Annotated in this window: 106 protein-coding genes, 7 tRNA genes and 1 pseudogene (2 of these 114 cut by a window edge); 47 read left to right on the top strand and 67 right to left on the bottom strand. The window is 56.3% G+C overall.

Annotated features, from left to right (window positions below):
* The 4 genes from H7R56_RS17570 to H7R56_RS17555 all read left to right on the top strand — a co-directional run.
* Positions 1-1,022 carry the 3' portion of an MFS transporter gene (locus H7R56_RS17570; RefSeq protein ID WP_106924759.1) on the top strand. 220 nt of this gene lie to the left of the window's left edge, so the window shows 1,022 of its 1,242 coding nt (coding positions 221-1,242); the start codon falls outside the window, past its left edge; its stop codon occupies positions 1,020-1,022.
* 17 nt (positions 1,023-1,039) lie between these two features.
* Positions 1,040-2,068, top strand: coding sequence for a sugar phosphate isomerase/epimerase family protein (locus H7R56_RS17565; RefSeq protein WP_182928317.1), 1,029 nt, complete (start codon positions 1,040-1,042; stop codon positions 2,066-2,068).
* Positions 2,065-3,216 carry a Gfo/Idh/MocA family protein gene (locus H7R56_RS17560; RefSeq protein ID WP_106924757.1) on the top strand — a complete coding sequence of 384 codons (1,152 nt, stop codon included), beginning with the start codon at positions 2,065-2,067 and terminating at the stop codon, positions 3,214-3,216. Before H7R56_RS17565 ends, H7R56_RS17560 begins: the two co-directional genes overlap by 4 nt.
* 76 nt (positions 3,217-3,292) lie before the next feature.
* Positions 3,293-4,273: a LacI family DNA-binding transcriptional regulator gene (locus tag H7R56_RS17555; RefSeq protein ID WP_106924756.1), complete on the top strand. Its 981-nt coding sequence runs from the start codon at positions 3,293-3,295 to the stop codon at positions 4,271-4,273.
* On the opposite strand, the gene H7R56_RS17550 is transcribed toward H7R56_RS17555, so the two are convergent.
* The gene (locus H7R56_RS17550) at positions 4,274-5,521 is read right to left on the bottom strand and encodes a mechanosensitive ion channel family protein (RefSeq protein ID WP_106924755.1); all 1,248 of its coding nucleotides are present in this window, start codon (positions 5,519-5,521) and stop codon (positions 4,274-4,276) included.
* A gap of 77 nt (positions 5,522-5,598) precedes the next feature.
* Positions 5,599-7,026: an MFS transporter gene (locus H7R56_RS17545; RefSeq protein ID WP_106924754.1), complete on the bottom strand. Its 1,428-nt coding sequence runs from the start codon at positions 7,024-7,026 to the stop codon at positions 5,599-5,601.
* Positions 7,027-7,133: 107 nt separating this feature from the next.
* Between H7R56_RS17545 and H7R56_RS17540 the strand changes: the two genes are divergently transcribed.
* On the top strand, positions 7,134-7,997 hold the full coding sequence (locus H7R56_RS17540) for a helix-turn-helix transcriptional regulator (protein WP_106924753.1): 864 nt from the start codon (positions 7,134-7,136) through the stop codon (positions 7,995-7,997).
* A gap of 85 nt (positions 7,998-8,082) precedes the next feature.
* Here the strand turns inward: H7R56_RS17540 and nfsB are convergent, their stop codons facing one another.
* From nfsB to H7R56_RS17525, 3 genes are all read right to left on the bottom strand, one after another.
* On the bottom strand, positions 8,083-8,736 hold the full coding sequence (gene nfsB, locus H7R56_RS17535) for an oxygen-insensitive NAD(P)H nitroreductase (RefSeq protein ID WP_106924752.1): 654 nt from the start codon (positions 8,734-8,736) through the stop codon (positions 8,083-8,085).
* 122 nt (positions 8,737-8,858) lie between these two features.
* Positions 8,859-9,227: an MmcQ/YjbR family DNA-binding protein gene (locus H7R56_RS17530; RefSeq protein WP_106924751.1), complete on the bottom strand. Its 369-nt coding sequence runs from the start codon at positions 9,225-9,227 to the stop codon at positions 8,859-8,861.
* Positions 9,227-9,802 (bottom strand): TetR/AcrR family transcriptional regulator, encoded by a 576-nt coding sequence (locus H7R56_RS17525; RefSeq protein ID WP_106924750.1) that lies wholly within the window; start codon positions 9,800-9,802, stop codon positions 9,227-9,229. The genes H7R56_RS17530 and H7R56_RS17525 overlap by 1 nt, the downstream gene beginning before the upstream one ends.
* 190 nt (positions 9,803-9,992) lie before the next feature.
* Between H7R56_RS17525 and H7R56_RS17520 the strand changes: the two genes are divergently transcribed.
* Complete coding sequence (locus H7R56_RS17520; RefSeq protein ID WP_106924810.1) at positions 9,993-11,093, top strand: MBL fold metallo-hydrolase; 1,101 nt, start codon at positions 9,993-9,995, stop codon at positions 11,091-11,093.
* 33 nt (positions 11,094-11,126) lie between these two features.
* Positions 11,127-11,474, top strand: a complete 348-nt coding sequence (locus H7R56_RS17515; RefSeq protein WP_106924749.1) for a RamA family antibiotic efflux transcriptional regulator — start codon at positions 11,127-11,129, stop codon at positions 11,472-11,474.
* 87 nt (positions 11,475-11,561) lie between these two features.
* Here the strand turns inward: H7R56_RS17515 and H7R56_RS17510 are convergent, their stop codons facing one another.
* A complete protein-coding gene (locus H7R56_RS17510; RefSeq protein ID WP_106924748.1) occupies positions 11,562-11,810 on the bottom strand; it encodes a DUF1158 domain-containing protein in 249 nt (82 codons plus the stop codon).
* 506 nt (positions 11,811-12,316) lie between these two features.
* Between H7R56_RS17510 and H7R56_RS17505 the strand changes: the two genes are divergently transcribed.
* Genes H7R56_RS17505 through H7R56_RS17495 form a run of 3 tightly spaced genes read left to right on the top strand, consistent with a single transcriptional unit; the run spans position 12,317 to position 19,273 of the window.
* Complete coding sequence (locus tag H7R56_RS17505) at positions 12,317-15,040, top strand: cation-transporting P-type ATPase (RefSeq protein WP_181357962.1); 2,724 nt, start codon at positions 12,317-12,319, stop codon at positions 15,038-15,040.
* A gap of 56 nt (positions 15,041-15,096) precedes the next feature.
* On the top strand, positions 15,097-16,167 hold the full coding sequence (locus tag H7R56_RS17500) for an efflux RND transporter periplasmic adaptor subunit (protein ID WP_106924746.1): 1,071 nt from the start codon (positions 15,097-15,099) through the stop codon (positions 16,165-16,167).
* Positions 16,168-16,177: 10 nt separating this feature from the next.
* Entirely contained in the window at positions 16,178-19,273 is a 3,096-nt protein-coding gene (locus tag H7R56_RS17495) for an efflux RND transporter permease subunit (protein ID WP_106924745.1), read from the top strand.
* On the opposite strand, the gene H7R56_RS17490 is transcribed toward H7R56_RS17495, so the two are convergent.
* Complete coding sequence (locus H7R56_RS17490) at positions 19,270-20,733, bottom strand: MocR-like pyridoxine biosynthesis transcription factor PdxR (RefSeq protein WP_106924744.1); 1,464 nt, start codon at positions 20,731-20,733, stop codon at positions 19,270-19,272. The two genes, H7R56_RS17495 and H7R56_RS17490, sit on opposite strands and share 4 nt — an antisense overlap.
* Before the next feature lie 232 nt (positions 20,734-20,965).
* On the opposite strand from H7R56_RS17490, the gene H7R56_RS17485 reads away from it, so the two are divergent.
* The 4 genes from H7R56_RS17485 to H7R56_RS17470 are packed head-to-tail and all read left to right on the top strand — an operon-like array spanning position 20,966 to position 23,939.
* Positions 20,966-21,817 carry a transporter substrate-binding domain-containing protein gene (locus H7R56_RS17485; RefSeq protein ID WP_106924743.1) on the top strand — a complete coding sequence of 284 codons (852 nt, stop codon included), beginning with the start codon at positions 20,966-20,968 and terminating at the stop codon, positions 21,815-21,817.
* A gap of 46 nt (positions 21,818-21,863) precedes the next feature.
* A complete protein-coding gene (locus tag H7R56_RS17480; protein WP_106924742.1) occupies positions 21,864-22,505 on the top strand; it encodes an amino acid ABC transporter permease in 642 nt (213 codons plus the stop codon).
* Between the two features lie 14 nt (positions 22,506-22,519).
* Positions 22,520-23,185: an amino acid ABC transporter permease gene (locus H7R56_RS17475; RefSeq protein WP_106924741.1), complete on the top strand. Its 666-nt coding sequence runs from the start codon at positions 22,520-22,522 to the stop codon at positions 23,183-23,185.
* Positions 23,178-23,939: an amino acid ABC transporter ATP-binding protein gene (locus H7R56_RS17470; RefSeq protein WP_106924740.1), complete on the top strand. Its 762-nt coding sequence runs from the start codon at positions 23,178-23,180 to the stop codon at positions 23,937-23,939. The genes H7R56_RS17475 and H7R56_RS17470 overlap by 8 nt, the downstream gene beginning before the upstream one ends.
* Positions 23,940-24,191: 252 nt before the next feature.
* On the opposite strand, the gene H7R56_RS17465 is transcribed toward H7R56_RS17470, so the two are convergent.
* Entirely contained in the window at positions 24,192-24,956 is a 765-nt protein-coding gene (locus H7R56_RS17465) for an SDR family NAD(P)-dependent oxidoreductase (protein WP_106924739.1), read from the bottom strand.
* Between the two features lie 180 nt (positions 24,957-25,136).
* Here H7R56_RS17465 and H7R56_RS17460 point away from each other — a divergent pair, with 180 nt between their 5' ends.
* A complete protein-coding gene (locus H7R56_RS17460) occupies positions 25,137-26,453 on the top strand; it encodes an aspartate aminotransferase family protein (RefSeq protein WP_106924738.1) in 1,317 nt (438 codons plus the stop codon).
* Between the two features lie 86 nt (positions 26,454-26,539).
* On the opposite strand, the gene H7R56_RS17455 is transcribed toward H7R56_RS17460, so the two are convergent.
* The 3 genes from H7R56_RS17455 to H7R56_RS17445 form a co-directional block, all read right to left on the bottom strand.
* The gene (locus tag H7R56_RS17455; RefSeq protein ID WP_106924737.1) at positions 26,540-28,102 is read right to left on the bottom strand and encodes an AbgT family transporter; all 1,563 of its coding nucleotides are present in this window, start codon (positions 28,100-28,102) and stop codon (positions 26,540-26,542) included.
* 192 nt (positions 28,103-28,294) lie between these two features.
* On the bottom strand, positions 28,295-28,918 hold the full coding sequence (gene entD / locus H7R56_RS17450; RefSeq protein ID WP_106924736.1) for an enterobactin synthase subunit EntD: 624 nt from the start codon (positions 28,916-28,918) through the stop codon (positions 28,295-28,297).
* Between the two features lie 47 nt (positions 28,919-28,965).
* On the bottom strand, positions 28,966-31,194 hold the full coding sequence (locus tag H7R56_RS17445; protein WP_106924735.1) for a TonB-dependent siderophore receptor: 2,229 nt from the start codon (positions 31,192-31,194) through the stop codon (positions 28,966-28,968).
* A gap of 195 nt (positions 31,195-31,389) precedes the next feature.
* Between H7R56_RS17445 and fes the strand changes: the two genes are divergently transcribed.
* Genes fes through entF form a run of 3 tightly spaced genes read left to right on the top strand, consistent with a single transcriptional unit; the run spans position 31,390 to position 36,695 of the window.
* Positions 31,390-32,604, top strand: a complete 1,215-nt coding sequence (gene fes, locus H7R56_RS17440) for an enterochelin esterase (RefSeq protein WP_106924734.1) — start codon at positions 31,390-31,392, stop codon at positions 32,602-32,604.
* 15 nt (positions 32,605-32,619) lie between these two features.
* Positions 32,620-32,835, top strand: coding sequence for an MbtH family protein (locus H7R56_RS17435; RefSeq protein WP_106924733.1), 216 nt, complete (start codon positions 32,620-32,622; stop codon positions 32,833-32,835).
* Positions 32,832-36,695 (top strand): enterobactin non-ribosomal peptide synthetase EntF, encoded by a 3,864-nt coding sequence (entF, locus tag H7R56_RS17430; protein WP_106924732.1) that lies wholly within the window; start codon positions 32,832-32,834, stop codon positions 36,693-36,695. Before H7R56_RS17435 ends, entF begins: the two co-directional genes overlap by 4 nt.
* Positions 36,696-36,816: 121 nt before the next feature.
* On the opposite strand, the gene fepC is transcribed toward entF, so the two are convergent.
* From fepC to fepD, 3 genes are read right to left on the bottom strand one after another with little or no spacing between them, the layout of a single operon-like run.
* Positions 36,817-37,611 (bottom strand): iron-enterobactin ABC transporter ATP-binding protein, encoded by a 795-nt coding sequence (fepC, locus tag H7R56_RS17425; protein ID WP_106924731.1) that lies wholly within the window; start codon positions 37,609-37,611, stop codon positions 36,817-36,819.
* Complete coding sequence (gene fepG / locus H7R56_RS17420; protein WP_106924730.1) at positions 37,608-38,600, bottom strand: iron-enterobactin ABC transporter permease; 993 nt, start codon at positions 38,598-38,600, stop codon at positions 37,608-37,610. Before fepG ends, fepC begins: the two co-directional genes overlap by 4 nt.
* Positions 38,597-39,604 (bottom strand): Fe(3+)-siderophore ABC transporter permease, encoded by a 1,008-nt coding sequence (fepD, locus tag H7R56_RS17415; RefSeq protein ID WP_106924729.1) that lies wholly within the window; start codon positions 39,602-39,604, stop codon positions 38,597-38,599. The genes fepG and fepD overlap by 4 nt, the downstream gene beginning before the upstream one ends.
* 110 nt (positions 39,605-39,714) lie before the next feature.
* On the opposite strand from fepD, the gene entS reads away from it, so the two are divergent.
* On the top strand, positions 39,715-40,953 hold the full coding sequence (entS, locus tag H7R56_RS17410) for an enterobactin transporter EntS (RefSeq protein ID WP_106924728.1): 1,239 nt from the start codon (positions 39,715-39,717) through the stop codon (positions 40,951-40,953).
* A 25-nt stretch (positions 40,954-40,978) separates the two neighbouring features.
* On the opposite strand, the gene fepB is transcribed toward entS, so the two are convergent.
* Positions 40,979-41,938: a Fe2+-enterobactin ABC transporter substrate-binding protein gene (gene fepB / locus H7R56_RS17405; RefSeq protein WP_106924727.1), complete on the bottom strand. Its 960-nt coding sequence runs from the start codon at positions 41,936-41,938 to the stop codon at positions 40,979-40,981.
* A gap of 233 nt (positions 41,939-42,171) precedes the next feature.
* Here fepB and entC point away from each other — a divergent pair, with 233 nt between their 5' ends.
* From entC to H7R56_RS17365, 8 genes are all read left to right on the top strand, one after another.
* A complete protein-coding gene (gene entC / locus H7R56_RS17400) occupies positions 42,172-43,353 on the top strand; it encodes an isochorismate synthase EntC (protein ID WP_106924726.1) in 1,182 nt (393 codons plus the stop codon).
* A gap of 9 nt (positions 43,354-43,362) precedes the next feature.
* A complete protein-coding gene (gene entE, locus H7R56_RS17395) occupies positions 43,363-44,973 on the top strand; it encodes a (2,3-dihydroxybenzoyl)adenylate synthase EntE (protein WP_182928316.1) in 1,611 nt (536 codons plus the stop codon).
* Between the two features lie 13 nt (positions 44,974-44,986).
* The gene (locus H7R56_RS17390) at positions 44,987-45,844 is read left to right on the top strand and encodes an isochorismatase (RefSeq protein WP_106924724.1); all 858 of its coding nucleotides are present in this window, start codon (positions 44,987-44,989) and stop codon (positions 45,842-45,844) included.
* Positions 45,841-46,596: a 2,3-dihydro-2,3-dihydroxybenzoate dehydrogenase EntA gene (entA, locus tag H7R56_RS17385; protein WP_106924723.1), complete on the top strand. Its 756-nt coding sequence runs from the start codon at positions 45,841-45,843 to the stop codon at positions 46,594-46,596. The genes H7R56_RS17390 and entA overlap by 4 nt, the downstream gene beginning before the upstream one ends.
* 1 nt (position 46,597) lies before the next feature.
* Entirely contained in the window at positions 46,598-47,011 is a 414-nt protein-coding gene (entH, locus tag H7R56_RS17380) for a proofreading thioesterase EntH (protein ID WP_106924722.1), read from the top strand.
* 284 nt (positions 47,012-47,295) lie between these two features.
* Entirely contained in the window at positions 47,296-49,401 is a 2,106-nt protein-coding gene (gene cstA / locus H7R56_RS17375; RefSeq protein ID WP_106924721.1) for a pyruvate/proton symporter CstA, read from the top strand.
* A 59-nt stretch (positions 49,402-49,460) separates the two neighbouring features.
* On the top strand, positions 49,461-49,658 hold the full coding sequence (locus H7R56_RS17370) for a YbdD/YjiX family protein (RefSeq protein ID WP_052284779.1): 198 nt from the start codon (positions 49,461-49,463) through the stop codon (positions 49,656-49,658).
* An 89-nt stretch (positions 49,659-49,747) separates the two neighbouring features.
* A complete protein-coding gene (locus tag H7R56_RS17365; protein ID WP_106924720.1) occupies positions 49,748-50,908 on the top strand; it encodes a pyridoxal phosphate-dependent aminotransferase in 1,161 nt (386 codons plus the stop codon).
* Here the strand turns inward: H7R56_RS17365 and H7R56_RS17360 are convergent, their stop codons facing one another.
* The 3 genes from H7R56_RS17360 to citR all read right to left on the bottom strand — a co-directional run bounded on the left by H7R56_RS17360 (position 50,909) and on the right by citR (position 53,784).
* Positions 50,909-51,535, bottom strand: coding sequence for an IbrB-like domain-containing protein (locus H7R56_RS17360; protein ID WP_106924719.1), 627 nt, complete (start codon positions 51,533-51,535; stop codon positions 50,909-50,911).
* Entirely contained in the window at positions 51,520-52,743 is a 1,224-nt protein-coding gene (locus tag H7R56_RS17355; RefSeq protein WP_106924718.1) for a phosphoadenosine phosphosulfate reductase, read from the bottom strand. Before H7R56_RS17355 ends, H7R56_RS17360 begins: the two co-directional genes overlap by 16 nt.
* 150 nt (positions 52,744-52,893) lie before the next feature.
* Positions 52,894-53,784 (bottom strand): DNA-binding transcriptional repressor CitR, encoded by an 891-nt coding sequence (gene citR / locus H7R56_RS17350; RefSeq protein ID WP_106924717.1) that lies wholly within the window; start codon positions 53,782-53,784, stop codon positions 52,894-52,896.
* Positions 53,785-54,482: 698 nt separating this feature from the next.
* On the opposite strand from citR, the gene ahpC reads away from it, so the two are divergent.
* Together ahpC and ahpF are read left to right on the top strand one after the other, a co-directional pair.
* Positions 54,483-55,046, top strand: a complete 564-nt coding sequence (gene ahpC / locus H7R56_RS17345) for an alkyl hydroperoxide reductase subunit C (RefSeq protein ID WP_106924716.1) — start codon at positions 54,483-54,485, stop codon at positions 55,044-55,046.
* Positions 55,047-55,229: 183 nt separating this feature from the next.
* On the top strand, positions 55,230-56,795 hold the full coding sequence (ahpF, locus tag H7R56_RS17340) for an alkyl hydroperoxide reductase subunit F (protein ID WP_106924715.1): 1,566 nt from the start codon (positions 55,230-55,232) through the stop codon (positions 56,793-56,795).
* Between the two features lie 70 nt (positions 56,796-56,865).
* Here ahpF and uspG read toward each other — a convergent pair whose 3' ends face one another.
* On the bottom strand, positions 56,866-57,294 hold the full coding sequence (gene uspG / locus H7R56_RS17335) for a universal stress protein UspG (protein WP_106924714.1): 429 nt from the start codon (positions 57,292-57,294) through the stop codon (positions 56,866-56,868).
* A gap of 164 nt (positions 57,295-57,458) precedes the next feature.
* Positions 57,459-57,869, bottom strand: a complete 411-nt coding sequence (gene rnk / locus H7R56_RS17330) for a nucleoside diphosphate kinase regulator (protein ID WP_106924713.1) — start codon at positions 57,867-57,869, stop codon at positions 57,459-57,461.
* A gap of 234 nt (positions 57,870-58,103) precedes the next feature.
* Between rnk and H7R56_RS17325 the strand changes: the two are divergent.
* A pseudogene (locus H7R56_RS17325) lies at positions 58,104-58,934 on the top strand (alpha/beta fold hydrolase).
* Positions 58,935-58,968: 34 nt separating this feature from the next.
* On the opposite strand, the gene rna reads toward H7R56_RS17325, so the two are convergent.
* Entirely contained in the window at positions 58,969-59,769 is an 801-nt protein-coding gene (gene rna / locus H7R56_RS17320; protein ID WP_106924712.1) for a ribonuclease I, read from the bottom strand.
* A 93-nt stretch (positions 59,770-59,862) separates the two neighbouring features.
* Positions 59,863-61,233, bottom strand: coding sequence for an anaerobic C4-dicarboxylate transporter DcuC (dcuC, locus tag H7R56_RS17315; RefSeq protein WP_106924711.1), 1,371 nt, complete (start codon positions 61,231-61,233; stop codon positions 59,863-59,865).
* 676 nt (positions 61,234-61,909) lie between these two features.
* On the opposite strand from dcuC, the gene pagP reads away from it, so the two are divergent.
* A complete protein-coding gene (gene pagP, locus H7R56_RS17310; RefSeq protein ID WP_353654621.1) occupies positions 61,910-62,458 on the top strand; it encodes a lipid IV(A) palmitoyltransferase PagP in 549 nt (182 codons plus the stop codon).
* 162 nt (positions 62,459-62,620) lie between these two features.
* Positions 62,621-62,830, top strand: a complete 210-nt coding sequence (cspE, locus tag H7R56_RS17305; protein WP_000034825.1) for a transcription antiterminator/RNA stability regulator CspE — start codon at positions 62,621-62,623, stop codon at positions 62,828-62,830.
* Positions 62,831-62,888: 58 nt separating this feature from the next.
* On the opposite strand, the gene crcB is transcribed toward cspE, so the two are convergent.
* Positions 62,889-63,272 (bottom strand): fluoride efflux transporter CrcB, encoded by a 384-nt coding sequence (gene crcB, locus H7R56_RS17300; RefSeq protein ID WP_106924709.1) that lies wholly within the window; start codon positions 63,270-63,272, stop codon positions 62,889-62,891.
* Between the two features lie 115 nt (positions 63,273-63,387).
* Here crcB and H7R56_RS17295 point away from each other — a divergent pair, with 115 nt between their 5' ends.
* Positions 63,388-64,176, top strand: a complete 789-nt coding sequence (locus tag H7R56_RS17295; protein ID WP_106924708.1) for a deaminated glutathione amidase — start codon at positions 63,388-63,390, stop codon at positions 64,174-64,176.
* 126 nt (positions 64,177-64,302) lie between these two features.
* Positions 64,303-64,503: a twin-arginine translocase subunit TatE gene (gene tatE, locus H7R56_RS17290; RefSeq protein ID WP_106924707.1), complete on the top strand. Its 201-nt coding sequence runs from the start codon at positions 64,303-64,305 to the stop codon at positions 64,501-64,503.
* Positions 64,504-64,713: 210 nt separating this feature from the next.
* On the opposite strand, the gene lipA is transcribed toward tatE, so the two are convergent.
* The 15 genes from lipA to leuS all read right to left on the bottom strand — a co-directional run bounded on the left by lipA (position 64,714) and on the right by leuS (position 80,290).
* Positions 64,714-65,679: a lipoyl synthase gene (gene lipA, locus H7R56_RS17285; protein ID WP_106924706.1), complete on the bottom strand. Its 966-nt coding sequence runs from the start codon at positions 65,677-65,679 to the stop codon at positions 64,714-64,716.
* Between the two features lie 200 nt (positions 65,680-65,879).
* Entirely contained in the window at positions 65,880-66,836 is a 957-nt protein-coding gene (locus tag H7R56_RS17280) for a YbeF family transcriptional regulator (protein ID WP_182928315.1), read from the bottom strand.
* A gap of 306 nt (positions 66,837-67,142) precedes the next feature.
* Positions 67,143-67,784 (bottom strand): lipoyl(octanoyl) transferase LipB, encoded by a 642-nt coding sequence (gene lipB / locus H7R56_RS17275; RefSeq protein WP_106924704.1) that lies wholly within the window; start codon positions 67,782-67,784, stop codon positions 67,143-67,145.
* A 97-nt stretch (positions 67,785-67,881) separates the two neighbouring features.
* Positions 67,882-68,145 (bottom strand): DUF493 family protein YbeD, encoded by a 264-nt coding sequence (ybeD, locus tag H7R56_RS17270; RefSeq protein ID WP_035894333.1) that lies wholly within the window; start codon positions 68,143-68,145, stop codon positions 67,882-67,884.
* 106 nt (positions 68,146-68,251) lie between these two features.
* The gene (gene dacA, locus H7R56_RS17265; protein WP_106924703.1) at positions 68,252-69,451 is read right to left on the bottom strand and encodes a D-alanyl-D-alanine carboxypeptidase DacA; all 1,200 of its coding nucleotides are present in this window, start codon (positions 69,449-69,451) and stop codon (positions 68,252-68,254) included.
* Positions 69,452-69,587: 136 nt separating this feature from the next.
* The gene (gene rlpA, locus H7R56_RS17260; protein WP_106924702.1) at positions 69,588-70,700 is read right to left on the bottom strand and encodes an endolytic peptidoglycan transglycosylase RlpA; all 1,113 of its coding nucleotides are present in this window, start codon (positions 70,698-70,700) and stop codon (positions 69,588-69,590) included.
* A gap of 10 nt (positions 70,701-70,710) precedes the next feature.
* Positions 70,711-71,823: a peptidoglycan glycosyltransferase MrdB gene (gene mrdB, locus H7R56_RS17255; RefSeq protein ID WP_106924701.1), complete on the bottom strand. Its 1,113-nt coding sequence runs from the start codon at positions 71,821-71,823 to the stop codon at positions 70,711-70,713.
* A gap of 2 nt (positions 71,824-71,825) precedes the next feature.
* Positions 71,826-73,727 carry a peptidoglycan DD-transpeptidase MrdA gene (gene mrdA, locus H7R56_RS17250; RefSeq protein WP_106924700.1) on the bottom strand — a complete coding sequence of 634 codons (1,902 nt, stop codon included), beginning with the start codon at positions 73,725-73,727 and terminating at the stop codon, positions 71,826-71,828.
* A 27-nt stretch (positions 73,728-73,754) separates the two neighbouring features.
* Positions 73,755-74,222, bottom strand: coding sequence for a 23S rRNA (pseudouridine(1915)-N(3))-methyltransferase RlmH (rlmH, locus tag H7R56_RS17245; RefSeq protein ID WP_064548242.1), 468 nt, complete (start codon positions 74,220-74,222; stop codon positions 73,755-73,757).
* Positions 74,223-74,225: 3 nt separating this feature from the next.
* The gene (gene rsfS / locus H7R56_RS17240; protein ID WP_106924699.1) at positions 74,226-74,543 is read right to left on the bottom strand and encodes a ribosome silencing factor; all 318 of its coding nucleotides are present in this window, start codon (positions 74,541-74,543) and stop codon (positions 74,226-74,228) included.
* Between the two features lie 260 nt (positions 74,544-74,803).
* Entirely contained in the window at positions 74,804-75,415 is a 612-nt protein-coding gene (locus H7R56_RS17235) for an adenosylcobalamin/alpha-ribazole phosphatase (RefSeq protein WP_106924698.1), read from the bottom strand.
* Positions 75,416-75,437: 22 nt separating this feature from the next.
* Entirely contained in the window at positions 75,438-76,097 is a 660-nt protein-coding gene (gene nadD, locus H7R56_RS17230; protein WP_146145691.1) for a nicotinate-nucleotide adenylyltransferase, read from the bottom strand.
* The gene (gene holA / locus H7R56_RS17225) at positions 76,090-77,121 is read right to left on the bottom strand and encodes a DNA polymerase III subunit delta (RefSeq protein ID WP_106924696.1); all 1,032 of its coding nucleotides are present in this window, start codon (positions 77,119-77,121) and stop codon (positions 76,090-76,092) included. The genes nadD and holA overlap by 8 nt, the downstream gene beginning before the upstream one ends.
* Complete coding sequence (gene lptE, locus H7R56_RS17220) at positions 77,121-77,693, bottom strand: LPS assembly lipoprotein LptE (protein ID WP_106924695.1); 573 nt, start codon at positions 77,691-77,693, stop codon at positions 77,121-77,123. Before lptE ends, holA begins: the two co-directional genes overlap by 1 nt.
* 14 nt (positions 77,694-77,707) lie before the next feature.
* A complete protein-coding gene (leuS, locus tag H7R56_RS17215; RefSeq protein WP_106924694.1) occupies positions 77,708-80,290 on the bottom strand; it encodes a leucine--tRNA ligase in 2,583 nt (860 codons plus the stop codon).
* Positions 80,291-80,515: 225 nt separating this feature from the next.
* Between leuS and H7R56_RS17210 the strand changes: the two genes are divergently transcribed.
* Complete coding sequence (locus tag H7R56_RS17210; protein ID WP_182928314.1) at positions 80,516-80,998, top strand: zinc ribbon-containing protein; 483 nt, start codon at positions 80,516-80,518, stop codon at positions 80,996-80,998.
* Positions 80,999-81,093: 95 nt separating this feature from the next.
* Here the strand turns inward: H7R56_RS17210 and rihA are convergent, their stop codons facing one another.
* From rihA to miaB, 10 genes are all read right to left on the bottom strand, one after another.
* A complete protein-coding gene (gene rihA, locus H7R56_RS17205; RefSeq protein ID WP_106924692.1) occupies positions 81,094-82,029 on the bottom strand; it encodes a pyrimidine-specific ribonucleoside hydrolase RihA in 936 nt (311 codons plus the stop codon).
* A 117-nt stretch (positions 82,030-82,146) separates the two neighbouring features.
* The gene (locus H7R56_RS17200; RefSeq protein WP_106924691.1) at positions 82,147-82,872 is read right to left on the bottom strand and encodes an amino acid ABC transporter ATP-binding protein; all 726 of its coding nucleotides are present in this window, start codon (positions 82,870-82,872) and stop codon (positions 82,147-82,149) included.
* Positions 82,872-83,546, bottom strand: coding sequence for a glutamate/aspartate ABC transporter permease GltK (gene gltK / locus H7R56_RS17195; protein ID WP_106924690.1), 675 nt, complete (start codon positions 83,544-83,546; stop codon positions 82,872-82,874). Before gltK ends, H7R56_RS17200 begins: the two co-directional genes overlap by 1 nt.
* Positions 83,546-84,286 carry an amino acid ABC transporter permease gene (locus H7R56_RS17190; RefSeq protein WP_106924689.1) on the bottom strand — a complete coding sequence of 247 codons (741 nt, stop codon included), beginning with the start codon at positions 84,284-84,286 and terminating at the stop codon, positions 83,546-83,548. Before H7R56_RS17190 ends, gltK begins: the two co-directional genes overlap by 1 nt.
* Positions 84,287-84,452: 166 nt before the next feature.
* Complete coding sequence (locus tag H7R56_RS17185; protein WP_106924688.1) at positions 84,453-85,376, bottom strand: amino acid ABC transporter substrate-binding protein; 924 nt, start codon at positions 85,374-85,376, stop codon at positions 84,453-84,455.
* A gap of 437 nt (positions 85,377-85,813) precedes the next feature.
* A complete protein-coding gene (gene lnt / locus H7R56_RS17180) occupies positions 85,814-87,352 on the bottom strand; it encodes an apolipoprotein N-acyltransferase (protein ID WP_106924687.1) in 1,539 nt (512 codons plus the stop codon).
* 5 nt (positions 87,353-87,357) lie between these two features.
* Positions 87,358-88,236: a CNNM family magnesium/cobalt transport protein CorC gene (gene corC / locus H7R56_RS17175; protein WP_106924808.1), complete on the bottom strand. Its 879-nt coding sequence runs from the start codon at positions 88,234-88,236 to the stop codon at positions 87,358-87,360.
* Positions 88,237-88,400: 164 nt separating this feature from the next.
* Positions 88,401-88,868 (bottom strand): rRNA maturation RNase YbeY, encoded by a 468-nt coding sequence (gene ybeY / locus H7R56_RS17170; protein WP_106924686.1) that lies wholly within the window; start codon positions 88,866-88,868, stop codon positions 88,401-88,403.
* On the bottom strand, positions 88,865-89,911 hold the full coding sequence (locus H7R56_RS17165; protein ID WP_106924685.1) for a PhoH family protein: 1,047 nt from the start codon (positions 89,909-89,911) through the stop codon (positions 88,865-88,867). The genes ybeY and H7R56_RS17165 overlap by 4 nt, the downstream gene beginning before the upstream one ends.
* A 153-nt stretch (positions 89,912-90,064) precedes the next feature.
* Complete coding sequence (gene miaB / locus H7R56_RS17160) at positions 90,065-91,489, bottom strand: tRNA (N6-isopentenyl adenosine(37)-C2)-methylthiotransferase MiaB (RefSeq protein WP_106924684.1); 1,425 nt, start codon at positions 91,487-91,489, stop codon at positions 90,065-90,067.
* 149 nt (positions 91,490-91,638) lie between these two features.
* On the opposite strand from miaB, the gene ubiF reads away from it, so the two are divergent.
* The gene (ubiF, locus tag H7R56_RS17155; RefSeq protein ID WP_106924807.1) at positions 91,639-92,814 is read left to right on the top strand and encodes a 3-demethoxyubiquinol 3-hydroxylase; all 1,176 of its coding nucleotides are present in this window, start codon (positions 91,639-91,641) and stop codon (positions 92,812-92,814) included.
* 135 nt (positions 92,815-92,949) lie between these two features.
* Here ubiF and H7R56_RS17150 read toward each other — a convergent pair.
* The 8 genes from H7R56_RS17150 to H7R56_RS17115 all read right to left on the bottom strand — a co-directional run bounded on the left by H7R56_RS17150 (position 92,950) and on the right by H7R56_RS17115 (position 94,219).
* Positions 92,950-93,024: transfer RNA gene (locus H7R56_RS17150), tRNA-Gln, on the bottom strand.
* Between the two features lie 36 nt (positions 93,025-93,060).
* Positions 93,061-93,135: transfer RNA gene (locus H7R56_RS17145), tRNA-Gln, on the bottom strand.
* A 45-nt stretch (positions 93,136-93,180) separates the two neighbouring features.
* Positions 93,181-93,257 (bottom strand) — tRNA-Met (locus H7R56_RS17140).
* Positions 93,258-93,275: 18 nt separating this feature from the next.
* Positions 93,276-93,350 (bottom strand) — tRNA-Gln (locus H7R56_RS17135).
* A 36-nt stretch (positions 93,351-93,386) separates the two neighbouring features.
* Positions 93,387-93,461: transfer RNA gene (locus H7R56_RS17130), tRNA-Gln, on the bottom strand.
* Between the two features lie 23 nt (positions 93,462-93,484).
* A tRNA-Leu gene (locus H7R56_RS17125) sits at positions 93,485-93,569 on the bottom strand.
* Between the two features lie 8 nt (positions 93,570-93,577).
* Positions 93,578-93,654 (bottom strand) — tRNA-Met (locus tag H7R56_RS17120).
* A gap of 199 nt (positions 93,655-93,853) precedes the next feature.
* Positions 93,854-94,219 (bottom strand): hypothetical protein, encoded by a 366-nt coding sequence (locus H7R56_RS17115; RefSeq protein ID WP_106924683.1) that lies wholly within the window; start codon positions 94,217-94,219, stop codon positions 93,854-93,856.
* Positions 94,220-94,425: 206 nt separating this feature from the next.
* Here H7R56_RS17115 and H7R56_RS17110 point away from each other — a divergent pair, with 206 nt between their 5' ends.
* Genes H7R56_RS17110 through H7R56_RS17090 form a run of 5 tightly spaced genes read left to right on the top strand, consistent with a single transcriptional unit; the run spans position 94,426 to position 98,132 of the window.
* Complete coding sequence (locus tag H7R56_RS17110) at positions 94,426-94,752, top strand: HMA2 domain-containing protein (RefSeq protein WP_106924682.1); 327 nt, start codon at positions 94,426-94,428, stop codon at positions 94,750-94,752.
* Positions 94,753-94,771: 19 nt separating this feature from the next.
* Complete coding sequence (locus tag H7R56_RS17105) at positions 94,772-95,467, top strand: YtxH domain-containing protein (RefSeq protein ID WP_106924681.1); 696 nt, start codon at positions 94,772-94,774, stop codon at positions 95,465-95,467.
* Positions 95,451-95,762, top strand: coding sequence for a hypothetical protein (locus H7R56_RS17100; RefSeq protein ID WP_106924680.1), 312 nt, complete (start codon positions 95,451-95,453; stop codon positions 95,760-95,762). Before H7R56_RS17105 ends, H7R56_RS17100 begins: the two co-directional genes overlap by 17 nt.
* Complete coding sequence (locus H7R56_RS17095; protein WP_223878902.1) at positions 95,749-96,051, top strand: YtxH domain-containing protein; 303 nt, start codon at positions 95,749-95,751, stop codon at positions 96,049-96,051. Before H7R56_RS17100 ends, H7R56_RS17095 begins: the two co-directional genes overlap by 14 nt.
* Positions 96,048-98,132, top strand: a complete 2,085-nt coding sequence (locus H7R56_RS17090; RefSeq protein ID WP_106924679.1) for a heavy metal translocating P-type ATPase — start codon at positions 96,048-96,050, stop codon at positions 98,130-98,132. Before H7R56_RS17095 ends, H7R56_RS17090 begins: the two co-directional genes overlap by 4 nt.
* 135 nt (positions 98,133-98,267) lie before the next feature.
* On the opposite strand, the gene asnB is transcribed toward H7R56_RS17090, so the two are convergent.
* The 7 genes from asnB to nagB all read right to left on the bottom strand — a co-directional run bounded on the left by asnB (position 98,268) and on the right by nagB (position 105,105).
* A complete protein-coding gene (gene asnB / locus H7R56_RS17085; protein WP_106924678.1) occupies positions 98,268-99,932 on the bottom strand; it encodes an asparagine synthase B in 1,665 nt (554 codons plus the stop codon).
* A gap of 269 nt (positions 99,933-100,201) precedes the next feature.
* A complete protein-coding gene (locus tag H7R56_RS17080; RefSeq protein WP_106924677.1) occupies positions 100,202-100,954 on the bottom strand; it encodes an HAD-IIA family hydrolase in 753 nt (250 codons plus the stop codon).
* Positions 100,955-101,039: 85 nt separating this feature from the next.
* Positions 101,040-101,444, bottom strand: coding sequence for a type II TA system antitoxin MqsA family protein (locus tag H7R56_RS17075; protein ID WP_106924676.1), 405 nt, complete (start codon positions 101,442-101,444; stop codon positions 101,040-101,042).
* Position 101,445: 1 nt separating this feature from the next.
* The gene (locus H7R56_RS17070; protein WP_106924675.1) at positions 101,446-101,745 is read right to left on the bottom strand and encodes a type II toxin-antitoxin system MqsR family toxin; all 300 of its coding nucleotides are present in this window, start codon (positions 101,743-101,745) and stop codon (positions 101,446-101,448) included.
* Between the two features lie 123 nt (positions 101,746-101,868).
* The gene (gene nagC, locus H7R56_RS17065; protein ID WP_182928313.1) at positions 101,869-103,089 is read right to left on the bottom strand and encodes a DNA-binding transcriptional regulator NagC; all 1,221 of its coding nucleotides are present in this window, start codon (positions 103,087-103,089) and stop codon (positions 101,869-101,871) included.
* 8 nt (positions 103,090-103,097) lie between these two features.
* Entirely contained in the window at positions 103,098-104,246 is a 1,149-nt protein-coding gene (gene nagA, locus H7R56_RS17060; RefSeq protein WP_106924673.1) for an N-acetylglucosamine-6-phosphate deacetylase, read from the bottom strand.
* Positions 104,247-104,304: 58 nt separating this feature from the next.
* Positions 104,305-105,105: a glucosamine-6-phosphate deaminase gene (gene nagB, locus H7R56_RS17055; protein ID WP_106924672.1), complete on the bottom strand. Its 801-nt coding sequence runs from the start codon at positions 105,103-105,105 to the stop codon at positions 104,305-104,307.
* A gap of 341 nt (positions 105,106-105,446) precedes the next feature.
* Here nagB and nagE point away from each other — a divergent pair, with 341 nt between their 5' ends.
* The 4 genes from nagE (at position 105,447) to chiQ (ending at position 111,485) form a co-directional block, all read left to right on the top strand.
* On the top strand, positions 105,447-107,396 hold the full coding sequence (gene nagE / locus H7R56_RS17050; RefSeq protein ID WP_106924670.1) for a PTS N-acetyl glucosamine transporter subunit IIABC: 1,950 nt from the start codon (positions 105,447-105,449) through the stop codon (positions 107,394-107,396).
* A gap of 186 nt (positions 107,397-107,582) precedes the next feature.
* On the top strand, positions 107,583-109,241 hold the full coding sequence (gene glnS / locus H7R56_RS17045; protein ID WP_106924669.1) for a glutamine--tRNA ligase: 1,659 nt from the start codon (positions 107,583-107,585) through the stop codon (positions 109,239-109,241).
* 448 nt (positions 109,242-109,689) lie between these two features.
* A complete protein-coding gene (gene chiP / locus H7R56_RS17040) occupies positions 109,690-111,096 on the top strand; it encodes a chitoporin ChiP (RefSeq protein ID WP_106924668.1) in 1,407 nt (468 codons plus the stop codon).
* Positions 111,097-111,146: 50 nt separating this feature from the next.
* Entirely contained in the window at positions 111,147-111,485 is a 339-nt protein-coding gene (gene chiQ, locus H7R56_RS17035) for a ChiQ/YbfN family lipoprotein (protein WP_106924667.1), read from the top strand.
* A 121-nt stretch (positions 111,486-111,606) separates the two neighbouring features.
* Here chiQ and fur read toward each other — a convergent pair whose 3' ends face one another.
* The 4 genes from fur to ybfF form a co-directional block, all read right to left on the bottom strand.
* Entirely contained in the window at positions 111,607-112,059 is a 453-nt protein-coding gene (gene fur, locus H7R56_RS17030; RefSeq protein ID WP_106924666.1) for a ferric iron uptake transcriptional regulator, read from the bottom strand.
* A gap of 292 nt (positions 112,060-112,351) precedes the next feature.
* The gene (gene fldA / locus H7R56_RS17025; protein WP_064548295.1) at positions 112,352-112,882 is read right to left on the bottom strand and encodes a flavodoxin FldA; all 531 of its coding nucleotides are present in this window, start codon (positions 112,880-112,882) and stop codon (positions 112,352-112,354) included.
* Positions 112,883-113,032: 150 nt separating this feature from the next.
* The gene (gene ybfE / locus H7R56_RS17020; protein WP_106924665.1) at positions 113,033-113,326 is read right to left on the bottom strand and encodes a LexA regulated protein; all 294 of its coding nucleotides are present in this window, start codon (positions 113,324-113,326) and stop codon (positions 113,033-113,035) included.
* Between the two features lie 129 nt (positions 113,327-113,455).
* Entirely contained in the window at positions 113,456-114,220 is a 765-nt protein-coding gene (gene ybfF, locus H7R56_RS17015) for an esterase (protein ID WP_106924664.1), read from the bottom strand.
* Positions 114,221-114,402: 182 nt separating this feature from the next.
* Here ybfF and seqA point away from each other — a divergent pair, with 182 nt between their 5' ends.
* Together seqA and pgm are read left to right on the top strand one after the other, a co-directional pair.
* Entirely contained in the window at positions 114,403-114,975 is a 573-nt protein-coding gene (seqA, locus tag H7R56_RS17010; protein WP_106924663.1) for a replication initiation negative regulator SeqA, read from the top strand.
* Between the two features lie 38 nt (positions 114,976-115,013).
* Positions 115,014-115,343 carry the start of a phosphoglucomutase (alpha-D-glucose-1,6-bisphosphate-dependent) gene (pgm, locus tag H7R56_RS17005; RefSeq protein ID WP_106924662.1) on the top strand. The gene runs 1,311 nt beyond the window's last position, so only the first 330 of its 1,641 coding nucleotides appear in the window; it begins with the start codon at positions 115,014-115,016; its stop codon lies off the right edge, out of view.

Here is a 115,343-nt window from a genome sequence, read left to right as displayed (position 1 = left end):
TGGTTGATCGCTTTTTTGCTTCGCAGAAGGTCATGGCGGTCATGCACCTGCTGGGTGCGGCGATTCTGTGGTTCGTACCGCAGGCGCTGGTGGCGCAAAATGGCGCGATGCTGATAGCGCTGCTGTTTGGCTACACGCTTTGCTATATGCCGACGCTGGCGCTGACGAACAATATTGCGTTCCACAGTCTGAGCAATATCGACAAAACGTTCCCGGTGGTGCGCGTATTCGGCACCATTGGCTGGATTATCGCCGGTATTTTTATTGGCGTGACCGGTATTTCGGATACCACCGGCATCTTTACGCTGGCGGCGCTGTGTTCGGTCGTACTGGCGGTGTATAGCCTGACGCTGCCGCACACGCCAGCCCCGGCAAAAGGGCAGCCGCTCAAGCTGCGCGATCTGTTCTGTGCCGACGCTTTTGCGCTGCTGAAAACCCGTCACTTCCTGGTATTTGCGGTCTGCGCCACGCTGATCTCGGTACCGCTAGGCACCTACTACGCCTATACCGCCTCGTTCCTGGCCGATGCGGGCGTCGCGGATGTCAGTACCGCGATGTCCTTCGGCCAGATGTCAGAAATTATTTTCATGCTGATTATCCCGCTGTTGTTCCGGCGTCTTGGCGTGAAGTACATGCTGCTGATTGGCATGCTGGCGTGGTTCGTGCGCTACATGTTCTTTGCGCTGGGCATCAATGAAGAAACGCGCTTCCTGCTGTATCTCGGCATTCTGCTGCACGGTGTGTGCTACGACTTCTTCTTCGTGGTGGGCTTTATCTATACCGACCGCGTGGCGGGCGAAAAGGTCAAAGGGCAGGCGCAAAGCATGGTGGTGATGTTTACCTACGGTATCGGCATGTTGCTCGGATCGCAGATTTCCGGCGCGCTGTATAACCATCTGGTGGCCGGGCAAACCGTTCCGACGGCCTGGGTGAGTTTCTGGTGGATTCCCGCCGTCGCAGCGGTGGTTATCGCATTGATTTTCCTTGTCTCGTTTAAATACAACGAGCAAGAGCAGGCGTGAATTTTTAAGGAGAGGGTATGAAAACTATCAAGGGACCGGGCATTTTTCTGGCGCAGTTTATCAGCGGTCAGCCGCCGTTTAATACGCTGGACGGGCTGGCGGAGTGGGCGGCGGGGCTGGGCTTTAAAGCGCTACAGCTACCGTGCAACCACCCGACGATATTCGACCTGACGCAGGCGGCGGCGAGCCAAACCTATTGTGATGATATCGCCGGGCGGTTAGCGGAACGCGGGCTGGCTATCAGCGAACTGTCAACGCATCAGAAAGGGCAGCTTGTCGCCGTTAACCCAGCCTACGACAGCGCTTTTGATGCTTTTGCTCCGGCGGCGCTGCGCGGCGATCCGACGGCGCGGCAGCAGTGGGCGGTCGCCAGCGTTAAAATGGCGGCGCAGGCTTCGGCGCGCCTGGGTCTGAAGGCGCATGCGACTTTCTCCGGTGCGCTGGCCTGGCCCTATTTTTATCCGTGGCCGCCGCACAATGCGGCGCTGCTGGATGAGGCGTTTAAGGCGCTGGCAAGCCGCTGGCGGCCAATTCTCGACTGCTTTGATGAGCACGGCGTCGATCTGTGTTACGAGATCCACCCCGGTGAGGATCTGCATGACGGCGTGACCTTCGAGCGTTTTTTGCAGCAGGTGGGGAATCACCCACGCTGCCATATGCTGTATGACCCTAGCCATCTGCATTTGCAGCATATTGATTATCTTAGCTATATCGATATTTACCATTCGCGCATTCGCGCTTTTCACGTTAAAGACGCCGAGTTTCAGCGCAACGGGCGTAGCGGCGTTTACGGTGGCTATCAGAACTGGGCGCAGCGCGCCGGGCGTTTTCGCTCGTTGGGCGACGGCGATATTGATTTCAAGAAGATATTCAGCAAATTAACCCAGTACGACTTTGACGGCTGGGCGGTGATGGAGTGGGAGTGCTGCCTCAAGGATGCGCAAACCGGCGCACGCGAAGGCAGTGAATTTATTCAGCGGCATATCATCCCCGTCTCCGCGCGGGCGTTTGATGACTTTGCCGCCGGTAGCGAGGTTCGTGGATGATTCAGGTTGGTATAGTGGGTTCAGGTTTTATTGGCCCGGCGCATATTGAAGCGCTGAGGCGACTGGGGGATGTTGAGGTGGTGGCGCTGTGCGATGCTTCGCTGGAGCAGGCGCAGGCAAAGGCGCGGCAGCTCAATATTCCATCCGCCTACGGTGATGTCGAGGCGCTGCTGGCGCATCCTGGGCTACAGGTGGTGCATAACTGTACGCCTAATTTTCTGCACGCCTCGGTCAACCGGCAGATTTTACGTGCGGGGAAACATGTCTTCTCTGAGAAACCGCTGTGCATGACGCCGGAGGAGGCGCGCGAGTTGGAACAAATGGCGCAGGATGCGGGCGTGGTCCACGGCGTCAGCTTCGTCTATCGCCAGTTTGCGATGGTACAGCAGGCGGCCAGTATGATGCGTGCAGGCCAGACCGGCCGTCTGTTTTCAGCCTACGGCGGCTATCATCAGGACTGGATGCTGCTAGAACACGACTTTAACTGGCGAGTCGATGCGGAGCAGGGAGGCGTATCGCGCGCGGTGGCCGACATCGGATCGCACTGGTGTGACACGGTGCAGTTTGTTACCGGACGGCGAATTGTGGAAGTGATGGCCGATCTGGCTATCGTCTGGCCGACGCGCAAGGCCAGCCCTGACGCTCAGGCAACGTTTAGCGAACGCGGCGAAGCGCTGGCGTATCGCGATGTCCCGGTCACGACGGAGGATGCCGGCTCGGTTTTGTTCCGCTTCGATGACGGCAGCAAGGGCTGTTTTAGCGTCTCGCAGGTCAGCGCCGGGCGTAAAAATCGTCTGTATTTTGATATTAACGCCAGCGCCTGTTCGCTTGCCTGGGATCAGGAAACGCCGCAACAGCTGTGGATTGGTCAGCGTAGCCAGCCCAACCAACTGCTGAGCGATGACCCCGGGCTGCTGAACGGCGACGTGGCCGGGCAGGCACACTTCCCCGGCGGTCATAGTGAAGGCTGGCCTGACGCGTTTAAAAATATGATGGGGTATTTCTACCGTGCCGTGCAGAGTGGGAAAATGCCAGCCGCCGCTGAACGCCGTTTTGCCTCGTTCAGTGAAGGGGCGAATGTGATGTATATTGTTGATGCTATTGTGAAAAGCCATCAGCAGAGACGCTGGATACACGTTGAACAATAACCCTGTGCCCGGTACGCCGGGCACGTTTTTTGTGGTAGCCTGCACGCAAAGCGTTAACTGCAGGGAATGGCGTTGTATGTCAATTCAGAAAATCGCTCAGCTGGCGGGCGTTTCGGTAGCGACCGTGTCGCGCGTGCTGAACAACAGCGAAACGGTGAAGGCGAAAAACCGCGAGCGTGTTCTTCAGGCCATTAAAGAGAGCAACTACCAGCCTAACCTGCTGGCACGACAGCTACGCACGGCGCGTAGCTCAATGATTCTGGTGATGGTATCGAACATCGCCAACCCGTTCTGCGCCGAGGTGGTGAAGGGCATCGAAGAAGCGGCGGAAAAGAACGGTTACCGTATTCTGCTGTGCAACTCCGGTTCGGATATTGAGCGTTCGAAATCCGGCCTGCGTCTGCTGACCGGCAAAATGGTCGACGGTATTATCACTATGGATGCGTTTACCCGCCTGCCGGAGCTGACGACCGTGATTGGCGACGCGCCGTGGGTTCAGTGCGCCGAGTACGCTGATGCGGGCGACGTTTCCTGCGTGGGGATCGACGACGTCAAGGCTGCCGAACATGCGGTGGGCTATCTGGCGGCGCTCGGGCGTCGGCACATTGCGCTTATCAACCATGACCTCAACTACAAATATGCGCGCCTGCGTGAACAGGGCTATAAGAACGTGCTGGCGCGGGAAAGCCTGGCGTACCAACCGGTAGAATACGCCAGCGACCTTAGCGCCGCTGCGGGCAAGGCGGCGATGAAAAAGCTGCTGGCGATGAACCCGCGTCCTGATGCCGTGTTTGCGGTATCCGACGCGCTGGCGGCGGGAGCCCTGCGCGCCGTGGAGCAGGCGGGGCTGCGCGTGCCGCAGGATATTGCGGTGGTGGGTTTTGACGGTACGGAGCTGGCCGAAATGGTGTCACCGCAGCTGACGACCGTGGAGCAGCCGTCGCGTGAGATTGGCGCCCACGCCGTCGCGCTGCTGCTCAACAAAATCGAAAACCCCGACGCCCGTCCAGAACGAACCATGCTGGACTGGCGCTTTATTTCACGCGCCAGCGCCTGATTATTGCTGCCCCATCGCGCCTGCCAGGGCGCGAATATCGTTACCGGTCGGCGACTGATGAATCCGTAAGCCAAACTCTTCGACCACGGCGAAAATATGGTCAAAAATATCGGCCTGGATGCTTTCATATTCCGCCCACACTACGGTATTGGTGAAGGCGTATATCTCAATCGGTAAACCGTTATTATCCGGTGCCAGCTGGCGAACCATTAGCGTCATATCTTTGCGAATGCGCGGATGGTTACGCAGATATTCATTGAGGTAGGCACGGAAGGTACCAATATTGGTCATCTTGCGCAGGTTCAGCACAGAGCCATCGCCGCCGTGCTCCTGATTCCACAGGCTAATTTCCTCATGACGCGAGTCCATATACGGTTTTAGCAGGCGTGCCTGAATTAACCGCTGTTGCTCTTGCTCGTCAAGAAAATGCACGCTAGTGGTATCAACATTAATGCTGCGCTTAATGCGACGGCCGCCCGAAGCCGACATGCCGCTCCAGTTTTTGAATGAGTCAGAGACCAGCGACCAGGTGGGGATGGTGGTAATGGTATTATCCCAGTTCCGCACTTTGACGGTAGTTAAACCAATATCGGTTACCGCGCCGTCGGCCCCGTATTTCGGCATCTCCAGCCAGTCGCCGAGCTTCAGCATGTCGTTTGCAGAAAGCTGAATTCCCGCCACCAGACCGAGAATCGGATCCTTAAATACCAGCATTAATACCGCCGCCATTGCCCCGAGGCCGCTGATTAAAATAGCCGGCGATTGCCCCAGCAGTAGCGAAATCATCAGAATGCCAATCAGGATCGCGCTGACCAGCTTAACGCCCTGGAATATCCCCTTCAGCGGTAGCTGCGAAGAGAACGACAGCTTCTGTGACAGGTTAAAAATAACGTCCAGCAGCGAGAAGAACGACAGCAGCGCATAAAGCATCACCCACAGCTGGGCGGCGGTGGTTAATATTTGCGCCGCATCGCTGCCTTTTTGCAGCCACAGTACGGCCTGCACGTTGACGATAATCCCCTGCAGGGTAAACGCCAGCCGGTGGAAAAGTTTATTCTGCGTAATAATTTGCAGCCATAAATGGCTGCTGGCCTGCGCGCGTTTTTCAAAGGTGCGTAGCACCACCCGATGGAGTATCAGATGGACAATGATGGCAGTGAGAAAAATAATACCAAAAATGATGAACAATGAATTGGTATGGTTTATTTCAATGCCCATCTCTTCTATCTGTGTAATCAGTTCCTGCATAACATCTCCTGTATAGCCAGCTAATTATAATGGCTGCGATGGCTATATTATGCAAACGGCTATACAGGAACTTAAGGTTACGACGTTGCCAGCGCCGGACGGTGGTTTAAATGATGGCGCAGACAGATAGCGATGACCGCAAGCGCCAGCATCATCACCGCTTCTACGCCGAGAAAGCCGATCATCGCATCGGTATAGCTGCCGCGGTGGCTATGCATGAGCGCCAGCAGCAATGAACCAAACACCGCGGGACCGAGGCCCAGCGTGGCCTGCTGTAGCGTGCTTAGCAACGCACTGCCGGCGCCCGCGTCGTTGGCGGTGATGTCGCGCATTCCTACCCGATAGAAGCAGTTCACGATCAGCGCCTGACCGTAGCCAATCAGCGCCGTCGACGGCGCCAGCGCCAGAGCGGTTGTCGCATGCGCAAAATGATGGAAGGTTGCCATCAGCAGCAGCAGACCGCTTATCTGTATGGCCAGACCCGCAAGCAGAATCCGCCCCATGCTGTGGCGAGTAATCAGCTTAGGCGCATACAGCGCCGAGACGAAATAGGCTACGCCCAGCGCCACAAAGCTGTTACCCGATTGCCATGGCGCCATGCCCAGACCAGACTGCATGGTGAGCGCCATGCAGAACATAAAGCCGGACCAGGCGCTGAAAAACAGCAGGGCGATCGCCATACCAAAGCGGACGCTGGCGAGCTGGAGCAGACGCGGGGGCAGCAGAGGATGCTCGCCGCGTCGCTGTTGACGTAGCGCGCTGGCACGCATCCACCACAGCAGCGGAATAATCGCCAGTAGCATCAGGCGCAGCGGCCACGGCCAGCGGAGTTCCGGCCCCAGCGCCATCGGGAACAGCAGACAGCACAAAATCAGTCCAAGGCTAAAAGTGCCCTGCCAGTCGATTCGGGTATGCTCATCGCGGCGGGTTTCCGGCACGTAGCGGCGGCTATAGGCCAGCACCAGCAGGCCTATCGGCACGTTGATAAAAAAAGCATTACGCCAGCCGAGCCCGGCAATATCCGCGGAAACCAGCCAGCCGCCGCACATCTGCCCGACGATAAACGAAATGCCGCCAATGCCGCCGTACAGGCTGATGGCGCGAGCGTGGGCGCTCCCTTTCAGCGTCACGTGCAGCGTGGCGAGAATTTGCGGCACGATGAGCGCTGCCCCTGCGCCCTGTAAGGTGCGGGCGGCCAGCAGGGCGGTGATTGAGTTCGCGAGCCCGCACAGTAAGGACGCGAAGCTAAAAATTGCCACGCCCCACATAAACAGACGGCGGCGGCCATAGTTGTCGCCAAGTTTACTGCCCATCGCCAGGCAGACGGCGAACGCCACGCCGTACAGTGCGACGATCAGCTCCAGTTGGGTGGGGCTGGCGTGCAGTGATGCGGTGATGGAGTCGAGGGCGACGTTGGTGATCGAGGTGTCGATCTGGGGCAACATCAGGCCGGTTAACAACAGGAAAAGTCCCGCGCGACCGGGGGAAACAGCAGACGTTTTCATGGTAGCTCCATTGCGTCGTTCAGCGAATGGACGTAGCATCGCTGATTCAATAAACGGGTACCAGTTCCTGGTTATACGGGTATTGGCACTACCATGCTGGAGAGATGATGAGCCTTATTACCCCGGGTGAAGCCGCCGCACCGACCGCGCGGCAGGACGATAGCCGCAAGCAGTTGGGCGCTTTTCTTCGCGCGCGGCGGGAAAGCCTCGATCCGCAGCGCCTGGGGCTACCGCGTAGCGGACGGCGGCGCACACCCGGCCTGCGCCGTGAAGAAGTGGCGATGCTGGCAGACGTTGGCGTGACCTGGTATACCTGGCTGGAACAAGGGCGCGAGGTTAACCCCTCGGTGGCGGTGATGCAGGCGATTGCCGAGGCGCTGCAGTGCAGCGAGCTGGAGACGCGCCATCTGTTCGTGCTGGCTGGGCTGAAACCGCTGGAGTCTGCCTACGTGCCGCTTTGCGAAGGTATCAGTCCAGGCGCGCGCCGCATGCTCGACAGTTTGCTGCCGCAGCCGGCCAGTATTCAGCGTGCGAATTTCGACATTGTGGCGTGGAACGACGCGTTTTGTCGGCTGATGGGCGTCGATTTTTCGACCATTCCTGAAGACGATCGAAACTGTATTTATCTGTATCTGACGCATCCCGGCTGGCGCAGCCGCCTGGCGAATCGCGACGTGCTTGCGACATTTGTGTCTTACTTCCGTGCCGCCATGGCTGAACATCGCGGTGACGCGGCGTGGGAGAACAAGCTGGCGCGCTTCTTTGCCGCTTCAAGCGAGTTTGAGGCGCTATGGTATCAGCGCTATGACGTGCGCGGCGTTGAGAATCAGATCAAAGATTTTCACCATCCTGAGTTCGGCGATTTTCAGCTGCAGCAGATGTACTGGTACTCTGCGCCGCGTAATGGCTCACGTTTGCTGGTGTACTTACCGGTGGATGATATTGGGGAAGCGGTGCTGGCGAAGCTCTAGTCCGAAAGCGGTTCCGGCGCCGCCGCGCGTGTCCGGGCTACGCAATAAGAGTAGCCCGGCTACGCACAGCGCCGCCGGGGCTAAATCAGATCTCAGTAATCACCGTTTCTTCCGGCAGGCGAGATTTCGGCAGCGTCTTGTTGAAATCTTCTACGCTGTGGTAGCCCACCGGCACGACAACCAGGCTGGTATAGCCTTTTTCTTTCAGGCCAAATTCTGCGTCGAGAACATCGGCGTCGAAGCCTTCGATGGGTACTGCGTCCAGGCCCATTGCGCCCACGCCCAGCAGGAAGTTGCCGACGTTCAGGTAAACCTGACGCGCGGCCCACTGGTCATCGTCGTGACGATCTTTACGGTGCAGGTCGGCAAAGAAAGTGCGGCCTTTGTGGTTCGCGGCTTTCGCTTCCGGCGTCGCAAAACGGCCGTCGGCATCTTCCTGGTCGACGACTTTTTCCAGCCAGGCATCGTCGATGGCGGTTTTGGCGCAGAATACCACCACATGAGAAGCATCCAGCATTTTACGTTCGTTAAACACGTAGCCGCCCGCAGCGGATTTCGCCACGCGCGCTTTGCCTTCGTCGGTACTGGCGACGATAAAGTGCCACGGCTGAGAGTTCGTGCTCGACGGGCTATAACGCAGCAGGGTATTGAGATGAGCTGCCTGCTCGGCGGTTAACTTTTTGCTGGCATCAAAGGCCTTGGTGGAATAGCGCGCTTTTGCAACGGAAACGATATCCATAAAAACTCCTGAATGATGATAGACACCGCGTATCGGTGCGTTGAATCAAAGCAGGGTACCGCGCGCTGTGACAAATGAGAAGGGTGTTAAATGCGATAACACTTATCGCATTTAACGCAAAATCAAACCGGGCGCACCCGCGCCTGGACGCGTTTGGGCAGCTTATCGACGACCCGGTTCCACGAATCTTCAATCAGGCTTTCCAGCAATTCCGGCACGATCTCGTCGCCAGGATAGACCGAAATCCAGTGCTTTTTGTTCATGTGATAGCCCGGCTTAATATGCGGGTAGATAGCCTGATGCAGTAGGGACTGTTCGGGATCGACCTTCAGGTTGACGATCGCTTCACCGCGCAGAAAGGTTTTGATCATAAAGATCTTCCCCTCGACGGTAAACACGTCATATTCCGGCCCGAAAGGCCAGTAGACGTCAGAAAAGGGCAGGGTCAGGGCAAAGTCGTGCGCCCGCTGGTGCAGCGTTTTTCCGTCCATTAGTCGTCCTCGGCCAGCGCCAGCCACATGGCTTCAAAACCCAGCGCCTTCAGCGTATCGGCCCGCAGCGGTTCGCGGCTGGCAAACTCAATGGTGGTTTCCGCCAGCGACAGGAACAGGGCGTCGCCAAAAGCGCGAAATTCGTCGGACATAAACACCGGACGCACCGAGCGTTGGCAAAGCTTTTGCAGCTCCGGGAACATGGCTCTGACCTGCTGCACCGTCTCTTCGGTAATTTTTTCGCTCACCGCCATGCGGCGAATGGCCTGGTGGCCGGTAGGGTTGCGTACGCCCCAGTCGATATAACTGTTCCAGATGCCGTGGGTAAAGGCCTTGGGGGAGTCGGTATCGACAAGCCCGGCGAGCATCGCCTGGCAGAGGTCGCTTTTCAGATGCAGGTAAAGTGCGTTCAGCAGGTCGTCTTTGGTGGCAAAATAGCGAAACAGCGTGCCCTCAGCCACGCCCGCACTGCGCGCAATCATCGCAGTCGAAGCGGCAATGCCGGACTGGGCAATGGCGCTGGTGGCGGCTTCCAGTAACGCTTGTTTTTTATCTTCACTCTTTGGACGAGCCACTACACTTTACCTCTCTGACTGTAAAAAAATGTGATTGAAACATGCCAACCCCAGGGACTTCAACGTCGATTGTCAAAATTTGAAAATTGCTTGACGATTTTTTCTGCCTCTTTCTATAATGAGTGCCTACTCACTCATAATCAATCTTTTTAGTGTGGCTTCCTGGATGAGGCCGGTTTTGGGTCTGGATATGAAACCTTTCATCATCAGTGTGGTTGCCATCATGCTTATTGCCAGTGCAGCAAGCCTGTCCTTTGTTCTGAATCCCGGCTTCGGTCAGGTGCCGCAAGGGGCAGAGAAGAGTCAGATTGAGCGTTCGCCGAACTACCGCGACGGGGCGTTTCACAACAGCCTGCCGACGCCGGGGTTCACCAGCGATAAAAATATGCTGATGGCGTGGTGGGAATTCCTCACCGCAAAGCGTGAAAACGCGCGCCCCTCGCGCCCGCTGCCGCTGGTAGCGACCGATCTTGCCAGCCTGCCGCGCGACCAGGATACGTTAATCTGGCTGGGCCACTCGTCGTGGTATCTCCAGCTGGCGGGCCAGCGGATCCTGATTGATCCGGTGTTCAGCAGCTATGCCGCGCCGTTTTCGTTTCTGAATAAAGCCTTCGACGGCGACTATCCGTGGCGCGCAGAGACGATGCCGGAGATCGATCTGCTGATTATCTCCCATGACCACTACGATCACCTCGACTACGCCACCATCAAAGGGCTGTTGCCGAAGGTTAAGCGCGCCGTCGTGCCGCTGGGCGTCGGGTCGCATCTGCGCTATTGGGGCATGGCAAACGACATCATTACCGAGGCCGATTGGCAGCAGAGCGTGACGCTTAGCGATGCGTTGAGCGTGCACGTACTGCCGGCGCGGCATTTTTCCGGCCGCGGCCTGAAGCGTAACCAAACGCTGTGGGCGAGCTTTATGTTCGTGACGCCGCAGCAGAAGGTGTATTACAGCGGCGATAGCGGCTACGGCCCGCACTTCAAGGACATTGGCGAGCGGTTTGGCAAGGTTGACGTGGCGATACTGGAGGACGGTCAGTATGACCAGGACTGGCGCTACATCCACATGATGCCGGAGCAAACCGCACAGGCGGCAGTGGATCTGCGTGCGGACCGGGTGGTACCGGGTCACGCTGGGCGCTTCGTACTGGCCAAACATACCTGGGACGATCCGTACAAGCGGCTGGCGCAGGCCAGCAAAGATAAAGCATATCGGCTGCTAACGCCGATGCAGGGCGAGCCGGTTCGCCTGGCGGACGCTATGCAAACATTTCGAGCCTGGTGGGAATAGCCACCGGCTGTCGTTAAGCGAGGGGAAGGGCGTATGACCGAATTAGCCACTCAGGTAATCGACACTCTGGTCGAATGGATTGACAATAACCTGCATCAGCCATTGCGTATTGATGAAATCGCCCGCCGGGCGGGCTATTCAAAATGGCACCTGCAGCGTCTGTTTTTACAGCACAAAGGGGAGAGCCTTGGCCGCTACATCCGTCAGCGCAAGCTGAATCTGGCGGCGGATGAGCTGTGTACGACCGATCAAAAGGTCTACGACATCTGTCTGAAGTACGGGTTTGATTCCCAGCAAACTTTTACCCGCATTTTTACCCGCACATTTAATCAGTCGCCGGGTGCCTATCGTAAAGTGAATCATCGCCCGCGGGCGCATTGATTCTGCCCTGATTGTAGGCCGGACAAGGCGCTAGCCGCCATCCGGCAACGTGCATCGGTGTGCCTGATGGCGCGTTGCTTATCAGGCCTACGCCGCCAGCGAGAACCAACGTCGCCAGACGTAGCGAATCACCAGATACTCAATCGCCCCCAGGGCCAGAAACCACGCGCAGAACAGCACGGTATAAAACTGGTTGAGATCCATAAAATGGAAGGTCTCAACCAGCTTTTGCGCCAGCGTCAGTCCCAGCGAAGGCGCTGGAAGCAGCAGGCAGGAAAGGAACGCCATCAATAAAATACCGGCGGCGGTCATCAGTGATTCAAGAGGATGCTTCATGCGTTGTTAATCTTTGGTTAAAGATATTATTGTCCGGTAATTTTTATTTGAACGCAATGTTTATAATTTAATATACCTCCGGTTGAATATTTAAAACAAATGCTCAAGCCTACGAAAATAATCGTATGGCAAAAGAGTAAATAATGTTTTGAATTAAATTAAATAATGCTTTCGTAAATAAACGTCATGCTCAGGATAATAGTTTTACAAAAGTATAAGTACTGTATCCAACCAGCGTCGCAATCACGATAGCCAGCGCGATGTACAGCGCCAGGCGGCGTCCTCTGTAGATTCCAAACATAATGACCTCGTTTAGATGGGGTTTAGGAACATTCTGTAATATTAATATTAGTAAATCAACTGAATGTCGTTTTGAAATTTAAAAAGCGGAAATATTGTGAACTAACGAATATTTCTTCGCTTAATTAAAAATATCCAACGATGTCGCCTTGGCCAGAAATGAATTCAGGCTTTCCGTTTGCAGGAATTTAAAAGGAAAATTTATCGTGTCGAAAATGATGAATGCCAAAAACGTGCCGCACGGGGACTACGACCCGCAGGTGCACGCGTACCAGCAGCCGACCGAGCGGGTGCTATCGCAGGTCAACAGTCAGCCCGAGGGGCTGGCGGCGGCCGAGGCGGCGGAGCGCCTGAATACCTACGGCCCTAACGCACTGCCAGAAAAGAAAGGTAAGCCAGCGTGGCTGCGTTTCCTCGCCCACTTTAACGATGTGCTGATCTACGTCCTGCTGGCCGCAGCGGCGCTGACTGCCGTAATGGGACACTGGGTCGATACCTTCGTCATTCTTGGCGTTACGGTGATTAACGCCCTGATTGGTCATATTCAGGAAAGCAATGCGGAAAAATCGCTGAAAAGCATCCGCAATATGCTCTCCAGCGATGCACAGGTTATCCGTGATGGTAACCATCAAACCGTCGCCACCACCGAGCTGGTGCCGGGCGATATCGTGGTGCTGCGCGCGGGCGACCGTATTCCGGCCGACATGCGCCTGATTGAAGCGCACAACCTGCGCGTGGAAGAAGCGATTCTGACCGGCGAGTCGACCGTTGTGGATAAACACACCGACGTCCTGCACGGTGAACTGCCGCTGGGCGACCGCACCAATATGGTGTTCTCTGGCACCACCGTGAGCGCAGGCGGCGGCATCGGGGTGGTTGTGGCTACCGGTCAGGAGACCGAGCTCGGCCACATCAACCAGATGATGGCGGGTATTGAAAAGCACCGCACGCCGCTGCTGGTGCAGATGGACAAGCTGGGCAAAGCGATTTTCGCCATTATCCTGGCGATGATGGCCGCGCTGTTCGTGTTCAGCATGCTGCTGCGCGACATTCCGCTGGGCGAGCTGCTGCTGTCGCTGATTAGCCTCGCGGTGGCCGCTGTACCGGAAGGTCTGCCGGCGATTATCTCGATTATTCTGTCTCTGGGCGTACAGGCCATGGCGCGCAAGCGGGCGATTATCCGCAAGCTGCCGACCGTGGAAACCTTAGGGGCAATGACCGTGGTCTGCTCGGATAAAACCGGCACGCTGACCATGAATGAAATGACCGTGAAGGCGATTATCACCGCCGATAGCTGCTACCGCGTAGACGGCGATAGCTATGAGCCGCACGGCAACATCTACCTGGAAGGCAGCAACGAGCCGGTAAAAGTACAGCCGTACACCGTGCTCGAGAAATACCTGCGCACCATCGATCTGTGTAACGACAGCCAACTGGTGAAAGACCCGCAGGGCCACTGGGGGATTACCGGCGGCCCAACCGAGGGCGCGCTGAAGGTGCTGGCCGCGAAAGCGAGCCTTGAGCCGCTGCGTACCCAGCTGGTAGCGAAGATCCCGTTTGACTCACAGTACAAGTACATGGCAACGCATTTCCAGCTGGCCGACGAAGAGATTGTGATGGTGACCGGCGCGCCGGACGTCCTCTTCGCGCTGTGTCAGCAGCAGCAGACCGCACGTGGCGTGGTGCCGTTTGAGCGCGGCTACTGGGAAGCCGAAATGGCGCGCTTTGCCAGCCAGGGGCTGCGCATGGTCGCGGCGGCCACTAAGCCTGCTAACGCTGGGCAGAACACCCTCGATCACAGCGACCTGCAGGACGGTCTGGAATTCCTCGGCATTGCCGGGATGATGGACCCGCCGCGTCCGGAAGCCGTTGATGCGATCCACACCTGTCAGAATGCCGGGATCCGCGTCAAGATGATCACCGGCGATCACCCGCAGACGGCGATGAGCATTGGCCAGATGCTGGGGATCCGCAACAGCAGTGAAGCGATGACCGGCTACCAGCTGGAGCACATGGATGACGCCGAGCTGGCAAAAGCGGCGGTCGAGTACGATATCTTCGCCCGTACCAGCCCGGAGCATAAGCTGCGCCTGGTGAAAGCGCTGCAGGAAAGCGGCGAGATTGTTGGCATGACCGGCGACGGCGTTAACGACGCCCCGGCGCTGCGCCAGGCCGACGTGGGTATCGCGATGGGCATCAAAGGCACCGAGGTGACCAAAGAGGCCGCGGACATGGTGCTGACCGATGACAACTTTGCCACCATCGCCAGCTCGGTAAAAGAAGGGCGTCGCGTATACGACAACCTGAAGAAGACGATTCTGTTCATCATGCCAACTAACCTGGCGCAGGGGCTGTTGATTATTATCGCGCTGCTGGCGGGTAATATTATCCCGCTGACGCCGGTACTGATTCTGTGGATGAACATGGCGACCTCCGCCACGCTCTCCTTTGGCCTCGCATTTGAAGCCGCTGAGCGTAACGTGATGAACCGTCCGCCGCGTAAAACCGGCCAGCACGTGATGGATGCATTTGCCGTCTGGCGCGTCGCCTTTGTCGGTTCGATGATTGCCGTTGCCGCCTTCATCCTTGAAGCCTGGCTTGCGCCGCGCGGCCACAGCGCCGAGTTTATCCGCACCGTGTTGTTGCAGATGCTGGTGACCGCGCAGTGGGTTTACATGATTAACTGCCGCAGCAGCGACCGCTTCTCCCTGAATAGCGGCCTGCTGAAGAACAAAGGTATCTGGCTGGTGACCGGCGTGCTGCTTCTGCTGCAGCTGGCGATTATCTACCTGCCGCTGATGCAGACGCTGTTCGGCACCGAAGCGCTGCCGCTGCGCTACTGGGGCATCACCCTGGCCATTGGCGCCGCGATGTTCCTGGTCGTTGAAGTTGAAAAGCGTCTGACCCGCCGTTTCCGCAAGACAACCTAGTGATGACCAGCCCCTCTCCTGGCGGAGAGGGGCACTTGCCACGCAAGGATCCCCTCATGAAGAAAACTTTCCGCCTCGCCCTGTTGGCCTGCGGCCTGGCAGGCTGCACGCTGGCTTACGCCTCGGTACCGGTACGTGTCGCGACCGTTGAGCGCGCGCCGCACGCGGTGGAGCGTCAGCTACCGGGCCGCGTGGAGGCTATCCACGCCGTTGAAATCCGCGCACGCACCGAAGGCACCATCGTGCAGCGCCACTTCCAGGACGGCCAGAACGTCAGTCAAGGCGATCTCCTTTTTACGCTTGATGATGCCCAGCCGCGGGCGGCGCTGGCGCTGGCACAGGCTGAACTGAAAAGCGCTCAGGCGTCGCTGCGTCAGGCACAGCAGCTGCTGACGCGCTACCAGAGTCTGAAAACTAACCACTCCATCAGCCGTAACGACGTTGATACGGCTCAGATGCAGCGCGACGTTGCCGCCGCCGCCGTTGAGCAGGCGAAAGCGCGGGTAACGGCGCAGCAGATAACGCTCGACTACACCCGTATTACCTCACCGGTAAGCGGCCGCGTGGGCCACAGTGCCTTTCACGTCGGCACGTTGGTCAATGCCGCCAGCGGCGTGCTGGTGGATATCGCCCAGCTTGACCCCATTCGCGTGAGCTTCGCGCTGGATGAGGCCGCGTTCTACAGCAAAGCGGGACAGCATGCGGATATCCGCGCGCTGAAGGCGGCCTGGCTGGCGCAAATTACCCTCGATGGTCAACGTGAAGACGGGGTGCTGACCTCGGTCGATAACCGTATTGATGCCCGTACAGCCAGCGTGGCGGTACGCGCAGAGTTTGCCAATCCGCAGCATCGGTTGCTGCCAGGCGGTAACGTTACGGTGACGCTGCGTCCGCAGCAAATGACCGAGAGCGTGATGATTCCGGCGGCAGCCGTGCAGCAGGATGCCAAAGGCTATTTCAGCTGGGTGCTGACGGCGGAGAATACCGCCGGGCAGCGTCGGCTTGAGCTGGGCGGCCAGCAGGGACAGACCTTTGCGGTGGCGAAAGGGCTTAACGCGGGCGAGCGCGTGATCACCGACGGCGCGCAGCGCCTGACGGACGGCGCCGCCGTGCAGCTATTGAATTAAGGAGCACAGGATGCTGACGTTTTTTATCCGCCGTCCGCGTTTCGCGATGGTGATTGCGCTGCTGATGGTCTTTGTGGGCGCCGTCGCGCTGAAGCTCATTCCGGTGGAGCAGTACCCGCAAATCACGCCGCCGGTGGTGAACGTCAGCGCCAGCTGGCCGGGTGCCAGCGCGCAGGATGTGGCCGAAGCCATCGCCGCGCCGCTGGAGACGCAGCTTAATGGCGTTGATCATATGCTCTATATGGAGTCGACCAGTTCCGATGACGGCGCTTACAGCCTTAGCCTGACCTTTGCCGCCGGAACTGACCCGGATATGGCGGCCATTGACGTCCAGAATCGCGTGGCGCAGGCGGTGGCGCAGCTGCCGACCGAGGCGCAGCAGAACGGCGTACAGGTGCGCAAACGCGCCAGCAATCTGTTGATGGGCGTCAGCCTTTATTCGCCTGACGGCACGATCTCGCCGCTACAAATCAGCAACTACGCCAGCACTCAGGTTCGCGAAGCGCTGTCGCGCCTGCCGGGCGTCGGCCAGGTACAGATGTTTGGCGCACGCGATTACAGCATGCGCATCTGGCTGCGTCCGGACCGCATGAACGCGCTGAATATCACCAGTGAAGATATTGCCCAGGCGCTGAATGAACAGCACGTACAGGGTGCCGCCGGTCAGGTGGGGACGCCGCCGGTGTTTAACGGTCAGCAGCAAACCCTGACCATTAATGGGTTAGGGCGGTTGAGCGAGGCCGAGGAGTTCAGCCGTATTGTGGTGCGCAGCGGCGAACAAGGGCAGCTGGTACGCCTTGCCGATGTCGCCAATATTGAACTGGGCGCGCGCAGCTACAGCTCCAGCGCGCAGCTCAACGGCGTCGATTCGGCCTATATGGGGATTTACCCGACGCCTACCGCGAACGCCTTACAGGTCGCAAACGTTGTGCGCGCGGAACTGACGCGTCTGCAAGACCGATTCCCGGCGGATCTGGCCTGGGAGGTGAAGTTTGATACCACCCGCTTTGTTGCCGCCACGATCAAAGAGATTGGGACCTCGCTGGCGCTGACGCTGCTGGCAGTTGTGGCCGTGGTTTCTTTATTCCTGCAAAGCCTGCGAGCGACGCTTATTGTGGCGCTGGCGATTCCCGTTTCGCTGGTAGGGACGTTTGCGGTGCTTTACGTCCTGGGCTACAGCGCCAATACCCTGAGCCTGTTTGCCATCATTCTTGCGCTGACGATGGTGGTGGATGATGCCATTGTGGTGGTGGAAAGCGTAGAAGGACACATGGCCGAAGGGATGGGCCGACAGGAGGCCACCGCGCTGGCGCTGAAACAGATCGCCGGACCGGTGATCGCCACCACGCTGGTGCTGTTGGCGGTATTTGTACCGGTCGCGATGCTGCCGGGGATCGTCGGCGAGCTGTACCGTCAGTTTGCCGTCACGCTCTCTACCGCGGTCACGCTGTCGAGCATCGTGGCGCTGACGCTGACGCCGGCGCTGTGTGCGCTGCTGCTGCGACCGCGTCCGGCACAACCTGCCAGGCTGTTCCAGCTGTTTAACCTTGGGCTGAACACCACCCGCGACGGTTATGGTCGCCTGGTGGCGTGGATGAACCGCCGCCCGCTGGTGGCCGTTGGCGCAACCCTAAGCGCCGCGCTGTTGGTGGCATTGAGTTTCTCCATGATGCCGAAGGGATTCCTGCCGCAGGAAGATCAGGGCTACGTGTTCGCCAACGTCCAGCTGCCGGAATCGGCCTCTCTTGAGCGTACGGAAGCGGTGATGGCGAAAGCACGCGACCTGCTGGGCGCACATCCGGCCGTTGAGGATGTGATTCAGGTGTCTGGCTTCAGTATTCTTAGCGGCACCAGCGCCTCTAACGGCGGGTTTATTTCGCTGATGCTGAAAGACTGGTCGCAGCGTGCGTCGCTGGAGACGGTCATGGCCGAACTGCAGCGTCAGCTACACGCGCTGCCGGAAGCCAATATCATGCTGTTCGCACCGCCGACGCTGCCGGGACTGGGCAGCGCCGCAGGCTTCGATTTGCGCATTCTGGCGCAGGCCGGGCAAACGCCTGCCGAGCTGGAGCAGGTGACGCGGCAGATTCTGCAGCAGGCGAATCAGCATCCTCAGCTGAGCCGGGTATTTACCACCTGGAGCAGCAACGTGCCGCAGCTGACGTTGAACGTGGATCGCGATCAGGCTGCGCGGCTGGATGTCCCGGTTTCGCGCATTTTTAACAGCCTGCAAACTGCCTTTGGCGGCACGCGTGCCGGTGATTTCAGCATTAACAACCGCGTGTATCACGTGGTGCTGCAAAATGAGATGCAGTGGCGCGAGCGCGCTGAGCAGATCGGCGAGCTGTTTGTCCGCAGCAATCACGGCGAGCGGGTGCGGCTGAGCAACCTGGTGACCATTACGCCGACCGTGGGGGCGCCGTTTATTCAGCAGTTTAACCAGTTCCCGTCGGTGTCGGTGAGCGGCTCCGCGGCGGAAGGGGTGAGCAGCCGTACGGCGATGAGCGAGATGGAAAAACTGCTTGCCGCGCACCTGCCCGCGGGCTACGACTACGCGTGGAGCGGGCTGTCGTGGCAGGAGCAGCAAACCGGCAACCAGGCTATCTGGATCGTGCTGGCGGCGGTGGCCATGGCGTGGCTGTTCCTCGTGGCGCAGTATGAAAGCTGGACGCTGCCGGCAAGCGTCATGCTGTCGGTGCTGTTCGCTATCGGCGGCGCGCTGCTGTGGCTGTGGGCGGCGGGCTATGCGAACGATGTTTATGTACAGATAGGTCTGGTGTTGTTAATCGCCCTCGCAGCGAAGAACGCTATCCTGATCGTGGAATTCGCCCGCGAGCGCCGCCAGTCAGGGTTGTCGATCGTGGAGGCCGCACGCGAGGGGGCAACCCGTCGTTTCCGCGCGGTTATGATGACGGCAGTGTCGTTTATTATCGGCATTATGCCGATGATGTTCTCGACCGGAGCCGGGGCGCAGAGCCGACGGATTATCGGCACCACGGTGTTCAGCGGCATGCTGGTGGCGACGGCGATCGGCATCCTGTTTATTCCGTCGCTGTACGTCTTGTTCCAGCGGCTGCGCGAGTGGGCGCACCGGCGGCTCGGTTAACCCATCTGCGCCAGCTGGGCACGCAGCACCTCGACCCCCGGCGCGATGGCGTCGGGGGTAATGGCGTGAAAGCCCATGCGGAAGAAATTATCCGGCGGGGTGGCATCCAGAAAATGACGCGCGCCGGGCTCTATCAACACGCCGGTGTGGGCGGCGCGCCAGGTGAGCTGCTGGGTGCTGATGTGCGTCGGCGTGCGAAGCCAGAAGGCGTTGGCGTGTTCGCTGCCGGGCAGCGGCTGGCATTCTGGCATTTGCGTCATTAGCGCCTTGTGCAGCATGTCCCAGCGGCGCGCGGAGTCATCGCGATAGCGGCGCAGATGCGTTTCGTAGTGGCCCTGGGCAAGGAAATGCGCCATCTGATACTGAATGTTGCTTGGCGGATGGCGGTACACCAGACGGCGCAGCGCCCGGGCTTCATCAATCAAGTCCGGATCGGCGACCATAAACCCCAGACGCAGACCCGGCGACAGCGCCTTCGACAGGCTGCTGACGTACACCACCCGCCCGCTGCGATCGCTGGCCTTTAGCGCGGGCAGCGGGTTAGCCTGAAAGTTACTCTCCGAATCATAATCATCTTCAATAATCACCGCGTCATGCTGGGCGGCGTGCGCCAGCAGCTGGCTGCGCCGCGCCTTACTCATGGTCACTCCGGTGGGGACCTGATGACCCGGCGTGACGTAGTAGTAATCGCAGGGCAGGTTATTTAACACGATGCCTTGTTCATCGACCGGGTGCGGGACAATCTGGCAGTCGCTGAGCATAAAGGTGTTAATCGCCTCGCGAAAACCGGGGTTCTCTACGCCAACCCGGGTCTGACGCGACAACAACAGGCGAGTGAGCAGGTACAGCGCATTCTGCGATCCGAGTGTAATCAGAATTTCGTCCGGCGCGGCAACGATACCGCGTTTGGGCAGTACGCGAGTGCGAATTTGCTCAATAAGCATCGGTACGTCCTGATCGATATGGTCTACCACCCAAGCCGGATCGCGCGTGCCGCCGTGCAGCCAGTTAGCGGCGGCCCGCCAGTTGGTCAGCGGGAAACAGCGGGTATCGGGTTGACCGTAAATAAACGGGTAGCGGTAGTGCATCCAGCCCGCGGGCTTCAGGATTGACTCCTGCTGACTGGGGGTGATGTTCAGCCGTTTGCCCCATGATGGTGCGCGGCCGGCGTCGTCGGGTGCAGGCGCTGGCGTCGCCAGACGCGGCGCATGATAATCCGGATGCAGGTAATAACCGCTGCGCGGGCGGCTGACCAGATAACCTTCGTTGACCAGACTTTCAAACACCAGCGCAGTGGTATTGCGTGAAACCTGCAGCTGCTGGGCCAGCTGGCGGCACGACGGCAGCGGCGTGTCGGCGGCAAAAATCCCGCCGAGAATGGCGTTCACCAGCGATTCGCGGACCTGCTCTTGTAAACCGCGCTGCGCGTCGAAATCCACATGCAATAAGTGCCGAATCATTCGCTGCTCCCCTGATTATTCGCGTTATCAACGTGCAGCAATTTTTGTACCAGCCTGAAACCGTCTGCCACAAGCGCGTGCGAAAACTGGCTCTATTCAGAATGCAAAAAGTCTCCCTACAGTAAAAACGTCGCCAGTCAGCCTCCCCAATGCGTCTGTCGGCACATATCTTGCAAAGTCTCCAGCGCGTCTGGAATAAACGTATCGGACATATTTGAGTAGGGGTCAAACGATGAAAAAAACGCTCGGTTCATATTATCTTGCCGCCATCATGGCGATGACCTTTTCTTTGCAGGCGGTCGCTGCCGATTTACCGGAAATTGAAAAAAACGGCACCTTAAAAGTGGCGACGGAAGATGATTACGCGCCGTTTAACTTTATGAATAACGGCAACGCTGACGGTTTTAATAAAGACATGCTGGCGGCGCTGCGCGAGTACGCCAAATTTAATGTGACGCAAAGTATTCTGCCGTGGACGGGGTTATTAGCCGCGGTCTCAACCGGGCAATACGATATGGCACTGACTGGCGCGGTGGTGACCGATGAACGCCTGAATGTGTTTAATTTTACCCCGCCGTGGGCCTCGGCTCAGCATTATTTCGTTAAGCGTGCGGGCGATAATTCGCTGAATACCATTGCAGACCTCAGCGGTAAAAAAGTGGGCCTCCAGGCGGGCAGCGCGCTGCTGGCGCGTTTACCGGAGCTGAAGGCGATGATTGAGAAAACCGGCGGCAAGCTGGGGCCGGTGGTGGAATACCCGTCCTATCCTGAAGCCTACGCGGACCTGGCCAACAAGCGCCTCGACTACGTGATCAACGTGGTGATTTCCGTTAATGACCTGGTGAAAGCCAAGCCGAAGGTCTTCGCCAAAGGCCTGGCGGTATCCGGGCCGGGCTATATGGCCTGGCCTATTCCGAAGAACTCACCGGAGCTTCTGGCGTATATGACCAAATTTATCAATCACATGCGTGAAACCGGTAAGCTCGCCGAGCTGCAGAAAAAATGGTTTGGCGAAACCTACGATGACCTGCCAACGGAGCCTATCACCAGCGCCGCGCAGTTCCACAAGCTGGCTGGGCAGTAAGCAACGCGGCGGGAAACCGCCGCCCGTATGACCTCAGGAGGGCAACATGGACTCAATAGCATGGCAGTTACTGATTGAAGGCGCATGGACGACCCTCTGGATTTCGGCCATCGCCATCGCGTTTGGCGTGGTGATTGGGCTGATTATTGCCTTTGTGCGCATGATGAAGATTCCGGTGATAGATCAGCTTCTGGTTATCTATATCAGCCTGGCGCGGGCGACGCCGCTGGTGACGCTGGTGCTGTTCCTGTTTCTATCGCTGCCGACGGTGGGCATTAACCTTGATAAAACGGTTGCCGCCATTGTGGCATTGACGCTGAACACCTCGGCGTTTAATGCCGAAATCTGGCGTAATGCGTTTCGCACCTTTCCGCGCGAGCAGCGCGAAGCGGCAGAATCGGTGGGAATGCGCCGCTGGCCCTACTTTCGCTACATTATGCTGCCGCAGATGTGGCTGGAAAGCCTGCCCGCGCTGGTCAATGAAATGTCTTTTTTAATCAAAGGAAGCCCGGCGATTGCGGTAATTGGCGTGGTGGATCTGACCCGTGTTACCAACCGTATTGCCTCGGTGACCTATGAACCGCTTTCCCCCATTCTGGCGGCCGGGCTGCTGTATGTGGTGATAATCGGCCTGCTGCTCAAGCTCCAGAGCCTGGCGGAACGTAAAGCAAAACGACTGGCGCGCTAAGCCCGGGAGGACTGATGAATCAATGGGCAATTATCTGGGCCGAGCACGACAATTTTATTGCCGGGCTGCTGGCGACGCTTGAACTGTTTATTATTGCTGCTGTTGTTGGGTTATTTATCGGCACCCTGCTGTGCTATATCACTGAATATCAAAAACGGGTGTTAAATAACCTGATTATGGGGTTGGTAAACCTGATGCGGGCTATCCCTTTCCTGATTCTGGCGTACCTGTTGTATTACGGTTTGCCGGAATTAGGCATCAGTATGGAAGCCTGGACGGCAGGGCTGCTGGCATTAATTATTTATCATGGCGCTTATTTCTTTGAAATCCTTCGTAGCCAGCGACGCGTCTTTTCCAACGGCTATATCGAGGCCGCTGTGGTGCAGGGATTTTCTCGCTACACTATTTTTCGCCGTATTGTTCTGCCTAATATTTTTTCCTCCGCGCTGCCGCTTTTGGGCAATCAGCTGATTATTTGCCTGAAGGACACCGCGTTTCTCAGCATTATTACCGTACAAGAAATCACCGCCGCCGCCAACAGCGTGCAGGCCACCTACTTTATTCCGTTTAATGCCTTTATTGTCGCGATTGCGCTGTATTGGGCCATCAGCATTGTGCTGGAACTGCTGGTGAAACGGCTAACTGTTTATAGCGCGAAACGAGGAATGAGCCATGTCTGAGACTACAGCGGTAAGCGTAAAAAACGTCTCCAAACAGTTTGATAATGTTGAAGTGCTGCGCGATATCAACCTGACGGTAGAGAAGGGGACGGTGGTCAGTATCCTCGGCTCGTCCGGATCGGGAAAATCAACGCTGCTGCGTTGTATGAACTGGCTGGAGCAGCCGGATCGCGGGGAAATTCGTATCGGTGGTCAGCGCATTGGGGTCAATGAGCAGAACGGAAAAGCCATGTCGCACCGCGATCTGTCGAAAATTCGTGAGCGGGTCGGCATGGTTTTCCAGAGCTTCAATCTGTGGCCGCATTTGACCGTGCTGCAAAACGTGATGGAAGCGCTGCTGCACGTAAAGGGGATGCCGCGCGACGAGGCGCGCGCCGTTGCCGAGCAGCAGCTGAAAAAGGTGGGGATGGACCATAAGGCTGATGCCTATCCGATCACGCTCTCCGGCGGGCAAAAGCAGCGGGTGGCGATTGCGCGATCGCTGGCAATGTCGCCGGAGGTGCTGTTATTTGATGAACCGACGTCGGCGCTGGATCCGGAACGCGTTAACGAAGTGCTGAGCGTGATGAAGTCGCTGGCGGCAGAGGGGTACACCATGGTGGTGGTGACGCATGAGATGGAGTTTGCCCGTCAGGTTTCCAACGAAGTGGTGTTTCTTGAAAAAGGGATTTTGATAGAGAAAGCGCCGCCGGAGGTTTTCTTTACGGCGCCGAAGTCGGAGCGGGTGAGGCAGTTTTTGCAAAGTAGTCGTTAATACCAAGGGGGGATATATTTGGGATTATCACTCCGTTGCGCTCCCTTTCAATTCCAGTCATATAAATTGCGCGGGCGCGGGGATTGCGAAGGGGGGCGCGGCCGCCCCCCTTGGCCCGTTCACCGGTGAAGGAACTTCATATTCTACCCGACGTAAAGTGAACGGAACCCCTCACCTCACTGACAAATATCACGTTTTTCCCTGTAATTTGTGCATAAAAGACCCCCTGGAAAGGAGCGGTAGAAAACCACACTAATCCCGGTCAATGGCAAACGGCTGCCACGCCTGACGTACCGGCATTACCTCCACGCGGTTAATATTCATATGGTCCGGCAGCGTCGCAATGTAGAACATCTGCTCGGCAATATCCTGCGCCGACAGTGGCGTGGTGCCCCGGTACAGCGCATCGGACGCCGCCTGGTCGCCTTTGGTGCGCACCAGCGTGAACTCCGTCTCTGCAATGCCCGGCGCCAGATCGGTCACCCGCACGCCGGTACCTAACAGATCGCAGCGCAGGTTATAGCTGAACTGCTTAACGAACGCCTTACTCGCTCCGTAAACGTGGCTGCCCGGGTATGGCCACTGTCCGGCGATGGAACCAATGTTAATAATACTGGCCCCCGCGCCGTGACGAATCAGGGTCGGCAGCAGGGCGTGGGTGACGTTGACCAGCCCGGTGACGTTGGTATCAATCATCGTCTGCCAGTCGGTCAGTTCCACCTTCTGCGCCGGCTGCGGCGCCAGCGCCAGCCCGGCGTTATTGATAAGCGCGGTGATATCGGCAAACGGCGCGGGCAGGTCGGCAACGGCTGCGGCCACCGCGGCGCTGTCGCGCACGTCAAGTTCTATGATGTGGACCGGTGCCAGCGGCGCCAGCTCGGCCTGTAACGCCTGTAGACGTGCCAGCCGACGGCCGCTCAGTACCAGCGCCCAGCCGGCGCGCGCAAACACGTGCGCCGACGCTTCCCCAAAGCCGGAGGTCGCTCCGGTAATAAACACCACGTTTTGTTTTTGCATTGTGCTCTCCAGTGCAGGTTGTTCCGAACACTATAAAAACCGTGGCGTCACCTGCCGAGGGACAGTCTGCGTAAGGCGTTGTGACACCGTTGTCACAGCCGTCGGTCTACACTGGCTCTATCACTTCTTTTTCCGCCGACGACATGATGAGCCATAGCCAACCGTATGTGAGGAACGACGATGACAGAGTTGAACAATCAGGCCATTCGCCAACTGGACAGAGAGTTTGTTTTTCATTCCTGGTCGATGCAGGGTAACCTCAGCCCGCTGGTGATTGCCGGGGCGAAAGGGTGTGAGCTGTGGGATTATGATGGCAAAACCTATCTGGACTTCAGCAGCCAACTGGTCAACGTGAATCTCGGCTACCAGCATCCCCGGGTGCTGGCGGCAATGAAAGCGCAGCTGGAATCTTTGGTGACCATCGCCCCCGCTACCGCCAACCTGGCGCGCGGTGAAGCGGCGAAGCGCATTATTGGCCTCGCGCCGGAAGGGTTTAGCAAGGTGTTCTTCACCAACGCCGGGGCCGATGCCAACGAGAACGCGATTCGCATGGCGCGCCTGTACACCGGGCGCGATAAAGTGCTGTCAGCGTATCGCTCGTATCACGGTAACACCGGTAGCGCGATTGCGGCGACCGGTGACTGGCGACGCGTACCGAACGAATATTCTCGCGGCCACGTCCACTTCTTTAACCCGTACCTGTATCGCAGCGAATTTAATGCGACCACCGAGCAAGAAGAATGCCGCCGTGCGCTGGCGCATTTACGCCGGATGATTGAATGTGAAGGTCCCTCGTCAATTGCGGCTATTTTGCTGGAGTCGATTCCGGGGACTGCCGGGATTCTGGTGCCACCGGAAGGATACATGAAAGGCGTGCGGGCGCTGGCGGATGAGTTCGGCATTATTCTGATTCTCGATGAAGTGATGGCCGGTTTCGGCCGCACCGGCAGCTGGTTCGCGTTTGAACAGGACGGGATCGTACCGGATCTGATCACTTTCGCCAAAGGTGTCAACGCCGGTTACGTACCGGCCGGCGGGGTGATCATTAGCGAGAAGATTGCCCGCTATTTTGACGATCATTTCTTTGCCGGCGGGCTGACCTACTCAGGGCATCCGCTGGCGATGGCGGCGATCGTCGCTACGCTGGATACCATGAAAGAAGAAGGCATCGTTGAAAACGCGGCGCTGATAGGTAACGGCGTGCTGCGTCAGGGGCTGGATGCGCTGGCGGAGGCTTCGCCGCTGGTGGGCCACGTTCGCGGCCGTGGCGTCTTCCAGGCGCTGGAGTTGGTGAGCGACCGTGAGAAGAAAACGCCGCTGGCAGCAGGGGATATGGCGGAGATTAAGGGCGCGTTAACCGAAGCGGGGCTGCTGAGTTTCGTGGTGGAAAACCGCATTCACGTGGTGCCGCCGTGTACTATTAGCGCCGAACAGGTGAAAAAAGGGTTGGGTATTCTGCACAACGTATTAGGCCATTTTGCCCATTTAGCCGTGTAGTGTTGTACCGGGGTTCCCGGCCTCGTCCGGGCGACGATCGGTTCCCTCTCCCCATCGGGGAGAGGGGGCTGCGTTGAACCGGATGCTTAACTCGGGCTCCAGGTATACGGCGCAGCGATACCCAGCGGCAGGCCCAGACCCCACCACACCAGCAGCAGGATGCTCCATGCCACGAAGAAGGCGATGGAGTAAGGCATCATCATCGACACCAGCGTACCGACACCCGCGCCTTTCACGTAGCGCTGGCAGTAGATAACGATCAGCGGGAAGAAGACCATCAGCGGCGTAATGATGTTGGTGCAGGAGTCGCCGATGCGGAATGCCGCCTGGGTCAGCTCCGGCGAAATGCCTACCGCCATCAGCATGGGGACCATAATCGGCGACAGCAGCGCCCATTTTGCCGAGGCGGAGCCAATCAGCAGGTTAACGACGGCGGTCAGCACAATCATGCCGATGATCGTTGCCTGGCCCGGCAGCTCCAGCGCTTTCAGGCCGTCCGCGCCCATCAGCGCGACCAGCGTACCGATGTTGGAATCGCTGAACGCTTTGATGAACATGGCGCAGAAGAAGGCCATCACCATGTATGAGCCCATTTTGCTCATCGAGTCATTCATCGCGCCAATCACGTCTTTGCCGGTTTTAAAGGTGCGGGAAGCAAAACCGTACACAATGCCCGGCAGAATGAAGATCAGGAAAATCAGCGGCACGATAGACTTCATGATTGGCGCGCTGTATGAGGTCAGCGAGCCGTCGCTGCCGCGCAGCATCGAACCTTCCGGCCAGGCCGCTGCCGCCAGCGCAACAAGACCCAGCAGCATCACCAGCGATGCGCGGTTGAAGGCGCGGCTTTCCTGCGGCGTGACGTTAGACATATCTTCGTCATGCTTAAAGTCGCCGTCGATGGTCATTTTGCTGACGCGCGGTTCCACGATGCGCTCGGTAACCCACCAGCCCACCAGGGTAATGACGATAGACGAGGCGATACCGAAGATCAGGTTACACAGGGTATTGACGGTGTAGCTGCTGTCGAGCAGCTGGGCTGCCGCCTGGGTGAAGCCTTGTAGCAATGCGTCATTGCCGGTTGGCACCATGTTGGCGGCAAAACCGCCGGAAACGCCGGAGAACGCGGCGGCAATCCCGACCAGCGGGTGACGGCCGGCGGACATAAAGATAATTGCGCCTAATGGAATAACCAGCACGTAGCCCGCATCGGCGGCAACGTGGCTGAACATCGCGACGAAAATCAGCATTGGCGTCAGCAGTTTCTTCGGCGTCACGCGCAGCATTTTTTTCAGCGCCACGTTGATAAAGCCGGAGCTTTCCGCCACGCCCACGCCCAGCATCGCGACCAGTACGATCCCCAGCGGCGCGAAGCCGGTGAAGGTCGTGACCATATTGGCCAGCGTATTGGTTAGCGCTTCGGCGGAGAGCAGGTTGTTAACCTTAACGGCTTCCTGGGTCATTGGGTTGATAACGTCAAACGTCATCATCGACAGCACGGCCGATAAGCCCATGACCGCCAGTAAAAAGTAGAAAAAGATCAGCGCCGGTTCCGGCAGACGGTTGCCCGCTTTTTCGATGGCGTTAAGAAAGCCTGTCATCAGCCGACTTTCACCCGCCTTATTCTGAGTCCGTGTTTGCGTATTCATTCGATTTCCTTATTCCGCACAATTGTTTCATTGTTTGTGTGAATGTTTCCAGGAAATGATAGGGGTAATTGCGCGAGGAAACTATGTTTTTATAGCGTGAAAAACTGACTTGTTACGCATTTATTGAATTTATATCTAATTATTGCGGATATATCTGGTTGTTCGTTCGTTATTTACGATTACTGGTCATATTTATTTCTGAGAGAAACACGTGATGATGTGCTGAGGGGAAACGGCGTACCAGCGCAGTGAGGCACTCTGCGCAAGGGCGGGAAGCGAGAGGGTGATAGTGCTGGCGCTCAGGCCTTTGACGACGGCATCGTGAAAATGCAGCAGCGTCGGGTGACGAGCCGAAAGCGCTTTGTAGAGGCTCTCTTTTGCCGAGAACGCCAGCGTCAGCGCCAGCGGGAAGGGGAGTTCGCCGCCGCGCAGCACGGCAAGTTCATCTTCACGGGCAATGTCGTTTGCCAGCGCATCGGCAAGAGCGGGTGAAAATAGGGTTTCAATATCAATGCCGACCGGCGCACGCGCGACGATCGCCACCGCCGTATGACCGCAGTGGCTGATGCTGCCATGCAGCCCAGCGGGCCATACCGGCTGGCGCTGATGACCTATGCCCGGCACCGATTTCTCTGCGAACGCGCGCAGCGCATGAACGGCGGCAATGCGTCCGGCAAGGTGTTCGGTCTGGCGTTTTTTACCGCTGTTGGCAAGCTGAGCGTGGTGCGGCAGCCACAGCAAATCGGCGGCAGTAAAGCTGTCGGGTTCAAAGTCGATACGGTGTATGGCGTGGAAAGTACTGTGGCGGGTAAGCATGAGGCTCCTGAAGACCCCTCTCCCGAGCGGGAGAGGGGTGAGACCGATTAGAAGCGGGTGTTAATGCCCATGAACCAGGTGCGGCCGGATTCGTTATAGGTTTCCGCACCGGCACCGTACATGTAGCCCGTGGTGCCGCCGGTGGTCTGGGCGTTACCGGCACGCCAGTGACGCTTGTCGAAGACGTTATCCACGCCGCCGGTCAGGCTGACGTTTTTATTCACATCCCAGGTCGCGCTCAGGCCAACGATGCTGTACGGGCTAACTTCATTGGTTTCGCTGCCGGTCACCGCCTGACCTTTGTAGTTATACTTCTTCGGCTGCTGCTTACCGTACCAGGTGAAGGTCGACTGGACGGAAAGATCCTGCTGAATTTGCCAGCTCAGCGTTGAGTTCAGCGTGTACTCCGGAATGATCGACAGGCGATCGCCGGTGGTTTTATTTTTACTTTGCAGCATATAGGTGATGTTGTTGGTCCAGTTCACCGTCTCGCTAACAGGAACGTTTAACGTACCTTCCAGACCCTCTACCACCGCTTTAGGCACGTTTTCCCATTTGTAGAGATCGGTGCCTTTCCCGTTGGTATAAACCGGAGAATAACCGGCTTCAATCTTGTTGCGGTAGTCGTTACGGAACCAGGTTGCACCGGCTAACCAACCGTTGCGTTTGAACTCCAGTCCGATCTCTTTGTTGATGCTGGTCTCGGCCTTCAGGTCGTCATTACCCTGCAGGTAACAGCCGGATTTACTGGCGTAGCAGCCCTGACCTTTACTGTACAGAATGTAGTTCGGGTTGGTCTGATACAGGCTTGGTGCTTTGTAGGCGCGGGCGATACCCATTTTCAGCGTGAAATCATCCCACAGGCCCTGAGACAGGTTTAATGATGGGCTCCAGTTGTCGCCAACGATGCTGTGATGGTCGAAACGCAGCGCCGGGGTCAGCATGGTGGTGTCGGTCAGCTCCATGTTGTTTTCGGCAAACAGGGAGAAAATTTCTGCCTGGGAGTACGGGCTGCGATCGGTGCTGCTGTAGCCCGGGATATCCCCGCCCAGGAAGGTCTGGGTGTTGGAGGCCTTATCCTTCATCCGCTGCTGGTTCCATTCGCTACCCAGCGTCAGGTTCTGATTTACCAGGAAATCAAACGGAATGTTGATTTCACTGTGCAGCATGACGTCCGACAGATCGATATCGGAGAACTGGTTACTGCTGAAGATCCCTTCCGTACCGCCGGCCAGGCCTTCGCCCTTTCGGGAGTTACGGGTATGTTCGTACTGCGCCCAGTTGCTGGTGGTAATGCCGTTGTCCCAGCCGCCGTTCCAGGTAATCGCGTAGGTGTTACGGTACAGGCGGTTAGTCTCTTTACCGTAGTTCTCTTTCACCAGGTCGTTGGTGTTGGTGTTCTGGGTATCGCCCGCGTAGAGGTTGCCCTGACGGCTGTAGCCGGCTTCGAACTCCAGCGACTGCATCGGGGCAAAGTCCCAGCGCACAACGCCGTTAATATTTTTGTTTTCAACGCCTTCACGTCCGGCTGGCAGGGTATCCTGATAAATGCCGGTACGCTCGGACTGGTGGCCCTGGTTAATATCCCAGGCATCGGCCTGCGTTTTATCGAGGTTGCCGTACAGACGGAAGCTGAACGCGTCGCCCAGTGGGCCGGTCAGACTAAAGTCGGTGCGCTTGGTCGCGCCTTCGTCTTTGTGCTCCGGGGCGTTCATGTAGGCGTTCCACGTGCCGTGCCATTCATTTTCCGGTTTTTTGGTGATGATATTGACGACGCCGCCCGCCGCACCGTTACCGTAACGCGCGGCCGCAGGGCCACGAATCACATCGATACGTTCGATCATTTCCGGCGGCACCCAGCTGGTATCGCCACGGGTATCACGTTCGCCGCGCCAGCCCAGACGGACTGAGTTGCGGCTGGTGACCGGTTTGCCGTCAACCAGGATCAGGGTGTTTTCCGGGCCCATACCGCGAATGTCGATCTGACGGTTGTTGCCGCGCTGGCCGCTGGTGGAGTTACCGGTCAGGTTAACGCCCGGCATGGTACGGATGATTTCGGAGACGTCGCGTGCTGGCGGACGTTTGCGAATCTCATCGGCGGTGATGGTCGACACGCCCGGCGCCTGTAGATTCTGCTCGGCGGCGGTAACGACCATGGTTTCGCCGTCGGCGTCGGTTTTGCTGGTGCTGTCCGTCGAGGCAGCGAAGGCCGGAGCGGCCATACCGTAGATCCCCAAATTGACCAGGAAGGCCAGGGATTTGATTTTATTATTCATTTTTAATCCTGCTTTTCGTCGCCGATGTCTCGTACTGATCCATCCCAAAGGGGGAGACGCGGCATGGTTGTATGCGTAAAGCACGTGAAAGTTGCGCGCCAATACGCTATTGCAAATGCAAATAGTTATCAATAATATTATCAATAAATTTTCATATGTAACAATAAATTCCACAATAAACATGGGGTTAACGCGGTGGAGAAGTTAGCGACAGGAAGTGACGCCTGGTGGGCGACGATAAAAGGCCCGCAATATGAACGCGTTAATGACAATTATCAGGTCACCTTCTGGTGGCGTGACCCCGCGGGAAGTGAAGCCTCCTCGCCGATTCGGCGGGTGTGGATTTACATTACCGGCGTCACCGATCACCACCACAACTCGGCCCCGCAAACCCTGCGACGTATTGCTCATACCGATGCGTGGTGCTGGACGACGACGCTGCCGCCGACCTGGCGCGGTAGCTACTGCTTCGCACCGTCCGCGCGCGAGGATGACTTTTCCCCGGATATATTCACCGCCGCTGAGCCAGACCGCCTGCAGCTGCGTGAGGGCTGGCGTAAGCTGCTGCCGCGGGCGATCGCCGATCCGCTGAATCCGCAGAGCTGGAAGGGCGGGCGCGGCCATGCGGTGTCAGCGCTGGAGATGCCACAGGCTCCGGAACAGCCCGGCTGGTCTGCCCCTGCCTCGCGCTGGAATGCGCCACAGTGCCTGACCTGGCACAGCGAACGGCTGGGCAATCAGCGCCGGGTATGGATCTTCACCACCGGCGACGCGCAGGACGGCGAACGCCCGCTGGCGGTGCTGCTCGACGGTCAGTTCTGGGCCGAAAGCATGCCGGTATGGCCTGCGCTGACAGCGCTCACTCGCGAAGGCAAACTGCCTGCGGCGGTGTATGTGCTGATTGACGTGATTGATAACGCCCACCGCAGCGTCGAACTGCCGTGCAATCCCGACTTCTGGCTGGCGGTACAGCATGAGCTGCTTGCCCAGGTACGGACGATCGCACCGTTCAGCGATCGTGCCGATCGCACCGTCGTTGCCGGGCAAAGTTTTGGCGGACTCTCCGCGCTGTACGCCGGGCTGCACTGGCCTGCGCGTTTTGGCTGCGTGTTGAGTCAGTCCGGTTCCTACTGGTGGCCACACCGCGGCGGGCGGCAAACCGGTATCCTCCTCGAACAGCTTCAGCGCGGTGAACTCCAGCCCAGAGGGCTGCGCATCGTGCTCGAGGCAGGCCTGCGCGAACCGATTATTTTTCGCGCCAATCAGGCGCTTTTAGCACAACTACAGCTCACACAGCAGCCGATTTTCTGGCGTCAGGTTGACGGCGGACATGATGCGCTTTGCTGGCGCGGCGGATTAACCTCCGGGCTAATGACCCTCTGGGGCAGCGAGACGACAAAGCGCGATTAACGACAGGAGTTTGGTATGCAAATCAGTAACCCCTTCGACGTGGCGCAAGGGCAGTTTTACCTTCTGCAAAACCCGCAGCGGCAGTTCAGCCTTTGGCCCCAGCAGTGCACGCTGCCTGCGGGCTGGACGGTTGTTTGCGAGCCGCAGCCCCTTGATGCGTGCAACGCGTGGTTGAACGCCAACTGGACGACGCTACTTCCCGATAATTTCGCCGCCGGGGGCCGCTTATGAACACACGTTTACCGCTGATTGCCGCTCAGCCCGGCATCTGGATGGCGGAAGCCCTTTCTACGATGCCGAACGCCTGGAGCGTGGCGCACTACGTTGAGCTCCAGGGGGAGGTCGACGGCGAGCTACTGGCGCGGGCGATTGCTGAGGGAATGATGCAGGCCGATACCCTGCGGATGCGTTTTTCTGAAGAGAACGGTGAAGTCTGGCAGTGGGTGGATGAGAGCATTCGCATTGAGGCTACGCCGATTGATGATCTACGTCAGGCCAGCGATCCGCAGCAGGAGGCGCTGGCGCGGATGAACGCCGATTTGGCGCAGAACAGCCGCGTTGACAGCGGCAATTCACTGTTCTGTCACCGGCTGTACCGGATCGGCGATAATCGCTGGTTCTGGTATCAGCGCTATCATCATCTGCTGGTCGATGGTTTCAGCTTCCCGGCGATTACCCGCCAGATCAGCCTGATTTATCAAGCCTGGCAGCGTGGAGAGGCCACGCCAGCCTCCGCTTTCACGCCGTTTGCGGACGTGGTTGAGGAGTATCAGCGCTATCGTCACAGCGACGCCTGGGCGCGCGATAAAGCGTTCTGGGCTGAACAACGAAAAACGCTGCCGTCACCGGCATCGCTGTCACCTGCGCCGCTGCCGGGACGGGCCCAGAGCAGCCATATCTGGCGGCTGAAGCTGGCTGCCGACCGCCGAACATTCGCCCGTTTGACCGCCTCTGCGCCGCAGTGCCAGCCGGCCGATCTGGCGCTGGCGTTGGTGACGCTATGGTTAGGACGCCTGTGCGGGCGCAGCGAATACGCCGCGGGATTTATCTTTATGCGCCGTATGGGGTCCGCCGCGCTGACGGCGACCGGCCCGGTGCTGAACGTTCTGCCGCTAGCCGTGACGCTGAACGGCCAGGAGACGCTGGCGCAGCTGGCGACGCGTCTGGCCGCACAGCTGAAAAAGATGCGCCGCCATCAGCGCTACGATGCTGAGCAAATTGTTCGTGACGCCGGGAAAGCCGCCGGTGACGAGGCGCTGTTTGGCCCGGTATTTAACGTCAAGATGTTTGATTATCGATTAGCTTTCGACGACGTTAATGCGATAACGCATACCCTCGCGACCGGCCCGGTCAACGATCTGGAGCTGGCGTTATTCCCGGATGAAGACGGCGGCCTGTCGCTGGAAATCCTGGCTAACCAGCAGCGCTATGATAAAGCGGTGCTTCAGCAGCATATTGGCCGCTTAACATCGCTGTTGCAGCAGTTTGCGGATAATCCGACGCTCAGCTGCGCCGATGCTGAACTGCTTACCGGCGATGAATATCATCGCCTGGCGACGATTAACGCGACCGGAAAATCCTTACCGCCCGCGACGCTAAGTTCGCTGGTGGCCACCCAGGCGGCAAAAACGCCGGATGCCGTGGCGCTAAGAGACGCCGACTATTGCTTCACCTACCGTGAGATGCGCCAGCAGGTTGTGGCGCTGGCAAACGTATTGCGCCAGCGCGGCGTGGCTCCCGGCGATAGCGTTGCCGTTGCCCTGCCGCGTTCGGTATTCCTGACGCTGGCGCTGCACGCTATCGTTGAGGCTGGCGCGGCCTGGCTGCCGCTGGATACCGGTTATCCTGACGATCGTTTACAGATGATGCTGGAAGACGCACGCCCCTCGCTGCTGATTACCGCAGACGATCAGCTGCACCGTTTCCCTGATGTCGCCAGTCTGTGCCTGAACGCACCGCTGACGCCGGGCGATGACCGCCCGCTGATGCTCGCACAGCCGCAGCAGACGGCCTATATCATCTTTACCTCAGGTTCGACCGGCCGCCCGAAAGGGGTCATGGTGGGCCATGAGGCGATCGTTAACCGCCTGCTGTGGATGCAGGATCAGTATCCGCTTACCGCCGATGACGTGGTGGCGCAGAAAACGCCGTGCAGCTTTGACGTGTCGGTCTGGGAATTCTGGTGGCCGTTTATCACCGGCGCGAGCCTGGTGATGGCGGAGCCCGAGGCACATCGCGATCCGCTGGCAATGCAGCGTTTCTTTGCGCAATACGGCGTCACCACCACCCACTTTGTACCGTCAATGCTGGCCGCGTTCGTTGCCTCGCTCACCCCGGACAATGTGGCCAGTTGCTGTTCGTTGCGACGCGTATTTTGCAGTGGCGAAGCGCTGCCCACTGCCCTGTGTCGCGAATGGGAAGTACTGACCCACGTACCGCTGCATAACCTTTATGGACCCACGGAAGCGGCGGTTGACGTCAGCGGGTATCCGGCCTACGGCGAGGCGCTGGCGGCGGTTACCGGCAACAGCGTGCCGATTGGTTTTCCGGTGTGGAATACCGGGCTGCGTATCCTTGATGCCATGATGCGCCCGGTGCCATTTGGCGTTGCGGGCGATCTGTATCTGACCGGCATTCAGCTGGCTCAGGGCTATCTTGGTCGTCCGGATTTAACCGCGAGTCGCTTTATTGCCGACCCGTTTGCCCCCGGCGAGCGAATGTACCGCACCGGCGACGTTGCGCGTTGGTTGGATAACGGCGCGGTGGAGTATTTAGGCCGCAGCGACGATCAGCTAAAAATTCGCGGTCAGCGCATTGAGCTGGGCGAGATTGACCGGGTGATGCAGACGCTGCCAGACGTTGAACAAGCGGTCAGCCATGCCTGCGTCATTAACCAGGCGGCGGCCACCGGTGGCGATGCGCGTCAGTTGGTGGGCTACGTGGTGTCCTCTTCCGGTTTGCCGCTGGATAGCGCTGCGCTGCTGGCACAGCTGCGCGATCGTTTGCCGCCGCATATGGTGCCGGTGGTGCTATTACAGCTCAGCGCGCTGCCGCTGAGCGCCAACGGTAAGCTCGACCGTAAGGCGCTGCCGCTGCCGTCGCTGACGCAGAAAACCGCCGGACGCGCGCCGCAGTCGCCAACTGAGACGCAGGTCGCAGAGGCCTTCAGTCAGCTGCTGGGCTGTGAAATTCGGGATATTGATGCCGACTTCTTCGCCCTCGGGGGACACTCGCTGCTGGCGATGCGCCTGGCGGCGATGCTTAGCCAGCGTATCGGGCGACAGGTCACGCCGGGTCAGGTCATGGTCTCTTCGACGGTGGGCAAGCTGAGCGCGCTGCTCGATAACGGTGATGAGGAACAGGCGCAGCGTCTGGGCTATGAGCCGCTGCTGCCGCTGCGAACCGGCGACGGCCCGACGCTGTATTGTTTCCATCCCGCGTCGGGCTTTGCCTGGCAGTTCAGCGTACTGTCGCGCTACCTGTCGCCGCGCTGGTCGATTACCGGCATTCAGTCGCCGCGCCCGCAGGGGCCGATGCAAACGGCGCAGACGCTGGACGAGGTGTGCGAGCACCATCTGGCAACGCTGCTCGCTCAGCAGCCGCATGGGCCGTATTATCTGCTCGGTTATTCGCTTGGCGGCACGCTGGCGCAGGGCATTGCCGCCCGTTTACGTCAGCGCGGCGAAAGGGTGGCGTTCCTGGGGCTGCTCGATACCTGGCCGCCGGAAACGCAAAACTGGGCAGAAAAAGAGGCTAACGGTCTTGATCCTGCGGTATTGGCGGAGATTGAGCGCGAACGTGAAGCGTTTCTCGCCGCCCAGCAGGGGCAAGGCTCCAGCGAATTGTTCAGCGCAATTGAATGCAACTACACCGACGCCGTGCGCCTGCTGAGCACCGCGCACAGCGCGACGTTTGACGGTAAAGCGACGCTGTTTGTCGCCGAGAAAACCCGTCAGGCGGATCCGCAGAAGGCCTGGGGGCCGTGGGTGGGCGAGCTGGAGGTTTATAGTCAGGATTGTGCGCATGTCGACATCATTACGCCAGCGGCGTTTGAGACGATTGGGCCGGTGATTCGGGAGATATTGGGGTAGGAGAACAGCGGTTGATTATCCTGTAGGCCGGATAAGCAAAGCGCCATCCGGCAGACCGGCTCACGGTGCCGGATGGCGGCTACGCCTTATCCGGCCTACACGGTGGTCGCCTGGGGGAGATTCACCGCCGTCCGAGCGGCACCACCAGCGGCGTATTCGCCACCGGGTCGTCAATAATCACGCAGCGCAGGCCGTAAATCGCCTCAATCAGCGCCGGAGTGACAATCTCTTTCGGCGCGCCTTCCGCCACAATCTTCCCATCACGGAGTGCAATCAGGTGCGTCGCGTAGCGACACGCCTGGTTTAAATCGTGCAGCACGGCGGCCAGCGTATAGCCGCGCTCGCGGTTCAGCTCGCTTAATAATTCCAGCAGATCGATCTGGTGGCTGATATCCAGCCAGGTTGTTGGCTCGTCGAGCAGCATGATGGCCGTATCCTGCGCTAATACCATTGCAATCCATGCGCGCTGGCGCTGTCCACCGGAGAGCGTATCGACGCTTTGGTTGGCGAGATTGACGATACCGGTCGCCTGCATGGCGCGCTGCACCGCATCTTCATCTTCCTGTCGCCAGCGGGTAAACAGCGGCTGGTGCGGGTAACGCCCGCGCGCGACCAGCTCCTGCACCGAAATATCGCCCGGCGTGGTGGCGTTTTGCGCCAGCAGGCCGATGCGTCGAGCCACCTCTTTACTGGCGTAGCGCTGGATCTCTTCACCGTCGAGATAGACATGACCGCGCGTCGGCGCCATCAGGCGACTGAGCGTGCGCAGCAGCGTCGATTTGCCGCAGCCGTTAGGGCCGATAATCGCGGTGAAATGGCCGTCCGGGATGATCACGTTCAGCGACTCGGCGATGGTCTTTTTCCCGTAGGCGAGGGTTAACGCCTTGCCGCGCAGGCGGGCGGCGGTGTCGGTCATTTTTTGCGAGACTCCTGAATAAGCAACACGATGAGGTAGATACCGCCAAGGCTGACGGTGACGACGCCCACCTGGAGCTGGTAAGGCAAGAACAATTGCTGTGCACAAAAATCGGCGGCGGTCAGCAGCAGGGCGCCGCACAGCGCCGCCTGGGTTAGGCCCCAGCGCGCGGTGCCGCTCAGGCGACGGGCAATGTGCGGTGCGACCAGCGCGATAAAGGAAATCGGCCCTGCCAGCGCCGTGGCGGCAGCGGTGAGCACCACCGCGACCAGCATCAGCAGCAGACGCGAAAATTCGACGCGAACGCCCAACGCGCAGGCGCTATCGTCGCCCATCTCCAGCAAACGCAGGCGGCGTACCAGCAGTGCCGAACAAACCAGCGCGGCGATCATCAGCGGGGCGGCGGGCCAGATTTTGACCCACGTGATGCCGTTGAGCGAACCGGCAAACCACAGCCCGGCGGAAACGGCGGTTTCCAGCGATGCGCGCAGCAGCAGCCAGGTGTTGAAGGCCATCAGCATGGCACGAATGCCGATGCCGATAATGATCAGCCGGAAGGTTTCGATACCCTCACGCCATGCTAACGCCCACACCAGCAGCGAGGTGGCGATCCCGCCCGCCATGGCGGCGAGGGTAATGGTGGTCAGATTCTGGCCGAAAAATACCAGTGCCACCAGCACGCCGCTCCACGCCCCGGTGTTAAAGCCCATGACGTCGGGGCTGCCCAGCGGGTTACGCATCAGCGATTGAAAAATCGCGCCGGAGACGCCAAGCGCGGCGCCAATTAACAGCGCCATCAGCACGCGCGGCAGGCGCCACTCGGTCACCACCATGGTAATGGCGCGCGGCGCGTCGCCGAATAGCGCCGCGAAAACCTGGGAAAATGTCAGCGTAACCGCACCGTTGCGCAGGCTGAAGAGGGTTAACAGCAGACAGACCGCGATCAACAACAGGCTACTGAACAGCAGACGACGGGATGGGGCGTTCATCGACCACCTCCCGTCGATTTACGGCGAACGAGGAAAATCAGCACCGGTGCGCCGATAAATGCGCTGACCACCGATACGCGCAGTTCGCCCGGTACCAGCAGGCGGCCAATAATATCGGCAAACAGCAGCAACGACGGGGTGGCAAGCAGGGTGACCGGCAGCGACCAGCGGTGATCTGAACCCACCAGCCAGCGGGCAATATGCGGCATCATCAGGCCGATAAACGCGATGGGCCCCACCACAGAGGTGGCGCTGGCGCACAAAATGGTGATGACCAACAGCCCGAGAATTTGCGTGCGCGCGACTTTGCTACCAAGCGCGGTGGCGGTATCGGTACCCAGGCTCAGGCTGTTCAGCGAGCGGCTCATCATTAGTGCGATGGCGCCCGCGATAAGTACCGGAATCAGGACCGTTTTCAGCGTTTGCAGGGTGCGAATATCCAGCGACCCGGCCTGCCAGAAGCGCAGCTGGTCGTAGACATCCTGGTTGAGCAGGGCGATACCGCTGGAGAAGCCTTCCAGCACGGCGGCGAGCGCGACGCCCGCCAGCGTTAAGCGTACCGGGCTCAGCTGGCCGCCGCCCTGACTGCCGGTAAAGGCCACGATCAGCGAGGCGATCAGCGCGCCGCAGAAGGCCATCATCAGTTGATCCTGCGGCGAGGTCATGCCGAACAGCGCGGCGCCCAGCACGATAGCAAAGCTGGCGCCGGCGTTGACGCCGAGAATGCCGGGGTCGGCCAGCGGGTTGCGGGTCAGCGTTTGCATCAACGCGCCGGCGACACCCAGCGCGCCGCCAGCCAGCAGGCCGGCGAGGGTTCGCGGCAGGCGGGCATCCAGCACGATAGTGCAGTCGGCGCTCTGGCAGGTACCGCTGAGGGCATCGATGACGACGGTCATCGGCAGCGGCGTCGCGCCGATTAATAAACTCAGCGTGGCGGCGACAAGCAGCAGCAATAACAGTCCGGGCAGCGCAACGGCGCGCAGCGCGGCGGTGGAAAACGACATAGCAACATCCCTGATTTGATAATGATAGTGATTATCGTTATCTATCTTATTCGTTTATGTTAGCATGAGCGCCCTCGGAAAGGGTATGAAAAAAGTCACAAGGTCTTGTAATGAACCGACAATCCTGGCTGCTGAATCTGAGCCTGCTAAAAACGCACCCGGCCTTCCGCGCCGTGTTTATCGCCCGCTTTATCTCCATTCTGTCGCTTGGCCTGCTGGGGGTTGCTGTCCCCGTTCAAATCCAGATGATGACCCACTCCACCTGGCAGGTGGGGCTGTCGGTGACGCTAACCGGCGGGGCGATGTTCGTCGGGCTGATGGTGGGCGGCGTGCTGGCCGATCGCTATGAGCGCCGCAGGCTGATTCTGCTGGCTCGCGGTACCTGTGGGGTGGGGTTTATCGGCCTGTGGCTGAATGCGCTGCTGCCGGAACCGTCGCTGCTGGCCATTTATCTGCTGGGCCTGTGGGACGGTTTCTTTGCCTCGCTCGGCGTCACGGCGCTGCTGGCGGCGACGCCTGCGCTCGTGGGGCGGGAAAACCTGATGCAGGCCGGGGCCATCACCATGCTGACGGTCCGTCTGGGATCGGTGATTTCACCGATGGTCGGCGGCCTGCTGCTGGCTTCCGGCGGCGTGTCCTGGAACTACCTGCTGGCGGCGTTGGGCACTTTTATTACCACGTTAACGCTACTGCGTTTACCGCAACTGCCACCGCCGCCGCAGCCGCGCGAACATCCGTTCACTTCATTGGTGGCCGGGTTCCGCTTTCTGCTCGGTAGCCCGCTGATTGGCGGCATTGCGCTGCTGGGCGGGCTGGTCACCATGGCCAGCGCGGTGCGCGTGCTTTATCCGGCGTTGGCGCAGGGCTGGCAGATGTCGGCGGCGTCGATTGGCCTGCTGTATGCGGCGATTCCATTGGGGGCTGCTTTCGGTGCGCTCACCAGTGGACGACTGGCGCATAACGAGCGTCCGGGCTGGGTCATGCTGCTGGCGACCGTTGGCGCGTTTGTGGCGATTGGGCTGTTTGCGCTGATGCCGCACTGGGCGCTGGGAATGGTCTGTCTGGCGCTGTTCGGCTGGCTGAGCGCGATAAGCTCGCTGTTGCAATACACCTTGATTCAGACCCAAACGCCTGAGGCGATGCTGGGGCGGATTAACGGGCTGTGGACGGCGCAGAACGTGACCGGCGACGCCATCGGCGCGGCGCTGCTCGGCGGGCTGGGGGCGATATTAACGCCGGTCGCGTCGGCAAGCGCCAGCGGCTGGGGGCTGGCGATTGTTGGCGGGATTTTGCTGCTGGCGCTGGGCGAGCTGCGGCGGTTTCGGCGCGAGGTGCCGGAGTCGGCGTAACGGTGCGTTCGGGTGCCGGATGGCGCTAGCCAAACAATGCCGACAGCCTCGCCAGCACCTGCGTTGCGCTGTAGTAGTCGAGACGGAACGTCTCGGTGCCCAGCGCGTAAACGTGCTTGTTTTTCACCGCTGGAAGATGCGCCAGCAGCGGGTTGGCGTAAATCGCGTCAGCGTCTTTCTGGTCACCGGCGAACAGGAACAGGCTGTTGCCGTTCAGACCGGTTGCCAGACTTTCACCGCCAAGCTGGATGATGTCATGACGTTTGCCCTGGCTTTGGCTAGCGTGCAGGCCTTCCGGCAGCGTGGCGAGCGTAAAGCCGAGCTGGGAGAGGAACTGCCCCTGCGCGGACTCGCTGGTCCACAGGTTGGCGCTATGCGCGGCGGCGGTATAGACCAGCGCGCTCACCGGTTGCGGTGGCAGCTTCATCTGCTGTTTTACCGTTGCCAGCTGCTTATCAAACTCGGCAATACGTGCGGTAGCCTGTTTTTCCTGTCCGGTAATGCCGCCGAGCTGCGTCAGCAGCGCCTGCCAGCTTTTATCGTCGTAGTTGATGATAAGCGTGGGGGCGATGGCGGAGAGCTGGTCATACAGTGCCAGCGCCGAATCACCGCCGGTGGCGCTAATCAGGATCAGATCCGGCATTTGTGCAGCGACCGCTTCCGCGCTGGGTTCGCCGATATAAAGGCGAGTGACGTTGCGCGCTTTCGCCACATCTCCCCACTGGCGCAGGAACCCCTGGGCGTCGGCCACGCGGTTGTTCGGCGTGGTGGCGCCGCTGGCGATCACCGGCGCGTCAATGGCCAGCAGCGAACCGGTGAGGGTTACGCTGGTCGAGACAATGCGCGTCGGTTTGTGTTCCAGCGTGTGTACGCCGCGGCTGTCGGTAATCTGGCGCGGCCAGTCGGCGGCCTGGGCTGAGGATAATCCTAAAACGCTGAGGCCAGCGATCAGCGCAGCGGCACGCCACAAAGCGGAAAAATTCACAGATAAGCATCCTGATGTTAGTTAGTTAATGCTTCTCATTTTCAACTATTGTCCGGTGAAGATGCAAGCGCGACCTCTGCAAGCGCAGGTGACCGTGGCCAGGAGGGGCGATATCTATTCAGCACAAGTTGCTGGTTTGCCCTGTTGACATAAGAAGTGTTTACTCTTAGGTTACCGAACCGAAATATAAATGATAATTATTCGTAATGTCTTTATCGTTTTTGGAGAATGATATGGAAACGTCACTGGCTGTGGATGAACAGGAACAGCAGCATCAGGCTACGATCGCGGCCGATAGCTTTTTCTTTATGTCGCCGTTTCGCAGTTTTACAACCTCGGGCTGTTTTCAGCGTTTCACCTGCCCGGCAGAAGGGGGCGACGCGCCTGATAGCGCTTTCCAGCAAGAGCTCGCTGCGGCATTTGCTGCGGCAAAAGCTGCGGGTATTGCCAACCCGGTGATGGTGGGGGCGATCCCGTTTGATACCCGCCAGCCTTCTGCGCTGTTTATCCCTGAACGCAGTGAGACGTTCTCACGTACGGCAAAGCAGCGTACCTCGCGGTATCACGTTTCCCGCGAACCGACGGGCGTCGCTTCACGTCAGGCGATACCGGAACATCCTGTTTTTCTCGATATGGTCGCCCGTGCCGCGGCGCTGACGGCGACGCCGCAGGTTGATAAAGTGGTGCTCTCCCGCCTGATTGATATTGAAGCCGAACAGCCGCTGGACAGCGGCGTGCTGCTGGAGCGTCTGGTGGCGCAGAATCCGGCGAGCTTCAACTTCCACGTGCCGCTGCCGGACGGCGGCGTGCTGCTGGGCGCAAGCCCGGAACTGTTGCTGCGTAAAGACGGCGACCTGTTTAGCTCGCTGCCGCTGGCGGGCTCGGCGCGTCGTCAGCCGGACGACCTGCTGGATCGCGAGGCGGGTAACCGGCTGCTGGCTTCAGAAAAAGATCGCCACGAGCATGAGCTGGTCACCCAGTCGATGCAAAAAACGCTGGCACCGCGCAGCCTCCAACTGACCTTGCCGCAGACGCCGCAGCTGATTACCACGCCAACGCTATGGCATCTGGCCACGCCGATTGAAGGGCAGGCAAAAGCGGCGGAAAACGCGCTGACGCTGGCCTGTCTGCTGCACCCAACGCCGGCGCTGAGCGGCTTCCCGCACGAGGCGGCCAAACAGGTGATCGCCGAGCTGGAACCCTTCGACCGCGACCTCTTCGGCGGCATCGTCGGCTGGTGCGATGCCGAAGGCAACGGCGAGTGGGTGGTCACCATCCGCTGCGCACGAGTGAAGGCTAACCGCGTGCGTCTGTTTGCCGGGGCGGGCATTGTGCCCGCGTCGTCGCCGGAATCCGAATGGCGTGAAACCGGCGTCAAACTTTCCACCATGCTGAATGTTTTCGGCCTGCATTAAGGAACCAGAATGACCGTAGAATTTACCCGCTGGCCGGACGCGCTTGCGGCGCGTTATCGCGAAAAGGGCTACTGGCAGGATCTGCTGTTAACCGAGATGGTGACGCGCCATGCGCAGAGCGACGCCATTGCGGTGATCGACGGCGAACGCCAGATTAGCTACCGCGAGCTGAACCAGTCTATTGATAATCTGGCCGCCATGCTGCAAAGCAAAGGGCTTAAGCGCGGTGAGACGGCGCTGGTGCAGTTGGGGAATATCGCCGAATTCTATATCACGCTGTTTGCGCTGCTGAAGATTGGCGTGGCGCCGGTGAATGCGCTATTCAGCCATCAGCGTAGCGAGCTGAACGCCTATGCCGAGCAGATTGCGCCCGCCGTGCTGATTGCCGATCGGGGCCACGCGCTGTTCGGCGACGATACCTTCCTGAATACCTTTTGCGAACAGCACCGTTCGCTGCGCGTGGTGCTGCTGCGCGGCGGCGAAGGCGAACATGCGCTGGAGGCGGCGCTGTCCCGTCCGGCGGTCGATTTTACGCCGACGCCGACGGCTGCCGACGAAGTGGCCTTCTTCCAGCTTTCGGGCGGCAGTACCGGCACGCCGAAGCTGATCCCGCGTACCCACAACGATTATTACTACAGCATTCGCCGCAGTAATGAAATTTGCCATTTTAATCCGCAGACGCGCTACCTCTGCGCCATTCCGTCGGCGCACAACTACGCAATGAGCTCGCCGGGCGCGCTGGGCGTGTTTCTTGCGCAGGGCACCGTGGTGCTGGCAGCAGATCCGAGCGCCACGCAGTGCTTCCCGCTGATTGAGCAACATCAGGTCAACGTCGCCGCGCTGGTGCCGCCGGCGGTAAGCCTGTGGCTGCAGGCGATTGCCGAAGGGAGTGGCAACGCTCAGCTGCGATCGCTGACGCTGCTGCAGGTGGGCGGTGCGCGTCTCTCTGCGACGTTAGCGGCGCGGATTCCGGCGGAGATAGGCTGCCAGCTTCAGCAGGTGTTTGGCATGGCGGAAGGGCTGGTGAACTACACCCGTCTGGACGATACGCCGGAAAAAATTCTCAATACTCAGGGCTACCCGATGTGCCCGGACGATGAGGTGTGGGTGGCTGATGAAGAGGGTAACCCGCTGCCGCGCGGTGAAGTCGGGCGGTTGATGACCCGCGGGCCGTATACCTTCCGCGGCTACTACAAAAGCCCGCAGCATAACGCCAGCGCCTTTGACGCCGAGGGTTTTTACTGTTCCGGCGATCTGATTTCTATCGACGAAGACGGCTACATCACCGTGCAGGGTCGCGAGAAAGATCAGATCAACCGCGGTGGCGAGAAGATTGCTGCCGAAGAGATTGAAAACCTGCTGTTGCGTCACGAGGCCGTGGTGCACGCGGCGCTGGTGAGCATGGAAGATAGCCTGCTCGGTGAGAAAAGCTGCGCCTACCTGGTGGTCAATGCGCCGCTACGCGCGGTGCAGGTGCGTCGCTTCCTGCGGGAACAGGGCGTTGCCGAATTCAAACTGCCGGACCGCGTGGAGTGTGTTGAGCAACTGCCGCTGACCCACGTCGGCAAAGTCGATAAAAAACAATTACGTCAGTGGCTGGCTAGCCGCTCGCTGGCCTGAAGGAGAGAACATCATGGCAATTCCAAAACTGCAGGGCTACGCGCTGCCGACCGCAATGGACATTCCGGAAAACAAGGTGAACTGGGCGTTTGAACCGGCGCGCGCGGCACTGCTGATTCATGATATGCAGGAATATTTCCTCAACTTTTGGGGCGAAGACAGTGAGATGATGGACACGGTAGTGGCCAACATCGCCGCGCTGCGTGATTTCTGCAAGAAAAACGGGATTCCGGTTTACTACACCGCGCAGCCTAAAGCGCAGAGTGATGAAGACCGTGCTCTGCTGAATGACATGTGGGGGCCGGGCCTGACCCGTTCGCCGGAGCAGCAGCGGGTGATTGCCGCACTGGCACCGGACGATGAGGATACCGTGCTGGTGAAATGGCGCTACAGCGCTTTCCACCGCTCGCCGCTGGAGCAGATGCTCAAAGAGACCGGTCGTAACCAGCTGATTATCACCGGCGTATACGCGCATATCGGCTGCATGACCACCGCCACGGATGCTTTTATGCGCGACATTAAGCCGTTCTTCGTTGCCGACGCGCTGGCGGATTTCAGCCGTGATGAGCATTTAATGTCGCTGAAATACGTTGCCGGCCGCAGCGGTCGCGTGGTGATGACTGACGAACTGCTGCCGTCTGTTCCTGCCAGCAAAGAAGCGCTGCGCGCGTTGGTGCTGCCGCTGCTGGATGAATCTGACGAACCGTTCGATGATGACAACCTGATTGATTACGGCCTGGATTCCGTGCGCATGATGGCGCTGGCGGCACGCTGGCGTAAAGTGCACGGTGATATTGATTTCGTCATGCTGGCGAAAAATCCGAGCATTGATGCCTGGTGGGCTTTGTTGTCCCGTGAGGTGAGATCATGAGTGATTTCGATTTTCGCGGACAAACCGTGTGGGTGACCGGCGCAGGGAAAGGGATCGGCTATGCGACGGCGCTGGCGTTTGCTGAGGCGGGGGCGCAGGTGACGGGCTTTGATTTGGCCTTTGACGGCGGCGACTACCCGTTTTCGACAGAAATTCTTGACGTTGCCGATGCACAGCAGGTTGCGCAGGTGTGTGAACGACTGCTGGCGACAACCGAGCGCCTGGACGTGCTGGTGAACGCGGCGGGCATTTTACGCATGGGCACGACCGATGCGCTGAGCCTGGCCGACTGGCAGCAAACCTTTGCCGTTAACGTCGGCGGCGCGTTTAACCTGTTTCAGCAGACGATGGCGCAGTTCCGTCGCCAGCAGGGCGGAGCGATTGTGACCGTGGCGTCGGACGCTGCCCACACGCCGCGTATCGGCATGAGCGCCTATGGGGCATCTAAGGCGGCGTTGAAAAGCCTGGCGCTGAGCGTCGGGCTGGAGCTGGCCAGCGCTGGAGTCCGTTGCAATCTTGTCTCGCCGGGGTCGACCGACACCGATATGCAGCGCGCAATGTGGGTCAGCGACGATGCCGAGCAGCAGCGTATTCGCGGTTTTGCCGAGCAGTTCAAGTTGGGGATCCCGCTGGGCAAAATTGCCCGGCCGCAGGAGATTGCCGCGACGATTCTGTTCCTGGCTTCCCGCAGCGCTAGCCATATCACGCTGCAGGACATTGTGGTCGACGGCGGCTCAACGCTGGGGGCGTAACATGATCTGGAAACGGCATTTAACGCTCGATGAACTGAATGCGACCAGTGAGAATACCATGGTGGCGCATTTAGGCATTGTCTATACCCATATTGGCGACGATAGCCTGGAAGCGGTGATGCCGGTAGACGGCCGCACGCATCAGCCGTTCGGGCTGCTTCACGGCGGCGCCTCTGCCGCGCTGGCGGAGACGCTGGGCTCAATGGCCGGATATCTGATGACCCGCGAGGGACAGTGTGTGGTGGGAACCGAGCTGAATGCGTCGCACCACCGACCGGTGTCGCAAGGGCAGGTGCGGGCGGTCTGTCAGCCGCTGCATCTGGGGCGTCAGAGCCAGAGCTGGGAAATTGTCGTTTTTGACGAGCAGGGGCGGCGCTGCTGTACCTGCCGGTTAGGGACGGCGGTGCTCGGTTAGGTTTCGGTAGCCGAATAAGGCGTAGGCCGGATAAGCGCAGCGCCCTCCGGCATGGTGCGGTACATTGCCGGAGGGCGCTGCGCTTATCCGGCCTGTATACCTGCGTTCATCTCACTTTCACTCCCCGTTTCTCATCCGTTTTTCTGACTTAAGTGATCCCGTTAACAATGTGATGTAAATGTCAGGTTCCCTTTCTGGTCATATCAGTTTCAAGGATGTTAAATCAAAGGTGTTGCTATGGACACAAAATGTAACATCCTCTGCTACTGATACGGAAAATAACGATGAACAATTCAGGGAAATACCTTATATGGGCATTGCTCTCCATTGTTGGAGCCTTTGCTCTGGGCTATATCGCCCTCAACCGTGGTGAACAGATAAACGCGCTGTGGATAGTGGTTGCCGCAGTCTGTGTTTACCTGATTGCCTACCGCTTTTATGGCCTGTATATCGCCAAAAACGTCCTGCAGGTTGACCCAACCCGCATGACGCCTGCCGTGCGTCACAACGACGGCCTTGACTATGTGCCGACCGATAAGAAAGTCCTGTTCGGTCACCACTTTGCGGCGATTGCCGGTGCGGGCCCGCTGGTTGGGCCGGTGCTGGCAGCGCAGATGGGCTATCTGCCGGGGATGATCTGGCTGTTGGCTGGGGTCGTGCTGGCCGGGGCGGTACAGGACTTTATGGTACTGTTCGTCTCGACGCGCCGTGACGGCCGTTCGCTGGGCGAACTGGTGAAAGAAGAAATGGGGCCGACTGCGGGCGTGATTGCGCTGATTGCCACGTTTATGATCATGGTGATCATTCTGGCGGTACTGGCGATGATCGTGGTGAAAGCATTGACCCACAGCCCATGGGGTACTTACACCGTGGCGTTTACCATTCCGCTGGCCCTGTTTATGGGGATTTATATTCGCTATCTGCGCCCAGGGCGTATTGGCGAGGTGTCGGTTATTGGTCTGGTGCTGCTGGTGTTTGCGATTGTCTCCGGCGGCTGGGTTGCCGCCAGCGAAACGTGGGCGCCGTGGTTTGACTATACCGGCGTGCAGTTGACCTGGATGCTGGTGGGCTATGGCTTTGTGGCCTCGGTGCTGCCGGTATGGCTGCTGCTGGCGCCGCGTGACTACCTTTCTACCTTCTTAAAAATTGGTACCATCGTCGGGCTGGCGATCGGCATCCTCATTATGCGTCCAACGCTGACCATGCCAGCGCTGACCAAATTTATCGACGGCACCGGCCCGGTGTGGACCGGCGACCTGTTCCCGTTCCTGTTTATCACCATTGCCTGTGGCGCGGTGTCGGGTTTCCACGCGCTGATTGCTTCCGGCACAACGCCGAAAATGCTGGCGAACGAAGGCCAGGCCTGCTTTATCGGCTATGGCGGCATGTTGATGGAATCTTTTGTCGCCATTATGGCGCTGGTGGCCGCCTGTATTATTGACCCGGGCGTATACTTTGCAATGAACAGCCCAATGGCCATGCTGGCGCCAGCCGGAACCGCCGACGTGGTGGCTTCGGCCGCGCAGGTTGTCAGTTCGTGGGGCTTCTCGGTGACGCCGGATCTGCTGCACCAGATTGCCAACGAAGTGGGCGAGCAGTCGATTATCTCCCGTGCGGGCGGCGCGCCGACTCTGGCGGTGGGGATGGCCTACATCCTCCATGGCGCGCTGGGCGGGCTGATGGATGTGGCGTTCTGGTATCACTTCGCGATTCTGTTCGAAGCGCTGTTTATCCTGACGGCGGTCGACGCCGGGACCCGTGCGGCACGCTTTATGCTGCAGGATCTGCTGGGGGTCATTAACCCGGGGCTCAAACGCACCGATTCGCTGCCGGCGAACCTGCTGGCAACGGCGCTGTGCGTGCTGGCCTGGGGCTACTTCCTCCACCAGGGCGTGGTCGATCCGCTGGGTGGTATTAACACTCTGTGGCCGCTGTTTGGTATTGCCAACCAGATGCTGGCAGGGATGGCGCTGATGCTCTGTGCGGTGGTACTGTTCAAGATGAAACGTCAGCGCTATGCGTGGGTTGCCCTGGTGCCGACGTCCTGGCTGCTGGTGTGCACGCTGGTGGCCGGCTGGCAGAAATCGTTCAGCGACGATAACCGCGTGGGCTTCCTGGCGATTGCCAATAAGTTCCAGGCGATGATCGACAGCGGTAACATCCCGCCGCAGTACACCGAGTCGCAGCTGGCGCAGCTGGTGTTTAACAACCGTCTGGATGCTGGCCTGACCATGTTCTTTATGGTGGTGGTGGTCGTGCTGGCGCTGTTCTCTATCAAAACCGCGCTGGCGGCGTTGAAAGAGGATAAACCGACGGCAAAAGAGACGCCGTATGAGCCGATGCCGGCGGATGCGGAGAACCTGATCGCGCAGGCGAAACGCGCGCATTAATCTGAAATCTTGCCCGGCCGAGCGCAGCGACGCCGGGCAAACGTAACAGGAGCACAGCGATGTTTGATACGCTCTCAAAAGCCGGGAAATACCTTGGCCAGGCCGCAAAAATGATGATTGGCGTGCCGGACTATGACAACTATGTTGAGCATATGCGCATTAACCACCCGGACCAGACGCCGATGACCTATGAAGCGTTTTTCCGCGACCGTCAGGATGCCCGCTATGGCGGCAAGGGCGGGGCCAAGTGCTGTTGATCGTTTTAGACATCTAAACGTCTCGATTGCTAAGTCTGCTCGCCATGTTATAGTGATTTAACATTGGCGCTACGCGTGGCAGATAACAAATGAAGACAACGCAACTCATCCCCCAAAGTAAGCTTCCCAATCTCGGCACCACCATTTTCACTCAGATGAGCGCTCTGGCGCAGCAGCATCAGGCGATTAATCTATCCCAGGGATTCCCCGATTTTGACGGCCCATCCTATCTTCAGCAGCGGCTGGCGCACCATGTCGCGAGCGGCGCGAATCAGTATGCGCCGATGACCGGTGCGCAGGCCCTGCGCGAGGCGATTGCCGAGAAAACGGCGGCGCTGTATGGGTATTTACCGGACGTTAACGGCGAGATTACGGTGACCGCCGGCGCCACCGAAGCGCTGTACGCCGCCATTACCGCGCTGGTGCGCGAGGGGGATGAGGTTATCTGCTTTGACCCCAGCTACGACAGCTATGCCCCTGCGGTGGCGCTGTCCGGTGGCGTGGTGAAGCGTATTGCCCTGCACCCGCCGCACTTTCGCGTTGACTGGCAGGCGTTCACCGCATTGCTCAGCGATAAAACGCGGCTGGTTATCCTCAATACGCCGCATAATCCTTCCGCTACCGTCTGGCAGAGCGCTGATTTTATCGCGTTGTGGCAGGCGATTGCCGAACGGGAAATTTACGTACTGAGCGACGAAGTGTATGAACATATCTGCTTTGCTGAGGCGGGGCACGCCAGCGTATTGGCGCATCCACAGCTTCGCGAGCGGGCGGTGGCCGTGTCGTCGTTTGGTAAAACCTATCACATGACCGGCTGGAAGGTCGGTTACTGCATCGCGCCTGCGGCCATCAGCGCCGAGCTGCGCAAGGTGCACCAGTATCTGACGTTTGCGGTGAATACCCCGGCACAGCTCGCGCTGGCGGATATGCTGCGCGCGGAGCCGGAGCACTATCGTGAACTGCCGACGTTCTACCGGGCGCGGCGTGACCGATTTGTTGAGGCGCTTGGGCAGAGCCGTTTGACGCTGCTGCCCTGTGAGGGGACCTATTTTCTGCTGGCGGACTACAGTGCGATTTCAGATATGGACGATGTGAGTTTCTGCCGCTGGCTGACGAGCGAAGTCGGCGTGGCGGCGATTCCGCTGTCGGTGTTCTGCGATGCGCCGTTTCCGCATAAGCTGATTCGTCTGTGCTTTGCTAAGCAGGAAGCGACTTTACTGGCTGCCGCTGAGCGCCTTTGCCGTCTGTAATTATTTCACCGTCCAGGCCTGTGAGAACTGGCGATTACCGAACATTTCACACAGGCCATTAATCTGCTTAAGACGCAGAATTTCGTCGGCATCCATACCCAGCTCCTGGCCCATTTTTTCATCGCTCCAGCCAAGATGGCTCAGTTCGCGCACGATATCTGACATCGCGCTAATCTGGTGACGACCGCGTGCGCGGTTGTGGCGCACGGTAGCGGCCATGCGTGAAGGGAGCGAGTCGTCGCGTTTATCCAACTGGGTTATTGGCAGGTAGCCGTGGAAGCGTTTTTTCAGTGCCGCTCTGGACTGCGACAGCATATGGCGATGGAAGCCGTCGACGATTTCGTAACGGTGGGCCTGTTTCTCAATGACCACAATCGGCTGGGTAAAACCGTCTGCCTCCAGCGACTTGGTTAACAGACGTTTTTCCTGCGGCGCCATATTGTTTGGGTTGTAATCATTTGGCGTGACCTGCGCTTCCTTTACCCACAGTACGCAGTCAATCGGCTGATCTTTGAATGGGCTTTCATCGTGCAATGCCTGACGAAATTGGTTAATGGCCTCAATTTTTTCATCCGACGTAAGGTGCTGCAGATACTCATGCAGCTGGTCGATTAGTTTTTGTCGCATAAGATTCCCCATTGCTGACGCTTTTGTTCCATGCGCGCGCGATAGCGCTGATAGTGATTGGCTTTGGTGGGGCTGAATGACAGCATGCGGCACCAGTAATCATTGTTTAACAACACCTTACAAATCCGTCGCCACGACGGGATATCTTTTGAACCGAGATCTTTTTCCTGCTCGTCTGGAATGTCTTCCCAGCCCTGTTTTTGGTACCAGTGCAGGTAGACGGCGATTTTGTTGCGATAATGGTCGGCGGTGGATTCCGGCATGCTGCTCAGCAGGAAATGGGCGTAGCTGCGCCAGCTGTGGTTTCCCGGTTTTTCGAGCTTACGGTGACCGTAAAACTGATTGTCCTGCCCGGCATACATGCCGCCGCTGTGTACACCGCTGACCCGCTGACACATATCCGCCCAGCGATCCGGTTCCAGTACGTGATACAGCCATAGCCCTTGACGCTGCTCCGGGCCAAACGGTTCGCAGATGCGCATATAGCGTAGCGGGACGCCCGCTTGATACATCAGGTCGTAGAGCGGGTTGTAGGGCTGTTGGGTGCGGGCGAACCATGTCCAGATATCGGCGGTTTTCCAGTCGTATATCGGGTAGACGTACCAGGCGTGGTTGCCGGGTGCGATGGTGGTCCAGGGTTTGTCATCGGCAAAACGGCGTTTGCGCTGCGAGGCAATAGTCAAAAAGCGGTTATAGGATTCGTCTGCGCGGATCCCGACCAGCACCGCCGCCGGGCGCTGTCGGGAAAACCACTCGGCAAATTTCTGGACGAACCGTTCAAAGGTCATGCCCGTCTCGTAAAAAGAAAAGAAGGCGGGGTCGGTAATGGCATCCTGCGGCGGCTGCCGGACCCATTTGATGCCCGGCTCCCAGCATTGCCATTCAGGGGTAAATTGGGTGAGTGAATTTTGCGTGGTGAGCGGTAAGGCAACCCAGTAAAAACAATCGATAACATCCTGGTATTGTTCGCGTAATTTTTCGCAGTGGCTGATGGTATAGGAAAATTGTGCTTCCCAGTCTATAAACAGAATACTGATTTTCTTCCCTATTGCTCGCGCGGCCTGCGCGGTTAAATGCAGCATCACCGTTGAATCTTTACCGCCAGAAAATGAGACGCAAACGCGGGAAAAATTAGTTAATGTCCAGACGATGCGTTCCTGAGCCGCATCCAGTACCGATTGCGTTAACGGGAGTTTGACCATGGGCATACTCTGGCCATCCTTGATCGAGAGTTCAACTAAACATGGATGATATAATACAATAGAGTTAAGTCAGCTTGTTAAATAAAATGCTACCAACTTCTGTTTTGTCAGCGTTAATTTTACTTTGTGCTTATTTATATTTTTATTATGTCTGATTTAAATCGCATTTATTATTTTGGTGAATATTTCACTGTGCAATACTGAGCGGTTGTATACTTTATAAATCGTGATTTTAGGCAGTTCGACCGAAAGCGTAATGCGCTTAAGCGCTAAGGTATCTTTAAAGACATTAAACATAGTCAGAGGCAACAGGCCGATCAGATCCGTGTGATGAATGGTGCTGATAATGGCCGTGAGCGATGACGAGCGAAAAGCGCACCGACGTTCCATGAGAAAGTTTTCGCTAGCATACTGGTACTGTTTAATTCCGCTATCCTGAGTGTCATAAAAGGTGAAACTTTCATTGAGCACTTCGTCAATCGAAGCAAAATCGCCAAGTCGGGGGTGATCGTTACGGCTGACCAGTACCGTCGGAATCTCAATAAAGGGCTCGCATACCAACGCCCGGTTGCTGAGCGGGGAGGTGGTAAACACGATATCGGCTTTGCGATAGGTTAATAAATTTTCGACATTGTCATTGGCTCCCGAAAAATCATGGTATTCGACGTTCAGATTGGGTTCACGTAATAACTGACCGATCATCACGGTAAATTTTTCGGAGAAATAGACCTGCGGGCCATAAATAATAAATCGCTTATCCAGCGTGGAATTTTCCATCATGTTAATTGTTTGCTCTATCTGATTCAGGTTCTCAGACAGATGATGATGCAGATTCACCGCGACGGTTGTGGGGGTGATCCCTTTGCCGGCACGGACAAAGAGCGGATCGTTTAGCTGCGTTCGCAGGCGTTGCAGAGACTGACTGACGGCGGAGGGCGTAATAAAGAGCGTTTCGGCGGCTTTACTGATGCTGAGGTGCTGGTATATACACTCAAAAATAACCAGTAAATTGAGGTCAAATCGTTTTAAATCATAAAGATTAGCCATAGTTTATCCTTTTATATTGGGAGGTATATTCATTTACCTCTGAAACCACAATCCATGTGTTCGTAAAACTTAAAAATGCCTAAATCCATGCTTAATATATATCAGACTCTCTATATTATCTACTGCAAAACAAGAAAGGTAAAAAATGAATGGACGTTATGGGTAAATGATTATTCATAAAACGAATATTAAATTAATATAGAAGAGTGAATATGAATAATTTGTCGGTCCTTTCATCTCGTGATGGGGGCCAGGGACGCTCCTTGAGATACGGTGCCGGTAAAGTTCGGTTTAGCATGTAAAACCTCTGTAAAATCAGTGTGTCGTTGAGTTGCAACGAGATAACCTATCACAACCATAGATAAGACCGACGTTGTGCAGATTGCCCCGAATGAAAGGGGATGATGTAATCAGGAGGCTGTTACAGCCTTTGTTAAGGTTATGTAGAGCGCAACACGCAAGCCAGCATCGCTGGCGCTGAGCTCACCCGCGGGTGACTCAGGTAATCGGGCCGCCTCTGTTGCGGCCTTTTTACGTCTGGGGATGGGCGATTTGTGCGTATCCTCGATACTGGTTCACAAAGCTGTCTTGTTCCGGTTGTTAGATAACGCTTATTGATTTGATAATGTAAACGCATTGGTCGAATCAGGAAAAGTTCGTTAACTTAGACCTCAACGAAAACACGGAGGAAGTACTCGATGTCATTAATTAATACTAAAATCAAACCTTTCAAAAACCAGGCGTTCAAAAACGGTGAATTCGTAGAAGTGACCGAGAAAGATACCGAAGGCCGCTGGAGCGTGTTCTTCTTCTATCCGGCTGACTTCACTTTCGTTTGCCCGACCGAACTGGGCGACGTTGCTGACCATTACGAAGAACTGCAGAAGCTGGGCGTAGACGTGTACTCCGTTTCTACCGATACCCACTTCACCCATAAAGCATGGCACAGCAGCTCTGAGACTATCGCCAAAATCAAATATGCGATGATCGGCGACCCGACTGGCGCCCTGACCCGTAACTTCGACAACATGCGTGAAGATGAAGGCCTGGCCGACCGTGCGACCTTCGTTGTTGACCCACAGGGTATCATTCAGGCTATCGAAGTTACCGCTGAAGGTATCGGCCGTGACGCATCTGACCTGCTGCGTAAAATCAAAGCCGCTCAGTATGTTGCTTCCCACCCAGGTGAAGTGTGCCCGGCTAAATGGAAAGAAGGTGAAGCCACTCTGGCGCCATCTTTAGACCTGGTAGGCAAAATCTAAGTCGTCTGCCCGGCGGCACGGCACCGGCCTACAGCCTGTAGGCCGGATAAACGCAGCACCGTCCGGCATCCCACAGGCGCACCTCTGCGCCTGTTTTATTCCAGCATCATGATGCAAGTTGCTTACAGAGGCAGCTCGTATGTGGCCGCTTGCATGATGATGTTTTAAGCCCAGGAGATAAAAATGCTCGACACCAACATGAAAACCCAGCTCAAGGCTTACCTTGAGAAGCTGACCAAACCTGTTGAGCTGATTGCCACGCTGGACGACAGCGCTAAATCGGCAGAGATCAAGGAACTGTTGGCTGAAATCGCTGAACTGTCAGATAAGGTCACCTTCAAACAAGATAACGACCTGGCGGTGCGTAAGCCGTCGTTCCTGATTACAAATCCCGGCTCTCACCAGGGCCCGCGTTTTGCCGGCTCTCCGCTGGGTCACGAGTTCACTTCTCTGGTTCTGGCGCTGCTGTGGACCGGCGGTCATCCCTCGAAAGAGGCGCAGTCTCTGCTGGAGCAGATTCGCGACATCGACGGTGATTTTGAATTTGAAACCTACTATTCACTGTCGTGCCATAACTGTCCGGACGTTGTGCAGGCGCTGAACCTGATGTCGGTGCTGAACCCGCGCATCAAGCATACGGCAATCGACGGCGGTACTTTCCAGAATGAAATCACCGAACGTAACGTGATGGGCGTCCCGGCGGTCTACGTGAATGGCCAGGAATTTGGTCAGGGCCGTATGACGCTGGCGGAAATCGTCGCGAAAGTTGACACCGGCGCGGAAAAACGCGCGGCGGAAGAGCTGAATAAGCGCGATGCGTATGATGTGCTGATTGTTGGCTCCGGCCCGTCTGGCGCGGCGGCGGCGGTTTACTCTGCGCGTAAAGGGATTCGTACCGGCCTGATGGGCGAGCGTTTTGGCGGCCAGGTGCTGGATACCGTCGATATCGAAAACTACATTTCCGTGCCGAAAACCGAAGGTCAGAAGCTGGCAGGCGCGCTGAAGGCGCACGTTAGTGAATACAACGTCGATGTGATTGATTCCCAGAGCGCGTCTAAGCTGGTGCCTGCTGCGGTTGAAGGTGGCCTGCATCAGATTGAAACGGCCTCCGGCGCGGTGCTGAAAGCACGCAGCATCATTATTGCTACCGGTGCAAAATGGCGCAACATGAACGTACCGGGCGAAGATCAGTACCGTACCAAAGGCGTAACCTATTGCCCGCACTGCGACGGCCCGCTGTTTAAAGGCAAGCGCGTGGCGGTCATTGGCGGCGGCAACTCGGGCGTGGAAGCGGCCATCGACCTGGCGGGCGTGGTTGAACACGTTACGTTGCTGGAATTTGCGCCGGAAATGAAGGCCGATCAGGTCCTGCAAGATAAAGTGCGTAGCCTGAAAAACGTCGACATTATTCTCAATGCCCAGACCACCGAAGTGAAAGGTGACGGCACCAAAGTGACCGGTCTGCAGTATCGCGACCGCGTGAGCGGCGACGAACATCACGTCGCGCTGGCGGGGATCTTTGTCCAGATTGGTCTGTTGCCGAACACAACCTGGCTGGAAGGGGCGGTTGAGCGTAACCGTATGGGTGAGATTATCATCGATGCGAAATGCGAAACGAACGTTAAGGGCGTATTTGCCGCTGGCGACTGTACTACCGTGCCGTACAAACAAATTATTATCGCCGCCGGCGAAGGTGCAAAAGCGTCACTGAGCGCGTTCGATTATCTGATTCGCACCAAAACAGCATAAAAAAGAAGACAATACCTGCAATGTCAAAGGCCACCGAAAGGTGGCCTTTTTTTATACCGCGCAGTTAACGTTAGCGCACAACCAGCACGGGAATGTTAGCGTGGCGAATCACGCTGGAGGCGTTAGACCCCAGCAGGTGGGTACTGATAGACGGATTACGAGAACCAATTACCACCATATCGGCGTTGAGCTCTTCCGCCAGTTCGTTCACCGCATCGCGCACGTTGCCCACCCGGACATGCAGCTTAATACGGGAAGGGTCGATCGTGAAATGACTCACCATGGTGGTCAGCCGGGTTTCCGCCTCCTGCTGTAAATGCTCTTCAAAGCGGCGCAGATCGGCGGCAAAGCGGCTCATGGTGTAGCTTGCCGAACCGGGCAGAACGTGTAGTAGGTGGATAATGCCATCCTGCTGGGCTAAAAACTCCGCGTGACGAATCGCTTTGTCGCTTAACTCCATCTCAAAAACATCAACGGGCATAATGATTGTTTTGTACATAGGCTCCTCCTTGTCTTTATAGAACTATCAAAACACATAATGCATTTTGAATATGTCATTTAGTTCGCAAAATAGTTTATCTCGCGGAGGGGCGTTGTAAAGTTTGGTCAGGCGGGGACAGAAAGAGGATGCATGGCATCCCCTTTAATCATTTCGGCACAGAATTAGCGGTGAAATTCGCCGGCGGCTTCCGGCTGATAAAGCAGTTCAAGCACTTCCAGATGTGTTGATGCACCGCCCGGTAACTCCCAGTGAATGGTGCTACCTGCACGCAGGCCGAGCAGGGCTGCGCCAACCGGAGCCATCACCGAAAGCTGGCTGCTGCTGTCGGTCATCTGCGCCGGGAAGACCAGCGTGCGTACGCGCTCTTCGCCGGTGGTGAGATCGCGGAATCTGACCTGGCTATTCATACTCACTACGTCGTGCGGCATGTCCTCTGGGGCACACATCTGGGCACGATCCAGCTCGTCGTTTAGCGCGCTCGCCACCGGGGAATTTGCGTAAGCAGATTGCTCAAGCAGGCGGTCGATACGCTCGGCATCGAACTCATTAATAATGATGGCAGGTCGGGTCATTATTTACTCCATGTCTATCGATTATCCAAAAGAAAACCCTCACCGCCAGCGGCAAGGGTTCATCTGCTTCCATCATACTGATCCTGGCGTCAGGTTTGAAGTGATGCAGCGCACATTCGCAGATGGCAATAATTTTCGTTGTGTGAAATTTATGCGAAATACATCGCAACCTATAAATCTGGATTATTCTTTTTAGGCTGCGCCTGGCAGCGTCCTCAAAGTACAGGAGATCGTATGAGCGGTTTCGATAAACTGACCCTGAAAGATGGTAGTTATCTCTGGTTTAAAGATTGGGGGAGCGGACAGCCAATCGTATTTAGCCACGGCTGGCCGTTGACGTCTGATGCGTTTGAGGATCAGATGCTGTATCTGGGGTCAAAAGGGTATCGTGTGATTGCCCACGATAGACGAGGCCACGGACGTTCTGCGCAGCCATGGGACGGGCATAATATGGATCAGTATGCCGATGATTTGGCCTAGTTAACGGCGCACCTTAACCTGAAAGATGCGGTGCATGTCGGGCACTCTACCGGCGGCGGCGAAGTCGCTCGCTACATCGGTCGCCATGGAACCAGCCGGGTAGCGAAAGCGGTGCTGATTGGTGCCGTCACGCCGATTATGGTGAAAACCGATTTTAACCCGAACGGCGTGCCAGCGGAGGTCTTTGACGGCATTCGTAACGGGGTGGTGGAAGATCGCGGTGGGTTCTTTTATGAGCTGACGGCGGCATTTTATGGCTATAACCGCCCGGGAGCCAAAGAGTCGAAAGCGGTGCGTGAAGGGTTTGTTGAGCAGGGCCTTCAGGGCTCGATTAAAGCGCTCTACGATTGTATTAAAGCTTTTTCAGAAACCGATCTGCGTGAGGACCTGCGTAAGATGACTATCCCGACGCTGGTGATTCACGGTGATGACGATCAGATTGTGCCGTTTGAAACCTGCGGGAAGGTGGCAGCGCAGCTGCTGCCGGACGCTGAACTGAAGGTATATAAAGGCGGTTCGCACGGGATCTGCACCACCCATAAGCACCAGATCAATGACGATCTGCTGGCCTTTATTCAGAAGTAGGGGCGTTTAACCCCCGCAGGCGCGGGGGCGGAAATTAATAACCGTTTTTATCCACCACGAACTGTTTGCCGCAGTTGCCGGGATGCGGCTGTGGCAGCAGCGAGGCCGAGGTCAGCGGATCGTTGATGCTGGCTGATTTGATAGCAATCTGCATTTCCGTCAAATAGGCCGGGTTGCCGTTACAGGTTAGCTTAACGGCTTTGACGTTCTCTTGACCGAAAGCGGTGGCCACCGCGGCATCGAAGCTGGCGCGGGTTACGGTTTTACCGTAGTTGGCGGCCAGGAACTGGCCGAGCGCGCTCTGCTTCACGTCGCCGTTCAGCCGAACCATAGTGCTGAAGTAGGCGTCCGGATCGAAGCCAAAACAAACGCCGTGCTTAGCAAATTCATAACGCTCGAGGCAGCTTTTTCCACCGCTGCCGGGCATCACCTGGTTAAGTTTATTGGCCACTTCCAGCGACAGGCCGGTTTCTTCAGCGGCGCATTTACGGCTGGCTTTCGCTTCCGGCATATTTGGAATGGGACGGGTGGCGCAGCCGAAGCGCATCCAGCGGTTATTATCGACCCCGCGTGAGGCTATTGAGGCAGGCAGGCCCGGCCATAACCCGTGGACCGTTAAATAGTCAGCCTTATTATTGAGTTCTTTAGGCTGTTGGCATTCCAGTGGTTCTTTACGGTTGCGGTCATACTGACTCTGACAAAAGCCCGTTTGCCAGGAGAGCGCCAGTACGTAACGATCGAAGTCACCATATTGCGTCGGGACGAGCGGCTCGGCGTGAAGGCTTCCGGCGCAGAGTAACAGCGCACATCCTGACACAATATTCTTCCTTAGCATTTTCCTGGCTCCACGTTTTTAATCATTTAGTGACGTTATTACATAATAAAATAAGGCGCCCTCAGGCGCCTTATTTATTTGAGCTATCAATGATTATGCGGACGCGCCGGGAACCAGAATTTCGGTAGCGATAATCACCACAATCAGGCCCACAATGACCGGTACTGAAGTCCGCTTCACCACTTCGAACGGTGAAATTTTTGCCATCCCGGCAACCGCGACAACGACGCCGGAAACCGGGGAGATGGTACGGCCCAGGTTGGAGGCCTGGAGCATCGGGATGGACAGGTAGGCCGGGTTAATACCGGAGGAGTGCGCCAGCTTTGGAATCATCTCCACGAAAGCATAGAACGGGGCGTTACCGGAACCGGTCGTCATTGCTGCCAGCATGGTCAGCACGACCAGCACCAGCATCAGGATGATGCTGGCGGAGCCGAACGAGGTGGCGATAGAGATCAGGCTATTAATAAAGCCGATGGTGCTCAGACCCTGGGCGAAGACGCCGGCTGCAACCAGCAGCATAACCACGCCGGCGAAGGCGTCCGCCATGCCGCGATAGGCCACTTCCAGACCCGCAAACACGTTCTGGGTGTTAAAGCCGCGGAAGAACTCCAGCACCGCTGCCAGCAGCATACAAATAACCAGAATCGCGATGATATGCAGCTCCGGGCCCCATTTACCGTCAAAAATCAATACGCCGATAATGGGCGTGAACGGTAAAATGGCATAGAAGGACGGCGCGGTAGTGGTAATTTCGCTGACATCCAGCATCTCGTGAGAGATATTTTCTTTTTTGTCCAGGTAGCGCTGCCAGAAGAAATGGGCAATAGCCATCGCGATAATCGCGGCGATAGAGATTGGCAGTGTGGTTTTAAAGGCAAAATCAATTAACGGCATTTCGGCGGCCTTGGCAGCCAGCACGACGTCACCGGACGTCGGAGAGAGAATAATGGCTGCCGGGGAGGCACAAATAGCCGCTGCGGCGCCGCGGCTAATGCCGACGTTAACCATGACCGGGAAGAGAGTCGCCATCAGCAGCACGCCCAGACCGGTAGCGGAGGAGACAGCCAGCGACATCAGGCACGCCACAAAATAGGCCGCAATCATCAGTAAATACGGTGAGTTAATATATTGCAGCGGTTTGGAAGCCAGCTTAACAACCATATCGTTAGCGCCAATGTGGGTCATATAAGCGGCAAAACCACAGAGCATCATAATCATCATGCCGAGATCGCCGCCGCGGCTCATCAGCAGAATTTTAATATATTCAATGATGTCAGTAGCAGAGTAACCCGTGCTGGTTTCACTACTCGGTAAAATCTTATGCCCCATCAATGCACTGGCAATCAGTAGCAGCAGACCGCCGACAAAGAGGACCCCTGTCGCGGAATATCCTTTGATGATGTAGCGGGCTACGCCCACGATAACCACAACACCAATCAGGAGTTCAAAGAACGTTAACATTATTAACACCTATCGCCCAGTTGTAAAATTGATGCAGTGCAGCATCAAAAAGTAAGGATGAAATGTGCCGAAAAAACCGGCGAACTTAGCTGATGAAAATCAAAAAAGAGACTAATTAAAGATGATGACTTTGCAAATTACACGATGTACTCACAAAGCGGAACATTGCCCTCACACTAAGTATAGCGGGCTGCGTGAATAATAAACAGAAAGGTGAATGAAATGTATTATTTCAGTTAGATAACATCGTGAATGGCCGGCGCTGCGGCGGTGTGGTATCGCTTATGCGGTGGGGGGAGTGTTTGCTTTATTTTATTGTGTCATATTTATTGATTAATATTATAAATGAAGTGGCTTAGAAATAAATAAGGTTAAACTTTGGTTTTAATATAATTTCAGGCGGTGGATGGTTATTTATTTTTATAATGAAATGATGTGAGTAAATAATGAAAATTTTGACTGCATATAATTGACGCTTTGAGTTGATATTTATGCACTTGAGCTGAGGGTCGGGTTGAACAATCATCTAAGAATATTCTAATTTGTAACCAGGCGGTATGAAAAAAACTATGGATTGATGTCGTTGAGACTCAATTGAGTTTATTCTTGTTAGACTATTCTTAATGGATACTTTACTGGCAAGTCTATCGTGTTAAATCTCAATAAAAATTTTGCACTGTCGCTCGTGTTCGCGGGGCTGTCGGCTACAGCACTTCCTGCGGCGGCGTCGTTTAGCGAAACCATAAAAGAGGGTTACAACACCCTTAGCAGCAACATTGCTCAGACGTGGAATGAGCCGCAGCATTACGATCTGTATGTGCCAGCAATTACCTGGCACGCGCGTTTTGCCTACGATAAAGAAAAAACCGATGCGTACAATGAACGTCCCTGGGGAGCGGGGTTTGGCGTGTCCCGCTGGGATGAAAAAGGCAACTGGAACGGCATTTATCTTATGGCTTTTAAGGACTCCTTTAATAAATGGGAGCCTATCGGAGGCTACGGCTGGGAAAAAACCTGGCGACCGCTGGCTGATGATAACTTCCATGTTGGCCTCGGTTACACCATCGGGGTGACCGCGCGCGATAACTGGAAATACATCCCGATTCCGGTGGCGCTCCCTCTGGCCTCCATCGGCTACGGCCCCGCAACATTCCAGATGACCTACATCCCGGGTACCTATAACAACGGTAATGTGTACTTTGCCTGGATGCGTTTCCAGTTCTGAAAACCGCTTCTGGAACCAATGCTGAGATAAAGTCAACCTGCAAATAAAAGTTAGCGACATTTATCACTTTTTAACGAAGTTGGGCTGGACAAAACCGACGACAATTGTTGTACTGTTAACTGACACAGATTAGTGTCGTTTTTTCATATAAAGGTAATTTTGATGTCTAAGATTAAAGGTAACGTTAAGTGGTTTAATGAGTCCAAAGGATTCGGTTTCATTACTCCGGAAGATGGCAGCAAAGACGTATTCGTACACTTCTCTGCAATCCAGACCAACGGTTTCAAAACTCTGGCTGAAGGTCAGCGCGTAGAGTTCGAAATCACTAACGGTGCCAAAGGCCCTTCTGCTGCTAACGTCATCGCTCTGTAAGCGACAAATAGCAGTCAGAATTCAAAACCCGCTTAACTGCGGGTTTTTTTTCTTCTTTTTATCCCTGACTGGTGGCGCTGAACAGCCAGAACGCCAGCGCCGTCATGGCAAATGATCCGAAAAGGTTAACCGCCACGTTTAACAGCGCCCAGCTGAATTTCCCCGCCTGCAATAGAAAGACCACTTCTGCCGAAAACGTCGAGAAGGTCGTCAGGCCGCCGCAAAAACCGGTGGTGAGCAGCACTTTCCACACCGGATCAATGTGCGGGAGCCGATTAAACCAGGCAAGACCGGCGCCGATAATGAACGCCCCCAGCAGGTTGGCCGTAAGCGTACCCAGCGGAAGCGCATGGTGCATAGGGTTAAAGCGAAAGCTAAGCAGCCAGCGGGCTACGCTGCCGGTACCGCCGCCGATAAAAACGGCTAACAAAAGTTGCATCATGCGAATTTCCTGCCATCTTCGAGTGTGGCCAGAGTTTACCCTTGAAGGGACGATCTGGCTATATACTGATCGATATTCATCATCTTGATATATTAGCAAAACTTAAGGAGTTACGATGCGAGTAGCGGCGGGACAGTTTGTCGTGACACCGGAGTGGCAGGTTAACGCGCAAACCTGCGTGACGCTGATGCAGTCGGCGGCAGCGCTGGGCGCTGAGCTGCTGGTGTTGCCAGAAGCGCTGCTGGCGCGTAGCGATAGCGATCCGGATATGTCGGTGAAATCGGCGCAGCCGCTGAACGGTGGCTTTATGCAGCTCCTCAAGGCGCAGAGCCGTCTTGACGATTTGACGACGATACTCACCATTCACACTCCCTCTTCGGCGGAACGGGCCAGAAATACGCTGGTCGCGCTACGCGGTGGGGAGGTGATTGCTCACTACCATAAGCTGCATCTCTATGACGCTTTTGCTATCCAGGAGTCGAAACGGGTCGATGCCGGGGGAGCGCTGCCGCCGTTAATTGAGGTGGCGGGATTTAAGGTCGGCCTGATGACCTGCTATGACCTGCGCTTTCCGGACATGGCGCTAGCGCTGGCGTTACAGGGGGCTGAGATTCTGGCGCTGCCTGCCGCCTGGGTACGCGGGCCGCTGAAGGAACATCATTGGTCGACGCTGCTGGCTGCGCGAGCGCTGGACACGACCTGTTACCTCGTCGCCAGCGGCGAGTGCGGCACGCGAAACATTGGTCAGAGCCGAATCGTGGATCCGCTTGGCGTGACCCTGGCAGGAGCTTCAACGGCACCGCAGCTGATTGTGTCTGAGGTGAGTCGCGACGATCTTTCACGCATTCGTCAGCAGCTTCCGGTGCTGAAAAACAGGCGTTTTGCGCTACCGCAATTAACATGACGTTTTTTTAAACAATGCTTGATTCACCTTGTTACAGATTGCTATTGTGTGCACGCGCTAAATGACCGTTAATAAACTATGGTGATGTGGCGCATTTTGCAGCCTGTTTTTGAGAAGAAGGTATCTATGGGTGAGATTAGTATTACCAAACTGCTGGTAGTGGCAGCACTGATTATTCTGGTGTTTGGTACCAAGAAATTACGGACTCTGGGTGGAGATCTGGGTTCAGCGATCAAAGGCTTTAAAAAAGCCATGAATGACGATGAAACCGCCGCGCAGAAGAGCGCAGACGAGACTCCGGCAGAAAAGCTCTCTCATAAAGAGTAAGCAGGGCAGCGTTTCAGATGATATGCGGGTGAATGCGTGTCATCCGTGGGTGTAACAACCCGCAAAAAAGGCTTCAGCATGACGATGCTGAAGCCTTTTTTGATACTATTTGATTTCCAAATGCATTTCATTGAAACAATTTATTTCTTCAATGAGCAATAAAAAAGCCGCTGTCGACAGAGAGCGGCTTTTTCGTATTGGCAACTATCCCTACTTCACTTCAATGCCTTTGGCCTGAAGATCGGCATGGTAAGACGAACGGACAAACGGGCCGCAGGCGGCGTGGGTGAAGCCCATCGCCAGCGCTTCGGCTTTCATCTCTTCAAACTCATCCGGGCTAACGTAGCGCTGTACCGGCAGGTGATGACGGCTCGGCTGCAGGTACTGGCCCAGCGTCAGCATGGTCACTCCGTGGCGGCGCAGATCGCGCATAACGTCGATAATTTCGGCGTTGGTTTCACCCAGGCCAACCATAAGGCCGGATTTCGTTGGGATATCCGGGTGCGCTTCTTTGAAGCGCTCAAGCAGCTTCAGCGACCAGTTATAGTCGGCGCCCGGGCGAACCTGGCGATACAGACGCGGCACGTTTTCCAGGTTGTGGTTAAACACGTCCGGCGGGGTTTCCGTCAGAATCGCTAAGGCGCGATCCATACGGCCGCGGAAGTCCGGTACCAGCGTTTCAATGCGGATGCTCGGGCTTTTCTCGCGAATTGCAGCAATACAGTCGGCGAAGTGCTGGGCGCCGCCGTCGCGCAGATCGTCACGATCGACGGAGGTGATAACTACATAGCGCAGCGCCATGTCAGCGATAGTTTGCGCCAGCTTTTGCGGTTCGTTGGCATCCGGGGTCACCGGGCGACCGTGGGCCACGTCGCAGAACGGGCAGCGACGGGTGCAGATTGCGCCAAGGATCATAAAGGTCGCGGTGCCGTGGTTGAAGCATTCTGCCAGGTTCGGGCAGGAGGCTTCTTCACACACGGAGTGCAGACCATTTTTACGCATGGCCGCTTTGATGCCCTGGATACGGGAAGAGTCCGCCGGAAGTTTAATTTTCATCCACTCCGGTTTTCGCAGCAGCGCTTCGCGCTCTGTTGCCACGTTTTTTACCGGGATAAGGGCCATCTTATCGGCATCGCGGTACTTTACACCGCGTTCCATCACAATGGGTTTACTCATAGCGTACGTGTTCCAGTTCCGAGTATCGAGGGAAAGCGTTTCAATTCAAGGGAATGTTGTATTTATCAACTATTTTTGAATTAATGGCAGGCAGTATACCATTGAAACGGGGTATAAAGCAGCCTGCCAGGCCGGCAAATTGTAAAATAGTTGTTGAATAATGCTTTTTTGCCGGCAGAGGATAGCGGGTGGCGGGTGAACTAGAATGCCTGATGGATGACGTTGATAATGTTTTGCATTACCGGGTCCCGCAGGCTGAGTTTATTGTAATGCAATGAAAAATCGACCCGTTCCTGCTGTAATGGCGCGAAATCCAGCGTGCACAGCGGCCAACACTGCTTAAAGATATGGTAGAAGCGCAGCGGCATGATGCCTATCAGGTTGCTCGAGGCGATCAGTGACGCAATGGTAAACAGGTTGTAACTGCTCACGCTGACCTGACGGTCGGGGAGCATGTCGCGAATGCGTTTGTAGAGGTCGTTCTGCCCGGCGCCGTCCATTGTCAGCAGCGTATGCTCGTATTGCATCAACGTTTCGGCCGACGGCTCTTCGTTAAGCGCAGGATGGTCGTTACGACAAACGAGCACCAGATTATCGCTGAAGAGGGCATGGCGGCCCAGCGTTCGCGGATTGTTATGCTCATGGTTGTCGATCACTAAATCGGTCTGGAACTGGCTAAGCTGGGCGTTGGCGTCGGTTACCGCCACGTTGCGTAGCAGCACCTGTGGGTAGGTCTGCTTCACCGCCTGATAGATAACCGGCATGACAATGGCCCCCACAGACGCCGCCGTCCCGATGGTGATCACCCGCTGTTTGTCATAGCTGCCGTCCAGGTCCAGTGCGCCGAGAATCGATTCCAGCCCCTGGCTAATGTACTCGTGCAGATGCGAGGCATAGGCAGTTGGCGTGACGCCCTGTCCCTTACGAATGAACAGCGGGTCAGGGAACAGCAGGCGGAGTTTCTGGATGGATTGGCTAATGGCGGACGGCGTAAGGTTCAGGACTTTTGCCGCATTGACGATGCCTTTATGAACATAAACCGCTTCAAATATCGTCAACAGGTTCAGGTCTATATTGCGCAGGGTGCGAAAGATTTGTGGTGTGTCATTATCGACATTAAGGTTTATTTTATTTTCTGGCTTATTGTTATAATCCACACTGCTTACTCCATATTCATTCACACCATGAATGATAGTTGATAGTTACATTATTATTATTATTCCTGAGTCCATGTTACTGCAAGGTAAAAAATGGCAATTTTGCGTTATCCCTCAATGCATTAATGAATCTAATGCATTCATTAAATGTATATCAACACTCTCAGTTTTGCACAGAAATGAGATCTGCTTTGCACTTTTTTGCTAAATGTGCAGCAGGAAGATACGAAAAACGAGATATTGTTCAGCGGGCGAGTGACGAAGCGTTAATGGCCCAAAAAATATTGGGCCGAAATATATAATATATTAAGCAGAGATATATTCATGCGGCGGATTGTTTAGCCGCGCTAAAAATTTGTCCACAAGAATTGGGGATATATTTTCCGGTTTGGCTTCGCTCACCCACTGTGAGACCTGCGCCATCTCCATGCCCGCATAGCCGCAGGGGTTAATGCGCAGGAAAGGGGAAAGGTCCATCGCCACATTCAGCGCCAGCCCGTGGAAAGAGCAGCCCTTACGGATACGCAGCCCCAGCGAGCAAATCTTTTTCTCGCCAACGTAAACGCCCGGCGCGTCGGCGCGCGGATGGGCTTCAATCCCGAGTTCTGCCAGCGTATCGACCACGGTTTGCTCCAGCAGAGTCACCAGTTCACGTACGCCAAGCTTGCGGCGCTTGAGGTTTAACAGCACGTACATAACCTGCTGACCCGGGCCGTGATAGGTTACCTGGCCGCCGCGATCGCTCTGAATGACCGGAATATCGCCCGGTACCAGCACATGTTCTGCTTTCCCCGCCTGACCCTGCGTAAAAACCGGCTGATGCTCAACCAGCCAGATCTCATCAAGCGTGGATTCATCACGGTTATCGGTAAAGTCGTGCATCGCCTGGGAAATAGGTTCGTAAGGCTGTAGGCCCAGTTGACGGATGAGGAGGGTATTGAAGTCCAAAACAGCGTCTCCGCAGAGGGGAAATAATGGACGCAGAGTATATCACAGGCAGGTGGAGAGAAGCGTTACCCGGGCGTGCCGGGTAACGGTGATGCGATTACAGCACCATACGGACAATTTCAATATTGCCCAACTCTTCGTACAGCGTCTCGACCTGCTCAATGTGGGTTGCATTGATGGTAATGGACACCGAGTGGTAGTTGCCTTTGCTGCTCGGTTTTATCTGCGGAGAGTAATCACCTGGCGCATGGCGCTGTACCACTTCAACCACCAGGTCAACCAGCTCAGGTTTCGCCAGACCCATTACTTTGTAAGTAAACGGAGTAGGGAATTCAAGCAGTTCGTTCAGTTTGGTTTTCATGTCAGCTCCAGTGTTAAAAAAGAATAACTCCCGCATGGTTAGCGGGAGTTATTTTAGCTATGCATAGTATATGGGGATGGAAATCACACTTTCAAGTGGGTGATTTTTAACCAAACCAGTGATGGAACATTAATTTAATGTAATCAATGATTTTTCCGAAGAAGTTACCTTCCGGTATTTCTTGCAGCACCACCAGAGGGCGCTGGTCGATGGTTTTACCGTCCAGCTGGAAGTTAATGGTGCCGACCACCTGGTTTTTCTGCAGCGGTGCGTGCAGCTCGCTGTTGTTCAGCACGTAGCTGGCTTTCAGGTCCTTCATGCGGCCGCGCGGGATGGTCAGGTAAACGTCTTTATCGACGCCCAGGGACGCACGATCGGTATCACCAAACCAGGCGGGTTCAGAGGCGAACTCTTTACCGGCTTTGATTGGGTTAACGGTTTCAAAGAAGCGGAAGCCCCAGGTCAGCAGCTTTTTGCTCTCGGTTTCACGCCCTTTGTAGGTGCGGCCGCCCATGACGGCAGAAACAAGGCGCATCTGGCCTTCGGTCGCGGAGGCCACCAGGTTGTAACCGGCTTTGTCGGTGTGGCCGGTTTTAATGCCGTCAACGTTCAGGCTATTGTCCCACAGCAGGCCGTTACGGTTTAGCTGACGAATGCCGTTAAAGGTGAACTCTTTTTCTTTGTAGATGGTGTATTCGTTCGGCACGTCGCGAATCAGCGCCTGGCCAATCATCGCCATATCACGTGCGGAACTGTACTGGCCGTCTGCATCCAGGCCGTGAACGGTCTGGAAGTGGGTGTTTTTCAGCCCCAGCGCGTTGACGTAGCTGTTCATCAGGCCCACGAAGGCATCCTGGCTGCCAGCGACGTAGTCGGCCATGGCAACACAGGCATCGTTACCCGATTGCAGGTTAATCCCGCGAATCAGCTGTGATACCGGTACCTGCATACCCGGCTTAAGGAACATCAGGGAAGAGCCTTTGAACACCGGGTTGCCGGTGGCCCAGGCATCGTTACCGATGGTGACCAAATCGGATTCTTTAAACTTGCCCGCTTTCATTGCCTGACCGATGACGTAGCTGGTCATCATTTTTGTCAGGCTGGCCGGATCGCGGCGGGCGTCAGCGTTTTGCTCAGCCAGCACCTTGCCGGAGTTGTAATCAATAAGAATGTAGGACTCGGCGTCAATCTGCGGAACGCCTGGAATCATGGTTTTGATGTTCAGGTCATCGGCGTGGGCGACGGAGCTCAGTGCTGCGACGGAGAGCGCCGGAATGAGTAAGCAAGCGAGAAAAGAGGTCTTCATGGTCAAAACAACGACATCCGTGATGGAGTTAAAAAGTGCCTTACTATAGCAAATGCCCTTTAGACAGGCATCCGACATCGTATATGACTTTGTTAATGACGTTTACATATACGAAGCATCGGATGCCGCGAGCGCTTTAGTTGGCGTGCGTAATAAACGATTGCAGCTGTGCTTCGCTCTGCAAACGTTGCTGTATGGTACCGGCTTCCGCTTTGCTGGCGAATGGACCGAGCTGAATACGCCAGACCGCGCCGTTTTGCGTTACGCGGCCCGGAACGGAGAACTGCTGGCTCAGACGCTGCTGATACTGCTGTGCGCGGGTCTGATCGCTGACTGCGCCAACCTGAACTACGTAGTTTCCGGCTGCTGCTGCAGGTGCGGCGACGGCAGCCGTCGCGGCTGGCGCGGCGCTTGCGGGGGCACTTACCGGCGCGGTGACCGGTGCCGCAGCCTGCGGCGCCGGTGCCGGTGTGGACTCTTCGAGTACGCCGCTATTTAATGGTGTCGGAGCACCAAGGAAGCCACCGCTTTTCACCGGCGCGCCTTCGCCGCTGTCGGCTGAGGCGAGGGTATCGTTACTGATCGCGCGTACGTCACCCTGAGGCGCGCTGGCCTGCGGGGTGGAAGAGGCGCTGCCCATGCCGCCGCTCAGGTCAGGGCGGTCCGGGAGCGCGTAGGTTTGCTTCGCGACGGTGGTACAGGCCATGCCGGGGCCGGAAAGCGAACCATCCTGGGCGACGATAATCGGGTCGATGCGTACTTTGGTATTGTTTGATGTGTTCAGACGATCCGCCGCCGCGCGGGAGAGCGAAATCACGCGATCGTTGCCATAAGGGCCGCGATCGTTAATACGCACTACGATCATCCGGCCGTTAGCCAGATTGGTAATACGCGCGTAGCTCGGCACCGGCAGGGTAGGGTGCGCGGCGGTAAGCTGCGTCGGATCGAACGCTTCGCCGATCGCCGTCAGATTGCTGCCCGGTTCGGCATCATAGATGGCGGCAAGCCCGGCCTGGCTGAAGTTGGACGGATCCTGGACAATTTTATATTTCTTACCGTCGCGTTCGTAATCCTGATTCGCCGTCGCGTTCAGTGGCTCAAAGCGTGGATCGGCCCCGCTGATTTCCACCGTCGGGCCATTACATACCGCAGGTTTTGGTGCGGAGACGGTCTGCTGCTGAACATCATCACTCGAACAAGCCGCCAGCAGCCCTGCCGCTATGCAGATCCCAAGCCATTGCTTACGCATTGAGCACCCCTTAGACGCTTTTTGACAACATTTTCCTGTGGGTGTGTATCGACATGACGATACCGAACCCGGCCATCAGTACGATCAGGGCTGACCCCCCGTAGCTGACCAGCGGCAGCGGAACGCCCACCACCGGCAAGATGCCACTTACCATACCAATATTAACAAATACATAAACGAATAAAATCAGCATCAAACCACCGGCCATGACGCGGCCAAACGTGGTTTGCGCCTGGGCGGCGATCCACAGGCCGCGCATAATCAGTAGCACGTACAACGCCAGCAGAATCAGAATACCAATAAGCCCCAGCTCCTCGGCCAGTACCGCAAAGATAAAGTCGGTATGGCGTTCCGGCAAGAATTCGAGCTGCGATTGCGTGCCGTGCAACCAGCCTTTGCCACGCAGGCCGCCAGATCCGATGGCGATTTTGGACTGAATAATGTGGTAGCCCGCGCCCAGCGGATCGGATTCCGGGTCCATCAGCATCATCACGCGCTGGCGCTGATAGTCGTGCATCAGGAAGAACCAGAGTATCGGGATAAAGCAGGCGACCAGCACCACGGCGACCAGAATTAACCGCCAGCTCAGGCCTGCCAGGAACAGCACGAACAGGCCGGACAGGGCGACCAGGATGGATGTACCAAGGTCCGGCTGGGCGGCGACCAACAGCGTCGGCATGAAAATCAGCACCAGCGCGATGGCGGTATTTTTCAGCGTGGGCGGGCAAACGTCGCGGTTAATAAAACGCGCCACCATTAGCGGGACGGCGATTTTGGCTATCTCAGACGGCTGGAAGCGCACCACGCCGAGGTCCAGCCAGCGCTGGGCACCTTTGGAGATGGCGCCAAAGGCATCGACCGCCACCAGCAGGATAATACAGAAGATATACAGCCAGGGCGCCCAGCCTTCGTAGACTCGCGGCGGGATCTGCGCCATGACGACCATGATAACGAGCCCCATGGCGATCTGGCCAATTTTACGTTCCGTCATCCCCATGTCCTGGCCGCTGGCGCTCCAGATAACCAGCGCGCTATAGGTCAGCAGCGCCAGCAGAATCAGCAGCATGGCTGGGTCGAGGTGAATTTTATCCCAGAACGATTTTTTGTTCGGATTATCCGTCATGATTATTGGTCCTCCGACGCGGCTGCAGCAGGGTTCTCAGCCGGTAAATCGGTGTTGTTGTCGCCCAGCATGATGTGGTCAAGGATCTGACGCATGATGGTACCGACAGCCGGGCCAGCGCCGCCGTTCTCCAGGATAATCGCTACGGCGACCTGGGGATCGTTATACGGCGCAAAGGCGGTCATTAGTTTGTGGTCACGCAGACGCTCGGCAATACGATGCGCATTATAGGTTTCGTTAGCCTTCAGGCCAAAGACCTGCGCGGTACCGGATTTCGCCGCAATTTTATACGGTGCGCCGGCGAAGTATTTATGCGCGGTGCCGTTCGGGCGATTGGCTACGCCGTACATGCCGTCTTTGGCAATTTCCCAGTAGCCGGAATGAATGTCGCCAATCGGCGGCTCTTCAGGCTGAGTCCACGGCACTTTTTTACCGTCTTCGACCCGGCTTGCCAGCAGGTGAGGGATTTTCACCACGCCGTCGTTAATCAGGGTCATCAGCGCTTTGCTCATCTGAATCGGGGTCGCGGTCCAGTAGCCCTGGCCGATGCCGACAGGAATGGTATCGCCCTGATACCACGGTTTCTTAAAGCGCTTCAGCTTCCATTCGCGCGTCGGCATGTTACCGGAACGTTCTTCCGCCAGATCGATGCCGGTATAGTCGCCGTAGCCAAACTTACTCATCCACTCAGACAGGCGGTCGATCCCCATGTCATAGGCGACCTGGTAGAAGAAGGTATCCGCCGATTCTTCCAGCGCTTTGGTGACGTTAAGGTGCCCGTGGCCCCATTTTTTCCAGTCACGGTAGCGTTTTTCTGAGCCGGGAAGCTGCCACCAGCCCGGGTCAAACAGGCTGGTATTGCGGTTGATCACGCCTGCGCTCATTGCGGAAACTGCCACATACGGTTTCACCGTCGATGCCGGTGGGTAAACCCCCTGCGTCGCGCGGTTAACCAGCGGGGTATTCGGGTCGTTTAGCAGACCGCTGTAGTCTTTGCTGGAAATACCGTCAACGAATAGGTTGGGATCGTAGCTTGGCGTGGAAACCAGCGCCAGAATGCTGCCGGTGCGCGGGTCGGTGACCACCACGGCGGCACGGCTGCCCGCCAGCAGCGTTTCAATGTATTGCTGGAGCTTGAGATCGAGCGTCAGGTAAATATCGTGCCCGGCCTGCGGCGGCACTTCTTTAAGCTGACGAATGACGCGGCCGCGGTTGTTGACTTCAACCTCTTCGTAGCCGGTCTGCCCGTGGAGCATATCTTCGTAATAACGCTCAATACCCAGCTTCCCGATATCGTGGGTTGCCGCGTAGTTGGCCAGTTTGCCGTCTTTGTCCAACCGGTCGACGTCTTTATCGTTAATTTTTGATACGTAGCCGATAACGTGGGTCAGGGCAGAACCGTAGGGATAGAAACGGCGTTTATAGCCTTTGACTTCTACGCCAGGAAAGCGGTACTGATTGACGGCAAAGCGGGCCACCTGCACTTCGGTGAGGTTGGTTTTAAGCGGAATAGAGGTAAAGCGGTGCGAACGGGCGCGCTCTTTTTTAAAGGCGGCGATATCGTCATCGCTGAGATCGACGACGTCGCGCAGGCCGTCGATGGTCTGCTGCACGCTGTCGACTTTTTCCGGCATGATTTCCAGCTGGTAGATGGTGCGGTTAAGCGCCAGCGGCGTACCGTTACGATCGTAGATTATGCCGCGGCTCGGTGCGATCGGCACCAGCTTGATGCGGTTTTCGTTAGAGCGCGTCTGATAGTCGGTGAAACGGACGATCTGTAAATTGTAGAGGTTGGCAATCAGCACGCCGGTAAGCAGCAAAATTCCCAAAAAAGCGACCACTGCCCGGCGCACAAAAAGCGCGGACTCTGCCGTATAGTCGCGAAAAGAATTCTGTAGTTTCATTCGCTGCTTAATCTACCCTGGTCATCATTACTCGCGGTGGTAAGGGTGGTTGGTGGTAATGCTCCACGCCCGATAAAGGCTTTCGGCGACCAGCACGCGCACCAGCGGGTGAGGGAGCGTCAGGGTGGAGAGCGACCAACTTTGTTCTGCTGCGGCCTTGCATGCCGGGGAAAGGCCTTCCGGACCGCCGATTAACAGGCTGACATCACGACCGTCACCCTTCCAGCGTTCCAGTTCGCGCGCAAGCTGCGGCGTATCCCAGGGTTTCCCGGGGATATCCAGCGTGACGATGCGGTTTTTTCCTGCGGCGGCGAGCATCATCTCGCCTTCTTTATCCAGAATACGTTTGATATCGGCGTTTTTACCGCGCTTGCCGGCGGGAATTTCCACCAGTTCGAACGGCATATCTTTCGGAAAACGACGAAGGTATTCGGTAAAACCGGTTTGTACCCAATCCGGCATTTTGGTGCCGACGGCGACCAACTGCAGCTTCACAACTTAACCCCAGAGTTTTTCCAGCTCATACAGGCGACGGCTCTCTTCCTGCATGACGTGGACAATGACATCGCCTAAATCAACGACAATCCAGTCGGCAACGCTTTCGCCTTCAACGCCTAATGGCAGCAGACCGGCTGCGCGGGATTCCTGAACCACATGATCGGCAATGGACATAACGTGGCGGCTGGAGGTGCCGGTGCAGATAACCATGCAATCAGTGATGCTGGATTTACCCTGAACATCAATTTTGATGATGTCCTGACCTTTTAAATCATCAATTTTGTCGACAACAAAATCCTGGAGTGCTTTACCCTGCAAGTGTTCCCCCTGGGGTGTGAAGATGAACGATATAAAACAGCCTGACAGTATACCCGAACTGAAAATATTGTCGGGACAAAAAATCACCAAACGGCCTTTCAGGCGGGGTATCATCCCATTCCTTCATGCCGATTGCATCGCCATTTTTGTAAAACAATTTCTGTCCACAAATGCTGGAGGGGGATGATTCAGGCTGCGGAGAATAACAGTCTATGGTTTGGTGTCAATGGGCTGGCGTCTCTGCGGCGCAGAAATCGGTTTTATCCCTCTTCCGGTAGCCAAATAGCCCGGCTGTTCAGCACCCGCAGCGTGGTAAATTCTGGCGTGAAATCAATGACGCTCCACGCGCCGTGATCGATGCGAAAATGCCACATGCTGGCGGTTGGCATTCCCAGTAAACAGGCGGTTAACAGGCTCAATACGCCCTGATGGCTGACGATAAGGAGATTCTGGTACGTATAGCCCGGTAATTCGGCGGCAAAGGCGGCGACGCGGCGGGAAAAGTCGGGGAAACCTTCACCGTTGGTGGGAGCCGCATGCTGCCAGTCGGCGCACCAGGCGGCATAGTTATCTTTGTCTTCTTTCTGCAGGTCGCGGTGGTGGCGCATTTCCCAGTCGCCGAAATACATTTCGTTGAGCAGCGGGTGGGGGGTAAAGGGAATGTCGCGCTCGCCGAGCAGCAGTCGTGCGGTGTGCTGGGTACGCTCCAGTTCACTGCACAATACGCCATCGAAGGGGACCTGTCGCAGCATCTCGCCGAGGCGTATGGCCTGCTGCTGGCCACGGGCAGTTAGCGGCGTGGGGGCGTGGCCGCTATACAGCCCGGCTACGTTGGCTTCGGTTTCGCCGTGGCGAACTAACCAGAGTTTCATGCTGTCTTCCCCGTTTACAGGCCTAAGCGCCGTGGTGGTACAACCCCTGCTGCATAATATAGTTGAGCACCGGTTCTGGCATCATTTCGTCGCAAGACTCACCGCGCTCCAGGCGCTCGCGAATCAACGTCGCGGAGACGTCGAACCAGGGCGTTTCGGCGAGGAAAATTTTACCCGCGGGCTGATTGTGCAGGTCTTCAATATTGCTGGTAAGGTGACGATCCAGCCAGTCCTGATGCTCTTCCTGCTGCATAGTCAGCGGGTAGCCCGGGCGACGCGTCACCAGCAGGTGTACGTGCTCGAGAATCGTTTCATAGCGGTGCCAGCTAGGGAAGGTGAGCAGCGAGTCCTGTCCGATAATAAAGGCCAGCGGCTTATCCGCGCCCTGTTCCGCACGCCACTCCTGTAGGGTGTCGGCAGTAAACGACGGCGTATCGCGACGCAGCTCGCGTTCGTCGAGTACGAATAGCGGCTTATCGGCAATCGCCAGCTCAACCATTAATTTACGCTGTTCGCTGGTGGCTTCCGGCTGTGGGCGATGCGGCGGCACGTTGTTGGGCATAATGATCACCCGCGAAAGACCAATCTGGTTAGCCAGAATCTCAACCGGCTTCAGGTGGCCGTAGTGGATGGGATCGAAGGTCCCGCCGAAAAGCGCCTGTAGTTTTGCCATATCATCCATCGATAAATACGTCGGCTAGCGCTTTGTGACAAAGCAGCAGCGACAAACTTTCCAGCTCAGCCCAAATGGACTGACCGTAATCTTGTTTCAGCGTCAGCTCGGCACGGCTGAGCAGGGTGACCGCCTGGCGCAGCTGCGGGCCGATCAGACGGTTGAGCGCTTCGCCGACCATCCCCCGACGGTTTTGCCAGACGCGGTGTTTATCAAACAGCGAACGCAGTGGCGTATGCGCGCTCTGGCGCTTCAGCGTGACCAGCAGCAGCAGTTCACGCTGGACGGTGCGCAGCAGGATCACCGGCTCGCTGCCTTCGAGACGCAGCTGTTGCAGAATATGCAGCGCGCGTTTGCTCTTGCCGGCCAGCAGGGCGTCGACCCAGTGGAACGGCGTAAAGTGCGCGGCATCGTTGACCGCCTGTTCGACGCGCGGCAGCGTCAGCTTGCCGTCAGGCCACAGCAGTGACAGACGTTCCAGCGCCTGGGCCAGCGCCAGCAGGTTGCCCTCGTAGCAGTAGCACAGTAGCTGACTGGCGGGTTCATCAAGCTGGAGGTTGCTCTGCTTTGCACGGTTAGCCAGCCAGCGCGGTAGCTGGGCCGGTTCCGGCGTCTGGCAGCTGATCTGCACGGCGCGGCTGGCCAGCGCCTTGATCCAGGCGGCATTTTCCTGTGATTTGGTCAGTTTATTGCCGCGCACGATCAGCAGCAGATCGTCATGCAGCAGGCTGACCAGCGTTGACAGCTGTTCGTTGATGGCCGCATTCGGACCGTTTTCTGGCAGCAGCAGCAGCAGCGTCTGGCGACTGGCAAACAGGCTCATTGCCTGGCATAGCGAGAAGATCTCGTTCCAGTCGGTGCTGGCGTCCAGCGTGAATGTATGATGTTCGGTAAAGCCTTCGTTCACGCAGGCGTGGCGTATCGCATCCTGGCTTTCCTGAAGAAAAAGGGGGTCGTTACCGAGCAGGAGATACGCCGCGCGCAGCCCTTCAGAGAGCTGCGCGCGGAGTTGTTCTGAGTACAGCCGAATCATCAGTTACCCAGAGTAGTTGAAACACGAGAGCCGTTCGACGGCGTGACGGCCGCCTCGTCTTTACTCTCTTTCACATCGGCGATGTGAACGCTTGGCAGCTTACGAATCAGCTGCTCGGCGGCCTTCTGGTACATCTCCTGAATGATCATGCTTTGCTCGTTGTCTTTTGCCAACGCCTGCTGCGGGTTGTCAAAGAACGAACGGTACACTTTGGTGGCGATCGGGAAGATATCCTGACCCGGGATCAGCACCGAAGCGTTGACCGTCATGACCATTTGATATTCTGCCGTCTGGCCGTTTTGGAATACCGATGCCGTGTCCTGAGAGAGGCTAACGCCGCCCAGACGCAAAGACGGTACGTCCTGACGAAGCGTGCCCTTATCAAGCACCGTAATGCCATTGCTTCTCAGCTGTTCGCGCACCGCGCGGCTCAGCGGGCCGTTCGGATCGCCGGACTGCAGGATCAATGTTTTCATTTCATCCGGCACCTGCGTGGTACTACGCAGATGCCAGCCGCACCCGGCGGTGACCAGCACCGCCAAAGATAACAACAATGTTGTCAGATATCGCACGCTTCCTCCCGCGCTTAGCCTACGACCAGGTTAAGCAGTTTACCCGGTACGTAGATGACTTTACGTACGGTAACGCCTTCAAGGTATTTCGCCACCAGGGGTTCCTGGCCTGCGCGTTCACGCACCTGCTCTTCGGTCGCATCGACCGCGACGGTGATTTTACCGCGCACTTTACCGTTGACCTGTACGACGACCAGCGTGGTGTTTTCAACCATCGCGTTCTCGTCGGCAACCGGCCACGGCGCGTTATCGATATCACCTTCGCCGCCCAGTTCCTGCCACAGCGTGAAGCTCACGTGCGGAGTGAACGGGTTGAGCATGCGCACGACAGCCAGCAGCGCTTCCTGCATCAGCGCTCTGTCCTGCGCGTCTTCCATCGGCGCTTTCGCCAGTTTGTTCATCAGCTCCATGATTGCCGCAATCGCGGTGTTGAAGGTCTGACGACGGCCGATATCATCGGTGACTTTGGCGATGGTTTTATGGACATCACGACGCAGCGCCTGCTGATCTTCGTTCAGCGCATCAACGTTGATGGCTGCCACTGGGCCACGAGCGGTGTGCTCGTAAACCAGTTTCCAGACACGTTTCAGGAAGCGGTTCGCCCCTTCAACGCCGGATTCCTGCCATTCCAGGGTCATGTCAGCCGGAGAGGCAAACATCATGAACAGACGTACGGTGTCGGCGCCGTAGCGTTCAACCATAACCTGCGGGTCGATGCCGTTGTTTTTGGACTTGGACATCTTGCTCATGCCGGTATACACCAGCTCATGGCCCGCCGCGTCTTTCGCCTTCACGATACGGCCTTTTTCGTCGCGCTCAACGATGGCGTCAACCGGGGAAACCCAGTTACGTTCGCCGTTTGCGCCCACGTAGTAGAAGGCATCTGCCAGCACCATGCCCTGACACAGCAGCTGTTTAGCCGGCTCGTCAGAGTTGACCAGGCCTGCATCGCGCATCAGTTTGTGGAAGAAGCGGAAGTAGAGCAGGTGCATGATGGCGTGTTCGATACCGCCAATGTAGATATCAACCGGCAGCCAGTAGTTAGCGGCTTTGGAATCCAGCATGCCTTCCTGATACTGCGGGCAGGTGTAGCGCGCGTAGTACCATGATGATTCCATAAAGGTATCGAAGGTGTCGGTTTCACGCAGCGCAGGCATACCGTTAACGGTGGTTTTCGCCCACTCCGGATCGGCTTTGATCGGGCTGGTGATACCGTCCATGACCACGTCTTCCGGCAGAATCACCGGCAGCTGATCTTCTGGCGTTGGCAGCACGGTGCCGTCTTCCAGCGTCACCATCGGGATCGGTGCGCCCCAGTAACGCTGGCGGGAAACGCCCCAGTCGCGCAGACGGTAGTTAACTTTGCGCTCGCCCACGCCTTTTGCTGCCAGTTTGTCGGCAATGGCGTTAAAGGCATCTTCAAAGGCCAGACCGTCGAATTCACCGGAGTTAAACAGCACGCCTTTTTCGGTCAGCGCCTGTTCAGACAGATCCGGCTCGCTGCCGTCAGCGGCCAGGATAACCGGCTTGATGGTCAGGCCGTATTTGGTGGCAAATTCGTAGTCGCGCTGGTCGTGACCCGGAACGGCCATCACCGCGCCGGTGCCATACTCCATCAGCACGAAGTTGGCAGCCCATACCGGAATCTCTTCGCCGGTCAGCGGGTGAACGGCTTTAAAGCCGGTGTCGACGCCTTTTTTCTCCATGGTCGCCATATCGGCTTCGGCCACTTTGGTGTTGCGGCATTCGTCGATAAAAGCAGCCAGCGCGGGGTTAGTCGCAGCGGCTTTCTGCGCCAGCGGGTGACCTGCAGCTACTGCCAGGTAGGTTGCGCCCATGAAGGTGTCTGGACGGGTGGTGTAAACGGTCAGCGTATTGTCGTAACCGGTCACGTCGAAGGTGATTTCTACGCCTTCAGAACGCCCGATCCAGTTGCGCTGCATCGTTTTCACGGTGTCAGGCCAGTGATCAAGGTTATCCAGGTCGCGCAGCAGTTCGTCAGCGTAAGCGGTGATTTTGATAAACCACTGTGGGATCTCTTTACGCTCAACTTTGGTATCGCAACGCCAGCAGCAGCCGTCGATAACCTGTTCGTTGGCCAGGACGGTCTGGTCGTTCGGACACCAGTTCACCGCAGACGTTTTCTTGTACACCAGGCCTTTTTTATACAGCTCGGTGAAGAATTTCTGTTCCCAGCGGTAGTATTCCGGGGTACAGGTTGCCAGCTCGCGACTCCAGTCGTAACCAAAGCCCAGCATTTTGAGCTGGTTTTTCATGTACGCGATGTTGTCGTAGGTCCACGGCGCCGGGGCGGTGTTGTTTTTGACCGCGGCACCTTCAGCCGGCAGGCCGAACGCATCCCAGCCGATAGGCTGCAGGACGTTTTTGCCCAGCATGCGCTGATAGCGAGCGATAACGTCGCCGATGGTGTAGTTACGGACGTGGCCCATGTGTAGTCGACCAGAAGGATAGGGAAGCATCGACAGGCAGTAATACTTCTCTTTGCTCTCGTCTTCAGTAACTTCAAATGTGCGCTTCTCATCCCAGTGAAGCTGGACTTTCGATTCTATCTCTTCCGGGCGGTATTGCTCTTGCATGGCAGCCAGTAATCCTGTTTTCAATGCAGCTACAAATGTAGCCAGTAGATGTGGTATTTCAGATCCGCATAGCATAGCCCAAACGTGCACGTCAAAACAGCCTTTAGCACGTTAAGCCGATGAAAAGCTCAAGGCATAATTTACGCACTCTGTGGCAAAGCTGACAAAGCGAAAGAGAAATAACGGCTACTATTAGAATAGGTTAACTGGCTGGGAGAGGAAACAATGAACAAGGTTGCTCAAATTTACCGTGAACTGGTCGCTACGCTGAGTGAACGTTTACGTAACGGCGAACGTGATATCGACGCGCTGGTGGATCAGGCGCGGGCGAAAATCGCGCAAACCAGCGAGTTAACGCGCGGCGAAATCGACGAGCTGCTGCGCGCCGTCCGTCGGGATCTGGAAGAGTTTGCGATGAGCTACGGCGAAAGCCAGGAAGACGAGTCCGACAGCGTCTTCCTGCGGGTAATTAAAGAGAGTATCTGGCAGGAGCTGGCGGATATTACCGATAAAACGCAGCTGGAGTGGCGTGAGGTGTTTCAGGATTTAAGCCATCACGGTGTCTACCACAGCGGTGAGGTGGTGGGGCTGGGCAATCTGGTGTGCGAGAAGTGCCACTTCCACCTGGCGGTGTATACGCCGGACGTGCTGCCGAGGTGCCCGAAGTGCGGGCATGACCAGTTCCAGCGCAGGCCGTTTGAGCCGTAGTTAACGGTGCCGGATGGCGACGCGATGCGTCTTATCCGGCCTACACGTTTGTGTGAGATGCAGGCCGGATAAGCGTTAGCGCCATCCGGCATCACTCAGGCGTAAAATTTTAGTCGTTCTGCCAGCAGGTCAACAAACGCCTGCCGGTCAACGTCTACCATCACCGCGGCATTTGGCTTATTCCCCGTCAGGAAGTAATAATCCACCACCGTCATTCCTTGGGTATATTTCCCCTGCGTTTCCACGCCAACCCAACGTTCTACGGTAGTGAATATTTCCGGCTTCAGCAGCCAGGCGATGGTGCAGGGGTCATGCAGCGGCGCGCCGACAAAGCCCCATTTCTCATCTTTGTGGTACTCAAGGAAGAAATCCAGCAGCTCCGCGACAATTGTCGCTACCGGGTTGCCAATGGCGCGAAAACGCTCGGTGTCTTCAGCGTGGATCTGCGCTTTATGCGTCACATCCAGGCCCGCCATCATGACCGGAATACCGGACTGGAAGACGATTTCTGCCGCTTCCGGATCAACGTAAATATTGAACTCGGCGGCGGGCGTCCAGTTGCCCAGGCTCATTGCGCCGCCCATGATCACAATACGGGTGATTTTCGCCCGCAGCTCCGGGTGCGAGTTCAGCAACAGCGCGACGTTGGTCTGCGGCCCGGTGGAGACAATGGTCACCGGTTCCGGGCTCTCGCGCAGGGTTTTCGCCATCAGTTCTACGGCAGTGCAGCTTTGCGGGGCAAATGCCGGCTCCGGCAGCGCCGGGCCATCAAGGCCGCTTTCACCGTGGACGTTATCGGCAATAATGAGTTCGCGCATCAGCGGCTTCACCGCGCCGCCCGCCACCGGGATATCCGGGCGTTTCAGTAATGTCAGCATGCGCAGAACGTTACGCAGGGTTTTCTCCGGCGTCTGGTTACCGGCGGAAGAGGTGATGGCTTTCACCTCCAGCTCGGGGGAGGCGAGGGCGAGCACGATAGCGATCGCGTCATCATGACCTGGGTCGCAGTCCAGAATAATTGGCAGTGCCATAGCGGCTCCTTGTTCGCGTTATTTTGTGACAAGGGTAAGGCCTGCTAATGGAATGAACGAGAGGGTAAGCGTTAAAGCGTGATGCAGCGCGCACTCTGCCGAGTGCGCGCGGGAAGGTTAGTGCAGAATTTTCGCAAGGAAGTCTTTGGCGCGGTCCGATTTCGGGTTGGCGAAGAAGGCCTCTTTTTCGGCATCTTCAACGATCTTACCTTCGTCCATAAAGATCACCCTGTTGGCCACTTTGCGCGCAAAGCCCATTTCGTGGGTCACCACCATCATGGTCATGCCTTCATGCGCCAGCTCAACCATGACATCCAGCACTTCGTTGATCATTTCAGGATCGAGCGCGGAGGTGGGTTCGTCAAACAGCATGGCGACCGGATCCATACACAGCGCGCGGGCGATCGCCACGCGCTGCTGCTGACCGCCGGAAAGCTGCGCTGGAAACTTGTTGGCGTGCGCGGAAAGACCGACGCGCTCAAGCAGCTTTAAGCCCTTTTCGCGGGCGGCCGCTTTATCTCGCTTCAGCACCTTAACCTGCGCCAGAGTGAGGTTCTCAATAATCGACAGGTGCGGGAACAGCTCGAAGTGCTGGAATACCATGCCGACGTGAGAGCGCAGCTTTGCCAGATTGGTTTTCTTGTCGTTCACCTTGGTGCCGTTGACAAGAATTTCCCCTTGTTGCACGGGTTCCAGACCGTTGACGGTTTTGATAAGCGTGGATTTGCCGGAGCCGGACGGCCCGCACACCACCACCACTTCGCCTTTTTTTACTTCCGTGGAGCAGTCGGTCAACACCTGAAAGTGACCATACCATTTAGAGACGTTTTTCAGGGTAATCATTATACGGTCCTTTTCTTCAAGTAGCTGACCAGCAGCGAGGCGCTAAGACTAATCACAAAATAAACAAAACCAGCAAACAGAATCATTTCTACCTGGGTACCGTCACGTTCGCCGATAGTTGAGGCGGTACGGAAGAAGTCTGCGAGGCTTAACACGTATACCAGCGAGGTATCCTGGAACAGCACGATCCCCTGAGTCAGCAGCAGCGGCACCATGGCACGGAAGGCCTGCGGCAGAATGATAAGCTTCATCGACTGCCAGTGGGTCATCCCCAGCGCCAGCGCAGCGCTGGACTGGCCGCGTGAAATACTCTGGATACCGGCGCGGATAATCTCGGAGTAATAGGCGGCTTCGAACATCGAGAACGCCACCATTGCCGAGATCAGGCGAATATCGCTTTTCGGTGACAGCCCCAGTACGTTTTGCAGGAAACCGGGCACAATCAGGTAGAACCACAGCAGCACCATCACCAGCGGGACGGAGCGGAACACGTTGACGTAGGCTTTGGCAAACCAGGCAATCGGCTTGAAGGATGACAGGCGCATGACCGCCAGCAGCGTCCCCCAGACGATACCGATAACAATTGCCGTAACGGTAATTTTGAGCGTGACGACCAGACCTGCAATCAGGTAGGGCATCGACGGAACGATAGAACTCCAGTCAAATTCGTACATTATTTACCCCCCAGGTTGCCGGGCAGGCGGATTTTCCGTTCTACCACAGCCATCACTAACATAATGACCGCGTTAATCAGCACGTATGCCAGGGTAATCGCCGTAAAGGATTCCCAGGCGTGCGCGGAATAGTCCAGCAGCTTGCCGGCCTGTGCCGCCATATCGACCAGACCGATGGTGGAGGCGATGGCTGAGTTCTTCACCAGGTTCATCATCTCTGAGGTCATCGGTGGCACGATCACGCGATAGGCGTTCGGCAGCAGCACGTAGCGATAGGTTTGCGGCAGCGTAAGCCCCATCGCCAGCCCGGCGTTTTTTTGCCCGCGCGGCAGCGACTGAATTGCCGCACGCACCTGCTCACAAACGCGCGCGGCGGTGAACAGACCCAGGCAAATCATTGAGGAGAGGAAGAACTGAATGTTTGGATCCAGCTCGGATTTAAACCACATGCCGAGGTTTTCCGGCAGCAGCTCCGGCACCACAAGGTACCAGGTAAAGAACTGCACGATCAGCGGCACGTTGCGGAACAATTCGACGTAGCAGGTGCCGATACCCGATAAGAACCGGTTAGGCACGGTACGCAAAATGCCGAACAGCGAGCCGACGAGAAACGCGATAATCCAGGCGGTGATAGAGAGCGCGACGGTGACCTGGAAACCGCTCCAGAGCCAGCCGAGATAGGTGGTGTTGCCGAAAGGGGCCTGTTGTAAAAAGATGCCCCAGTTCCAGTCTATTGACATAATAAACTCCAGAAAAAAAAGGGTAGCAGTACGACCTGCTACCCTCGAAGATTGTTGAACAGCGTTTTGCGGTATTCAGGCCAGGTGGGGAACGACCACCTGACGTATAGTCTGTCCGTGCTGAACCACAATCGAGAGGGCAGATTTTTCCGCCCCATATTTTTTATTAGTTAAGCGCTTTATCGTTTGGCGTTTTGAACAGCGTTTTCATCTCTTCCGAGAGCTCAAAGTTCATGTTCAGATTTTTAGGCGGAATCGGGTTCTTAAACCACTTATCAAACCACTTGGTGGCTTCGCCGGAGGTCTGCGCCTGGGCGATAGTATCGTCCATCAGCTTTTTAAACTCAGGGTCATCTTTGCGCAGCATACAGCCATAGGCTTCCTGGGACTGCGGTTTGCCGACAATTTCCCAGTTGTCCGGTTTCTTGGCTTTCGCTCGTTCGCCGGCCAGCAGCGCGTCATCCATCATAAAGGCTACCGCACGGCCGCTTTCCAGGGTGCGGAAAGAGTCGCCGTGGTCTTTGGCGCTAATGATGCGCATATTCATTTTCTGCTCGTCGTTCAGCTTGTGCAGCAGAACTTCGGAGGTGGTTCCGGAGGTCACCACTACCGCTTTGTCTTTCAGATCCGGGAAGTCTTTAATCGGACCGCCTTTTTTCACCAGCAGGCGGGTGCCGACGACGAAGATGGTGTCAGAGAAGGCGGCCTGCTTCTGGCGCTCGAGGTTGTTGGTGGTTGAGCCACACTCGAAGTCAAACGTGCCGTTTTGCAGCAGCGGAATACGGTTTTGAGAGGTAATTGGAATCAGCTTCACGTCCAGCTTCGGGTTGTTCAGCTTTTTCTTTACCGCTTCAACGATGGCGTTGGAATAGTCCTGAGAGTAACCGACCACTTTCTGCTGGTTATCGTAATAGGAGAACGGCACGGATGATTCGCGGTGACCCACGACGATAACGCCGTTTTTCGCGATTTTTTCCAGAGTCGATTGCTGCTGTGCGGCATCGGCGGCTGGCTTTGCGTCTTCAGCATGTGCCAGACCGGCGGTAACACCCATGACCAGCATGGCAGCGGCCAGTTTACGTAATTGCATATCCAACTCCTTTATCCTCTGCATCGGTAAGGATGCATTGATACCCATTGTGAATGTTGTGTTGTTATCACTGCGTCTTTAGCGTGCAGCGTTATCTGTGTTTGTTAGCATTTAGTTTGGCTTAATGTAAAGATTTTGCTGCGTTATTGTTTATTTTTGCGAAGCACACCGCACCGCTTTGAGGCAATAATCGCCGTTTGCACAAAAATGGTGCTACCGGCGGCGTGTCGTGGTGCAACCCAGTTGCCCCTGGCGGTGATATGCAGCTTCTTGATTATATAAAGCAATTGGCGTGCCAGAATGGGGCTTGGAAGAGGAAGTGCTGGTGGGGAAAATCGCGTAGGCCTGATAAGCGTAGCGCCATCAGGCCCGATGCAGCGCGACTGCCGGATGGCGGCGTACCGCCTTATCCGGCCTACATTCGATAGTGCAATACTTTATTTGCGACGTTGACGCAGGCTCATCACCAGGGCGCCAAAACCGAACAGCGCGGTAATCAGCCATAGCGTCCAATCACCGGTGCGCGCATACGGCGTCAGGCCGGCGGTTGGCGTCACCTTGGTGGTCAGTACCTGACGGGTGAACTGCGGGATCATATCCTGAATTTCACCGCGCGGGCCAATCACTGCCGTAATGCCGTTGTTGGTGCTGCGCAGCAGCGGGCGCGCCAGCTCCAGCGCGCGCATCCGCGCCATCTGGAAGTGCTGCCACGGGCCGATGGACTTACCGAACCACGCGTCGTTGGAGATAGTCAGCAGGAAGTTGGTGTCCGGGCGGAAGTTGTCGCGTACCTGCTGGCCGAGAATGATCTCGTAGCAGATCGCCGCAGTCAGCTTCAGATTATGCGCCTGCAGCTGCGGTTGAATGTACGGCCCGCGGCTGAAGGAGGACATCGGCAGGTCAAAGAACGGCGCCAGCGGGCGCAGAATTGATTCCAGCGGCACAAACTCACCAAACGGCACCAGATGGTTTTTGTTATAGCGGTTGCTGGATTCATAGCTGTACGGGCTGTCTTTGCCCAGCGTGATGATGGTGTTATAGGTGTCGTAGCGATTCTGCTTATTAAGGCGTGAGTCGACGATACCGGTAATCAGCGTGCTGTCTTTGGCGCGCAGTAAATCGTCCATCATGCTGAGGAAGCGCTGCTGGTTGATTTCCAGATCCGGAATTGCCGACTCCGGCCAGATAATCAGCTGCGATTTGCCCATCACCTGCTCGGTGGCGTCGAGGTAGACTTTCAGGGTATTCAGCAGCTGGTTTTCGTCCCACTTCAGCGCCTGAGGGATGTCGCCCTGTACCAGCGAAACCTGGGTCGTTTTGTCGGTTTGCAGGGTATACCACTGGATATAGCGCAGCGGGAAGGGCAGTGCGAACAGAATGACGCCAGCCGCCAGCGGACGCCAGTTGCGGGTAACCAGCGCCAGCGCCAGCAGGCCGCTCACCGCCATCAGCAGGAAGTTAATCGCGCCGACGCCCATCACCGGCGCCAGTCCTTTCAATGGGCCGTCAATCTGGCTGTAGCCAAACTGTAGCCATGGGAAGCCGGTGAGCACCCAGCCGCGCAGGAACTCGGTAAGCTGCCAGACCACCGGGGCGGCGATTGCCATGCGCACCCAGTTTGTCTTCGGCCATAAGCGCGACAAAATACCGGCAAAAAGCCCGGTATAGAGCGAGAGATAGGCGGCCAGCAGCACCACAAGAAAGACGTTAACCGGGCCGGGCATACCGCCGAACTGCGCAATACTCACGTAAACCCAGTTGATACCGGAGCCAAACAGGCCGAAGCCCCAGGCATAACCGATAGCGGCCGCCTGCACCGGGCGACGGTTGAGCGTCAGCCCTTGCAGGCCCATCAGCGATATTATCGCCGCTGGCCAGATGTCATAAGGAGAAAAAGCCAGCGTACCGCTGGCTCCGAAAAGTAGCGCCAGCAGCAGGCGAATGCGCTGGCGTTCAAGCAATGAGGCAAATGCCATGGAGATTATTCGTCCAGTTTCGGTTGGGGGGAATCGTCCGGAATCTTAACATGAACCTGAATAATACGACGGCTGTCGGCCATCGCCACCTTAAACTGGTAACCATCGATGTCGATAGTTTCCCCGCGCGCCGGCAGATGACCGAAAGCCTGCATGACCAGACCGCCGATGGTATCGACCTCTTCATCGCTGAAGTGAGTGCTGAAGGCATCGTTAAAGTCTTCGATCGACGCCAGCGCACGCACCGTCCAGGTGTGGCGGCTCAGCTGACGGAAGTCGATATCGTCTTCTTCGTCATACTCGTCTTCAATCTCGCCGACGATAAGCTCCAGAATATCTTCGATAGTCACCAGGCCCGAAACGCCGCCAAATTCATCGATAACGATAGCCATATGGTAGCGCTGGGAGCGGAACTCCTTGAGCATCCGGTCAACCCGTTTGCTTTCCGGTACGACAACCGCGGTGCGTAACACTTTATCCATGCTGAAGGCTTCGGCATCGCTGCGCATAAACGGCAGCAGATCTTTCGCCATCAGAATCCCTTCAATGTGATCTTTGTCCTCGCTGATGACCGGGAAGCGCGAGTGGGCGGACTCGATGATCACATCGAGACATTCGTCCAGCGTTTGGTTGCGTTTCAGGGTGATCATTTGGGAGCGAGGGATCATGATGTCGCGGACGCGCTGGTCGGCGATATCCATTACCCCTTCGAGCATGTCGCGCGTATCTTCATCGATAAGCTCGTTTTGCCCGGAATCACGGATCAGCGCCAGAAGATCGTCACGGTTTTTCGGTTCACCGTGGAAAAGCTGGCTGAGTAAGAGGGAGAAAAATCCCTTTTTGCTGTGTACTGTGTCACTACTGTGTGAATTGTCGTCGCTCATGGCGTCGTGTGGGTTCTCATGTTGATTTAACTGTCGCTCGCCGCGCGTAAACTCAGCGCCGGACGGCATGTATATTCGCTCTGTAGGCCGGATAAGCGCGGCGCCATCCGGCACAATGCCGGATGGCGGCCAGGCCTTATCAGGCCTACAGTTTATCGAAATGTTTATTCTTTCTCGGAAATGTACGGATCCTCATAGCCCAGAGCAAGCATTATCTCTGTCTCAAGGCTTTCCATCTCTTCCGCTTCGTCATCTTCAATATGGTCATAGCCCAGCAAATGCAGACTGCCGTGGACAACCATATGCGCCCAGTGGGCATCCAGTGGTTTTTCCTGCTCTGCGGCTTCCTGCTCAACCACCTGACGGCAGATGATCAGATCGCCCAGCAGCGGCATCTCCATTCCCGGCGGTGCTTCAAATGGGAATGACAGCACGTTGGTTGGCTTATCCTTGCCGCGATAGGTGAGGTTCAGCTCGTGGCTTTCGGCTTCATCCACCAGGCGAATCGTGACTTCCGATTCTTCCTGAAACTGCGGGATAACCGCATCCAGCCATGTCTGAAACTGACTTTCTTCTGGCAGACCGGTGTTGTTTTCACAGGCCAACTGGAGATCGAGGATCACCTGACTCATTTCTGCTCCTGCGCCTGAGCTTCGCGTTTACGTTCTGCGGCCTGCTCGGCTTTACGTTTTTGATCGGCTTCTTCCCACGCTTCATAGGCGTTCACAATGCGGGCAACCACCGGGTGGCGCACCACGTCTTCGCTGTGGAAGAAGTTAAAGCTGATTTCATCGACTTCGGCCAGCACTTCGATAGCGTGGCGCAGGCCGGATTTGGTGCTGCGCGGCAGGTCAATCTGGGTGACGTCGCCGGTAATGACCGCTTTGGAGTTAAAGCCGATACGGGTCAGGAACATCTTCATCTGTTCGATGGTGGTGTTCTGGCTCTCATCGAGAATGATAAAGGCATCGTTCAGCGTACGCCCACGCATGTAGGCCAGCGGAGCCACTTCAATCACGTTGCGCTCCATCAGTTTCTCAACCTTCTCGAAGCCGAGCATTTCGAACAGCGCGTCATACAGCGGGCGCAGATACGGGTCGACTTTCTGGCTCAGATCGCCCGGCAGGAAGCCCAGTTTCTCACCGGCCTCAACCGCCGGACGGGTCAGCAGAATGCGGCGAATCTCCTGACGCTCCAGCGCATCAACGGCGGCGGCGACGGCAAGGTAGGTTTTACCGGTACCCGCAGGGCCTACGCCGAAGGTGATGTCGTGGTCAAGAATATGGGCGATGTACTGCGCCTGGTTTGGCGTACGTGGTTTAATCACGCCACGTTTGGTTTTGATATTGATAGCTTTGCCGTACTCCGGCACGCTCTCCGCGCTTTGTTCCAGCACGCGGGCTTCTTTTATCGCCAGGTGAATCTGTTCCGGCTCAATGTCCTGAATCTGGCCGCGCATCGGCGCGGTGTCCACATACAGGCTGCGCAGAATGTCGGCAGCGGCGGTCACGCAAATGGCGCGCCCCGTCAGTTTGAAATGGTTATCGCGGCGGTTGATCTCGATGCCCAGTCGTCGCTCCAGCTGTTTGATGTTGTCGTCAAACGGGCCGCACAGGCTCAGCAGACGGGCATTGTCTGCGGGCTCCAGGGTAATTTCGCGAGTGTCTATGTTCAAACTGTTCCTCTTATGTCTGTATAGCCGCAGGACAAGCGTCTTTGGCTCGTAAAGGAATTATTCACGCCGCAGCGGAAAGGCGCAAGCATTGCGATAAATATGGGGATAGCAGGAGGAAATACAAGGCCCGCCAGAACGGACGGGCCATGAATATTACGGCTGGTAGATTCCAACGCCCAGGTCGCTCTCTTTGCGGGTGCGGGCAATGACCGACTCCGGAGATTCCACCACGCGCAGGCCCATCTCATCTTCGGTCCGTACCAGCTTACCGCGTAGCGAGTTGGTGTAAACGTCGATAATTTCGACGTCCACGAACTTGCCGACCATATCCGGGGTGCCTTCAAAGTTCACCACGCGGTTGTTTTCGGTGCGGCCGGTCAGCTCCATGATGCTCTTACGCGACGTGCCTTCCACCAGAATGCGCTGAACGGTGCCGAGCATGCGGCGGCTCCAGGCCATCGCCTGCTGATTGATGCGTTCTTGCAGGATGTACAGACGCTGCTTTTTCTCTTCCTCCGGCACGTCGTCAACCATATCGGCTGCCGGTGTTCCCGGACGGGCGGAGAACACAAAGCTGAAGCTCACGTCGAAGTTGACGTCGGCAATCAGCTTCATGGTCTGTTCGAAGTCTTGCGTGGTTTCGCCCGGGAAGCCGACGATGAAGTCGGAGCTAATCTGAATATCCGGGCGTGCGGCGCGCAGCTTACGAATAATCGACTTATATTCCAGCGCGGTATGCGGGCGGCCCATCATCGTCAGCACGCGGTCGGAACCGCTCTGAATCGGCAGATGCAGGAAGCTGACCAGCTCTGGCGTATCGCGATAGACGTCAATAATGTCGTCGGTAAACTCGATCGGGTGGCTGGTGGTGAAACGCACGCGGTCAATCCCGTCAATGGCGGCGACGAGGCGCAGCAGCTCGGCAAACGAGCCGGTGGTGCCGTCGTAGTTCTCACCGCGCCAGGCATTCACGTTCTGGCCAAGCAGGTTGACTTCGCGCACGCCCTGCGCCGCCAGTTGGGCTATCTCAAACAGGATATCGTCGCACGGACGGCTGACTTCTTCGCCGCGGGTGTACGGCACCACGCAGTAGGTACAGTATTTGTTGCAGCCTTCCATGATGGAGACGAATGCGGTTGGGCCTTCGGCGCGCGGTTCAGGCAGACGGTCGAATTTTTCGATTTCCGGGAAGCTGACATCAATAACCGGTCGGCGGTTATTGCGAACGGCATCGATCATTTCCGGCAGGCGATGCAGGGTTTGTGGCCCAAAAATAATGTCGACGTAGTGTGCGCGTTGGCGAATGAGCTTGCCTTCCTGAGACGCGACGCAGCCGCCAACGCCAATGATCACCTTTGGATTTTTTGCTTTGATTAATTTCCAGCGGCCCAGTTGGTGGAAGACTTTCTCCTGCGCTTTCTCACGAATTGAGCAGGTGTTAAGCAGTAATACATCGGCTTCTGCTGCGTTTTCAGTCAGTTGATACCCATGTGTGGCATCCAGCAGATCGGCCATCTTTGATGAATCGTACTCGTTCATCTGACAGCCCCAGGTTTTAATATGGAGTTTTTTTGTCATCGACTTGCTCTTGCTCAATTATGAATAGCCAACATTGCAGGGCGCGTATTGTAATGCTTTGGCGCGGTTGTGACCAGCCTGGCGGATATTCGCCGCAAAAGGCAAAAGTCCGGTAAACTGAAGGGATTCGGCTTTAAGGATAATAAATGATGACAATTCTACACGCTGACGTTGCCATTATTGGCGGCGGGATGGTCGGAGGGGCGCTGGCGCTGGCGCTGGCACAGAATGGTTTTTCGGTGACGGTACTCGACAAAGCCCCGCCGGTGGCCTTTGAGCCCACCGCGCAGCCAGACGTGCGCATTTCGGCCATTAGTGCGGCTTCGGTACAGCTTTTACGCAGCCTTGGCGTCTGGGATGCGGTGCTGGCAATGCGCGCGCATCCGTGGCGACGCCTGGAAACCTGGGAGTGGGAGACCGCGCATGTGGTCTTCGATGCTGCCGAGCTTAAGCTGCCGAATCTTGGCTATATGGTTGAAAACAATGTCCTGCAGCTGGCGCTGTGGCAGGCGCTGGAGGCGCACCCGCAGGTGACGCTGCTGCACGGCAGCGCATTACGCGCCATGCAGGCTCAGGACGCCGTTCATCGACTCCATCTGCAGGACGGCACAAATATTGAGGCCCGGCTGGTGGTGGGGGCCGACGGCGCGCTTTCGCAGGTGCGGCAGATGGCGGGCATTGGCGTGCAGGGGTGGCAGTATCCGCAGTCCTGTATGCTGATTACCGTGCAGTCCGAAAACGAACCTGGCGACAGCACATGGCAGCAGTTTACGCCTACCGGGCCGCGCGCTTTTTTACCGCTCTACGATAGCTGGGCCTCGCTGGTGTGGTACGACACGCCCGCCCGTATTCGTCAACTGCAGGCGATGTCGATGGGGCAGCTGCAGCGGGAAATCAGCGCGCATTTTCCTCCGCGTTTAGGCAAGGTGACGCCGGTAGCGGCAGGGGCATTTCCGCTTACCCGACGCCATGCGCTGCAGTATGTGCAGCCGGGACTGGTGCTGGTGGGGGATGCGGCGCATACCATCCATCCGCTGGCCGGGCAGGGCGTTAACCTCGGCTATCGCGATGTCGACGCGCTGCTGGACGTACTGGCGAACGCGCGCAGCGTGGGCGAAGATTGGGCCAGCCTGCCGGTGCTAAGGCGCTATCAGTCGCGTCGTAAGATCGATAACCTGCTGATGCAGAGTGGGATGGATCTATTCTACGCCGGCTTTAGCAACGATCTTGGTCCGCTGCGCATTTTGCGCAATGTGGGGCTCATGGCGGCCCAACGTGCGGGGGTTTTGAAACGTCAGGCGCTGAAGTATGCGTTAGGGTTGTAGGCCGGATAAAGCAGAGCCGTCATCCGGCATCTTGCACCGCAGTGTCTGATGACGCTTTGCTTATCAGGCCTGCGGCACGCTGGATTCGGGATGGGACAAAAACAAAAAAAGCTCGCCGAAGCGAGCTTTTGAATTTGGCTGGGGTACGAGGATTCGAACCTCGGAATGCCGGAATCAGAATCCGGTGCCTTACCGCTTGGCGATACCCCAACGGGTGCGCTCACCGAAGTGAACGACTTTTTAAATTGGCTGGGGTACGAGGATTCGAACCTCGGAATGCCGGAATCAGAATCCGGTGCCTTACCGCTTGGCGATACCCCAACAAATTGTTTTCGGATAATCGGGTAAACCCAATGCTCCTGAATATGGTGGCTACGACGGGATTCGAACCTGTGACCCCATCATTATGAGTGATGTGCTCTAACCAACTGAGCTACGTAGCCAAATTTTCTTTTCTTCGATGGCTGGGGTACCTGGATTCGAACCAGGGAATGCCGGTATCAAAAACCGGTGCCTTACCGCTTGGCGATACCCCAATACCGTCGCGGCGATCCGCAAATATCGAAGAAATATGGCTGGGGTACCTGGATTCGAACCAGGGAATGCCGGTATCAAAAACCGGTGCCTTACCGCTTGGCGATACCCCATCCGTGCAACGCTTATTGGTGAATGGTGCGGGAGGCGAGACTTGAACTCGCACACCTTGCGGCGCCAGAACCTAAATCTGGTGCGTCTACCAATTTCGCCACTCCCGCAAAAAAGATGGTGGCTACGACGGGATTCGAACCTGTGACCCCATCATTATGAGTGATGTGCTCTAACCAACTGAGCTACGTAGCCATCTTTTTTTCGCGTTACCTTATCGGCGTTGCGGGGCGCATTATGCGTATTGAGTTCTGGACCGTCAACATCTTTTTCAATGAAATTCACCGGAATGTGACTGTTTGGTTAGGTTGCGAACAGCATGACGCATTATTCGGCAATTATTGGCTATTTACCGTTATACCCGACCTTCACATTGCCCCGGCTGCGCGCTGGATTATCGGGTTAACACGCTCACAATCGAAACCACAGGACCACCGACTGTACGCTTTAATGCGCCAAAAGCCAGCGTTTTAAGCAGATGTCCGGCGCCGACGCGCAGGCTGTTCTCGATATAGCTTTTATCTTTCTGGCTGCTTAGCCACTGGGCTTGTTCCAGTTCACTCAGGAGTGCGCTCGCGGAGATACGTGAGGGATCGAAACTGACCGCCACTGAACCGGCGTACAAACGATGAACGACATCAAGGATCCCATCACGGGCGCGCAGCGAGTCCACCAGGCGCGTGACGTCCTGGGGATGGCGCTGGATCCAGCTGGAACGGATACGAATGCGATTGGGGGTCTGGTGCAGGTAAGGAGTCATAGCCGCCGCCTGTTTATTTTTAAAGTGGTAATGAGAGTAATTTATATTTGCATTAACACCCTGTCCAGCACTCCCCGCACGTCTTGCCAAAATGAAAGCCGAATAGCCTTTTGATACACCGCAAAAGAAGGGCGATTAGCGCTGTCTGGCGCGCGGCATCTGTGATTTGATTCATATCACCTATAAATATCAGGGTATTAAATGATATGCCTGTCGAATCCTTTAGCGACTTACTTACGCTGCGCCGCTTTGTCGAAGTGGCACACCATATACCCGGGCGTTTACGCCTGCGATTTTCCAATAAGCTCATCGCCAGCCTTAGCCAGGGCAAGCTCAAACAGCTGGATGCTTATTGCCATCCTGAAGGGTACCTCCGGCGATATCAGATCAATAGCGAAACCGGCTCGATCGTCCTTGAGTACGATGCCGCCGCCATTCGCCCACAAATTCTTAATCAACTCTTCGGCAGCGACGGTGAGCAGGCACAGCAGGCGCTGGCTCAGCTCGCATCCATCCTTGAACCTTCTCACTAAATGATAAAGGACAGCCATCATGAGCTCGAATGACAACAATACGCAGCAAGTTCCACCGGTAGGTTACTATCCTCCGTACGGCTACCCTTGGTATCCGTATCCACCGATGCCGCAGGGGATGGCCTGGCCGCAGAATGGTCAGATGCCAGCGCAACCGCCGGTTCCCCCACAACCGCAAATGCAGATGCCGCCGCAAATGGCGATGGGCTTTCCGCCGATGGGCTTCCCTCCGACTCCGCAGGGCGTGCCGCCGCAGTTTGCTCACCCACATCACCACCATCACCATCATGCAGCGCAGCAGGGCGTTGACTGGAGCCAGTACGCGCAGAGCGTTGTTGACGGCGCGATGGGCGAACAGGCGGGCCTGCTGAAAAATATTATCAGCACCGTCGGTATGGACGACAAAGAGTTCTGGAAAGGGGCAATGGTAGGCGCCGCCGTGACGCTGCTGCTGACCAACGATTCCGTGCGGGGCATGCTGATGCAGACGCTGGCCGGTGCAGGCGACATGCTGAAGGCCGGTACCAGTAAAGTGAAAGATGGCGTGAAAAACGGATCGGAAACGATTAAAGAAACCGCCACCTCCAGTGCGGCTATTTTCCGCGACACCATGAAAGCGGGAAAAGACGGTTTTCAGGAATCCGTAGAGCGCCATCGCCAGCCGACCGCTATGCCGTTTGAAGATGAGGATGCCGCGGATGAGCAACAATCCTGATCGCGATAAACGGGTCAGCCGCGCCGTTGTTGCCGGTGCGCTGGTCGGTGGAAGCGCCGCCTGCCTGCGGGAATGGCAGCGCTACCAGCAGAACGAGCAGACGTTAAACGAAGCGGCTTGCGCAGTGATGAAAGAGACGGCGAAAGCCAGCCTTATTAGCGGCACGGTCATGGCGATTGCTGACAGCAATAAGGCGCGTCCCCTGCAGTCTGTACTGACCATTATTGGCGTCGGCGCAGCGTCACTTTACCTGATGGATGCGATAGCCAAGCGAGGAAACAATGAATCAGCCTGAATACCTTTACAACCCTTACACCGGCATGTGGGAGCCGAATCCTGCCGCAGCGCCTGTACGCACATCGGCCGCCAATAATGGCCGTAACCATTTGATTACCGGACTGGTTGCCGGTGCGGCGATTACGTGGCTACTGACTAATCGTAACGTGCAGCAAGGCATTACCAATACGGCAACCAAGGCCTGGGGCACCGTGCGCGGTGAGATGGAAGAACTGAAAGAACGCGTTGCCGATCTGCAGGCCGAGCTGGATTACTATCGTAGCCAGAATAAGGATGATATCGCGTGAGTGCATCAGGCGAACGCGTGACGATCGTTCACCAGTTGCCCGGGCGCCTGCGACTGCGGGTCTTTGCGCTGACCGATTATCCGCAGGCCGCTGGCTGGCTTAAGCAGCAAATCCTCGGATTGCCGGGCGTCAGCGGGGTGCGCATCCGCCCTTCGGCGCGCAGTGCGGTGATCCACTGGGATGGCGAGCGCACGACGGCGGCGGCGATTGTGGCGGCGGTGACCGCGCTGGACTGGCAGTCGGCAGACGACAGCGAGCTGGAGGCAGAATACTGCGGTGGCGATAACCTGCTCAATCTGGCTGGACTGGCATTGACGCAGGCGCTGCCGCCCCGCTGGGCTCGTGTGCCTGCGGCGCTGCTGACGGCGCCGACAATTCTGGAAGGCGCGCAGACGCTGAGCCAGGGTCAGTTGAAGGTTGAAGTGCTTGATGCGCTTGCGCTCAGCCTCTCAATGCTGCGGGGAGACAGTCGAACCGCGATGTTGACGCAGTCGCTGCTGACGCTAGGCGAATACATGGAGCAGGAAACCAGCCGTCATTCTGACGCGCTGTTAGCCGATCTGATGCAGCCTCGTGAGCACCCGGTCTGGGTTGAGCGCGACGGCGAGAGCGTAGAGATCAACAGCAGCGAGCTGGTCGCGGGTGATGTGATGCTGCTGGGGCCGGGCGACAGCATTCCGGCTGACGGTACGGTAGTGCGCGGCGTGGCGCAGGTGAACCAGGCATCGATGACCGGTGAAAGCGTACCGGTACGTCGTGAGCACGGTTCCTGGGTCTATGCGGGCACGCAGATTCAGGAAGGTAACGTGGCTATTACGGCGGAGCAGGTGGGGGAATCTTCCTCAACGGCGCATATCCGGCGTTTTATTCGCGATTCCCTGACTCAGCGTAGCGAAACTCAGCGGGTCACTCAGCAGATGGCGGATCGCCGCGTGGCGATTACCCTCGGGGTAGGGGCTGCCGTCTTCGCGATGACGCGCAGCTGGCAGCGACTGGCCTCGGTTTTCCTGGTCGACTACTCCTGCGCGCTGAAGCTCAGTACGCCGATTGCGTTTAAATCGATCATGTATCGTGCCGCCCAGAGCGGTCTGCTGCTGAAAGGCGGACGCGCCATTGAGAAGCTCGCGGAAGTTGATACGGTGGTGTTCGATAAAACCGGCACGTTGACCCATGACCAAATGCAGGTCACGGATGTGATCAGCTTTGACGATCGGCTGGTACAGGCAAAACGGCTGTTGGCGATTGCCGCCTCGGTGGAAGAACACAGCAATCATCCGCTGGCTCATGCCGTGGTGGCGGCGGCTGAGCACCATGAGCTGCCGCATATTCCGCACGGAGAAGTGGAGTATGTGATTGCTCACGGCCTGCTGTGTTCGCTGGAGGAACACCAGATGGTGATCGGCAGCCGTCACTTCCTGGAAAGCCACTATGCGATTGATTTCTCACCTTATGAAGGAGAAATTAATGCGCTGGCAAATCAGGGGAGGCATCTGCTGTTTATCGGCTTCGATAACCAACTGGTGGGGATGATCGGTTTACAGGATCATCTACGTGAAGAAGCGGCTGATGTCATCGCGCAACTGAAGGCAACCGGTATCCGTCAGGTTGTGCTGCTGACCGGCGACCGGGCTGAGAAGGCTTACCAACTGGCGGATCGCGTGGGTATTGAGCACTACGTCGCTGAAGCCACGCCGGAGAGCAAGGTTGAGGTGGTGAAGGCGCTGCAGGGCAGAGGACATAAAGTTCTGTTCGTGGGCGACGGCATCAACGATGCGCCGGTGCTGACGCAGGCCGATGTTGGCCTGGCGATGAACCAGAGCACCGAGCTCGCGCAGCAGGCGGCGGATGCCGTGCTGTTGCAGGACACCCTGCACGGCGTCGTCGCAGCGCGCCAGCTGTCACTCGAGGCGATGAAGCTGGTTAACAGCAATATTAAGCTTACCGAGTGGATTAACAGCGCGATTATGCTGGCGGCGGCGCTGGGCTGGCTGTCACCGGGCGCGAGCGCGATGCTGCATAACGGCACGACGCTGGGTGTACTGCTCAGATCGCTGGCAGCGAAGAAGGGGCGTGGAGAGTAGTTTCCCCTCACCCTAACCCTCTCCCATTGGGAGAGGGAACCGTTCGGCGCTTGAGATTTCTCGCCCCTCACACTGCACCAAAATAAAAGCCCCCCGATGTCGCCATCGGGGGGCTTTTTTACTTAAGCGGCAATCTTATTTATAAGCCGACTGGTGCACGCCTACCGCACGGCCTGACGGATCGTCCATGGTTTTGAACGCTTCGTCCCACTCGATGGCTTTTGCGGAAGAGCAGGCAACGGATGGGCCGCCCGGTACGCACTCCGCAGCGCTCGGCACCGGGAACAGCTCTTCAAAGATTTCACGGTACAGGTAGCCTTCTTTAGAGGTCGGCGTGTTGTACGGGAAGCGGAAGTGCGCGGTTTGCAACTGCTGGTCAGTCACCTGCTTAGCCGCCACTTCTTTGAGCGTATCAATCCAGCTGTAGCCTACGCCATCAGAGAACTGCTCTTTCTGGCGCCACGCCACGCTTGCCGGCAGATAGGACTCGAAGCATTCACGCAGCACGTGTTTTTCCATTTTGCCGTTGCCGCACATTTTGTCCTGCGGGTTGATACGCATGGCCACGTCGAGGAATTTTTTATCCAGGAACGGTACGCGCGCTTCCACGCCCCAGGCGGACATCGCTTTGTTGGCACGGGCGCAGTCGTACATATGCAGCGCCTGCAGCTTACGCACGGTTTCTTCGTGCAGCTCTTTGGCGTTTGGCGCTTTGTGGAAGTACAGGTAGCCGCCGAACACTTCGTCAGAACCTTCGCCAGACAGCACCATCTTGATGCCCATCGCTTTGATTTTACGCGACATCAGGTACATCGGCGTTGAGGCGCGAATGGTGGTCACATCGTAGGTTTCAATGTGATAGATAACATCGCGAATCGCATCCAGGCCTTCCTGCACGGTGAAGTGAATTTCATGGTGCACGGTGCCAAGGTGGTTAGCTACTTCCTGTGCGGCTTTCAGGTCCGGAGAACCTTCCAGACCGACGGCGAAGGAGTGCAGCTGCGGCCACCAGGCTTCAGAGCGTTCCTGATCTTCTACGCGACGGGCGGCGAATTTTTTGGTGATCGCGGAGATAACCGAAGAATCCAGACCACCGGACAGCAGTACGCCGTAAGGAACGTCGGACATCAGGTGACTTTTCACCGATTCTTCCAGCGCCTGACGCAGTTCATTTTTATCGGTCACGTTGTCTTTGACGGCATCGTAGTCGAACCAGTCACGCTGATAGTACTGACGAATCTCACCGTCTTTGCTCCACAGGTAGCTACCTGCCGGGAACTCTTGAATAGTACGGCATACCGGGGTCAGCGCTTTCATTTCAGAAGCAACGTAGAAGTTCCCGAATTCGTCATGGCCCATGTACAGTGGGATGATACCGATATGATCGCGGCCAATCAGATAGGCGTCTTTTTCGCTGTCGTACAGCGCGAAGGCGAACATACCCTGCAGGTCGTCGAGGAACTCAGGGCCTTTTTCCTGGTACAGCGCGAGGATCACTTCGCAGTCTGAGCCGGTCTGGAACTGGTAACGGTCAGCGTATTCCGCACGCAGCGCCTGATGGTTGTAAATTTCGCCGTTGACCGCCAGAGCGTGCGTTTTCTTTTCGTTATACAGCGGCTGCGCGCCGGCGTTGACGTCAACAATCGACAGGCGTTCATGGGCCAGAATCGCTTTGTCGCAGGCATAAATACCGGACCAGTCCGGGCCACGGTGACGCATCAGGCGGGAGAGCTCAAGCGCCTTTTTACGCAGCTCGCCCGCGTCAGTTTTAATATCCAGTACACCGAAAATAGAACACATAGACTTCTCCGTTAACCCTGTGGTGTTGTGCTGCAAAAGTGTGTGGCATTCGCCTTCGTTGAGATAAAAAATGCCGCAAAGGGGGGCGCGGTGCAAGCGTTTTAGCCGCTGTGGGATAAAAAGTGCAACAGGAGTTATTGGATGTTGAAAAATGGTGATTCTATAAGCGAAGTTTTTGACGATTATTCAATAATTCGTGCTTTTTATTAGATGGTGTGATTTTAATGGCGGGTAAATGCAAAAAACCACGTCCGGGGACGTGGTTTTGTTTAGATAATATCGATTTCCGCGACTGACGGATAAATCCAGGATGGCCTGAATGGCATATTGTCGATGTCATCAACGGTAGAGACGCCAGAGAGGACCAGAATCGTTTCCAGCCCGGCCTGGAATCCGGCCAGAATATCGGTGCGTAGATTATCGCCAACGATCACCGTTTGCTCTGAGTGCGCCTGCATCTTGTTAAGCGCGGCGCGAATGATCCACGGACTTGGCTTGCCCACGACGAAGGGTTTGCGGCCAGAGATTTTTTCAATGCCTGCGCACAGCGCGCCGCATGCCGGATAGTATCCGCGCCCGTGCGTGTCGGGGTTCGTGGCGATGAAGCGTGCACCATTGGCCACGAAGAACGCCGCTTTGTGCATCATTTCCCAGTTAAACGAGCGGGTTTCGCCAACGATAACGAAGTCCGGGTTGACGTCAGTAATGGTGAATCCGGCTTTATACAGTTCATGAATCAGTGCGCCTTCGCCCACCACATAGGCTTTTTTCCCTTCCTGACGACGCAGAAAATCGGCCGTGGCCATGGCGGAGGTATAAAACACGCTGTCAGGAACGTCGATGCCGGCGGTCGCGAAACGGTTTGCTAAATCCTGGCCCGTCTGTGAAGGGTAGTTGGTCAGGCAGAGAAACGGCATACCTTTATCCAGCACGCGCGCGACGAACTCTGCCGCGCCCGGCACCGCAACGTTATCGTGCATCAGCACGCCGTCAATATCACAGATTACATTCTGAATGGTCATGGACTACCTGGCGTTTGTTTTAAAGAGGCGTAATTATACACGTTATCCTTCAGGCTGCCTTGTCGTTGGCCTGTTCTCTCATTCTTTACGCTTGTTTTCTCAGCTCTTCGAACCATTCAGGATGTTTTTCTAAGGTCTTAAACAGCAGAATGAGTGGCTTGGGGGGCGCAATTCGCCCCGTTTCATAACGGCTAAAGGCGTTTGCGCCGCCGCCAAATATTTCTGCTGCCTGGCGCTGATCGAGTTCCAGACTTTTTCGTACGCGGGCGATGAACGCAGGGTCAACCTCACGAGCATTGACCTGGCGGTTAAATTCCACCATGCCAGCCATATACGCATCGCCTTCACCTTTGCCAAAGATAATTTCACCGCAGGCGTCACAGTACTGGCCTTTTACGCCGTAAAAAGTTGTTTTATTCCCTTTGTATTCATAGGGGATATTGCGACATTCATGCTTGAGTTCCGCACCACCACAAAGAGGACATTTCATGCTATAGCTCCTTAAATGACACTATCAGGAGGTTGCCTGATACGATGAATTTTATGTATAGAGGCTGCCCTCTGTAGATCGGGCGATAGACCTCATGCCAGATGGTGTGGTCATGATGCGCCGTCATGCTTTTGTAAAAATCGCTGGTGTTCAGTGCCATAACAACCTCAAGGAGGTCCTGTTTTGACCGAAATCCGATTTGAGACGCGCTGATTAACGCTGTATTTGTGATGCTGACAAGACCATTACGGGCCATGTTTTTTAGGATGCTTAAGCGGGTATGCGGCGTTCTCTTTTCCATAAGATTAACCTAAATGCCAAATTTGGCAAATAGGTTAATGGAGGCGAGCGGTGTGTCCAGATACGCTGATATAAAGATTTGCGCCACATCAACAGTTGCAACGCATTACTTGCCGGTTTGCGACTACCCTTCCAGCAAATGCTGTAGCAGGATACCGTTCAACATCGCGCGTTTGACCAGCGCAAAAGCGCCGATAGCCGAGCGGTGGTCGAGGGTTGAACGCACAACCGGTAGATTCTTGCGAAAGGCCTTTAAAACCTGCGTGTTGATGCAGCCTTCAATGGCGGGCAACAGTACGCGGTCGGCCTCGATGATTTCACCGGCAATCACCACTTTCTGCGGGTTAAACAGGTTGATGGCAATGGCGATGGTTTTTCCCAGATGGCGACCAACGTGTTCAATGACTTCGGTCGCTAGCGGGTCGCCTTTATTGGCGGCTTTGCAGATGGTTTTGATATGGCAGTCATCAAGCGTAACCCGGCTCTGATAGCCCTGTTCGAGCAGATGACGTACGCGTTGTTCGATAGCGGCGTTGGCGGCAACGGTCTCCAGACAGCCGAAGTTGCCGCAGTGACAGCGTTCACCGAGCGGGTCGACCTGAATATGACCAATTTCACCGACGTTACCATTACGGCCGATAAAAATGCGCCCGTTGGAGATAATGCCCGCACCGGTGCCGCGATGCACGCGCACCAGAATGGAGTCTTCACAGTCCTGGCTTGCACCAAAGTAGTGCTCGGCCAGCGCCAGGCTGCGGATATCGTGACCGACAAAGCAGGTCACTTTAAAACGTTTTTCCAGCGCTTCAACCAGCCGCCAGTTCTCTACCGGAATATGCGGCATATAGCGAATCACGCCGCTCTCCGGGTCAACCAGACCGGGTAAAATGACGGAAATCGCAATCAGCTCGCGGATTTTACGCTGGCACGATTCAATAAAGGTGGCGATGGTATTAAGCAGCGCATGTTCCAGCGTCTCCTGGGTGCGCTCCGGCAGCGGATAATGTTCTTCTGCGACGGCTTTACTGCTCAGATCGTACAGCGTCAGCGTCGTGTCGTGACGGCCCAGGCGCACGCCAATCGCGTGGAAGTTGCGGGTTTCGGTGATGATAGAGATAGCGCGGCGGCCTCCGGTGGAGGCCTGCTGATCGACTTCTTTGATCAGCCCGCGTTCAATAAGCTGACGCGTGATTTTGGTCACGCTGGCGGGAGCAAGCTGGCTTTGCTCGGCAATCTGAATACGCGAGATTGGCCCATGCTGGTCAATCAGGCGGTAAACGGCCGCGCTGTTTAGCTGTTTTACGAGGTCAACATTACCAATTTGAGCTTGTCCGCCTGATGTCATACTTTCTCTTACTTAGTAACGACCTCGTTGCCATTAACGATGGTCTTGATGATGTTAAAGTCGTGCGTAAATGCGGTCAGGTTCGCGACTTTGCCTGGCCCAATGCTGCCAAGGCGTTTGTCGACGCCAATGGCGCGGGCAGGGTAGAGCGTCGCCATGCGCAGCACTTCGTCCAGCGCGATATTCGCGTGCTCGACCAGATTGCGTACACCTTCGATCATCGTCAACGATGAGCCGCTGAGGGTACCGTTCTCATCTACGCAGAGCCCATTGCGGTAGTATATTGTTTTACCGGCAAAAATGAACTGCTCAATATTGGCACCTGCCGGCGCGGTGGCGTCGGTGACCAGGCACAGCTTATCGCCTTTCAGGCGCTTGGCGTTACGGATATTAATAAAGTCGACGTGCAGACCGTCGGCGATAATTCCGCAGTAAATTTCGTTGGCATCGAGAATGGCGCCGGTCAGGCCTGGTTCACGGCCGGACATATACGGCATCGCGTTAAACAGATGCGTAGCAAAGGTAATACCCGCGCGGAAACCGATGCGCGCTTCTTTCGCCGTGGCGTTAGAGTGACCGGCAGAAACCACGATACCGGCATTTGCCAGCGCGGTAATGACTTCCGGTTCTACCATTTCGGGTGCCAGGGTGACTTTGGTGATGACGTCGGCGTTATCGCAAAGGAATTTCACCAGCTCAGCATCCGGCTTGCGCACGAAGTCCGGATTGTGGGTGCCTTTTTTCACCAGGTTCAGCCACGGGCCTTCAAGGTGCAGGCCCAGCGCCTGGTTCGGGTGTTTAGCGAGATACTCACGCATCACGCGCACGCCCTGTTTCATCAGATCGTCGCTGGTGGTGATAAGCGTCGGCAGGAAGTTTGTGCAGCCCGACTTTTCGTTGGCTTTTTGCATAATTTCCAGCGTTTCAACGGTAACCGCCTCGGCGGTATCGTTGAACTGTACGCCGCCGCAGCCGTTAAGCTGAACGTCGATAAAGCCCGGGGCGATAATGGCGCCATTAACGGAACGCTGTTCGACGTTCGCGGGTACATCAGCCAGTGGGCAAACACGTTCAATAAGGCCATTGGCGATGATAATCGCATGGTCATCCAGAATTTCGTGACCGGTAAAGATCCGGCCATGGGTTAATGCATACATTACGACCCCCGGTATTCAAAAAATGTTGTCCCGCGACGGATCGCGGGACGATAATACATTACAGACCTTTAATATTTTCAGCTTCTAATTCAGTGAAATATTTCAGGGTCTTCACCTTCAGTTCCATCGTGGACGGTTCGTCACAGACGATCAGTGATTTCGGGTGCAGCTGCAGACAGGTAATGGTCCACATGTGGTTAACGTTGCCTTCTACCGCCTGCTGCAGCGCCAGCGCTTTCGTTGCGCCCTGCACCAGAATCATCACTTCTTCGGCATCCAGCAGAGTACCCACGCCCACGGTCAGCGCATATTTAGGCACCAGCGCTACGTCGCCATCGAAGAAGCGAGAGTTGGCTACGCGCGTTTCGTGAGTCAGCGTTTTGATACGGGTACGCGAAGAGAGCGAAGACGCTGGCTCGTTGAACGCGATGTGACCGTCGTTACCCACGCCGCCCATAAACAGGTGGATTTTACCGTAAGAGCGGATTTTTTCTTCGTAGCGGCGGCATTCGGCATCCACGTCCGGCGCGTTACCGTTCAGCAGGTTGATATTTTCTTCAGGAATATCGATGTGATCGAAGAAGTTACGGTGCATGAAGCTGTAGTAGCTTTCCGGATGCTCTTTCGGCAGGCCAACATATTCGTCCATGTTGAAGGTGACGACGTGCTTGAAGCTAACCTGGCCCGCTTTATGCATTTCGACTAAGACTTTATAAGTCGCCAGCGGGGTACCGCCGGTTGGCAGGCCGAGGACAAACGGGCGGTCGGCGGTGGGTTTAAACGCATTGATGCGGTTAACGATGTGGCGAGCAGCCCATTTGCCGACTTGTTCAGCGTTAACGAGAGGAATCAGTCTCATTCTTCACCTCAAAATGTAAAATGTAAGAAGTTGGCGGATGGCGTCTCCGTGCACTCTCTAAGCGTAACCTGTTTGCATCGATAGGGAGCAATCCGTTTTGATTTTTTGAATGATAAAATAAGTTTTCAGTGTTAGCCAGTAAAAGGGAGTGGTGATAACAATATTTGGTGACTGTAGTCACAAAAAACACGTGTTTAATTTGCGATACGAATTAAACTTTCACACACTCTGATGCCTGAACAGGTGTGTATGCAGTTTACAAGACATCACAGTGTCATGCTTTTTTACACAATAAAAAATGGCTTAAATGAGCCGTGTCGGGGTCTCGTAGGGGGAATAAGATGAATATTTTAGGTTTTTTCCAGCGACTAGGTAGGGCCTTACAGCTCCCTATCGCCGTGCTGCCGGTGGCGGCGCTGTTGCTGCGATTCGGTCAGCCAGATTTACTGAACGTTGCGTTTATTGCGCAGGCCGGTGGGTCTATCTTTGATAACCTGGCGCTAATCTTCGCTATCGGTGTGGCATCCAGCTGGTCGAAAGACAACGCGGGTTCGGCAGCGCTGGCGGGTGCAGTAGGTTATTTCGTATTGACCAAAGCAATGGTTACCATCAACCCAGCGATTAACATGGGGGTACTGGCCGGTATCATCACCGGTCTGGTTGCGGGGGCGACGTACAACCGTTGGGCGGGCATCAAACTGCCTGACTTCCTGAGCTTCTTCGGCGGTAAACGTTTCGTGCCGATCGCCACCGGTTTCTTCTGCCTGGTGCTGGCTGCTATCTTCGGCTACGTGTGGCCGCCGGTGCAGAACGCCATCCACGCAGGTGGTGAATGGATCGTGGGCGCTGGCGCACTGGGCTCCGGTATCTTTGGTTTCATTAACCGTCTGCTGATCCCAACCGGTCTGCATCAGGTGCTGAACACTATCGCCTGGTTCCAGATTGGTGAATTCACCAACGCGGCGGGTGCGGTCTTCCACGGTGACATTAACCGCTTCTATGCGGGTGACGGCACTGCGGGGATGTTCATGTCCGGCTTCTTCCCGATCATGATGTTCGGTCTGCCGGGTGCGGCGCTGGCGATGTACTTCGCAGCACCGAAAGCACGTCGTCCGATGGTTGGCGGTATGCTGCTGTCCGTCGCGGTCACTGCGTTCCTGACCGGTGTGACCGAGCCGCTGGAATTCCTGTTCATGTTCCTGGCACCGGTACTGTACCTCCTGCACGCGATTCTGACCGGCGTAAGCCTGTTTATCGCTACGCTGCTGGGTATTCACGCGGGCTTCTCCTTCTCCGCTGGCGCCATCGACTACGTGTTGATGTACAGCCTGCCGGCAGCAAGTAAGAACGTCTGGATGCTGGTGGTAATGGGTCTGGTGTTCTTCGTTATCTACTTCGTACTGTTCAGCGTGGTTATCCGCATGTTTAACCTGAAAACGCCGGGCCGTGAAGATAAAGACGACAGCGTGGTAACTGAAGAAGCAAACAGCAACACCGAAGAAGGCTTGAACCAGCTGGCCACTAACTACATTGCCGCCGTAGGGGGCACTGACAACCTGAAAGCGATTGACGCCTGCATTACCCGTCTGCGCTTGACCGTTGCTGACTCTGCGAAAGTGAACGATGCCGTATGTAAACGTCTCGGCGCCTCCGGCGTAGTGAAACTGAACAAGCAAACCATCCAGGTTATCGTGGGTGCGAAAGCGGAATCTATCGGCGACGCCATGAAGAAAGTGGTTGCGCGTGGCCCGGTTGCCGCAGCGGCAGCGGACAGCGCTGCACCGGCAGCACCGGCGGCGGCAAAACCGCAGGCTGTGGCGAATGCCGCAACCGTAGAAACCCTGGTTTCTCCGATTACCGGTGATGTGGTGGCGCTGGAGCAGGTACCTGATGAAGCGTTCGCCAGCAAAGCGGTTGGTGACGGCGTCGCGGTGAAACCGACGGACAAAATTGTCGTTTCCCCGGCTGCGGGCACCATTGTGAAAATCTTCAACACTAACCATGCGTTCTGTCTGGAAACAGACAAAGGTGCGGAAATCGTTGTCCATATGGGTATCGATACCGTTGCGCTGGAAGGGAAAGGCTTTAAACGCCTGGTTGAAGAAGGTGCGGAAGTGACGGCAGGCCAGCCTATCCTGGAAATGGATCTGGACTTCCTGAACGCGAACGCGCGTTCAATGATTAGCCCGGTGGTGTGCAGCAACAGCGATGATTTCGGCGGCCTGGTGATTAAGGCTGAAGGTCACGTCGTTGCAGGGCAAACGCCGCTGTATGAGATTAAAGGTAAGTAATCGCTCCTGAGTAAAGTAGATTAATGCCTTAAGCGGCGGGGGGAGATCCTCCGCCGCTTTTTTTTGTCGTAAATCCCCCCATATACACCAGAGAGACGCCATTTTTGTGCAACTAATAGTTGTCTCTTAGCGCCGCTTATAAGATCATGTGCCGTTATACGTTGTTTACGCTTTGAGGAATCCAAGATGAGTGAGGCTGAAGCCCGCCCGACTAACTTTATTCGTCAGATCATTGATGAAGATCTGGCTACCGGTAAGCACACCACGGTGCATACCCGTTTTCCGCCAGAGCCGAATGGTTATCTGCACATCGGCCATGCGAAATCCATCTGCCTGAACTTCGGCATTGCGCAAGACTACCAGGGCCAGTGCAACCTGCGTTTCGATGACACCAACCCGGTCAAAGAAGACATCGAATACGTTGACTCCATCAAAAATGACGTCGAGTGGTTAGGTTTTCACTGGTCTGGCAACGTTCGCTATTCCTCAGATTACTTCGATCAGCTGCACGCATACGCGGTAGAGCTCATCAATAAAGGCCTGGCCTACGTTGACGAGCTGACCCCAGAACAGATCCGCGAGTACCGCGGCACGCTAACCGCACCGGGTAAAAACAGCCCGTTCCGCGATCGCAGCGTGGAAGAGAACCTGGCGCTGTTCGAAAAAATGCGTACCGGCGGCTTTGCGGAAGGTACCGCCTGTCTGCGCGCGAAAATCGATATGGCGTCGCCGTTTATCGTCATGCGCGATCCGGTGCTGTACCGCATTAAGTTTGCCGATCACCACCAGACCGGCACCAAGTGGTGCATCTACCCGATGTACGACTTTACCCACTGCATCAGCGATGCCCTGGAAGGCATTACCCACTCGCTGTGTACGCTGGAATTCCAGGACAACCGTCGTCTGTACGACTGGGTGCTGGACAACATTTCCATTCCGGTTCACCCGCGTCAGTATGAATTCTCGCGCCTGAATCTGGAATACACCGTGATGTCCAAGCGCAAGCTGAACCAGCTGGTCATGGAAAAACACGTAGAAGGTTGGGATGACCCGCGTATGCCGACCATCTCCGGTCTGCGTCGTCGTGGCTACACCGCCGCGTCCATCCGTGAGTTCTGTAAACGCATCGGCGTGACCAAGCAGGACAACACCATTGAGATGGCATCGCTGGAATCCTGCATTCGCGAAGATCTGAACGAAAATGCGCCGCGCGCGATGGCGGTTATCGATCCGGTTAAGCTGGTTATCGAAAACTACCCGCAGGGCGAAAGCGAAATGGTCGCCATGCCTAACCATCCGAATAAGCCGGAGATGGGCAGCCGCGACGTGCCGTTCAGTGCGGAAATCTGGATCGATCGCGCCGACTTCCGTGAAGAAGCGAACAAACAGTACAAGCGTCTGGTGATGGGCAAAGAAGTTCGCCTGCGTAACGCCTACGTCGTGAAAGCAGAACGCGTGGAGAAAGATGCTGAAGGCAATATCACCACCATCTTCTGCACCTACGATGCCGATACCCTGAGCAAAGATCCGGCCGATGGTCGCAAGGTGAAGGGCGTTATTCACTGGGTGAGCGCCGCGCATGCGCTACCGGTAGAAATTCGTCTGTATGACCGTCTGTTCAGCGTGCCGAATCCGGGCGCTGCGGAAGACTTCCTCGCGGTGATGAACCCTGAGTCGCTGGTCATCAAGCAGGGCTATGCCGAACCGTCTCTGCAGGCCGCAGAGGCCGGTAAAGCGTATCAGTTTGAGCGTGAGGGGTACTTCTGTCTCGACAGCCGCTACACCACCGCGGATAAGCTGGTCTTTAACCGTACCGTCGGTTTACGTGATACCTGGGCGGGCTAAGCTCACTCAGCAGAATAAAAAACGCCGCTTTTGCGGCGTTTTTTTTTACGCCAGAAACCGGAGGGTAATTTTATCCCCGTATCGTTCATGATGACTTATCATTTCGCAGAGCGAATTAATAGTAATATCCTGGGTCTGATACGTTCGTTTTTTTTTACAACTCCCATCACACATTCTGAATGTAAACGGTCTCATTAACATTCCACTCAGGCCCCGCAAGGGCTGGCGTGGATAAATGTTAATAACGCATTACGTTACACATTGAAACCAAATATGTGCGCTTTGTCATAATCCTGCACTCTTGTTGCGGAAAAGGATTGATAATTCGCGTCGCGAAAAATAGTCTATCCGTGTACTAAATATCTTTTTCCAGAAGTTCATTTTTTTTAAGTTTTATTTTTTGCCTCTGCTTTGCGGCGGCATTTTAAAAGTCAAAGAGGATATAACTATGCGTACGTTTAGTGGCAAACGTAGTACGCTGGCGCTGGCTATCGCCGGTGTGACAGCACTCTCAGGTTTTGCAATGACCCCGGAAGCCAAAGCGGAAGGGTTTATTGATGATTCAACATTGACCGGTGGCGTCTATTACTGGCAGCGTGAACGTGACCGTAAAGATGTGACCGACCACGACAAATATAAAACCAACCTTTCCCACTCCACCTGGAACGCTAACCTTGATTTCCAGTCTGGCTATGCGGCTGACATGTTCGGTATTGATATTGCGGCGTTTACCGCAATTGAAATGGCGGAAAGCAGCGAAAGTGGCCACCCGAACGAAATTGCCTTCTCGTCGAAAAACAAAGGTTACAGCGAAGATTACAGCGGCGATAAGAGCGGTATCAGCCTGTATAAAGCGGCAGCTAAATTTAAACTGGGCCCAACCTGGGCACGTGCCGGTTACATTCAGCCAACCGGTCAAACCCTGCTGGCGCCGCACTGGAGCTTTATGCCGGGTACCTATCAGGGTGCTGAAGCCGGGGCGAATTTCGACTACGGCGACAACGGTGCGCTGAGCTTCTCGTACATGTGGACCAACGAGTATAAAGCGCCGTGGCACCTGGAGATGGACGACTTCTATCAGGCCGATAAGAAGACCAAGGTTGATTATCTGCACTCCGTTGGCGCGAAATATGATTTCAAAAACAACCTGGTGCTGGAAGCGGCATTCGGTCAGGCGGAAGGGTATGTTGATCAGTACTTCGCCAAAGCCAGCTACAAGTTTGATATTCCTGGCGGCCCGCTGACCACCAGCTACCAGTTCTACGGTACGCGCGACAAGGTTAACGACGGCAGCGTAAACGATATCTATGATGGCACCGCCTGGCTGCAGGCGCTGACATTCGGCTACAAGCTGAACGAAGTCTTTGACTTCCGCCTGGAAGGGACCTGGGTTAAGGCCGACGGTCAGCAGGGTTACTTCCTGCAACGTATGACCCCGACCTACGCATCGTCCAACGGTCGTCTGGATATCTGGTGGGATAACCGTTCTGACTTCAACGCCAACGGCGAAAAGGCGGTCTTCTTCGGTACCATGTATGACCTGAAGAACTGGAACCTGCCGGGCTGGGCAGTAGGGGCTTCCTATGTTTATGCATGGGATGCGAAGCCAGCGACCTGGCAGAGCAACCCGGATGCTTACTACAACAAAAACAACACTATCAGAGAGTCTGCATACAGTCTGGATGCGATGTACACCGTACAGGAAGGCCGCGCGAAGGGTACGCTCTTCAAACTGCACTTCACTCAGTATGACAACCACTCCGATATCCCGAGCTGGGGCGGTGGTTACGGCAACATCTTCCAGGATGAGCGCGACGTGAAATTCATGGTTATCGCTCCGTTCACTATTTTCTGATGCATGATGCGGCAGGGGGAGACCTCTGCCGCCGCTAAGAGGCTCATCGTATGAAAAAACTGATTATGGTTGCTCTGATGGCCGCAGGGCTGACCGCCTGTGTTCAGCCGCCAGCGCCAAAAGAAGACAGCAAGCTGAAGGATGCCTACAGCGCCTGTATCAACACCGCGCAGGGTAATCCGGATAAAATCGAAGCCTGCCAAAGCGTGCTGAACGTGCTGAAACAAGAGAAGCAGCACCAGCAGTTTGCTAACCAGGAAAGCGTGCGCGTGCTGGATTATCAGCAGTGCATTCAGGCAACCCGTACCGGTAACGACCAGGCGGTAAAAGCCAAATGCGATAAAATGTGGCAGGAAATTCGCAGCAACAATACTCCTGCGCAAAAATAAATATTCCGCCACGCTAATAACTGAAAAAACCGCTGCTTGCAGCGGTTTTTTTATGGCCAATATCTGACGGCAGGCGAAAAAAAACCAGCGGATAGCGCTGGTTTTTAACGAAGACGACGCGTTATTTTTCTACGGCGTCGTGAGCGTGTTCATCTTCACGGCAGTCGCCTTCAGCGCAGTGGCCGTACAGATAAAGACTATGGTTAGTCAGGCGAATACCGTGCTTCGCGGCGATTTCACGCTGGCGAGCTTCAATGGAATCATCGCTAAACTCGATCACTTTCCCGCAATCAAGGCAGATCAGGTGATCGTGGTGATGCTGCTGGGTCAGTTCGAAAACGGATTTGCCGCCTTCAAAGTTATGACGGGTAACGATGCCAGCATCGTCAAACTGGTTCAGGACGCGGTAAACCGTCGCCAGACCAATTTCTTCACCCATGTCGATCAGGCGTTTGTATAAGTCTTCCGCACTGACATGGTGGTTGTCCGGCCCCTGAAGCACTTCCAGGATCTTTAACCGTGGAAGTGTGACTTTCAGGCCAGCCTTCTTTAATGCGGTATTATTGTCAGTCATGCGGAATCTGTCCTGTTGCTAAACGATTAACTTCCATCAGCGAAAGTATCACAGAGAATTCACCCGTTTTAATGCGTCTCATTATAGAATGACCCTATTGAAATGAAAACAGCAAGACTTGGGTAAACTAAGCTTTCAAAAACGAGGCTTCATCGACAAACTCCCGATGAGACCGCGCTAAATCAGAAGATATTGTACAGGTATGCGCTAAAAAGTTAAAAAAATGTAGCTATTATTTTGATTGCTTTTACCTATTAATGAGGCGCAATTTCATAATTGCGCCTCATTATCATCAGGCGTTTTTAATTTCGTCCAGGTGCAGTTCTTCCGCGACCTGTTTAACCCATTTTTCAACGCGCTCTGCGGTCAGCTCCGGCTGACGATCTTCGTCAATGGCCAGACCGACAAAGTGGTCGTCATCGGCCAGACCTTTAGAGGCTTCAAAATGGTAGCCCGCGGTCGGCCAGTGGCCGACGATGGTGGCGCCGTTTGGTTCAATGATGTCACGGATGGTGCCCAGCGCATCGCAGAAGTATTCCGCATAATCTTCCTGATCGCCGCAGCCGAACAGCGCAACCAGCTTACCGTTGAAGTCCACTTCTTCCAGTGATGGGAAGAAATCATCCCAGTCGCACTGTGCTTCACCGTAGTACCAGGTCGGGATACCCAGCAGCAGGATATCGTAGCCCGCCAGGTCTTCTTTGCTGCTCTTGGCAATGTCGTGAACGTCTGCGACATCTTTACCAAGCTGTTTTTGAATCATTTTTGCGATATTTTCGGTGTTCCCGGTGTCGCTACCGAAGAAGATGCCAACGATTGCCATGAGTAAAATAACCTCTTGAAACTTAATGATATGGTGGTGGCTTATTGCCCACAGATAAGGGCAATCATAGCAGAACAGAGAAGCGTGCGGAAACAGCTATCGTGCCGGACTGCACACTCTGCTACATGAAAGTGTGTTCTGGGGGATTTTTCAGACGTTCCCCTGTCCGTGCAACAGGGCTAACTGGCTCATCAGAATTTCTTCGATGAGTTCGCTACGGCTCATGTCACGGGCAGTTGCCAGCTCGTTAAGCGCATCAACGGCGTCGCTGTTCAGTTTGAGCTCGACGCGCTTAAGCCCGCGAACTTTATCGCGTTTGAGCTGATTGCGCTTATTAATGCGGAGCTGTTCGTCACGCGAAAGCGGATTGGTTTTGGGTCTTCCCGGCCGACGCTCATTTGCGAACAAATCTAATGTCGTACGGTCCGTTTGTTCTTTTGCCATGGTTCAGAGTGACTTCGGGGAAACAAGCTACCGGGCGGTGCCCGATGCAGACAGCGCGCAATCATACAACAGTGGGGCCCGCACGCCAACGACCACGGCCATTCTGACGCGCGGTCGATGCATTTTTAATCACTCTGCGAGGTAGCGGCGGATGGCACGCAGTACCGCATCCGGTTTTTCCGCGTGCACCCAGTGTCCTGCACCGGCAATGACGTGCGCTCTGGCCTGCGGGAACTGGGCGAGCAGATCGGCGCGGTAGGCTTCCGTAACGTACGGCGAGTTGCCGCCGGGAATAAACAGTGCCGGATGATCCCAGGCCGGAATGGCCTCCCAGCCCACGATATGCGGGTATTGTTCCCACAGCACCGGTACGTTAAAGCGCCAACCGCCGTCAACGAACGACTTCAGCAGGAATTGAATGACGCCCTCTTGATGCAAATACTCGCGCATGACCGTTGCCGCTTGTTGGCGAGTGGCAACTCCGGCGCTGGTGACGGCGTTAATGGCGGCAAAAATCTCATCGTGACGGCGCACGTGGTAGTCCACCGGCGCAATATCGATCGCGACCAGGCGGTCAATCCGCTCCGGAGCCAGCGCGGTCATCGCCATGACGGCTTTACCACCCATGGAATGGCCAATCAGCGTGGCTTTTTCAATCTGGTTGGCGTCCAGGGTATCCAGCAGATCCTGCGCCATGGCCGGATAGTTCATCTCGTCGGCGCGAGGAGACAATCCGTGGTTACGCATATCGACCTGAATGATGTCGTGGTCAGAAACCAGGTCACGCGCCAGGATGCCCAGGTTATCCAGGCTGCCGAACAGGCCGTGAACCAGAACGATGGGGGAATTATTGTGCAGGTTTTGTGCAGTTTGCGCTCGGAAATTCAATTTCATAGCAAAGTTCTTTTTTTCGCATTGTCGGGTTAGGGTATCATGTTGAGCATTCTAACGCGCAGGGGGAAGTGAGGAACTCATCCGAATTTTGCCGTCCCCCTGGTTTGGCGCTACCCGCTGTTGGGTTTTGACTTTATAATCCCAATAAACTGTATACAGAAAAATAATTGCACCGGATTAAGATGAAAACGATCGAAGTTGATGACGAGCTCTATCGCTATATTGCAGCCCACACTCTGCGCATTGGCGAGAGCGCGTCCGACATTTTACGGCGTATGCTGAAATTCTCCGCCGCTTCCCAGCCGGCAGCCGCTGCTGTCGCGCCGGTCGTCAAAGCCGAACCCGTTGCCGCTCCGGCTCCGGCGGCTACCCCCGTTGCTGAGGTAAAAGCGGTCAAAACCGCCAAAGATAAAGTTCGCGCCATGCGCGAGCTGCTGCTTTCTGACGAATACGCTGAGCAGAAAAAGGCGGTAAATCGCTTTATGCTGGTGCTGACCACGCTCTATTCGCTGGACAACCAGGCGTTCGCCGAAGCCACCGAATCCCTTCACGGCCGTACCCGCGTCTACTTTGCCGAAAATGAGCAAACGCTGCTGAAAAACGGCAACCAGACCAAACCGAAACAGGTTCCGGATACGCCATACTGGGTTATCACTAATACCAATACGGGCCGTAAATGCAGCATGGTCGAACACATCATGCAGTCAATGCAATTCCCGGCGGAATTGATTGAAAAGGTTTGCGGTACCATCTAATACTGACAATCTAACCCTTGCATAAGAAGGACCAGGCAATGGCAAACCATACCCGTGCGGGTCAACCCGCACAGCAGAGTGATTTGATCAACGTCGCTCAACTGACTGCGCAGTACTACGTGCTGCAGCCGGACGTGAGCAATGCGGAACATGCGGTGAAATTCGGGACCTCCGGTCACCGCGGTAGTGCAGGTCGTCACAGCTTCAATGAAAAGCATATTTTGGCCATTGCCCAGGCGATTGCTGAAGAGCGCGCGAAAAACGGAATTTCGGGCCCATGCTTCGTCGGGAAGGATACGCACGCGCTCTCTGAGCCGGCGTTTATCTCCGTTCTTGAAGTGTTAGCCGCCAATGGGGTGGATGTTATT

It is taken from the genome of Klebsiella sp. WP3-W18-ESBL-02, assembly GCF_014168815.1.
In the GTDB taxonomy this organism is placed as follows: domain Bacteria; phylum Pseudomonadota; class Gammaproteobacteria; order Enterobacterales; family Enterobacteriaceae; genus Kluyvera; species Kluyvera ascorbata_B.
Note: the sequence above shows the minus strand (reverse complement) of the source record. Positions and strands in the feature narration are given on the sequence as shown.

Coding starts and splice junctions, on each gene's coding strand:
- H7R56_RS17565 (WP_182928317.1), top strand. CDS start 1,040: ATGAAAACTATCAAGGGACCGGGCATTTTTCTGGCGCAGTTTATCAGC.
- H7R56_RS17560 (WP_106924757.1), top strand. CDS start 2,065: ATGATTCAGGTTGGTATAGTGGGTTCAGGTTTTATTGGCCCGGCGCAT.
- H7R56_RS17555 (WP_106924756.1), top strand. CDS start 3,293: ATGTCAATTCAGAAAATCGCTCAGCTGGCGGGCGTTTCGGTAGCGACC.
- H7R56_RS17550 (WP_106924755.1), bottom strand. CDS start 5,521: ATGCAGGAACTGATTACACAGATAGAAGAGATGGGCATTGAAATAAAC.
- H7R56_RS17545 (WP_106924754.1), bottom strand. CDS start 7,026: ATGAAAACGTCTGCTGTTTCCCCCGGTCGCGCGGGACTTTTCCTGTTG.
- H7R56_RS17540 (WP_106924753.1), top strand. CDS start 7,134: ATGAGCCTTATTACCCCGGGTGAAGCCGCCGCACCGACCGCGCGGCAG.
- nfsB (WP_106924752.1), bottom strand. CDS start 8,736: ATGGATATCGTTTCCGTTGCAAAAGCGCGCTATTCCACCAAGGCCTTT.
- H7R56_RS17530 (WP_106924751.1), bottom strand. CDS start 9,227: ATGGACGGAAAAACGCTGCACCAGCGGGCGCACGACTTTGCCCTGACC.
- H7R56_RS17520 (WP_106924810.1), top strand. CDS start 9,993: ATGAAACCTTTCATCATCAGTGTGGTTGCCATCATGCTTATTGCCAGT.
- H7R56_RS17515 (WP_106924749.1), top strand. CDS start 11,127: ATGACCGAATTAGCCACTCAGGTAATCGACACTCTGGTCGAATGGATT.
- H7R56_RS17510 (WP_106924748.1), bottom strand. CDS start 11,810: ATGAAGCATCCTCTTGAATCACTGATGACCGCCGCCGGTATTTTATTG.
- H7R56_RS17500 (WP_106924746.1), top strand. CDS start 15,097: ATGAAGAAAACTTTCCGCCTCGCCCTGTTGGCCTGCGGCCTGGCAGGC.
- H7R56_RS17495 (WP_106924745.1), top strand. CDS start 16,178: ATGCTGACGTTTTTTATCCGCCGTCCGCGTTTCGCGATGGTGATTGCG.
- H7R56_RS17490 (WP_106924744.1), bottom strand. CDS start 20,733: ATGATTCGGCACTTATTGCATGTGGATTTCGACGCGCAGCGCGGTTTA.
- H7R56_RS17485 (WP_106924743.1), top strand. CDS start 20,966: ATGAAAAAAACGCTCGGTTCATATTATCTTGCCGCCATCATGGCGATG.
- H7R56_RS17480 (WP_106924742.1), top strand. CDS start 21,864: ATGGACTCAATAGCATGGCAGTTACTGATTGAAGGCGCATGGACGACC.
- H7R56_RS17475 (WP_106924741.1), top strand. CDS start 22,520: ATGAATCAATGGGCAATTATCTGGGCCGAGCACGACAATTTTATTGCC.
- H7R56_RS17470 (WP_106924740.1), top strand. CDS start 23,178: ATGTCTGAGACTACAGCGGTAAGCGTAAAAAACGTCTCCAAACAGTTT.
- H7R56_RS17465 (WP_106924739.1), bottom strand. CDS start 24,956: ATGCAAAAACAAAACGTGGTGTTTATTACCGGAGCGACCTCCGGCTTT.
- H7R56_RS17460 (WP_106924738.1), top strand. CDS start 25,137: ATGACAGAGTTGAACAATCAGGCCATTCGCCAACTGGACAGAGAGTTT.
- H7R56_RS17455 (WP_106924737.1), bottom strand. CDS start 28,102: ATGAATACGCAAACACGGACTCAGAATAAGGCGGGTGAAAGTCGGCTG.
- entD (WP_106924736.1), bottom strand. CDS start 28,918: ATGCTTACCCGCCACAGTACTTTCCACGCCATACACCGTATCGACTTT.
- H7R56_RS17445 (WP_106924735.1), bottom strand. CDS start 31,194: ATGAATAATAAAATCAAATCCCTGGCCTTCCTGGTCAATTTGGGGATC.
- H7R56_RS17435 (WP_106924733.1), top strand. CDS start 32,620: ATGCAAATCAGTAACCCCTTCGACGTGGCGCAAGGGCAGTTTTACCTT.
- entF (WP_106924732.1), top strand. CDS start 32,832: ATGAACACACGTTTACCGCTGATTGCCGCTCAGCCCGGCATCTGGATG.
- fepC (WP_106924731.1), bottom strand. CDS start 37,611: ATGACCGACACCGCCGCCCGCCTGCGCGGCAAGGCGTTAACCCTCGCC.
- fepG (WP_106924730.1), bottom strand. CDS start 38,600: ATGAACGCCCCATCCCGTCGTCTGCTGTTCAGTAGCCTGTTGTTGATC.
- fepD (WP_106924729.1), bottom strand. CDS start 39,604: ATGTCGTTTTCCACCGCCGCGCTGCGCGCCGTTGCGCTGCCCGGACTG.
- entS (WP_106924728.1), top strand. CDS start 39,715: ATGAACCGACAATCCTGGCTGCTGAATCTGAGCCTGCTAAAAACGCAC.
- entC (WP_106924726.1), top strand. CDS start 42,172: ATGGAAACGTCACTGGCTGTGGATGAACAGGAACAGCAGCATCAGGCT.
- entE (WP_182928316.1), top strand. CDS start 43,363: ATGACCGTAGAATTTACCCGCTGGCCGGACGCGCTTGCGGCGCGTTAT.
- H7R56_RS17390 (WP_106924724.1), top strand. CDS start 44,987: ATGGCAATTCCAAAACTGCAGGGCTACGCGCTGCCGACCGCAATGGAC.
- entA (WP_106924723.1), top strand. CDS start 45,841: ATGAGTGATTTCGATTTTCGCGGACAAACCGTGTGGGTGACCGGCGCA.
- entH (WP_106924722.1), top strand. CDS start 46,598: ATGATCTGGAAACGGCATTTAACGCTCGATGAACTGAATGCGACCAGT.
- cstA (WP_106924721.1), top strand. CDS start 47,296: ATGAACAATTCAGGGAAATACCTTATATGGGCATTGCTCTCCATTGTT.
- H7R56_RS17370 (WP_052284779.1), top strand. CDS start 49,461: ATGTTTGATACGCTCTCAAAAGCCGGGAAATACCTTGGCCAGGCCGCA.
- H7R56_RS17365 (WP_106924720.1), top strand. CDS start 49,748: ATGAAGACAACGCAACTCATCCCCCAAAGTAAGCTTCCCAATCTCGGC.
- H7R56_RS17360 (WP_106924719.1), bottom strand. CDS start 51,535: ATGCGACAAAAACTAATCGACCAGCTGCATGAGTATCTGCAGCACCTT.
- H7R56_RS17355 (WP_106924718.1), bottom strand. CDS start 52,743: ATGCCCATGGTCAAACTCCCGTTAACGCAATCGGTACTGGATGCGGCT.
- citR (WP_106924717.1), bottom strand. CDS start 53,784: ATGGCTAATCTTTATGATTTAAAACGATTTGACCTCAATTTACTGGTT.
- ahpC (WP_106924716.1), top strand. CDS start 54,483: ATGTCATTAATTAATACTAAAATCAAACCTTTCAAAAACCAGGCGTTC.
- ahpF (WP_106924715.1), top strand. CDS start 55,230: ATGCTCGACACCAACATGAAAACCCAGCTCAAGGCTTACCTTGAGAAG.
- uspG (WP_106924714.1), bottom strand. CDS start 57,294: ATGTACAAAACAATCATTATGCCCGTTGATGTTTTTGAGATGGAGTTA.
- rnk (WP_106924713.1), bottom strand. CDS start 57,869: ATGACCCGACCTGCCATCATTATTAATGAGTTCGATGCCGAGCGTATC.
- rna (WP_106924712.1), bottom strand. CDS start 59,769: ATGCTAAGGAAGAATATTGTGTCAGGATGTGCGCTGTTACTCTGCGCC.
- dcuC (WP_106924711.1), bottom strand. CDS start 61,233: ATGTTAACGTTCTTTGAACTCCTGATTGGTGTTGTGGTTATCGTGGGC.
- cspE (WP_000034825.1), top strand. CDS start 62,621: ATGTCTAAGATTAAAGGTAACGTTAAGTGGTTTAATGAGTCCAAAGGA.
- crcB (WP_106924709.1), bottom strand. CDS start 63,272: ATGATGCAACTTTTGTTAGCCGTTTTTATCGGCGGCGGTACCGGCAGC.
- H7R56_RS17295 (WP_106924708.1), top strand. CDS start 63,388: ATGCGAGTAGCGGCGGGACAGTTTGTCGTGACACCGGAGTGGCAGGTT.
- tatE (WP_106924707.1), top strand. CDS start 64,303: ATGGGTGAGATTAGTATTACCAAACTGCTGGTAGTGGCAGCACTGATT.
- lipA (WP_106924706.1), bottom strand. CDS start 65,679: ATGAGTAAACCCATTGTGATGGAACGCGGTGTAAAGTACCGCGATGCC.
- ybeD (WP_035894333.1), bottom strand. CDS start 68,145: ATGAAAACCAAACTGAACGAACTGCTTGAATTCCCTACTCCGTTTACT.
- dacA (WP_106924703.1), bottom strand. CDS start 69,451: ATGAAGACCTCTTTTCTCGCTTGCTTACTCATTCCGGCGCTCTCCGTC.
- rlpA (WP_106924702.1), bottom strand. CDS start 70,700: ATGCGTAAGCAATGGCTTGGGATCTGCATAGCGGCAGGGCTGCTGGCG.
- mrdB (WP_106924701.1), bottom strand. CDS start 71,823: ATGACGGATAATCCGAACAAAAAATCGTTCTGGGATAAAATTCACCTC.
- mrdA (WP_106924700.1), bottom strand. CDS start 73,727: ATGAAACTACAGAATTCTTTTCGCGACTATACGGCAGAGTCCGCGCTT.
- H7R56_RS17235 (WP_106924698.1), bottom strand. CDS start 75,415: ATGAAACTCTGGTTAGTTCGCCACGGCGAAACCGAAGCCAACGTAGCC.
- nadD (WP_146145691.1), bottom strand. CDS start 76,097: ATGGATGATATGGCAAAACTACAGGCGCTTTTCGGCGGGACCTTCGAT.
- holA (WP_106924696.1), bottom strand. CDS start 77,121: ATGATTCGGCTGTACTCAGAACAACTCCGCGCGCAGCTCTCTGAAGGG.
- leuS (WP_106924694.1), bottom strand. CDS start 80,290: ATGCAAGAGCAATACCGCCCGGAAGAGATAGAATCGAAAGTCCAGCTT.
- H7R56_RS17210 (WP_182928314.1), top strand. CDS start 80,516: ATGAACAAGGTTGCTCAAATTTACCGTGAACTGGTCGCTACGCTGAGT.
- rihA (WP_106924692.1), bottom strand. CDS start 82,029: ATGGCACTGCCAATTATTCTGGACTGCGACCCAGGTCATGATGACGCG.
- H7R56_RS17200 (WP_106924691.1), bottom strand. CDS start 82,872: ATGATTACCCTGAAAAACGTCTCTAAATGGTATGGTCACTTTCAGGTG.
- gltK (WP_106924690.1), bottom strand. CDS start 83,546: ATGTACGAATTTGACTGGAGTTCTATCGTTCCGTCGATGCCCTACCTG.
- H7R56_RS17190 (WP_106924689.1), bottom strand. CDS start 84,286: ATGTCAATAGACTGGAACTGGGGCATCTTTTTACAACAGGCCCCTTTC.
- H7R56_RS17185 (WP_106924688.1), bottom strand. CDS start 85,376: ATGCAATTACGTAAACTGGCCGCTGCCATGCTGGTCATGGGTGTTACC.
- lnt (WP_106924687.1), bottom strand. CDS start 87,352: ATGGCATTTGCCTCATTGCTTGAACGCCAGCGCATTCGCCTGCTGCTG.
- corC (WP_106924808.1), bottom strand. CDS start 88,236: ATGAGCGACGACAATTCACACAGTAGTGACACAGTACACAGCAAAAAG.
- ybeY (WP_106924686.1), bottom strand. CDS start 88,868: ATGAGTCAGGTGATCCTCGATCTCCAGTTGGCCTGTGAAAACAACACC.
- miaB (WP_106924684.1), bottom strand. CDS start 91,489: ATGACAAAAAAACTCCATATTAAAACCTGGGGCTGTCAGATGAACGAG.
- ubiF (WP_106924807.1), top strand. CDS start 91,639: ATGACAATTCTACACGCTGACGTTGCCATTATTGGCGGCGGGATGGTC.
- H7R56_RS17115 (WP_106924683.1), bottom strand. CDS start 94,219: ATGACTCCTTACCTGCACCAGACCCCCAATCGCATTCGTATCCGTTCC.
- H7R56_RS17110 (WP_106924682.1), top strand. CDS start 94,426: ATGCCTGTCGAATCCTTTAGCGACTTACTTACGCTGCGCCGCTTTGTC.
- H7R56_RS17105 (WP_106924681.1), top strand. CDS start 94,772: ATGAGCTCGAATGACAACAATACGCAGCAAGTTCCACCGGTAGGTTAC.
- H7R56_RS17100 (WP_106924680.1), top strand. CDS start 95,451: ATGAGCAACAATCCTGATCGCGATAAACGGGTCAGCCGCGCCGTTGTT.
- H7R56_RS17095 (WP_223878902.1), top strand. CDS start 95,749: ATGAATCAGCCTGAATACCTTTACAACCCTTACACCGGCATGTGGGAG.
- asnB (WP_106924678.1), bottom strand. CDS start 99,932: ATGTGTTCTATTTTCGGTGTACTGGATATTAAAACTGACGCGGGCGAG.
- H7R56_RS17080 (WP_106924677.1), bottom strand. CDS start 100,954: ATGACCATTCAGAATGTAATCTGTGATATTGACGGCGTGCTGATGCAC.
- H7R56_RS17075 (WP_106924676.1), bottom strand. CDS start 101,444: ATGAAATGTCCTCTTTGTGGTGGTGCGGAACTCAAGCATGAATGTCGC.
- H7R56_RS17070 (WP_106924675.1), bottom strand. CDS start 101,745: ATGGAAAAGAGAACGCCGCATACCCGCTTAAGCATCCTAAAAAACATG.
- nagC (WP_182928313.1), bottom strand. CDS start 103,089: ATGACATCAGGCGGACAAGCTCAAATTGGTAATGTTGACCTCGTAAAA.
- nagA (WP_106924673.1), bottom strand. CDS start 104,246: ATGTATGCATTAACCCATGGCCGGATCTTTACCGGTCACGAAATTCTG.
- nagB (WP_106924672.1), bottom strand. CDS start 105,105: ATGAGACTGATTCCTCTCGTTAACGCTGAACAAGTCGGCAAATGGGCT.
- nagE (WP_106924670.1), top strand. CDS start 105,447: ATGAATATTTTAGGTTTTTTCCAGCGACTAGGTAGGGCCTTACAGCTC.
- glnS (WP_106924669.1), top strand. CDS start 107,583: ATGAGTGAGGCTGAAGCCCGCCCGACTAACTTTATTCGTCAGATCATT.
- chiP (WP_106924668.1), top strand. CDS start 109,690: ATGCGTACGTTTAGTGGCAAACGTAGTACGCTGGCGCTGGCTATCGCC.
- chiQ (WP_106924667.1), top strand. CDS start 111,147: ATGAAAAAACTGATTATGGTTGCTCTGATGGCCGCAGGGCTGACCGCC.
- fur (WP_106924666.1), bottom strand. CDS start 112,059: ATGACTGACAATAATACCGCATTAAAGAAGGCTGGCCTGAAAGTCACA.
- fldA (WP_064548295.1), bottom strand. CDS start 112,882: ATGGCAATCGTTGGCATCTTCTTCGGTAGCGACACCGGGAACACCGAA.
- ybfE (WP_106924665.1), bottom strand. CDS start 113,326: ATGGCAAAAGAACAAACGGACCGTACGACATTAGATTTGTTCGCAAAT.
- ybfF (WP_106924664.1), bottom strand. CDS start 114,220: ATGAAATTGAATTTCCGAGCGCAAACTGCACAAAACCTGCACAATAAT.
- seqA (WP_106924663.1), top strand. CDS start 114,403: ATGAAAACGATCGAAGTTGATGACGAGCTCTATCGCTATATTGCAGCC.